Source organism: Aeromonas sobria, from assembly GCF_000820145.1.
GTDB lineage: Bacteria > Pseudomonadota > Gammaproteobacteria > Enterobacterales > Aeromonadaceae > Aeromonas > Aeromonas sobria.
The window spans coordinates 1-115,343 of sequence record NZ_CDBW01000044.1 but is presented as its reverse complement, the minus strand read 5'-3'; the positions used below and the strand labels follow the sequence as shown (position 1 = coordinate 115,343).

The window sequence follows — 115,343 nt, the reverse complement described above, 5'->3', positions numbered from 1 at the left end:
GGATAGGCTTGCAGCTGGATATCTTCCGGCAGCACATAGTCACGCCCGGCAAGCCAGGCACGGGCGCGGGCTGAGCGGGCCAGCCCCAGCGTTGCCCGGGGGCTGGCCCCCACGGCAATCAGCGGCTCAAGGGCAGGGCACAGACCACTGCCCGGGCGAGTGGCACAGACCAGCTCCACCAGATAGTGCTCCAGTCTGCTCTGCATGGTCACCGCCAGCACTTCGCTGCGGGCACCTTGCAAGGTGGCTTGGCTCAGGGTCACCGGCGCAGCGCCAAGCTGTTCACCGCTGGCGTTGAGCTGCAAGATGGCGAGCTCCATGGTGGGGCTGGGGTAATCCACCATCAGCTTGAGCAGAAAGCGGTCGAGCTGAGCTTCCGGCAGGGGATAGGTCCCCTCCTGCTCGATGGGGTTCTGGGTGGCGGCCACCATAAAGAGGGGCGGTAGCCGCCAGCTCTTTTTGCCTACGGTGATCTGGTGCTCGGCCATGGCTTCCAGCAGTGCTGATTGCACCTTGGCCGGTGCCCGGTTGATTTCGTCCGCCAGCACCAGATGGTTGAACAGGGGGCCGGGCTGGAATACAAAACTGGCATCTTGCGGGTGAAACACTTCGCTGCCGGTGAGATCGGCGGGGAGCAGGTCGGGGGTAAACTGGATACGGGCAAAGCGCCCCTCGACGGCGCCAGCGAGTGCCTTGACGGCGCGGGTTTTGGCAAGCCCGGGAGCCCCTTCGATTAACACATGTCCTTCACATAACAGGGCGATCAGGAGCCCTTCGATGAGCTCCTCCTGCCCCAGAATCTGACTGCCAAGATAGTCCCTAAGCGCGCTGAATTCTGCCGCTGCCATGCGATAAACCCGTTGTTTTTATGGAAGTTGATCTTTTTATACTCCAGATGTACCCCAAGGGCGAGCAAAGGGGCCTTGCCGCGCTTAATTTAGTTTCAATCAGCTGTATGAAACTTGTGAGTGGATTGTTAAGATGTGGCGCAATGAGGTCAGACCTCTGCCTTTTAATCTTTGCGTTTAACCAAGGAGCCAGGATGAAACAGCCATTGAAACTGACGACTCGCCAGGGCGAACGGATTGCCGTCGTGGCGGGGCTGCGCACCCCCTTTGCCAAGCAGGCCACCGCCTTTCATGGCGTGCCTGCAGTCGATCTCGGCAAACTGGTGGTGAGCGAGCTGCTCGCCCGTACCGATCTCGATCCCAAGCTTATCGACCAGCTGGTGTTTGGCCAAGTGGTGCAGATGCCGGAAGCCCCCAACATTGCCCGCGAGATCGTGCTCGGCACTGGCATGAGCATTGCCACTGATGCCTATAGCGTCTCCCGTGCCTGTGCCACCAGTTTTCAGGCGGTGGCTAATGTCACCGAATCCATCATGGCAGGCACTGTGGATATCGCCATCGCTGGCGGTGCCGACTCATCTTCTGTACTCCCGATTGGTGTGAGTAAAAAGCTGGCTCGCGCCCTGGTGGATCTTAACAAGGCGCGCAATCTGCAACAGCGCTTCAATATTCTGCGGACATTGAGGATCAAGGATCTGCTGCCGGTGCCGCCTGCGGTGGCGGAATACTCCACTGGCCTCTCCATGGGGCAGACGGCCGAGCAGATGGCCAAGAGCCACCATATCAGCCGTGAGGCGCAAGATGCGCTGGCTCATCGCTCCCACACCCTGGCTGCAGAAGCGTGGGCGCAAGGCAAACTCAGCGGCGAGGTGTTTACCGCCCATGTGCCCCCTTACAAGTCACCGCTGGAGCGGGACAACAATATCCGTGAAAGCTCCGATCTGGCGAGCTACGCCAAGCTCAAGCCGGTGTTTGACCGGGTCCATGGCACCGTCACTGCGGCCAACGCCACGCCGCTGACCGACGGCGCCGCCGCCGTGTTGCTGATGCGCGAAGGTCGGGCCAAAGAGCTGGGCCTCGAACCGCTTGGGTTTATCCGTAGTTTCGCTTTCTCGGCCATCGATGTGTGGCAAGACATGCTGATGGGGCCCTCCTATGCCACGCCGCTGGCGCTGGACAGAGCCGGTATCACCCTAGCCGATCTGACCCTGATCGACATGCATGAAGCCTTTGCCGCCCAGACCCTGGCTAACCTCAAGATGTTTGCCAGCCACGAGTTTGCCCGTGACAAGCTGGGCCGCGATCAGGCCATCGGTGAAGTGGATATGGACAAGTTCAACGTCCTCGGTGGCTCGCTGGCCTATGGCCACCCCTTTGCCGCGACCGGTGCGCGGATGATCACCCAGACCCTGCACGAGCTGCGTCGTCGCGGCGGAGGATTGGGGCTCAACACCGCCTGTGCGGCGGGTGGATTGGGCGTGGCTATGGTGTTGGAGGTTGAATGATGAGCGATAAGACTTTTTCCCTGGATGTTCGCAAAGATGGTATCGGCATCCTCACCATGGATGTGCCGGGCGAGAGCATGAATACCCTCAAGGCTGCCTTTGTGGAGGAGATCCGCACTGTGCTGGCCGAGGTGAAACGCAACAAGGATTTGATCGGTCTGGTGATCACCTCCGGCAAGAAGGACTCCTTCATCGCCGGTGCCGACATCACCATGCTGGCCGCTTGCACCAGTGCCAAGGATGCGGAAACCTTGTCGCGTGAAGGTCAGGAGATATTTGCCGAGATCGAGGGGCTGACCATTCCGGTGATCGCCGCCATCCACGGCCCCTGCCTCGGTGGTGGGCTGGAGCTGGCGCTGGCCTGTCATGGCCGGGTGGTGACCGATCACGGTAAAACCGTGTTGGGATTGCCGGAAGTACAGCTCGGTCTGCTGCCTGGCTCTGGCGGCACCCAGCGTCTGCCGCGCCTCATCGGGGTGGCCAAGGCGCTGGATCTGATGCTGACCGGCAAGCAGGTGCGGGCCAAACAAGCCAAAAAGCTGGGGCTGGTGGACGATGTGGTGCCATCCTCCATCCTGCTGGATGCTGCCATCAAACTGGCCAAAAAAGGTAAACCGCGTCATCAATTGAAGCGGGATCTGCAGGGCAAGGTGCTGGAGACCAACAAGCTGGGCCGCAAGGTGCTGTTCGATCAGGCCAGCAAAGGGGTGAAAGCCAAGACCCGTGGCAACTATCCGGCGCCGGAGCGGATCCTCGAGGTGGTGCGGATCGGGGTGGAAGAGGGGATGAAGGCAGGTCTGGCCGCCGAATCCCGTCACTTTGGCGAGTTGGTGATGACTGCTGAGTCCGCCGCCCTGCGCTCCATCTTCTTTGCCACGACCGAGATGAAGAAAGAGGTCACTTATCAGGGTGCCGAGCCGCGCAAGGTGGCCCATGCCGCCGTGTTGGGCGGTGGTCTGATGGGCGGCGGCATTGCGTTCGTCACCGCTACCAAGGCGGGCGTGCCGGTGCGGATCAAGGATGTGGCAAGCGCCGGTATCGGTAATGCCATGCGTTACAGCTACGACATTCTGGCCAAGAAGCTCAAGCGTCGCCAACTGCTGCGCAGTGAGCTGGAAAAACAGATGAGCCTGCTGACCGGTACCGTCGACTACTCCGGTTTCCATCGGATCGACATGGTGGTGGAAGCGGTATTTGAAGATCTCGCGCTTAAGCACCAAATGGTGAAAGATGTGGAGCGCGAGTGTGGTGAGCACACAGTCTTTGCCTCCAACACCTCTTCTCTGCCCATCAACCAGATTGCGGCAGAGGCGGCGCACCCGGAGCGGATCGTGGGGCTGCACTACTTCAGCCCGGTGGACAAGATGCCACTGGCGGAGATCATCCCTCACGCCGGCACCAGTGCCGAGACGGTCGCTACCACCCTGGCTTTTGCCCGTGCGCAGGGCAAGACGCCCATCGTGGTGAAAGACGAAGCCGGTTTCTACGTCAACCGCATCCTCGCTCCCTACATGAATGAAGCGGCGCGACTGGTGCTGGAAGGGGAGCCGGTGGAGGTGCTCGATAGCGCGCTGCTGGACTTTGGCTTCCCGGTTGGCCCCATCACATTGCTCGATGAGGTGGGGATCGATGTGGGTGCCAAGATCTCCCCGATTCTCGAGAAAGAGCTGGGCGGCGAGCAGTTCCAGGCGCCCAAGGCGTTCGACAAGCTGCTGCAAAACGATCGCAAGGGCCGTAAGAACGGCAAGGGCTTTTACCTCTACGGCAAGGCGGCCCCGCGTAATCGCCTGACCGGTAAAGAGGGCAAGAAGAAGGTGGACGAGAGCGTCTATGACGTGCTCGGGATTAAACCTTCCGCCAAGCTTGCCCGTCAAGAAATCGCCGAGCGCTGCGTGCTGCTGATGCTCAATGAAGCCGCCATGGCGCTGGACAGCGGTGTGGTAGCCTCGGCCCGTGATGGCGATATCGGTGCCATCTTCGGCATCGGTTTCCCACCGTTCCTCGGCGGCCCGTTCCGCTATATGGACAAGCTCGGGATCGATCATCTGGTCGGTCGTCTGGAGTATTACCAGAAGCGTCACGGCGACCGGTTCGCCCCCTGTGCCCGCCTCAAGGCGATGGCTGCAGAGCAGCAGACCTTCTACTGATAGCAGCTGTAGATTAACTGCAAGACAAAGAGGCCCGCATACAGTGCGGGCCTCTTTCTATTGCATGTGTGGTGTCGGCGGCCGTGATCTGAGCAGAGAAAACACGCAAGGTGGTTGAGAGCAGATAAAAAAACGGCCCACCGAAGTGAGCCGTTGAGAGATCAGATAACCGGTCAGATCCCCGGTTTTCGCTCCGGACAGCGGCCGATGATATCCGCCGGCAGATCGCCATTATCCTGCTCCAGCACCACATCGAATCCCCACAGCTGATGGAGGTGTTTGAGCACCTCATGGCGCGAGTCGCCAAGGGGGATGCGGTTGTGTGGCACATAGCGCAGGGTGAGGGAGCGATCTCCCTTCACTGCTACGTTGTAGACCTGAATATTGGGCTCCAAATTGCTGAGGTTGTACTGAGCCGACAGGGTATTGCGCACCTGACGGTACCCCTCGTCATTATGAATGGCAGAGACCTTCAGATAGTTCTTCAGGTCGTCGTCATCGATGGCGAACAGCTTCAGATCTCGCATCACCTTGGGGCTTAAGAACTGGCTGATAAAGCTCTCGTCCTTGAAGTTCTGCATGGCAAAATGGAGGGTTTCGACCCAGTTGCTGCCAGCATAATCGGGGAACCAGTATCTGTCCTCCTCGGTCGGGTTCTCGCAGATGCGGCGCAGGTCGGTAAACATGGCAAACCCCAGCGCATAGGGGTTGATCCCCGAGTAGTAGCGGCTGTTGTAGGCCGGTTGATAGACCACGTTGGTGTGGCTGTGCAGCACCTCCATCATGAAGCGATCGCTCAGCTTGCCCTCGTCATAGAGGTGGTTGAGAATGGTGTAGTGCCAGAAGGTGGCCCACCCCTCGTTCATTACCTGGGTCTGCTTTTGCGGATAAAAATACTGGCTGATCTTGCGCACGATGCGCACCACTTCTCGCTGCCAGGGCTCCAGCAAGGGGGCATTCTTCTCGATGAAGTAGAGAATGTTCTCCTGGGGTTCGGCGGGGTAGCGTCTGTCCTCGACCCCCGCCGCTTTATGCTGCTTGGGCAGGGTACGCCACAGCTCGTTGACCTGGGTTTGCAGGTAATCTTCCCGTGCTTTTTGGCGCCGTTTTTCCTCGGCCATCGAGATTTTCTGGGGCCGCTTGTAGCGATCCACCCCGTAGTTCATCAGGGCATGACAGGAGTCCAGCAACCGCTCTACTGCGTCAATCCCGTGTTTTTCTTCACACTCGGTAATGTATTTTTTGGCGAACAGCAGGTAGTCGATGATCGAGGAGGCATCAGTCCACGCCTTGAACAGATAATTGTTCTTGAAGAAGGAGTTGTGGCCGTAGCAAGCGTGGGCCATCACCAGCGCCTGCATTGGCATGGTGTTCTCCTCCATCAGATAGGCGATGCAGGGATCCGAGTTGATGACGATCTCGTAGGCCAGCCCCATCTGGCCACGCTTATAGTTGCGCTCGGTATGGATAAAGCGTTTGCCAAATGACCAGTGTTGGTAACCCAGCGGCATACCGACACTGGAGTAGGCATCCATCATCTGTTCGGCGGTGATCACCTCGATCTGATTAGGATAGGTGTCGAGCTTGTAAGATCGGGCGACCCGGGCAATTTCCTGGTGGTAGGTCTCCAGCAGTTCAAAGTTCCAGTCCGGTCCGTCATCCAGTGGCGCTACTCTTTTTTCGGTTTCGATCATAGGACCTCCTCACGCCGCTTGTTTCTTGAACAGTTCACGGAACACCGGATAGATATCCTCAACCTTGCGAATGTGTTCCATCGCAAAGTGGGGGAATTGGCTGGCCACCGACTCATACTCGTGCCACAGGGTCTGGTGGGCGCGGGTGGTGATCTCGATATAGGAGTAGTACCGCACTCGCGGCATGATGTCCCGTGCCAGGATCTCCTTGCATTGTGGTGAGTCATCGGCCCAGTTGTCCCCATCGGATGCTTGCGCCGCATAGATATTCCACTGATTGGCCGGATAACGCTCGTTGATGATGTCGTTCATCATCTTGAGCGCACTGGAGACGATGGTGCCGCCCGTCTCCTGGGAGTAGAAGAACTCGTGTTCGTCCACCTCCTTGGCCTGGGTGTGGTGGCGGATATAGACCACTTCGACGTTCTTGTAAGTCCGGCTCAGGAACAGATAGAGCAGGATATAGAAACGCTTGGCCATCTCCTTGGTGGCCTGATCCATGGAACCCGAGACGTCCATCAGGCAGAACATCACCGCCTGGCTGGAGGGAACCGGCCGCTTGACGAAGTTGTTGAACTTCAGATCGAAGGTGTCGATAAACGGCACCGCATTGATCCGCCGTTTCAGCTCTCTGATCTCCTTCTCAAGCTGGGCGATTTCGGCAAAGTGTTCGTTGGGATCGGTGGCCAGCAGGGCCAGCCGATCTTCCAGCTCATGGAGCTGACGTTTCTTGCCCGCTTGCAACGCCATGCGGCGTGCCAGCGAATTTTGCAGAGAACGCACCACGTTGATGTTGGCGGGTACGCCATTGGAGGTGTAGCCAGCCCGGTAGGTTTTCATCTCCATCAGCTGGTTGAGCTGGGTTTTCTGCAGTCGTGGCAGCTCCAGATCTTCAAACAGCAGGTCGAGATATTCATCCTTGGAGATCTGGAACACGAAGTCGTCAGCCCCTTCTCCCTGATTGGATGCTTGCCCCTCACCAGAGCCTTGACCACCGCCCCCTCCTTTGGGGCGGTCAATCTTGTCACCAGAGATGAACTGGTCATTGCCGGGATGCACCATCTCCCGTTTACCGCCTTGCCCCTGATGGAAATGGGGTTCACCGATATCCTTGGTCGGGATGCTGATGTTCTCGCCTTTGTCTACGTCCTGAATGCTGCGCTTGGAGACAGCATCCGAGACCGCTTGTTTTATCTGCTTCTTGTAGCGGCGAATGAAGCGCTGCCGATTGACAGCGCTTTTGTTTTTGCCGTTGAGCCTGCGGTCGATAAAATGCGCCATAACTCCCCCTTGAACCACGGCAGGGTCAGGATGACTTGCGTACCCTGAGATACCATTCGGAGAGCAGTCGCACCTGTTTGCGGGTGTAGCCTTTCTCCATCATCCGTTCGACAAAGTTATCGTGCTTCTTTTGCTCCTCGGCTGAGGTTTTGCTGTTGAAGGAGATAACCGGCAGCAGCTCTTCCGTGTTGGAGAACATCTTCTTCTCGATCACGGTGCGCAGCTTCTCGTAACTGGTCCAGTTGGGGTTACGGCCTGCATTGTTGGCCCGGGCACGCAGCACGAAGTTGACGATTTCGTTACGGAAATCTTTCGGGTTGCTGATCCCGGCCGGTTTTTCAATTTTTTCCAGCTCGCTGTTGAGCGACGAACGGTCAAACAGCTGGCCGGTTTCGGGGTCACGGTACTCCTGATCCTGGATCCAGAAATCGGCGTAGGTGACATAGCGATCGAAAATGTTCTGACCGTATTCTGAATACGACTCGAGATAGGCGGTCTGGATCTCTTTGCCGATAAATTCCACATAACGTGGGGTCAGATAGCCCTTGATGAACTCCAGATAGCGATCATGCAGCTCTTGCGGGAACTGCTCACGCTCAATCTGCTGCTCCAGTACATAGAAGAGATGCACCGGGTTGGCCGCTACCTCAGCGTGGTCAAAGTTGAAGACGCGAGAGAGGATCTTGAATGCAAAACGGGTCGACAGACCATGCATCCCTTCATCCACACCGGCGTAGTCACGGTACTCCTGATAGCTCTTGGCCTTGGGATCGGTGTCTTTGAGACTCTCACCATCATAGACCCGCATCTTGGAGTAGAGGCTGGAGTTTTCCGGCTCTTTCAGCCGTGACAGTACCGAGAACTGGCCCAATAGTTCGAGGGTGCCCGGCGCACATTTGGCCTCGGTCAGCTCGCTGTTGATCAGCAGTTTTTCGTAGATCTTCACCTCTTCCGACACGCGCAGGCAGTAAGGCACCTTGACGATGTAGACCCGGTCGAGGAAGGCTTCGTTGTTCTTGTTGTTGCGGAACTGCTGCCATTCGGACTCGTTGGAGTGGGCCAGCAGAATGCCGTCAAAGGGGAGGGCAGAGAGCCCTTCGGTGCCGTTGTAGTTTCCCTCCTGAGTCGCTGTCAGCAGCGGGTGCAGCACCTTGATGGGCGCCTTGAACATCTCGACAAACTCCATCACCCCCTGGTTCGCTTTGCACAGCGCACCGGAGTAAGAGTAAGCATCGGCATCATCCTGGGCGAAGTGCTCCAGCATGCGGATGTCGACCTTGCCGACCAGTGAGGAGATATCCTGGTTGTTGTCATCACCCGGTTCAGTTTTGGCGATGGCGATCTGATCGAGGATGGAAGGATTGACCTTCTCCACTTTGAATTGGGTAATGTCGCCACCAAACTCGTGCAGCCGTTTGGCTGCCCAGGGGGACATGATGGGGCGCAGGTAGCGGCGCGGGATGCCGTACTCTTTTTCGAGGATCTCGCCATCTTCTTCAATGTCGAACAGGCAGAAGGGGTGGTCATTAACCGGTGAGCCCTTGATGCGGTAGATAGGTACCTTTTGCATCAGTGATTTGAGCTTCTCTGCCAGCGAGGATTTACCGCCGCCAACGGGACCCAGCAGATAGAGGATCTGCTTCTTCTCTTCCAGCCCCTGAGCGGAGTGTTTGAGGTAGGAGACAATCTGTTCGATGGCCTCTTCCATCCCGTAAAAATCCTTGAATGCGGGATAGCGTGCCACGACACGGTTGGAGAACAGGCGGCTCAGTCGGTGGTTGGCAGAGGTATCTACCATCTCTGGTTCACCGATGGCGGTCAGCAGACGTTCTGCTGCGGAGGTATAGCAGGCTTTGTCCTGCTTGCACATATCCAGGAACTCCTGAATGGTGTACTCCTCTTCCCTTGCTTTCTCATATCGCTGTTGGTAATGCTCGAATATGCCCATAACTTTGCCCTCGTTATAGTCGCTTACCCTGAAAAAGTGGAACACTGTTGTTGTGTGGTACCTAGTTAAAGACTAGTCAACGGCACCCAGTAGTCCATCACGGTGGATTGGTTAAATTCTGAAGAAACCAGCTCGTTCCTTGTGCGGGCTGGGTCAGTCAACAACACCGCTATGTTACTGACTGTTAAATTATTTTTGCCACGATAGTGAGGTAAATGTCAAAGACATAAAAAATAAATGTTTATCAGGGAGTGGAAACTTGTTGCGCGAGTGAGACGGCGGGAAGGGAAAATCAGTGGGGACAATGGCTAACGCCATTATGAATAAAATCATCATTACGTGCACGTTAACGTAAGTTGATCTATTTGGTGTTAAAGCTCTATTTTTTACATTGACGCTACATTTCGAGTGTCCTAGATTGGCAACGTGTGATCAGCAAGACGCTTTAGCAAGAGAGTTGACTGTTGCCTCACCAAGCTCTGTTTAAGCACGTTTCCGTTGGCTTGACCCTCGCAACCGCGAGGGTCTTCTTTTTCCAGCGTCTGCAGAAGTGAATTTCTGCTGGTGGGTGTTGAGGCCGCCAGCGCTCACCGATCAAGGGTAGGCTTGTTGCACTGCCGCCAGGACGCGGGCAAACGGGTGTGCGGCCAACTGGCCAGATCCTGCCAGTGATTTGGCCTTGACCCGGCTGGTCAGCGGTGTGGCGATACCACACAGGAAACGGGCCAGTACCCTGGCATCCACCGAGCCGGTCTTGGCTATCAGCGGATCGCACCAGGCGCGGATCCCAGCTTCGTTTGGCATGGCCAGTTGGGGCAGGGGAGGCAGATGCGCCACCTCGCCGCGACAGACCGAGCAGTGGCCACAGTGAATCGGCGCTGCCTCATCGGCGAAATAGCGGGCGAGGCGGTGGCTCAGGCACTCTTGCGAGGTGAAAAAGTCGAGCATGGCTTGCAGTCTGGCCAGCTCGCTCTGCTCTTTTTGCAGGAACAGGGCGTGCAGGGCGGTTGCTTCCTGCTCGTTGTCCCACCCTTGACGGGTGATCCGGTAGACCTCGGTCATCTGCTTGCTTTCAAGCTCGATCCAGCCCTGCTGCTGCAGGTAGTCGAGCGCCGCAACGGCCCGCTGCCGCTCCCCCTGATAACCCTGCCAGAGCGCGTCAAAGTCCATGGTACACCAGCTGCGTGCTTGTGGGGCACAGGCGAACAGCTGCTCCAGAAACTGGCGTCGATCCGGATTGAAACGACTCAATATATCGCCTTTATCCAGCACAAACTTGAAGCGGTAGTCGGCGTAGTAGCTGTAGGCCGGGGTGATGATTCCCGCCATCTCCAGATAGACCAGCAGGGTCTTCAGTGGCAGTTGGCGAATATTGGTCTCATTGGCGAGGCGTAGCAGGGTGAACTCCCACTCGGCACCGCTTTGTCCGATGATGGCGAGCAGCTGGAGGATGGCACTCAAGTCCGGCGTATCGCCGTAGACGAAGTTCTCCAGCACCGGCAACTGGCTCTGGTTGGCCAGCACGATGCAGCGTGATGGCTGGCCATCCCGCCCGGCACGGCCAATCTCCTGGCTGTAGTTCTCGATGGATTTGGGCAGATCGTAGTGAATGACCCGCCGGATATCCGCTTTGTCGATCCCCATGCCAAAGGCGATGGTGGCGACGATGCAAGCCACCTTGCCTGCCATGAAATCGTGCTGGATCTGACTGCGCAGCGCCGAGTCGAGTCCGGCATGGTAGGCGCGGGCGTTGATCCCTTGTCGAATGAGTTGCTCGGCGCAGGCTTCGGCGGTGTGCTGCAAGGTGACATAGACGATGGTGGGGGCCGCCGGATCTTGAGTCAGCGTTTGCGTGAGCCAGCCATCCCGCGCGTCAGGCGCCAGTGGCATGACCGCCAGATCAAGGTTGGCGCGATAGAAACCGGTGACCACCACTCCCTCCGGCTCGATGCCGAATTTGGCCTGCATATCCTGAATAACCGCCGGGGTGGCGGTGGCGGTCAGCAGTAACACCTGCGGGATCTTCAGGTCATGGCGATAGCTTGGCAGCTTGAGGTAGTCGGGGCGAAAGTTGTGGCCCCACTCAGAGATACAGTGGGCCTCGTCGACGACCAGCAGTGACAGGGGAACTTGCTCGATAAAGCGGCGAAATCGCTCGTTTTTGAGTCGTTCCACCGAGATCATCAGGATCTTGAGCTGACCATCCAGCGCCTGTTGCATCACCCTGCGACTCTCTTCCGGGCTCTGGCTTGAGTCGAGGGTCGCGGCGCTGATCCCCTTGCCTTTAAGGAAGGTGAGCTGATCGTGCATCAGCGCAATCAGTGGCGAAATAACCAGGGTCAGGTGGGGCAGGGCAAGAGCAGGCAGCTGGTAACAGAGGGACTTGCCGGAGCCGGTGGGAAAGATGGCGGCGGCACTCTGGCCAGCCAGCACCCGGCTGATGACCTGTTCCTGACCTGGCCTGAGTTCGGAGAAACCAAAATATTGGTTGAGCAGGGATGGGATCATGGCAGAGCTCCGCAGCAAATGGGGGATGATAGCACAGCCGCTCCCATCCCGGATGAGACGGGGAATGGCTGCCGATGACGCAAGCAGAGAGTGCTGACAAAACGTACAAAAATAGGTAGTTGCGCCATGGTTGAGTTTTTGTTGCGGATTTTTGTGATGAAAGCGGGATATTTTTTGGTGCCTCTCTGGAAAAAAAAGATGGCGAATGGGATATTCCGTCATGCAATCCGGTGACTGGCGGATCGGCCCGACAGAAGGCTGGCCGCAGGCACCACACTCGGGCGACAGGGGTTTCTCGGGTGCAAGATTGCTGACAGGACTCATGATTCATGCACTACGGTGCTTAGGGACTTTTTTGATGACACAACAACACCCCCTCCTTCGGCTGGTCAATAGCACCAGTCTGGTCAGCCAGATCCTGGTTGGTCTGGTATTTGGTATCTTGCTGGCACTGTTTGCACCCGAGTGGGCGAAAACGGCAGGTCTGCTCGGCAGCCTGTTCGTTGGCGCACTGAAAGCGGTGGCGCCGCTGCTGGTATTCGTGCTGGTCATGGCGGCCATCATTGGTCACAAGCAGGGTCAGAAGACCAACATGCGACCGATCTTGCTGCTCTATCTGTTTGGTACCTTCTCTGCGGCCGTGGTCGCGGTGATCGCCAGCTTCCTGTTCCCCTCCAACCTGCATCTGGTGGCCAATACCGCCGAGATCACCCCGCCGGGCGGGATCACAGAGGTGCTGCAGACCCTGCTGTTCAACGTGGTGACCAACCCGGTCAAGGCGCTGATGGATGCCAACTATATCGGGATCCTGGCTTGGGCCATCGGTCTGGGGATCGCCATGCGCCATGCCAACGAGAGCACCAAGGCGCTGATCACCGATCTGTCTCACGGTGTCTCCACCATAGTGAAAGCGGTGATCCGCTGCGCCCCGCTCGGTATTCTGGGTTTGGTTGCCTCGACCCTGGCCGAGACCGGCTTCGGCGCCCTGTTTGGCTATGCCCAACTGTTGATGGTACTGATCGGCTGCATGCTGTTTATCGCCTTCGTGGTCAACCCGCTGATCGTGTTCTGGAAGATCAAGCGCAACCCCTATCCGCTGGTGCTGACCTGCCTCAAAGAGAGCGGTGTGACCGCCTTCTTTACCCGCAGCTCTGCCGCCAACATTCCGGTCAACATGACTCTGTGTGAAAAACTGCGTCTGCCAGAAGATACCTACGCGGTCTCCATCCCGCTGGGTGCCACCATCAATATGGCCGGTGCTGCCATCACCATTACCGTGCTCTCCATGGCTGCGGTACATACCCTGGGGATGGAAGTGGATCTGGCGACGGCCGTGCTGCTCTCCGTGGTTGCCACCATCAGTGCCTGTGGTGCGTCCGGCGTAGCTGGTGGCTCCTTGCTGCTGATCCCGCTGGCGTGCAGCCTGTTTGGTATCGGTAACGATATCGCCATGCAGGTGGTGGCTGTCGGTTTTATCATCGGCGTGCTGCAGGATTCTGCCGAGACAGCCCTTAACAGCTCCACCGACGTGCTGTTCACCGCTGCTGCCTGTATGGCCGAAGATGAAACCCTACTGGAGCCTTCCGCGCTGCCCAGCAGCGAAGGGTGATCAGGTAGCTTGCCTATTCGATTCAGCCCCTCTCTGTGAGGGGCTTTTTATATCAGCTGGCCGAGATTTGTTGAGGGGAGGTATGCGCAAGAGAACATCTATTTTGATGAAATGTTTGGTTACAAATGGCAGGCAGACGGGGGTGATCCTCCCCCGCTAAAATAGCCCCGGTAGTTATAAGATTCAGGCTAAAAAAGAGATTCAATAATGAAGAAAACAACACTTTGGTTGGCAATGGTAGGGGCATTGGGGTTGGCCGGTTGTGGCGGCGGTGGTGGGGATAGTGGCGGCGGCGGTACCACGCCACCGGAGCCACAACCAAGGGCGCTGCCGGAGGCCGGCGTCTATCTCCCCGTCCTGATGGACGCTCAGGGGCAGTTAATCAACCGTCCGGTCAACGACAGCTATCGTGCGGTCGGTTTTGTCTATCCAGCGTCCACAGAGGGCACGGGTTGGGCGATGAACATTGCTGAGAAAAGAAGTGCCACAGTCAGCACTTATACCTTCCCTCAAGGTTTTTCTTCTCTGAACAAAGGTGAGGGCTACCCCCTGACGTTGTCGTTGCTGGTGAACAAAAGCCAGCCCAGTACCTTCGACTCGGCGGAGCAAAAGTCCAATACCAATGTCGATGGATTGGTCAAGGTGGCGTCTGTGCCAGATGCGGCGGGAAGCAGCCAGTCACTCTGGGTGCTCGATTATCGACCCGTCAAAGCCAAAATCGATTCAGCGCTCACTATTCAGAATTGGGGCGGCCAAGTGGCATTGCAGCCGATGGTAACCGCGCCAATCAACGCTGACTCTTGGTACAACCTTGGGGAGAGCGCACTGTTTCAGGATTTCAAAACCGAGCGCAGCAACAATGGCTCGGGAGTCAAGCTGACCATCCAGTTTATAGAGGGGTGTACTGTCAGCGGTGAGACAGAGGCCAACACTCCAGGTCTGAACAAGCTGACGCTGACTGGCTGGAAGGAGTGCAGCTTCAATACTTTGACAGGGCCTGCTGATATCAAAGACGGAAAAATTTATGAGGGGCTTTGGGAAACAAAGATGCGCGATTTTGCCAATCGTAACGCCAGTGTCACCGCTTATCTGACCATGAAGCCGGGAAACAGCAATGGCCAGAAAGATACGCTGATGATCGGCATTCCTGAAATCACCGGCCTGACGCCGTTCGTGTTGGAAGTGCAGCCGCTCTAATCAGCCAGAGATAGTGCGTGCTTTTCAAGAGATGCCAGTCGCTTACCCGACTGGCATTTTTGTTGGCTGAGGTTCGCAGCAGCTTACTGACAACATCATGATGCTGTTGCCAGATAAGGACGTGTCCCAGGTTGCTGCGTGAGTTCGGATTACGTAACCGCAATAACCGCATGATGAGGTGTCAAACATATTCAGGGCAGGACAAACGCAATAAAAAAAGCCAGCCGGTTAACCGGCTGGCTTTTTGCTATCTGCGGCAGGTGGAGGGATTAACCAACCAGCTGGAACAGAATGGCGGAGATAGCGATCATCCCCATCACAGCGACAAATACGTTGCTGATATGGCCCTGATATTTCGCCATGGCCGGTACGCGTTTGATGGCGTACATCGGCATGATGAACAGGATAGTGGCGATGATCGGGCCGCCCAAGGATTCAATCATGCCCAGAATAGAGGGGTTGGCAATGGCGGTGCCCCACAGGGTCAGGATGAAGAAGGCGATGATGAACATCTCGACTTTCTTGGCATTCGGCTCTTTGCCGGATTTGCGCATGTTCTGCACGATCATCCCTTTCAGACCTTCACGGGCACCCAGATAGTGACCGAAGAAGGAGGAGACGATGGCCACAAACGCAACCAGCGGACCGAAGTAGGAGATGATAGGGCTCGCATGCTGGTTGGCAAGATAGGAGAGCACGGCGATGTTCTGGGACTTGGCTTCAGCCAGCTGGGCAGGCGTCAGGCTCATCACACAGGAGAACACGAAGAACATCACGAAGCAGAGCAGTACGCCAGCGGTGCGCTTGAGGATGGCATCAGATTTCTGGACCGCCTGATCACCGTAGTCGCGGCGCTGGGCCACTGCAAAGCTGGAAATAGCCGGGCTGTGGTTGAAAGAGAACACCAGTACCGGAATGGTCAGCCACAGGGTAGAGGCGAAATCCTTGGCAGAGGGCACTTGCGCCAGCGCGGCACCGGTCCAGTCCGGGATCAGGTACAAAGAGATACCGGCCAGAATGGCAATGAGCGGATAGACCAGCAGCTCGGTCACTTTCAGCATCAGCTTCTCACCGGCCAGCATCACCGACATCATGCCCAGGATCAGCACGATAGAGAGGATCCAGCGCGGTGGTGCACTCATCTGCAGCTGGTTGACCATAAAGCTTTCGACGGTGTTGGTAATACCAACGCCGTAGATCAGCACGATGGGATAGATAGCGAAGAAGTAGAGCAGGGTGATTAATTTACCGGCCCCCACGCCGAAGTGCTCTTCTACCACTTCAGTGATGTCAGCATTGGGCTTGTTGGAGGAGAGTACGAAGCGAGCCAGACCACGGTGGGCCAGATAGGTCATGGGGCCAACCAGCAGCGCCATCACTACCAGCGGCCAGAAACCGCCCATGCCCGCATTGATCGGCAGGAACAGGATACCCGCGCCGACCGCGGTGCCGAACAGGCTGATGACCCAGGTAGAGTCACGTTTTTGCCAACCAGTGGATTGAGTGAAGCCGGTTTGTGGCTTCGTTGCAGTCGCAGCATCTTGCGTGCCAGTGACAGTATTAGACATCTATCTCACCCCGAATGTGTGGTTCTTATTAAGTCGGCGCAAGGATACGGTTTTTTTAATCAAAAATGTTGATCAGATTCATTATTTAAAGGCTAAAAACCCTACTTTTTTATGGAAATGTGAGCGAAATACTAAAAATTCAATTTTTGTTTACCATCTAGCACGTTAGTTTAGTGTTAACGATTAAATTTCGCTCAGTCAAATGTGTTTGAATTGTTATTTTGCCAGGTGCTGGGCAAGTTGGCAGATCATGCTGGCGGTGGCCCCCCAGATAAAGTGCTGTTGCCAGGGGATCCAGTAGAGGGTGTGCTGTTTTCCCCCTCTGGCAATGGTCAGGGGAATGTGGTTGCGCCGAGCCAGCAGATGGGCCAGCGGCACTTCGAAGGCGTGATCCACCTCATCCGGACTCAGAGTGAGGGAGTAGTTGCCATCGAGCAGCCCCAGCACCGGCAGCACTTCGAATCGTGACACCGTGTTGAGCGGGTTAAGGGTGCCGATCACTTCAATCAACCGCGCCGGAATGCCGAGCTCCTCTTCGGTTTCCCGCAGCGCCGTGGCAATCAGGTTCTCATCGCCCGGATCCTGCCGCCCGCCGGGGAAGCTGATCTGCCCCCCATGATGACGCAGCTGGGGGCTGCGCCGGGTCAATAACACGCTGAGTCCCTCATCGCGCATCACCACCGGGATCAACACCGCCGCCGGACTGAGCCCGCCAATGGCGAGGCGATGGGCCGGCGCAGGTTGCTGCAACTGGAAGCGGGTCAACAGTTCGTGGCGATCCATGGCGGGTGCTCTCTCCTGTGCGGTGGCCTGACAGTGGGGACGGTTACAGCGCCGAGAGGGGCGGCAGGATGCGGGCGACCTTGTCATAGGTCTCCTGATATTCGCTGTCGGCATCGGAGTCGGCAATGATACCGCCACCGGCCCAGCAGTGCAGGCGACCCGCTTCGGCGATCAAAGTGCGAATGCAGATGCTGGTGTCTATCCGGCCGTGTTGGCTGAGATAGCCGATGCTGCCGCAATAGGCATTGCGCCGCTGGGGCTCCAGCTCCTCAATGATCGCCATGGCGCGGATCTTGGGGGCGCCGGTGATCGAGCCGCCCGGGAAACAGGCGCGCAGCAGATCGACCCCTTGCCAGCGCGCATCGAGCTCCCCATGGATGGTGGAGACCAGATGATGCACCGCTGGAAACGACTCCACCATAAAGAGATGAGGCACGCTGACCGAGCCCGGCCGGCTGACCCGACCGATGTCGTTGCGCAGCAGATCCACGATCATCAGATTCTCTGATCTGTCCTTGTCGGCTTGTGCCAGCTCCCGCGCTACTTGCTGATCGGTGGCCGGATCCGGGTGGCGAGGGCGAGTCCCCTTGATAGGCTTGGTTTCGATATGGCGACCATCGAGCAGCAGGAACCGCTCGGGGGAGAGGCTGAGCAGCGCGCTGTCCGGCAGACGGATAAAGGCAGAGAAAGGGGCCTTGTTGGCGGCCGCCAGCAGGCAATAGGCCTGCCACTCATCCCCCTGATAGGGAGCGCTGAAACGCTGGGTCAGGTTGATCTGGTAGCAATCCCCCGCGGCGAGGTATGCCTGAATGCGGGCAAATTTCTCGCCATACTCGGCGCGGCTCATATTGCTCTGCCACGCCCCCTGCAAGGCAAAAGCGGGGGCCGGTTTGGCCTGTTGCTGCTCAAGCCAAGCCAGCCGTTTGGCAAGGCCCGCTTCATCCCCCCAGTGCACCAGCTGCCAGTCACCAGTTGCCACATCGCGCAGCAGCGCCCAGTCGTAGATGCCCACCGCCATGTCCGGCACTGCGATATCGGCGGCGGCCTGCACCGGCAGCCGCTCGAAGCGGCGGCCCAGATCATAGCCAAACAGACCGAGAGCACCGCCAATAAAGGGGAGGCGAGTAGCGCACAGATCCAGCTCCCCCAGCAGCTGTTGCTGTGTATGGGCCAGCAGGGCGAGGGGATCCTCATGGTGTTCGCTGCTCTCGCCATGCCGGGTGATAGTGGTGATCTGGTCACGGGTCTCGAGGGTCGCCAGCGGATCGGCGCTGATGATATCAAAGCCGTTATCGGCGCCGAGTGGCCCCGCCGATTCCAGCAACATGGCCCACGGCTGATGTTGCAGGTGGGCAAAAAGCTGATGGAGTTCAGCGCTATGGTCTAGATGATGGATATGAAGTGTTGGCGTCATTTTATGTTACACAGGCAACAGTTTAGTTCCCGAACCCTAGTCGGTGCTGGTGGGCAAGCGTATCATAGGTGTCGGTGACTTAAGAAAAAACTGCCGTGTCGTTCGTTTTTTGCTGGTTGATAGTTTTTAGCCAGCACGTCAGCACGGCCCATCATATGGAAGCCCTTGCTCTGCCCTCTGGCAGGGAAAAGGACCAGTGAGGATGATATGAGCATTATAAAAAAACAGGATTTCATCGATTCTATCGCAGATGCCCTCCAGTACATCTCCTATTACCACCCGTTGGATTTTGTTCAGGCTGCCAAAGCGGCGTATGACCGTGAGGCCAACCCGGCCGCCAAAGATGCGCTGGCCCAGATCCTGATCAACTCCCGCATGTCCGCCGAAGGTCATCGTCCACTCTGCCAGGACACCGGCATCGTGACCTGTTTCGTCAAGATTGGCATGCAAGTCCAGTGGGACAGCGACATGACAGTGCAGGAGATGGTGGACGAAGGTACCCGCCGTGCCTACACCAATCCTGACAACCCGCTGCGCGCCTCCGTGCTGGCCGATCCGGCGGGCAGTCGCAAGAACACCAAAGACAATACCCCTGCCGTGGTGCATATCGACATGATCCCCGGCAACAAGGTAGAAGTGAGCATCGCGGCCAAAGGCGGCGGCTCCGAGAACAAATCCAAGATGGCGATGCTCAACCCCTCTGACGATATCGTCGAGTGGGTGCTGAAAACTGTGCCGACCATGGGGGCAGGCTGGTGTCCACCCGGCATGCTGGGCATCGGCATCGGCGGTACCGCCGAGAAAGCCGCGGTACTGGCCAAAGAGGCCCTGATGGAGCACATCGACATTCAGGAGCTGATTGTCCGTGGTCCCAAGACCACCGAAGAGAAGCTGCGGGTCGAGCTCTACGACAAGGTCAACAAGCTGGGGATCGGTGCCCAGGGTCTGGGCGGCCTCACCACAGTGCTGGATGTGAAGGTCAAATCCGCGCCAACTCACGCTGCCTCCAAGCCGGTAGTGATGATCCCCAACTGCGCCGCCACCCGTCACGTTCATTTCGAACTGGATGGGTCTGGCCCCGCCGAACTGACCCCGCCGAAGCTGAGCGACTGGCCGGAGATCACCCGTGAAGCGGGTGCTAACGTGCGCCGCGTTAACGTCGATGGCATCACCAAGGCAGAGCTGGCCAGCTGGAAGAGCGGTGATACCGTGCTGCTTTCCGGCAAGATCCTCACCGGTCGTGACGCAGCCCACAAGCGCATCGCCGACATGCTGAAAAATGGCGAAGGGCTGCCGGAAGGGGTCGATTTCACCAACCGCTTCATCTATTACGTTGGCCCGGTCGATGCGGTCCGTGACGAAGTAGTTGGCCCGGCTGGCCCCACCACCTCCACCCGGATGGACAAGTTCACTGACATGATGCTGGGTGACACCGGTCTTATCGGCATGATCGGCAAATCCGAGCGTGGCCCGAAAACCGTCGAGAGCATCAAGCAGCACAAAGCCGTCTATCTGATGGCGGTGGGCGGCGCAGCCTATCTGGTGGCCAAGGCCATCAAGAAGGCCCGTGTTGTCGCCTTTGCCGATCTCGGCATGGAAGCGATCTACGAGTTTGAAGTGGAAGATATGCCGGTGACCGTTGCGGTCGACTCCGAAGGCAACAATATCCACGAAACCGGCCCGGCCTACTGGTCTGCCAAAATTGCAGAGCTGGACGGCAAACTCTCCTCCTGAGTGACCGTCCCGGCTGCCGGTTAACGGCAGTGGCAATGTAAAAAAGGCGCATCCATCCGGATGCGCCTTTTTGCTGCTGGCGGCAAGCAGGCATAAAAAAGGATGACTCGACGCCATCCTTTCTCGTTGTGCTCATGCTGTTGCCAGCAGAGCGGTCGCGCCTGGCTTAGGCCTTTTTCAGGTAGGCAGCGACCAGTACGATCTGCACGCCGTTGACCTTGCCTTCGATATGGAGCGGGTTGTTGGTCAGACGGATGCCCTTGACCAGGGTGCCGCGCTTGGCGGTGAAACCGCCGCCTTTTACTTCCAGATCCTTGATCAGGGTGACGGAATCGCCCTCTTGCAGCACGGCGCCGTTGGAGTCAACGGTCGGTACGCTGTCGTCATCTTCGTCAGCCAGTCCAGCTTCGGCCCAGGCTTTGGCCTCGTCTTCCATGTACATCATGTCCAGCAGATCCTGAGCCCACACCTCACCCTTGCCGGAGAGTGCTTTCAGCTGGCGCCATGCCATCACCTGTACCGCAGGCACCTGGCTCCACATGCTGTCACTCAGGCCACGCCAGTGGTTGACCACCAGGGTATCCGGTTGTTCCAGCTGACCACGGCAGGTGTCGCAGATGGCAACGCTGTGATCATCGTCGCTGGCGGGAGAGTGAGGCACCACGAAGGCGGTCAGCGCCTGCTCGGCGCTGCACAGTTCACACTTGGCGCCCGCGCGCGCTTGCAGGATGGCGTTGATGGTCATGTTGTTAGTCCCATAGCTAGTGGTAAAGCGACCCGCGAGGAGCGGGGCGCGTGAAAGAGGGGGCGGAATATAGCATAAACCCCCCTACTTTGTCAGGTCACCCTGGTTGATGGCTGCGAGTGAAAGCCGCGCCGCTTGCTTTTAACGGTGGATTTACCGGGTATTGAGGGTGCATTTTGAAGCGGGATCGCTAGAATGAGCCTCTTTTTTGACTGCAAGGCAGGGGCGCGCGTGCTGGCTCAACGTTTTCAACAACTGGATCGACTGCTCACCCGCTACCGGCGCTGGTGGCAATATCAGCCATACCATCATTTGGCGATGGCCTTTGCTGATGAGGCCCCTGATCTGGCAGCCCTGCTCAATGGGTTGACCCTGGCCCAGCTGGCCGAGTTTGATGCGGATATGGACGCCCTCAGTTGCTTGCTGGCGCCCTGGATTACCGAAGGGGCCGAGCTGCAACAACTTAGCCAGCTTGCCCTGTTTCCCCCTGAACCCATCACCTGCAGCAAGGCAATGGCATTGAACATGCCGGGGCGCAAACAGGCCCAGATCGAGTCATTCACTGCCTGCTTGCCCGCCCATCAGGGCCCCTATCTTGAGTGGTGTGCTGGCAAGGGCCACCTTGGGCGGCTGGTGTCGCTCCACCGACAGGCTCCTATCCTGAGTCTGGAACTGCAACCGCAGCTCTGCGACGAAGGGCGGCTGCTGGCCGAGCGGGATGGCGCCAATATGGCCTTTACCTGCGCCGATGCCTTTGCTCCCGAGTCGGCGGCGCTGATTGCCCCCGAGCACCACGCCATGGCACTTCATGCCTGCGGCGAGCTACATACCCATCTGCTGGAGCGGGTAGCCGAGCGCAGTGCCAGCGGGGTGACTATTTCTCCCTGTTGTTACCACCTGATCCGCACCAGCCACTATCGCCCGCTGTCAGCGGCGGCAAAGGCCAGCGAGCTGATGTTGAGCAAGGCAGATCTCAAGCTGCCGCTGCAGGAGACGGTGACCGGCGGCGCGCGGATCGCCCGCTTGCGGGAGCTGGAAGTGATATGGCGGCTCGGATTTGACTGCTTGCAGCGGCAGGTGCGCGGGGTGGATGAGTATCTGCCGGTGCCCAATATGCAAAAGAGCCTGCTGACCGGCAGTTTCGAGGCATTTTGCGTGTGGGCGGCAGAGCGCAAGGGGATTGTGTTGCCTGCCGAGCTCGACTATCCCGCATTGCTGGCGCAAGGGGAGCGCCGCTTTGGTGATGTTGCCCGTATGGAGCTGGTGCGCCATCTGTTTCGCCGTCCCCTCGAGATCTGGCTGGCACTGGATCGCGCGCTCTTTTTGCAAGAGCAGGGCTATCGAGTCGAGGTGGGGGAGTTCTGTGCCAAACCCATGACCCCGCGCAATATTCTGATCCGTGCCGTGCGCGCCTGACGCCGGGCTCTCTTGAGCATTTTTCTTGAGCATTGATGATGGCTGACAGGCTGAGCGTGTCAGCCATTTTTTTGCCTCTCGAATAATGAGCCGGTAACCGTTCATCTGACCGTCTCACCCTTCCAAAAACTGGCGATAGATCACGTTTCTGTGTTTTCGTTTGAGTTCTCTTTCCTTGTTTTAGTTGCGCTAAATATCACAAGGTGAAATGGCTCACAAATTCCGCTTATTTCTTAATTATCATCGTGAATTTAGTTGTTGAAACACCTACTCTTGGAGCGCGTTATTCCCAAACAAGGACGGTACACATGTTCAAACCCAAGCGTTGCGCCTGGCTGATCGCTGCTGCCTGTGCATTGCCAAGCTATGCCGCAATGAGTGCAGCCATGAATATTCAACCCGATCCGCAAAATGCGGGAGGATATGTGATTGCGGCACCGGATCTGGCCGCCGTGGAAAAAGCCAAGACGGCCAATCCCATGTATGCAATATGGGCCAAGGCATTAGCTACCCGGTCAAATAAAATAGTCGATGCCATTGAACCAGGTCTGGCAAGCAATCCTGACAACGTAAAGCGGGTTGAACGGGTGTTTCCCCAATCTGAATGGGAATATTTAACCCAGATGGCGGCGCCTGAATATACCTATGTCCGCTTCTTGCGGGCCATCGGTAAATTTCCGGCGTTCTGCGGAGAATATACCGACGGGCGTGATGCCGATGCCATCTGTAAAAAATCCATTGTGACCGCATTTGCTCATTTTTCGCAGGAGACCGGCGGCCATATCGCCAAGGAGAACGTCTCTGATAACCCGCAGGGGTTGGAAGAGTGGCAGCAGGCGCTGGTGCATGTTCGGGAGATGGGCTGGTCAGAAGGACAGACCGGCTACACCACCGGCTGCGGCCAGAACGACTGGCAGAACAAGAAGTGGCCCTGCAGCACCGGCCAGGGGTACTTCGGCCGCGGCGCCAAGCAGCTCTCCTACCACTTTAACTACGGCGCCTTCTCCGAGGCGATGTTTGATGGCGATGCCTTGGTGCTGCTCAACAACCCGGGGTTGGTGGCAGACTCCTGGCTTAACCTCGCTTCGGCTATCTGGTTCTTCCTGACCCCGCAGGCTCCGAAACCGGCCATGCTGCACGTGATTGACCGCACCTGGGTACCCTCCACGCGGGAAACTGACGCTGGTATCGGTTATGGCTTTGGCACCACCATTAACGTCATCAACGGCGGCATAGAGTGTGGCGAGCAGAACAAGGACAAGGGGCAACCGGTCAATCGCATCCGCTACTGGGAAGGGCTGGCCAAGCACTACCAGATCCCGGTCAAGGGGGATGAGAAGAACACCTGCTGGCAGCAGACCCCTTATGGCAGCCTTAATCTCAACGGTGCCACCGATGTGCTCTACACCAACTGGGATGGTAACTGGAAATACTACCCGGATCGCCCGGGCGGTTACTCCTTTGAGTGCGAGCTGGTGGGCTTCCAGACCGCTTACTCCGCGCTGGTGCCGGGTGATTACGAGAAGTGCGTGACCAATTTTTATGGATCTCACGCCAGTTGGCCGAAAGTGCGGATCGTCGCCAAGCTTGATCCTGCACCGATAGATCCGGTCGATCCGCCCATTAATGGCAATGCGGCCTGGGATGCCAGCAAGGTTTATACCGCTGGCAGCAAGGTGAGCTACAAGGGCGCTGTTTATCAGGCCAAATGGTGGACGCAGGGGGATGATCCCGCCAAAGGTGGCCCATGGGCGTTGGTCACTGCCAAATAAAGAGATAGTTCATTCGTTGATGGGCTAAGGAGAGGGGGCTTGGCCCCCTTTTTTACATATTTGTTCTATGGGAGATAATATTCGGCAGTGTTGATGCAGGTATTCATCTATCAATGTGATGAGTCAGCCAAAGACGTAGCTGTATTTATAGAACATCTTTATTATTCGCATCGTAATTTTCGTTGGGCTACGAGTACAAATAAACCTGGATGGTTAAGAGCCGAGCTTTGTGTTAATACCTGCCATCCATGTAGCGTAGTTTGTTCGCAATCACATTTTAAAAATAGCTCCTCGAAATATTGGGTGTAAAGATTTCATGTATCCATGTATTAACAGGCGATGGGGTGTAGTTAAGCGTATTTTATTATGACTGCGAGCGGGGTAATCAATGTGATATGCAAAGAGGGTCAGCAGAGAAGGTGTGCGACATGGGACTTCCATCCAAAAAAAGCAGTGCCACCGAAGAGGTAACACTGCTGTTGGTTATTGCTGTTCGGACAATGGTGGCGGAGCCACCAAGGGGTAATAGTGTCGGAGCCACCAAAAGGCAGGGGAGTGTGCCATCAGGTCGGGTCCGGCTCCTCTTTGCGGCAGCAGTTACGTCCCTGTTTTTTGGCCAGATAGAGGGCGGTATCGGCCCGGGTGATCATCTGTTCGACGCTGTCGAGGGGACCCTTGCTGGTGCTGATCCCGATACTGATGGTGAGGGTTACCTCGAGGGAACCCGCCAGTGGATGAATCGTCGATTCGACCGCTAACCTGATCCGCTCGGCGCTGGCCCAGGCCAGTTCCAGTGAGGTTTCCGGCAATAATACGATAAATTCCTCACCGCCCCAGCGGCCCAGCATGTCCACCTCCCGCAGCTGTTTGCCGATCCTGTTAACCAGACTTAACAATGCTTGATCCCCCTGCTGGTGGCCATAGGTGTCGTTAATCTGTTTGAAGTGATCGATGTCGATCATCAGCAGACTCATCGGATGGTCAAAGCGTTGGCAGCGCTGCATTTCGGCATTGACCAGTTCACCGAAACGGCGCCGGTTGGCAATACCGGTAAGCGGATCCGTGGTGGCGGCTACTTTTAACTCTTCCACCAGCCGGGCTCGCTCGGAGATATCCCGCAAGATGGCGGTCATTTCGGTGGATTGCCCTAGGTGGATCTTTGCAATGGTCACTTCAAGCGGGAATTCGCTGCCATCGCGGCGTAGCCCCATAACCGAGGCGCGGGCATGCATGGGGCGAGAGGTGATAGGGGAGTTGCTGAAGGCTTTGAAATAGCCCTCATGGTTAGCCCGAAAACGTTGTGGCAACAGGGTTTCCAACCGTTTGCCAAGATAACTTTGATCGACGCCAAACATCTCGCAGGCGGCGGTATTAATCAGCTCGATGCGCGATTCGCTGCTGACGCTGATGATGCCGTCATAGGCGGAGTTGACCACCGCCTCGAAGCGACTGCGACTGGTTTTGAGCGCCTCTTCCAGCTGCTTTTTGGCGGTGATGTCGATGGCGGTGACGATTATGCGGGTGATCCTGGCTTGCTCGGGCATGATGGGAGAGAGCACAAAGCGCCACCAACTGGTGCGAGAGAGGGTATCGATGGGCAGCTCGCTCTCGATCCCCGTCTGTTGACTGACGCACTCGTGCATTGGCTGTTCGATGGTATTGGTGATGTAGCGGGGGAACAGCTCGCTTAGCCGTTTGCCAATGCAGCCAAGCACATCCAGATCGAAGGCATTGGCGAAGGTATCGTTGGCCGAGACCAGCACAAAGTGGTCATCTTTATCGAGACTGAACACTGCCACGGCGGCGCCAATGGCATCGAGGGATGCCTTGATGTCGGCATGGGAGCCTTGTGTAAACATGCGACCTCCACTGTCAATAACCTATTGATAGTCAGTATAGGGCGCATGGATGGCCAACTACTCTTCGATATCGAGTAATACCAGAATGGCGCTGTCGCCACCCCATTCACGGGGGGACTGATGGAAGGCGCGGACATTGGGGTGCTGGGCCAGCCAGCTGGGAATACGCTGTTTGAGAATATGCTTGCCGATGCCGTGCATCACAGATGCAACGTGAATGTTCTCTTTTTGGCAGAGGGTGAGCAGGGCGGCCAGCTCCTGTTTCGCTTGTTGCTGGTTCATGCCGTGCAGATCGAGATAGATCTCCGGCGGATAAATGCCCCGCTTGAGCTTTTTCAGCTCAAATTTTGACACATCCTCCCGCACGTAACGGGTCGGCCCATCCTCGTCAAGATGGGGCTGATACTCATCGCTGAAATAGTGGTCAACCCCAAGCTTTTCGCGGGTTTCACGCAATTCGCGTTTCTGCTTGACCGGGCGTAACTCGGCCCTTATGGTATCTTGCTTGATTTTCCGGGTACCTTTTATCGCATCGCGGAACAGCAGGGTTTCCTCTTCTGTCTGTGAGGGCGTTTTTTTCATCAGATGCTCAATTTTTTATTAGGTATGCGTCGTGCCCGCTATGCAGTGGGTGCTCGGGCCGGATATTACTCGACTTGGAGGTGGATTTGGACAAGATATTTATCGATGAGGTGGTTGCCGAGATGCACACCATCCAGGACATGTTGCGTTGGGCCATGAGTCGTTTCAACGACGCCGGGATTTTCTACGGACACGGAACCGACAACGCCTGGGATGAGGCTGTGCAATTGGTACTGCCCGCGTTACATCTGCCACCGGATGTAGACCCAGCCATGCGCCACTCCCGTTTGACCAGCAGCGAGCGCCATCGTTTGGCAGAGCTGATCATTCGTCGGGTACAGGAGCGGGTGCCTGCCGCTTACCTGACCAACAAGGCCTGGTACGCCGGCTGGGAGTTTTATGTCGATGAACGGGTGCTGATCCCGCGCTCGCCGATTTCCGAAATGGTGGCTAACCGTTTCGCACCGTTCCTCAAGCATGAGCCGACCCGCATCATGGACTTGTGCACCGGCTCCGGTTGCATTGCCATCATCATGGCCCACGAGTTCCCGGAAGCCGAGGTTGATGCCATCGACATCAGCATCGATGCGTTGAACGTGGCCGAGCGCAATATTGACGATCATGGGGTGGAGCAGCAGGTTATTCCTATCCGCTCCGATCTGTTCCGCGATCTGCCAGCCGGTGACAAGTACGATTTGATTGTCTCCAACCCGCCTTATGTGGACTCCGAAGATATGTCGGATCTGCCGGAGGAGTTCCGTCACGAGCCTGAATTGGCACTGGCGTCGGGCTCTGACGGCCTGAAACTGACCAAGCGCATGCTGGCCCATGCCGCCGACTTCCTCAAGGATAACGGCGTGTTGGTGGTCGAAGTGGGCAACAGCATGATCCATCTGGAAGCCCAGTTCCCCGAGATCCCCTTTACCTGGGTTGAATTCGAGAACGGCGGTCACGGGGTGTTCGTGATGACCCGTGAAGAGCTGGTGCAGTATCAGGATCATTTCGCCATCTACAAGAACTAAGCAGGAGCACGCATGGCAGGGAACAGTTTTGGTCTTCTCTTTCGGGTCACCACCTTTGGCGAGAGCCACGGTCTGGCGCTGGGCGCCGTGGTCGATGGCTGCCCACCGGGGCTGGAGATAAGCGAAGCGGATCTGCAGGGGGACTTGGATCGGCGCAAGCCGGGCACCTCCCGCTACACCACGCCGCGGCGCGAGCCGGACGAGGTGAAGATCCTCTCCGGGGTGTTCGAGGGCAAGACCACCGGCACCTCCATCGGGCTGCTTATCGAGAACACCGATCAGCGCTCCAAGGATTACTCCGATATCAAGGATCTGTTCCGGCCGGGCCATGCGGACTACACCTATCACCAGAAGTACGGTCAGCGCGACTATCGCGGCGGCGGTCGTTCTTCTGCCCGTGAGACCGCGATGCGGGTGGCGGCAGGGGCTATTGCCAAGAAGTACCTGAAACAGGTACATGGCATCGAGATCACTGGCTTCCTCTCCCAGCTTGGCCCCATCAAGGCCGAGGCGTTCGACGCGGCGCAGATCGAGCAAAATCCCTTCTTCTTCCCCGATGCGGGCAAGCTGGAGGAGCTCGATCAATACATGCGCGACCTGAAAAAAGAGGGCAACAGCATAGGTGCCAAGGTACAGGTCATTGCGCGCCATGTGCCGGTGGGCCTCGGTGAGCCGGTCTTCGATCGTCTCGACGCCGACATCGCCCACGCTATGATGGGCATCAATGCGGTGAAAGGGGTGGAGATCGGTGACGGCTTCGCGGTGGTGGAGCAAAAAGGCTCCGAGCATCGCGACGAGATGACCCCGGCAGGCTTTGCCAGCAACCATGCGGGCGGCATTCTGGGGGGGATCTCCTCTGGTCAGGATATCGTGGTAAGCATGGCGCTTAAGCCCACCTCCAGCATCACTGTGCCGGGCAAGACCATCAATACCGAGGGCGAGGCAATCGAGATGATCACCAAGGGTCGCCATGATCCTTGCGTCGGCATCCGTGCTGTCCCCATCGCCGAAGCCATGCTGGCGCTGGTGTTGATGGATCACCTGCTGCGCCATCGCGCCCAGAATCAGGGGGTGTTGACCCATACCCCGCAGCTGCGCTGATCGGTGCTGCTGCCTATCGGCTGATCACCCCATGCTCAGGGGTCAGGTTTGATAACTAACACAAAGGCGACCTTCGGGTCGCCTTTGCTATTTCCGGGGGATGGCTCAACCCGTCAATGTTTGCGGAGGGTGTGGGTCAGCAGATCCGCCGCCCCCGGATCGGCATTGAAGCGACAGGTGGGGGGCGAGAACTTGCTGTGGGGTTTGGGCAAGGCGTGAATGGCCTCGTTGATTTTGAGGATCTGCGCTTCGCTCACGCTGTTTTTGGCAAACATCAGGCTGACCGGCTGGTGGTGCAACAACAGCTGGCAGCTGATAAACCGCTCGGCCCCCAGTTGGGAGAGCCGGTAGTGGGCATATTGCCACTCCATGATGACGCCATCGAGACGACGGGCCAGCAGCAGATCGATCAGTCGGTCATCGGCATTGTATTCGGTTGCCATTTTAAGCGCCGGGCAGCTCTCCATCTGATGCATCGGGCGGGTACCCCGCAACTTGCCGATCTTGAGCCCTTTCTCGTTGCACAACGCGGCCAGATTATCGAGCTTGTCCCAGCGTTCCTGATGGCCGGGAATAGGGTCATTGCTCAGCAGCACATAGGCGCTCTGGCGGTAGGGTGCCGAGAAGCGGGCATAGCTCTGGCGCTCCGGCAGTGGCAGGGAGGCCATCGCCACATCCAGCTGGCTGTGCTCGACCATATGCAGGGCTCGCGCCCAGGGGAGCTCACGAAATTTGGGGGTAAAGCCCGCCCGTTGCAAAATCTGGCGGGTCAGGCTGACATCCAGGCCATCGAGCTGCCCTTTGTCATCTATCTGGCTGAAGGGGGGCCAGTGACTCCAGGCCACCGTCAGGGACGGATCGGCCTGCAGCGTCGGGGCCAGTAGTAGTAACAGGCTCATCAGGGTAAGCCTGCGACCATGGGGAAGACATCGCGTGGTCATCGCTAAACCTCGTTATTTTGTTTTGTTATCCCGAGCCTCTGCCTGCCGCTCACCATGCCAGCGGGGGCAGATATTAAGTTGTCAGTTAATAGTGTGGTGCTTGTGTCACCGGTTAACGGGATTATTCAGGGGGCAGGGGGAGGCTTTTCTGTTCGTGCTGGGAGGAATGTCACATTTTTCTCGTTTATCCCGGACAACTCCGTTAGACTGCGCCTCTATTCTTTCCCCTTTGCTCTGCTCCCCGGGGAAATCGTTGTTTTCTCAATAGGCCCAGACTTGTGAGATGGCATCGGCTCAGCAGAGGAGCCCCACCACAACGTTATCCGGCGCCACTATCCCTAGCAGGTATCTATGAGTTTTACTTCCCTCGGTCTGTCCGAACCCTTGTTGCGTGCTGTTGCCGAGCAAGGCTACGACACCCCGTCTCCCATTCAGTTGCAAGCGATCCCCGCCGTTCTGGCTGGTCGTGACCTGATGGCGGCGGCCCAAACCGGGACCGGCAAGACCGCAGGCTTTACCCTGCCGATGCTGCAACGTCTGATGGAGAGCAAGCGCCGGGTTTCGCCCAACCGCATTCGTGCGCTGGTGCTGACCCCGACTCGCGAGCTGGCTGCCCAGGTGGGCGAGAGCGTGCGTAACTACGGCAAACACTTGCCGATGCGCAGCCACGTTGTCTTTGGCGGCGTCAGCATCAACCCGCAGATGATGGCAACTCGCCGTGGTCTGGACGTGCTGGTGGCCTGCCCTGGCCGCCTGATGGACCTCTACAACCAGAACGCCGTCAAGTTCGACGAAGTCGAGATCCTGGTACTGGACGAAGCGGACCGCATGCTCGACATGGGCTTTATCCGCGACATCCGCAAGATCCTGGCACTGATGCCGAAACAGCGTCAGAACCTGCTGTTCTCCGCGACCTTTGCCGAAGAGATCCGCGAGCTGGCCACTGGCCTGCTCAACAACCCGGCGGTGATCGAAGTCGCCCCGCGTAACAGCACTGCCGAGCGTATCGAGCAGCTGGTACACCCGTGCGACAAGGCCAACAAGATCGGCCTGCTGAGCCATCTGGTCACCAGCAACGATTGGCAGCAGGTACTGGTGTTCACCCGTACCAAGCACATGGCCAACCGCGTTGCCGAGACCCTCGACAAGACCGGTGTCAGTGCTGCCGCCATCCACGGCAACAAGAGCCAGGGTGCCCGTACTCGCGCGCTGGCCGGTTTCAAAGATGGTAGCGTCAAGGTGCTGGTGGCGACTGACATCGCCGCCCGTGGTCTGGATATCGACAAGTTGCCGCAAGTGGTCAACTTCGAGCTGCCGAACGTGGCAGAAGACTACGTTCACCGTATCGGCCGTACTGGCCGTGCCGGTGCTGCCGGTCACGCCATCTCCCTGGTCGCTGCCGATGAAGGCAAGCTGATCAAGGCGATCGAGCGTCTGACCAAGCAGAACATCCCGTGTGAGCAGGTGGCTGGTTTTGAAGCCTCCCGCGAGACCCTGGACAACATCGCCCGTGGTATCGGCGCGCCGCTGCGCAAAGAGCCTCGTGATCCCAGTGAAGAGCGTCGTGCGCCCCGTCCGCAAGGTCAGCGTCAAGGTGCCGGTCGTACCTCTTCCGGTGCTAACGCCGGTGGCGCGCGTACCGGTAACGGTGGCAAGCCCAAGCCGCAAGGTGGCCAGCGTCCGGCTGATGGTGCTGGTAAACCGGCCCAAGCCCGTCGCCCTCGTCGCTCCACTCACAACCAGTAAGCGGCTCGGGAGCCTGGCTCCACCGCTGTTCGGTTGATGTAAAAAGCCCTGCCAATCTGGCAGGGCTTTTTGTTTTTGTCGCACATCAGCTGTTGGTCAGTGGTATCCGCCCTGCATATGGCAGCAGCCTTGCTACACCTGCGGTTCGGGCCCTGTTCTGCTCGCGGGAGCAGGGTTAGGGATGAGGGTAGGGGGAAGCATCCCCGTGCCTAACCGCAAAGAGAGAGGGAGGCCAAAGCCTCCCTCTCTCTTTTGCTGGCGTTCTTTAGGCCAGCAAAAATGCCATCAGATATCCACCTGCGAGCCCAGTTCGATCACTCGATTGGGCGGGATCTGAAACTGATCCGGCGCCCGCAGGGCGTTGCGTTGCAGCAGCATAAAGAGTTTGCCGCGCAGGTAGAGGTACCAGGGGCGCTCCTTCATGATCAGCGACTCGTGGGCCATAAAGAACGAGGTCTCCAGCATCCGGCAGCTGAGCCCCTCGGCGTTGCAGCGCAGGAAGATATCCTCCACGTTGGGGGTCTCGCGCCAGCCGTAGCTCGCCACCACTCGCCAGAAGGTGGGGGAGAGCTGCTCGATGCAGACCCGCCGCACATTGTGGACGTAAGGCACCTCTTCCACCCGCAGGGTGAGCAGGATGATCCGCTCGTGCAGCACCTTGTTGTGCTTGAGGTTGTGGAGCAGCGCATGGGGGATCACATTGACCACCCGCGACATATAGACCGCAGTGCCGGCCACCCGGGTCGGCGGGGATTTTTCCAGCGAGGCGATCATCGGCTCAAGGGAGTTGCCGTGCTCGTTCAGGCGGCGAATAAGCTGAAAACGCTCGCTCTTCCAGCTGGTCATCAGGGTGAACATCACCGCGCCCAGGGTGAGCGGCAGCCAGCCACCGGACCAGATCTTCGCCACGTTGGCGGCAAACAGCGGCACATCGATGGCCAGCAGCGCGGCGAGCAGGGCAGCGACCAGATAGCCGTTCCAGCCCCAGCTGTTTTTGGCCACCGAGCAGAACAGGATCGAGGTGAGCACCATGGTACCGGTCACCGCGATGCCATAAGCGGCCGCCAGATTGCTGGATTGCTCGAAGCTCATGATCACAATCACCACCGAGATATAGAGCAGCCAGTTGATCACCGGAATATAGATCTGGCCAGATTCCAGTTCGGAGGTGTGAACGATGCGAATGGGTGAGAGATAACCGAGCCGCACCGCCTGTCGGGTGAGGGAAAATACCCCGGAGATCACCGCCTGCGAAGCAATCACCGTCGCCATGGTCGCCAGCACCAGCAGCGGCAGCAGCGCCCATTTTGGCGCGAGCAGGAAGAAGGGGTTGGCAATGGCGGCGGGGTTATCCAGCAGCAGCGCCCCTTGCCCGAAGTAGTTGAGCACCAGTGAGGGCAACACCACCATAAACCAGGCGCGGCGGATCGGCTTTTTGCCAAAGTGACCCATATCGGCGTAGAGCGCCTCCACTCCGGTGATGGCCAGCACCACGGCGCCGAGGGCAAAGAAAGAGGCGCCCTGATAGGTCATAAAGAAGCGCACCGCCCAGACGGGGTTGAGCGCCGCCAGCACCTCGGGGTTGTGAAGGATGCTGCGCAGGCCCAGCAGCGCCAGGGTGGCAAACCAGATCAGCATGATGGGGGCAAACAGCTTGCCCACCATGGCGGTGCCATGTTTTTGAATGGCAAACAGCAGGGTCAGCACCAAGACCGAGAGCGGCACGATATAAGGGTCGAGGGAGGGGGCGACCAGCCGCAGCCCCTCGATGGCCGACATCACCGACATCGCCGGGGTGATCACCACCTCCCCATAGAAGAAGCTGCCGCCAATCAGCCCGAGGATGATCAGCAAGGGGACCAGCTTCTCTGGCGTATTGCGGGTGGCCAGCGACATCAGGGTGAGAATGCCCCCTTCACCGGCGTTGTCGGCTCGCATCACAAAAGAGAGGTACTTGACCGACACCACCAGGATCAGCAGCCAGAAGATCAGCGAAAGAAAACCGAGAATGGAGGCGGGTTCAACGCCAAACCCGAATTGCCCTGACAGGCACTCGCGCAAGGTATAAAGCGGGCTGGTGCCGATATCGCCATAGACCACGCCAATCGCCGCCAGCATCACGCCGGACATGGCTTGTTGTTTATCACAGTTCATGAGTTCATCTTGTCAGTTTGATGTTTACACGTTTGCCAACGCACAGGGGCCCGACATATCAGCAAAATAGTGATATTTAATCGGGATAGAATTAATGGCTTGCGATGGGAAAGGGGACTAACCGAATGGTGATCTGCTTGTCATGGAACACAGTCTGTTCATCTGTTGTTAAGCTTATAATGACACACACTCTGCGGGACTATGCTCAGTTATAAATAATCAAAAGTTCAGTTTGAGTAAGATTATTAATTATCCGGCGATTGAAATAGACCACGACAACGCGGATAACCGTTTGCTTTATCTGCGGATCTTTTTTGGCCGCTATTTTTTATCGAAGCGGCTGAAAAAGGGACGATAAAATGCTGACCAATAAATGGATGGTGCTGTGGATAAAGAGGCAGAAATGGGGTGGCAATAGAGTCTTTATTTGATGTGTGAGATGGAAGTGATGACGGAAACGTAACGTGGCCGTCACAACAGCAGCCACTATCAAGTAAAATGAGAGTGGATATATAGGTAGGGTGCAATGAACGAAGTGAATTGCACCACTCATTAAATGCGTAAGAGTAGAGGCGCAATGCGCTGCGCTTATTGCACCCTACGGCACTACACCATTAAACTTTCAGTGATGTGCATGCATGGATAAGCTCTTTTCCCATAATCGTTGGATTTATTTTTGTGAATATCTCACCTCCTCCCCAACTGAAAGCGAGTTTAACACACCCAAGACGAACTAGATTTGCCAGTGCCAACTTTACATCATGACTTGGCTCTTTAAGAAGGTCTACATCCTTTTCATTATTATCATAGACAATAACACTATTAGGTAAGTTTGCTGTTAATATTCCATTGTGTTGAGAATCTTCAAAAGGAATGGAATATATTTTTTGCAAAATGTTTGCCTCCAAAAAAGATATTTGAGCGAGTATCTCAATAAACGCGCGCTCGATTTTTATACCTGTCATCCTATTTGTTCCATTAACTAGAAGGCGAGCCCATAAATCTTGAAGTTCATTGTCTTCCTCCAGCGTCGCATATTCGAATAATGCAACAGCATTTTTTATTGGGATGGGATTGTCAGGTGCGGGGAGTCCACTATCATGTAGAAATTGCTGAGCACGCATCATTAGTCTGATTTGTCTTTCCCATCTAATATAACGTAATTTATCTTCAACAATGTCCTTACATTGTTCCAGAGGTCCAGAGATGAATTTTGATAAAAAACCACCTACTTCTTGACTAGCTGTAATAGCGTGGGATGTTGTTTTCGCTACTTCTTGTGTTGCTTTGGCAACTTCCGTTATAGACTCAATGTCGGAACACATCTAAAGACCTCGCAAATATAAAAGTAAAATCATTAGTTTTATGCGCCTAGCAATTTCTTAGCGACTTCAAACAACGCTTGCCTACCTTCTTGCGTTTTTAGAACTGCTTTAATTAAGCTGATTATTTTATTTCCTGCTGTTTTATACCATATCCCTTTGGGGAATATGTCCAAGTCTGATTTGGTTTTATTTATTGCGTTCTCGAATTGTTTTTTATCATTGCTTGAGATTTCATCTCGAGCCTCAAGCTCTTCGATTCTACGTTTTAGCTCATCCAGTTTTTCTTTAAGTACATTTGCTTCGGCTTCAGTAAAATAAGAGTCTGGTTCGTCTATTGTCTCGTCAACCTTTTTCTGAAAACTTTGAGTGAAATCATCGATTGTCGATGTGTCATTGAATCTTAGGTTGATAAGGTCTTCTGTTATATAACCTAGCCAGTGCGATATGGTTGCTATTGCAGAATCTAAGTCATCATGCGATTTTTGTTCAACGTTTTTATATTGTCCAGGAGACATCTGGCATATAGCTCTGGGTGTTACATCTGCATTTCTGCTTATGTTGGCAAAGTTTATAATCCCAGAGCTTTCATAAACTCTAAATGTATATTCAGGTTTTGCTGAAAATGTTACATTCACCAATGTATTACCATTGTCAGGAAATACGACGGTAAAGTCTTCACGACAAAATTTTTGAGCACCCAAAGAACTTATTATTCTTGATTTAACCGAGTTTTTTAAAAGTGTCATATGCTCACCAATTTAAAGCCAACATTTTCGATAATGAGTAATCAAGTTTTAATTTTTCCATATTAACCGGATAGTTGAAAAAATGAAGGGGCAGGGGCCTAAAACCGGCTCTGGCTCAACAAATCAGTCAATAAGAGACCTATTTTTGTTCGGCTTTGCTTGATGATGGTTTGCCTGCTCGATAGAAAAACCAAACAACTTGCCGCCGCCCTAAGCGGCTTTAACGTGCTGCACATTCCATTTTTGGCTCTTGGTATGGCTTTTCTCCCCGGATATTGTCCCTCCGCTTATCAGGTTTATGGTGCCCGATCCTGGCTGCGACCCCCTTCGAACGGCTCCGTTACACTGCTGGGGCAGAGGTTGGTCAGCCGGTGTCGAGCTCGTCACTTTTGTCGTGTCGATCACAGTTCTGCGAGGCGGTCGTCATCGTCACTGGCCCAAAAACCTCTGTTCTCCATCTTAATTACCCCTTTATTTTCAGTTGCTTGCGAATTTTATTTCGCTCATTCCCGTTTTTGGTCTGATAAATGCTTTGTGGGTGAGCCGGCTGTATCGTCGCTGTGCGAGTGTGAGCCTCTCGGGGTTGACGCTTGGCCACGTCGGGCGATGCCAGTGCGGCAGTAACGAAACATTTAGGATCCCTCTCTATGAACAGCTTCGTGATTGCAGATCCCAGTCTTTGTATTGGGTGTCGTACCTGTGAGGTGGCCTGCGCCGTTTCACACCAGTCAACGTCCTGCACGGGTACCGTTGAGCGGGAGGGCGGCCTGCGTCTTGCCATCGAGGATGGACATCTGGTCTCCAAGGACAGCTATTTCCAGCCGCGCCTGAAGGTGATCGTCGGCAGCAAGGTGACCACGCCGGTGCTCTGCCGCCAGTGTGAAGACAAGCCGTGCGCCGTGGCCTGCCCCAACAATGCCATCGTGACCGAAGATGGTTGCATCAAGGTGTTGCAGGAGCGCTGCATCGGCTGCAAATCCTGCGTGGTGGCCTGTCCTTACGGTGCCATGGCGGTGGTGGTGAAAGAGGTGGCGCCCGCTGCCGGTGCGCTGTTCAAGCGCCCGCAGACCAAGGCGCAAGCCTTGAAGTGCGATCTCTGCCGTCACCGTGAAGCGGGCCCGGCCTGTGTCGAGGTGTGCCCGACCCAGGCGCTGCGTCTGGTGACCCCGGAATCTCTCGGCGAGTTGAATCGCCAGAAGCAGCTGGCCAGTGCCGAGGCGATGGCGGTCTGCCAGCGCCAGCCGGTGTTGGCACAGGGTTGAGGCATCAGAGTGGCGTGCGCATTTGGCCTTTGCTGGCCAAGGGCGCCGTCTCTCGGCCGTTTTTTGTTAAAGGCCTTTTAGCGTTAACCGCCTTTTACCGTTAACAAACAAGAGTGTGAGTCATGAAAAAAGTCATTACCGTCTGCCCCTATTGCGGCACCGGTTGCAAGATCAACCTGCTGGTTGAAAACGACAAGGTGGTGGGGGCCGAAGGCGCCAACGGCCGGACCAACGAGGGGCAGCTCTGCCTCAAGGGCTATTACGGTTGGGATTTCCTCAACGACACCAACCTGCTGACCCCCCGTCTCAAGAGCCCGATGATCCGCCGCGAGCGTGGTGGCAAGCTCGAATCCGTCTCCTGGGATGAGGCGATCGGCTTTGCCAGCAGCCGTCTGGCGGCCATCAAGGCGACCTACGGTGCCGACGCTATCATGACCACCGGCTCGGCCCGTGGCCCGGGTAACGAAGCCAACTATGTGATGCAGAAATTTGCCCGCGCAGTGCTGGGGACGAACAACGTCGACCACTGCGCGAGGGTGTGACACGCACCCTCAGTCTCCGGTCTGGAGACAACTGTAGGCAACGGCGCCATGAGCAACGCCATTCCCGAAATTCAAGAGACCAAGTGCCTGCTGGTGTTTGGTTACAACGCTGCTGACTCTCACCCCATCGTTGCCCGCCATATCCTCAAGGCGAAGGCAAACGGGGCCAAGGTGATTGTGTGTGATCCCCGCATGGTGGAGACCGCCCGCATCGCCGATCAGTGGTTGCCGCTCAAAAACGGTTCCAATATGGCGCTGGTTAACGCTTTCGCCAACGTGTTGATCAGTGAAGGGCTCTACAACAAAGAGTTCGTCGCTAACTACACCGAAGGGTTCGACACCTTCAAGGCGACGGTCGCCAAGTACACCCCGGAATATGTCGAGGGGATCACTGGCCTCAAAGCCGCCGATATCCGCGCCGCCATTCGCACCTACGCCGCGTCGCCTGCTTCCATGATCCTGTGGGGCATGGGGGTGACCCAGTACGGTCAGGCGGTGGATGTGGTCAAGGGGCTGGCGGGTCTGGCGCTGCTGACCGGCAACTTCGGTCGCCGTGGCACCGGTTGCGGGCCGGTGCGTGGTCAGAACAACGTGCAGGGCACCTGCGACATGGGGATGCTGCCGCACCAGTTCCCGGGCTATCAGTCGGTGAGCGATCCCGCCATCAGCGCCAAGTTCGCCAAGGCGTGGGGCGTGCCAGCGCTTTCCCAGAAGCCCGGCTACCGTCTGACGGAGCTTGGCCACAAGGTCGAAGAGGGCAAGTGCAAGGCCTTCTACATCTTCGGTGAAGATCCGGCGCAAACCGAGGCCGATCTGGCCCAGTTCCGCCGCACCCTGAGCGGCATGGATCTGGTGATCGTGCAGGATATCTTCATGACCCAGACCGCCGAGATGGCGGATGTCATTCTGCCCGCCACCAGTTGGGGCGAGCACGAGGGGGTCTACAGCTCGGCGGATCGCGGCTTCCAGCGCTTCTACAAGGCGGTGACGCCCCCTGAGAACGTGAAACCGGACTGGGCGATCTTCTCGCTGATGGCGACCGCCATGGGGTATCCCATGGAGTATCGCGACACCCAACAGATCTGGGATGAGATGCGTGCCCTTTGCCCGCTCTATGCCGGGGTCAGCTATGACAAGATGGCCGATCTCAAGAGCGTGCAGTGGCCCTGTCCGACCGATGATCACCCGGGCACCAGCACCCTGTTTGAGGGGAATGTGTTCACCACCCCAAGTGGCAAGGGTCAGCTGATCGCCTCCGAGTGGCGGGCGCCGCTGGAGCAGCCTTGTGCTGAGTATCCGCTGGTGCTCTCCACCGTGCGCGAGGTAGGGCACTACTCCTGCCGCTCCATGACCGGCAACTGTTCGGCGCTGCAAACCCTGGCCGATGAGCCGGGCTATGTGCAGATCCACCCGAGCGATGCGCAAAAGCTCGGGGTGAAGGATCAGGCGCTGGTGTGGATCTCGTCGCGGCGCGGCAAGGTGATCACCCGGGCCAACTACAACGATCGGGTCAACGCCGGTGTGGTCTATATGACCTATCAGTGGTGGATCGGGGCCTGTAACGAGCTGACCATCGAGCACCTTGATCCGGTCTCCTACACCCCTGAGTACAAGTACTGTGCGGTGAAGATTGAGCGTATTGAAGGTCAGGCTGAGGCGGAAGTGTACGTCCAGACTGAATACAGTGCGCTCAAGGCGAAATTGCGCAGCGCCGCCAAAGGGTAATCATCGTTAAATAAAGTGGATCCAGGCTCTGTTTACAGGGCCGGGATCCCCTCATCCTTTTTTCAGCTGGCAGGTGTCCACCATGAGCCGTGAATTAACTATCTCGTTCGGGATTTTTTATGTTTCAGCCTATTTGCTGGCAATGTTATTAGGGATGGGGTGTTACTTCTGGTACGACGAATTGATATTTCTGCTGGGCTTTGGTTTCTTCGGCTGTTTTATCGCCGCACGCATCGCCATGGGCGCTGTGCTGGCGGCCCTGAGCGTGCAGTTGGCCTGGCTTGTCGCCTTCCTCTCCACCACGCTGGTGAATACCCTGCTGCTGGGCCTTTGTGCCCTGGTGGTCTATCTGACCAATCAGGCGGTGTCGGCAGATATATCACAACATATCAGTTGGTTATTGGTGGCGTTTCAGCTGCTATCCGCTGGCTTTATTTTCGGTGGACTCAAGTTCCATCCGGGCAATATTGGAAAATCAATTTTCGAACAAATCGGTAGTAAGGAGTCAAATATATGAAACGTATTGAAGAGCAAGCGCAGTTGCTGGATCTGGAGTATCAGGGCATCGCCCTGCTGTTTGACCAGTTTTGCCAGCGGGCGGGAACACTCGCCAAGCAATACAAGTTCTTTAACTGGCCCGATTATGAGGATTCCCCACCACTGTGTCGGGCTTTCACCCTGTTGGGGGAGATGCGCGAGCTCAGACTCTCTTGTCAGTCAGGCGAGCGGGGAGAACTCAACGGTATCATCCAGATTGTCGATGCAACCGGGCAGGTGCAGGCCAGCCAGGCTTATCGGGCCGATGGCCGTTTGCTGCAGGCAACGGGCCGATTTCTCGATAATCCGCCCGAGCTGCTACTCAAATTGATGCTTGACGCCGTCTGGCAGCACAGCCCTGTCGCAGGGCAACAACTCATCGCCAATGAGTGCCACTGACAACATCAACGCGATGATGCCGATATGCACTTTGTTGCAGGGATGACACGGGATCTCGTCAGCCAGAGGAACTGTCATCGGCTTCGGGAGACTCAAGACCCGCATTCGGACTAAGGATGGCGTATTCATGGCGGAATATCAGAGGGTTGGCTTGGTGCGGGCGCGCGACAACCCGTGACAAAAGGTGGCTGAAAAACGACAGCCCACTGGCGATAACGGTTCTGATCTGAGTGGATCGGCGAATAAGCGTGTGGAAGGAATCGACCCGCAGCCATAAGCCCACTTATTTGCCCCCATGGTTGTATTGAAAATAGGGCTACCTTATGATTCAACGCTCAATACAATGCTATTCCAATGAGTATTGATTTTTATGATTAAACGTTAATGGACTACGTGTTTTATTGTGACATCTGACGGAGCGCCCCGTCCTTGCTGATGTTTTTCCTGCCTAGCTGTAACGTGAGACCAGAATGCTAAATGTGAGTGCCATTCCTCTGGACGACATCTCTCCCATCTGGGATGACGGTTTCCTCCTGCTCTCCAAATCCCTCCTGTCGGCCGTGACGCTCGATGACTTTATCCACAAACTCAACAAGATAGATGCCAGCTTCGGCGGCGTGACCCGGGTCAATCTGATCCTCAATATGGGCACGAGCGAGGAGGCCACTTTCTGTTTTATGGGGGCGATCGGCCCAAAGCACCTGGTCTTCCCCAAAGCGGAGCTTCATGTTTTCCCTCGTCCTACCCGGGAAACCCAGGAGCAAGCCATCGTGCTTGCTGCCGCCCGCTTTGAGAATCGCTGCCCCGCCCTCGATGCAGAAGGGATTTATGCCGGGCTGCGCTCCTACTGCCAGCTCCCCATTACCACTGCCCGCAGCCATCTTGGTGGGGTCGAGTTCATCAACACCCGGCTCGACAACTTCACCATGGAGACGCTGGCAAAACTGACCCAGCTGGCGGCCATCGTGGCCATTGCGCTGGAAAACGTGCTCGACAAGGAGCGGACCCTGGAGCAGGCCAACTCCCTGCGCCTTGAACGGGACAGCTGCAAAATTTTGGTGGATGTCACCAATGCGGTGATCAAACTGGTGCGCATCGCCGAGCTGCCCAAGAGTCTCTTTACCATCCTGCAGCACCACTTCGCCATCAGCAGCTTGTGTCTGGCCGAGTACAACGCCACCTCCGACAGTTTCAAAAGCTATCTGGCTAACAGCGAGCACAGTGAGCAGCCGGGTATCATCGATCACTCCTGCTTCGAGCAGAAGTGCCTGCAAGGGGCGCTCGGCCACAGCGAGCCATTTTTTGTCTATCGCGATCACGGCCACGGCTGCAGCAATCGCTGCCGCTTTACCTCCCAGATCCTGCCGCCGGAAGCCGAGAGCTCCTGCATTCTGCCGCTGCGCTATCGGGGCAACCTGCTGGGGGTGTTGATCCTCTCCCACCCCAATGCCGATTTCTTTGCCGATATCGATATCTCTCTGCTGGAGCAGGTTGCGGCGCGCACGGCGATTGCCATGAACAACGTGCAGGCGCAGCAGGAGATCTCCAACACCAACGGTGCCAAAGAGAAGACCATTCGCATCAACGAGCCGCAGATGCAGGGGGAGTTCCCCCACATCATCTACCAGAGCGCGGTGATGGAGAGTGTGCTGGAGAAACTGCGGCTGGTGGCCGAGAGCGACAGTACCGTGTTGATCCTTGGCGAGACCGGCACCGGCAAGGAGCTGATCGCCCAGGCCATTCATCAACTGAGCGACCGCCGCGATCACGAGATGGTGAAGGTGAACTGCGCCGCCATTCCCACCGGTCTTATCGAGAGCGATCTGTTTGGCCACGAGAAGGGGGCCTTTACCGGCGCCCTGACCCAGCGCATCGGCCGCTTCGAGCGGGCCCACAAGGGCACCCTGTTCCTCGACGAAGTGGGGGATATGCCGCTGGATCTGCAGCCTAAACTGCTGCGGGTATTGCAGGAGCACGAGCTGGAACGGGTGGGCAACAGCAACCCCATAGCAGTGGATGTGCGGCTGGTGGCCGCCACCAACTGCGATCTGCTCTCCATGGTCAAGAACAAGCGCTTTCGAAGCGACCTCTACTACCGCCTCAACGTCTTTCCCATCGAGCTGCCGCCCCTGCGCGAGCGGCGCGAAGACATTCCGCTACTGGTCAATTTCTTTATCAAGAAGATTGCCAAGCGGATGCGCCGCACCATCACCTCGATCCCCGCCGATGCCATGAAGATGCTGGTGTCGCTGCCCTGGTACGGCAATATCCGCGAGCTGGAGAATGTCATCGAACGCGCCGTGGTGATGACCCGTGGCCATGTGCTCAACCTCTCGCCGGACGAGCTGATGCCCCTCAAGGGCTACCACAAGATTGAGACCCTGGTCTATGACGAGCCCGCCTCGTCGCTGTTTGCCAACGAGGCCCCTCAGGATGAGCGCGAGGCGATCATCGCCGCCCTGCGCGACTGCAACGGTATCGTGGCCGGTGAGCGGGGGGCCGCCGCACGCCTTGGTATGAAGCGCACCACGTTGCTCTCCAAGATGAAGCGGCTTGGCATCTCGGCCCGGGATCCCGAGATCATCGATGGGGTCACACCATGAGGGGAGCAGCAGATGCCGCCCTGCCGGAGTTGAAACCTGAGCAGAGCGAGCTGGCCCGCTGCGCCATCCATCGCGAGGTGGTGCACTACCGCGCCGATACGGTAACCAGCGACAGCGAGATGGAGCTGCCCTCCGAGACGCCGGTGGCGCTGGTCTATAACAGCATCGCCCACAGTGTGATGATGTGCTCGGCCTCCGATCTGGAGGATTTCGCCATCGGCTTCTCGCTTTCCGAGGGGATCATCGACAGCCTGCTCGATATTCACGACATCGAGCAGATTGACGGCTGTCAGGGGATTGAGCTGCACATCACTTTGGCCAATCGTTGCGTCCATCGCCTCAAAGAGAAGCGGCGCACCATGGCGGGCCGCACCGGCTGCGGCATCTGTGGCAGCGAGAGTCTGGAGCAGGTGATCCGCAGCCAGCCAAGATTGCCCGACAGCCAGCGTCTGGCGGTGGGCCATATCGACAAGGTGCTGACCGCGCTGCGCCCGCTTCAACTATTGGGGCAGCGCACCGGCGCCACCCATGCGGCGGTGCATCTGGACGGGGAGGGCAATATTCTCGCCATTCGCGAAGATGTAGGGCGCCATATTGCGCTGGACAAGCTGGTGGGGCATCTGTGCCGCACCGGCCGTCGTGACGGCGCCATTCTGGTGACCAGTCGCGCCAGCTTCGAGATGGTGCAAAAGTGCGCCAGCGCCGGGGTGGAGATCTTGCTCGCCATCTCCGCTGCCACCGAACTGGCGGTCGAGCGGGCCGAGCAGACCGGGTTGACGCTGGTGGGCTTTTGCCGCCCCGGGCGGGCCGAGATCTACAGCGGCTGCCAACGTATTGTGCTGGCGTGACTGTCGGGGGGGCATGGTAAGGGCGCAGCGGGCCCGATATGCCCGCCGCGCAGTGTGCGTCAGTTGGCCATCCGGTCATGACCACCCGGCGCGAGTCAGGAAAAGAGAATGCAAAAAGCCCGCTCAATTGAGCGGGCTTTTTAGAATTTGGTGCGTCCTAGTGGATTCGAACCACCGACCCCCACCATGTCAAGGTGATGCTCTAACCAACTGAGCTAAGGACGCAGGGTGCGCAATGCGACTTTTACCGCTTTGCTTTTTACTGCTTTGCAGGGGAGTGGTGGGTTTAATTGGATTCGAACCAACGACCCCTACCATGTCAAGGTAGTGCTCTAACCAACTGAGCTATAAACCCACATCTGGAATATCTGCAAAACGTTCAAACTGAATGGTGCGTCCTAGTGGATTCGAACCACCGACCCCCACCATGTCAAGGTGATGCTCTAACCAACTGAGCTAAGGACGCATAAACAGTGTTCTGTGATGGTGCGTCCTAGTGGATTCGAACCACCGACCCCCACCATGTCAAGGTGGTGCTCTAACCAACTGAGCTAAGGACGCATCACAGATAAAGTGGTGGGTTTAATTGGATTCGAACCAACGACCCCTACCATGTCAAGGTAGTGCTCTAACCAACTGAGCTATAAACCCACTCGATGAACAGAGCAGATGCCCGTTTCATATCACCAGCATTGCTGGTGTGGTCGGCATACTACCCATGCCCCCCAAGGCTGTCAACAAGCCATATGCACAAAGGAGACTGTTTGCCCAGTTCTTGCGCAGCCTGTTGATTTTGCAGGCGAGTTGTCGCTTACCAAGCCCTGTTACTGGGCCCGCGACAAGCTGGTGCAGGCTTCCGGAGTGGCGAAGCGGCCATAGATATGGCGCAATCTCGCCCCCAGCATCAGGGCGGCACTAGTGAGGCCGACGATAAAGCCGATCCAGAAACCTTGTGGTCCCATTCGTGGTACCAGCCAGTCGGTCAGTCCCAGGATCATGCCAGTGGGCAGCCCCAGACCCCAGTAGGCGACGATGGTGACGTAGAAGATCGCCTGGGTATCCTTGTAACCGCGCAGCGCGGCAGCCGCAACCACCTGCACCGAATCGGAGATCTGATAGATGGCGGCGAAGAACAGCAAGATGGCCGCCAGGACGATCACCTGCTGATCATCGGTATAGATGGAGGCGATCTGTTCGCGCAGCAGTATGGTCAGTGCCGCAGTTCCGGTAGCAACAGCTATGCCCAGCATCAGCCCGGTGCGGGCAGCCACTCTGGCGTGATGGGGTTGACCTTCACCTATGCTGTGACCGACCCGGATGGTGACACCCACCCCGATAGAGAGCGGCAGCATAAACACCAGACTGGAGAAGTTCAGGGCAATCTGGTGGCTGGCCACGATTTCAGCGCCGAACGGTGCCAGCATCAGCGCCACCACGGTAAACAGGGTCACTTCGCAGAAGATCGCCATGGCGATGGGAAACCCCAAGCGAAACAGCCGCCAGATCCGGCTGCCATTGGGACGTGCCAGCTGGGAGAACAGACGGATCTTGCTGAAGTGAGGGGAGAGTTTCACATAGAGGATCATCGCCAGCAGCATGGCCCAAAGCACGATGGCCGTCGCCACACCACAACCCACCCCGCCCAGTTTCGGCATGCCGAAGTGGCCGTGAATGAAGATGTAGTTGGCAGGAATATTGACCGCCAACCCGACAAAACCGATCACCATGGTGGGCATGGTGTGGGAGAGCCCCTCGCTAAAGTTGCGCAGCACCTGGAACAGCACAAAGGCAGGCAGACCCCACAAGATGGCGTGCAAGTAGCCGGTGGTCTTGGCGGCCATGACCGGCTCCACATTCATATATTGCAGTGTCATTGGGCTGAAATAGAGGGCGATCATCGCCAGCGGCGTCACCATTAAGGCGAGCCAAAAGCCCTGATGCACCGCCGGGCGGATCTCGTCTCGCTTACGGGCGCCATTGAGCTGGGAGACGATAGGGGTCAGCGCCATGATGATCCCCTGCACCAGCAAGATGATCGGTAACCAGAAGCTGGACGCCACGGAGACGGCTGCCAGATCCACTGCGCTGACCTGACCTGCCATCACGGTGTCGACGAAGTTCATGGCGACCTGAGCCACTTGAGCGACCAGAATGGGGCTGGCTAAACGGACGAGCTGCTTCGCCTCGGACCAATAACGTTGCACTGACACCTCCGAGTGGATCAGATAAGAGTAAAAAAGAGCGGAAATCGGGAAGATCCTTTGCACGTTCGGACGAAGGTGCAAAGGGGGGGATGCATTCTAGCCTGAAATTCATCCAGGACGAAATAGTTGCCGCCCCCGAGGGCAGGATCAGGCGTCTTCGTGATCGCTGATCAGCAGGTTGGCAGCGGCATAGGCGGCTTGTTCACGGAGATCTGCGGGCACCCGCTCGTCGGCGGCAACCGCATTGAGGGCGCGGATGGTGGCGGCAATGGCATTAGGAACATAGCCCTGCTCACCGGAGCCAATCTGGTTATAGGCGATGCGGATCGCTTCGCAACATTGATATACCTGCATTTCTTTTTCCTTGTTAACCCTGATTTGAACGGCGTCACTATAGCGATCGAGCGCAAGCTTGTCAGCCTGTACCCTTGTCTCACCCTCTGCCCGAGGTTAACCTGCCCTTTTTGCCGTAGCAGGAGACGAGAGATGTTCACTGGCATAGTGCAGGGGACCGCCGAACTGGTGGCCATCGAGGAGCAACCCAACTTCCGTACCCATGTGATCCGCATGCCAAGCCCGGCGTGGGGGGAAGGGTTGGCCCTCGGTGCCTCGGTTGCCCACAACGGCTGCTGCTTGACCGTCACCCGGGTCGAGGGGGATCTGGTCAGCTTCGATCTGATGCAGGAGACCCTGCGCCTCACCAACCTTGGCTTGTTGCAGGTAGGGGACAAGGTCAATGTGGAGCGGGCTGCCCGCTTTGGCGACGAGATCGGCGGGCACGCCATGTCCGGCCATATCATCGGCATGGCAGAGGTCACTTCGGTGATTGACACCCCCAACAACCGACAAGTGTGGTATCGCCTTGCCCCCGCGCTGATGAAATATGTGCTGACCAAGGGGTACATCGGTATTGACGGTATCAGTCTGACTATCGGCGAGGTGCGCGAGGGGGAGTTTTGCGTTCACCTGATCCCCGAGACCCTGGCCCGCACCAATCTCGGTTGGGTCAAGGCTGGCTGGCAGACCAATATCGAGATCGATCCCCAGACCCAGGCCATTGTCGATACGGTGGAGCGGGTGCTGGCGTCCCGTGCAGACGCGTAACGCTCACTGCCATTGCGGTTATCACGCAAACAACAAGGGCCTGCACCATGCAGGCCCTTGTTGATTTTTAGGCTTGTTCAATTGCCTCTAACAGCCGCTCGGCTGGTTATGCCCACAACTAAACAGTTGCTCGGCTGACTATGACTCGCAACTAAAACAGTTGCTCGGCTGGTTATGACTCGCAACTAAAACAGTTGCTCGTCGTCGGCATCCACAAACAGTTGCAGGCAGTCGCGGACTTCGTCGCGGTGAAGCCGCAGGTGGATCGGATTGCAACAGGCCATGCAATCCTCATAGAACTCTTGATCACCCTGGCTGGCATCCAGCTCGACCCGGGTATGGTGGCCGCAGTGGGGGCAGACGATGCGCTTGCTGGTGTACTCGATCATGATAACCTCCTCGGGCCTTGGGGCCGCTTATCTACCCTGATTCTAGTCGGGCTGAAGAGAGTTAACCGCGAGCAAACGCACGTTTATGACAGAGATCAAACCAGAGCGATGGCAAGGCCAAACCGGTTGGGCGGGTCGTTCGCGATAGGGGCCATCTGGTTGCGGAACTCGGGTGACAAGAGGGGGGCCAACGGTTGTTTGGCAATCACAGGGGGCTGGATGCCCCCCGCGAGTAGGAGAACTCGTGCGCAACGGGGCGCCGGGAGGCGTTACTTGACCCAGCTGGCCAGCATTTCAGCATTGAGCTCGGCCAGCGAGCTGAGCTGGTAGTTGGCGATGGCAAGGCGTGGGTCGCCGACTAAAGCAGGATCCGGCACGATCAGCGCTGTCATGGAGGCCGCCTTGGCCGCCAGCAGGCCGGTAAAGCTGTCTTCGATGGCCAGACAGTGCACCGGCTCAACCCCCAGCTTCTCGGCCGCATGGATATAGACATCCGGGTGCGGCTTGCCGAAACGCTCGATTTCAGCGGAGTGAACCGCCATAAAGCGATCGCGGATGCCGAGTTTGCCGAGCACCGCCTCTACCATGGCAAACGGGGAGGAGGTCGCCAGACCCACTTTCAGCCCGCGCGCCTCGATCAGGTCGAGTGCCTCCAACACGCCTGCTTTGGCTTGACCTTCGGAGAGGATCAGGGCGTTGACCCGATCCAGAATGCGCTGCACCACCTCTTCCTGGGTCGGGCCGCTCCACGGGCGCAGCCGATACCAGTGGGCGACCAGCTGATCGATGCGCACGCCTATGGTCGATTCACAGTCCTCGACCGTGTGGGGGTGACCCAGCTCTGAGAAGACGGCGATCTGGGCCTGTTGCCAAAAGGGTTCCGAGTCGATCAGAACACCATCCATATCGAAGATCACGGCAGCTAACATCTTGTACTCCTGACAAATTTGAAGAGGGGATTATAAGCCTGACGGGCAAATGCAAAAGGGGCATTGCCATGCCCCTTGCGCCCGATCACATCGGCAAACGTTTGTTTTGCTATGGCAAAAAAAGCCCTTAGAAAACAACCTCTACCTTGGCCGCGACCGCTTTGGCTTGTTCCACCGCATCCGGGCAATCCTGTGCGCGGGCCAGTGCCACGCCCAGACGACGGCGACCGGCGATCTCTGGTTTGCCAAACAGCCGCAGCTGGGCACCCGGCACCAGCGCCAATGCCTCGCCAATCCCCTGATAGCGGATATTCTGGCTGTGCCCTTCGCGCAGCACCACGGCAGAGGCGCTCGGCCCGTACTGGGTGATGGTGCCGACCGGCAGCCCCAGAATGGCGCGCACATGCAGGGCGAACTCGGAGAGATCTTGGGAAATCAGGGTCACCATGCCGGTGTCGTGGGGGCGGGGGGAGACTTCGCTGAACCACACCTCATCGCCTCTGATAAAGAGCTCGACCCCGAACAGACCGTAGCCGCCCAGCGCCTCGACCACCTTGGCGGCTACCTCTTTGGAGCGGGCCAGCGCCAGTTCGCTCATCGCCTGCGGTTGCCAGGATTCGCGATAGTCGCCATCTTCCTGACGGTGGCCGATCGGCTCGCAGAAGTGAATGCCATCGACGGCGCGTACCGTGAGCAGGGTGATTTCGTACTCGAAGGGAACGAACCCTTCGACAATTACCTTGCCACGACCGGCGCGGCCGCCCTCCTGGGCGTAGGTCCAGCTGTCGTCCAGCTTGGCGAGATCGCGCAACACACTCTGCCCCTTGCCGGATGAGCTCATCACAGGTTTCACCACGCAGGGCATACCGATGGCCTCGACCGCGGCGACAAACTCCTCTTTGCTCTGGGCAAAGCGGTAGGGGGAGGTGGGCAGCCCCAGGGTCTCGGCGGCGAGGCGGCGGATCCCTTCCCGGTTCATGGTGAGCTGGGTAGCGCGGGCGTTGGGCACTACCTTGACCCCTTCTCGCTCAAGGGCGGCCAGGGTATCGGTGGCGATCGCTTCAATCTCGGGGATGATAAGGTCGGGTTTGACCTCGGCAACCAGCTCGCGCAGGGCGTTGCCATCGAGCATGTCCAGCACGTGGGCTTTGTGCGCCACCTGCATGGCGGGGGCATTGGGGTAGCGGTCGGCGGCGATCACTTCGATCCCGAACCGTTGCAACTCGATGGCGACCTCCTTGCCAAGTTCGCCGGAGCCCAGCAGCAGGGCACGGGTGGCGCCGGGGCGGGTTGCGGTTCCAAACATACGATCTCTCCTGATGTCGATGGTCACTGTTGATGGCCGCTATTGCACACGTGATTGCGGGAATAGCGGACAAAAAAAGAGGCACGCATGGCGTACCTCAGGAAACCGGTTTGTGAGCGCGCTGCTCCAGATGGGTCAGCAAGGTAATGGCGCCAATGATGATGGCGGCGCCCAGCCACAGACGGCCGGGGGGCGCCCAGCCAAATACCAGCCAGCCCGCCAGCACGTTCATCGGCAGCTTGGCAAAATCGAAAGGCTGCACGAAGGAGGCCTCCGCCACGCTGTAAGCGCGCGCGATGGACATCTGGGCCAGCGCCGTCAGCACGCCGGAGGCTGCCACCAGCAGCCATTGGCTCTCGCTCGGCCACTGCCATTCCGGCAGGGCCAGCATGACGTTGAATGGGGTACTGAAGATCAGCAGGTAGACCACTATGGTGTGGGATGATTCATTGGCCGCCTGATAGCGCACCATCAGGGAGTAACCGGCCCAGAACAGCGCCGCCGCTACCGGCAACAGGGAGGCCCAGTTGAACTCGTCGGTCCAGGGGGCGAGGATCACCATGGCGCCGGCAAAGCCCGCCAGAGTGGCCAGAATGCGGGCGCGGCTCACCTGCTCCTTGAGCAGCAGGGCAGAGCCCAAGGTGGCAAACAGCGGTGAGGTCATCAGCAGGGCGATCCCCTGCCAGATGGGGACGGGGAACGCCAGTGCCCACAGCCAGAGCTGGATGCCGATCACCGCCAGCAGCACCCGCAACAGGTGCAACCGGAACTGATTGGTCATCAGGGATTGGCGCAAGCCATGACGAACCAGCCAGGGCAACAGGCAGATCAGGGCGATCAGGTATTGATGGAATGCGACCTGGGTAGAGGCAAGGCCGAGTTTGAAGCTGACATACTGGCTCAGGCTGTTGACGGCGGCGAAGCAGAGTCCTGCCACCATCATCCAGACTGCACCGGCCAGAGGAGAGTGCCTGCGCGAGGGTACCATGGGATCCGGATCGCTGGAAAAAGTGCGGCGGATCATAACGGCAATCGTTTGTTCTGCCAAGGGTTGAAGCGCGGTCGCGGGGCTGGCTGGCGAGGAAGTGGCCTTGCATCAAAAATTTTGAATAAGTTGAGCATCTATTTTCGCTATCAGCAAATAAGCACAATGTTTAGAGTGACCTCCATCGACAGCCAAGCTGTTCAACCGACAACCAAATGGAGTTTCACCATGGCCAATATCCTCGTACTCAAATCCAGCATCCTGGGTCAATATTCCCAATCCAACGCCCTGATCGACGGTTTCCTCACCCAGCATCAGAGCGATACCGTGACCGTGCGGGATCTGGCCGCCCTCAACCTGCCGGTGCTGGATGGCGAGCTGGCCTCCGGCCTGCGCGGTGGTGATAACCTCAATGAGCGTCAACTGGCGGTGATCGCCCAGTCCGACGAGCTGATCGCCGAACTGAAAGCGAGCGATCTGGTGGTGATTGCGGCCCCTATGTACAACTTCAACATCCCGACCCAGCTGAAAAACTGGATCGATCTGGTGGCTCGCGCCGGTGTTACCTTCCGTTATACCGAGACCGGTCCGGTCGGCATGGTTGAGCACACCCGCGCGCTGGTGATCAGCCCCCGCGGCGGCATGCACGTTGGCAGCGCCACCGATCTGGTGACTCCTTACATGCGTACCGTGTTGGGCTTTATTGGCATCAAGGAGGTGGATTTCATCTACGCCGAGGGGATGGGGATGGGCCCGGATGCCCAGAGCAAGGGGATGGAAGCGGCCAAGGCGCAGCTGGAAACCCTGGCTATCTAAGGGTTCTCTATCGAGCCAGGGGCTTTCTCTTCAGGGTTTGCCCCACCAGATACCACAACGCAGCCATCAGGCTGCGTTTGTTTTTTGGCTCGACGTTATTGCGATAGACGTTACTGCTATAGACGTTACTGCTATAGAGAGTATCGCGGCAAGCGGGCCATACAGCAGCATTGGCGAGTCACTACTCCATCATAAAGCGGCGACAACCGCGCACCAGCAACAGCGCCACCGCGACCAGCAGGCCAAGCAAGAGGGTGGTCAGCCACTGTTCGGTACTTTGCGGCAACTGGGGCGTGAAGAGACTGATCATCAACAGGGCGCAGAGCGTGATCAACAGGCTCTGGCGGGTCATCAATATCATGGGGTCATCCTTGCGTTGTTCACCTGAAATCAATCTAGCGCCCTCTTGTGACAGAGTGATGTATCCGTACATCACCTCTTGTTCGGGGCTTGTCAGACCATATCAGTTTTTTACCGCAGAGCCAGCGCCATGGTTGGCGCTGTGATCCCGATCCCGCAACCTGCCCTTATCTGAACTGTTTCTGCGTTGGCTGGTAGTGAAAATCGCCACTGGCGAGCCGTGCTTCCAGCGCAGCCTGATCGATCTCCTGCGCCTTGCAGAGATCATCCAGATCGTCATAGCGATCACGCAGCTGCATATTGACCAAGCTCAGCAGCATGTTGACGTCCATGGTGGCGAACTTTTTCAAATCCATGATTACTTCTCCCGATCCAGCGATTGCAGCTGCTCGATGGCGGCGCTGACGCTGTGCAGATGCTGGCGGATCGCCTCGCGGGATTCGCTCGGCAGATAGTCGGTCAGGGTATGTTGCCAGCTACCGGCTTCGCTCTTGAGCTGCAGGAAGAGGGCGAGACCGGCGTTGGTGAGGGAGACCAGACTGATCCGTTTATCCTGCGCGCTGCTCTCGGTGAAGATGATCCCTTTTTCGACCAGCCGGCGGATCTCGCGGGAGATCCGCACCTTGTCCATGCCGCTCGCCTCGACCAGCTCTTTCTGGCTGATGGGGTAGTTGGGGCCAAGCACCATCATCAGGCGCCACTGCGGTACGGTCAGCTGGTAACGCTGTTCATAAAACTGTTCGAAGGTATCCCGTAGCATCTCGGCGGCATGAACCAACTGATAGGGCGGGTAGTGAGCGAGTAACGCTATGATTTTTGACATATTACACCCTGCTGTGACGGCTGCATCAGATGCAGTTTCTTTTGATACTTTGACATTGATGATACGAAACTCAAGCTGATTTGTCTGACCCGGTTGCGATGAAATGTGCGGTGGCGCACGCCATCAAGGAAAAACCGGGTCTGACCGGCGGGTTTTTAAGCCATCACTGTTCAGCCTTTGCGCAACCAAATCAGGGCACTCTGGGTGAGCCAGGCCTCACGGGTGTGCAGGGTGTAGAGCGCGGCCTCGTCGCGGCTGCCCGCGTGCCAGCTTTCGGGATCCTGTTTGGGTAGCTTGCGTTGGCCCAGCAGGCAGGCAGGAATGTGTGGATTCGCCTCGATGGCCGCCAGCAGATGGGGCTTGGCCGCTTCGGCTCCTTCGGTGGCAAAGACCATCAGCGCCTTGTTGTAGAGCAGCCAGCTGGAGGCTTCATCGAAGCGTACCAGCAGGGCGGCCAGTGCCAGCCAATCCCCTTGCAATGCGTAAAGGGAGGATAGGTTGTAGCGACAGCCCAGCTCATCGGCCACACAAAGGGCCAGCAGATCCAGATACTCCGCTTTGGCTTCACCCAGTTTGCCAAGGCGCAGCAGGCAGTCGGCGCGTCCGGCGCGGGCCGCCAGCAGAGGGCGCAGCTCGGGGGCACTCCAGCCGTGGCCAGCATTCTGCTGCCAGAAGGCCTGGTCAAACAGCGGCGTAGCATCGGCGATGATCTTCTCGAACCAGCCAAGGCGGGTTTGATGGTCCCGGCAACGGTCGGCCAGTTCGAACCATTGCTGCCACTGCTGGGCCTGCTCGCTGCTCATCGCCACAGTAGTGCCGGGGGCTGGCTGATATTGGTCGATATTAAGTAATTGATTAAGCGTGTTTTTCATATTCTGACGCTGGCGTTTGCAAAACTCGACAAAGGGGAGCTCGCTGGCGGCAGCGCTATAGAGCATCTGGGCCATGGGTTTATCACGAAACAGACAGAGCTCGGCGGCCAGGCTGAATCGGTATTGGGTCGTCAGGTCGTTCAAATCCTTCGGCTTGGGCCAGGTGGCAAATCCCTGGCTGAAACCGTAGCACCACTGACCGAGGGGATGGCTCTGCTCAAACACCTGCTCCGGGTTGTCGCTGGGCAGGCGGCACTGGCTGGGCAGGGCCAGCTGGGCGTCATCAGCCTGGGCTTCCAGCTCGGCGATGAGGTGGCCGAGCGCCTCGGCACTTTTTTCATCCAGCTCGGCATCCTGTTCCAGCAAGCCAATCAGCGGATGTTGCCAGTCAGGGCTATGTGGCCCCACCAGACGGGCACAAAGAAAACCGTGCAGGGCCGGGTAGGTCATGTCCTGATCGCTATGGCTCTGGATCCATTGATTAAGCTGGCGGGTGCGAGTGGATGGGGTCATCGACAGTTCCTCTGAATTTGAACAGCCGCGAAGTCTACCTAAAAATGGGGTTATTTACAGTAAATGGGCACCTGGTTGGCGATTAAATCACCACAAATGGCTGGCGTCGCGACGAAAAGGAGTGGATGCAGTGGCTGGGGGACTAGGCCAGATCACCGCTCTTGAGGTAACATGCGCGCCCATAGGGGCCATGTTCAATTGGTCCATCCGGGTAATGAAAAAAGAGAGCTCCATGATGCAGATTGGCAAGATGAACACCCTCACCGTCGTTGAACTTGAAGACCGTGGTGCCTGGCTGGCAGCCGGTGAGTACGGTGAACTGCTGCTGCCTAAACGCCAATTGCCAGAAGGGATCAAAGCAGAGGATAGCGTACAGGTATTTCTCTATCTGGATGCCGATTGTGAACCTGTGATCACCACTGACAAGCCGTTTGCCATGGTGGACGAATTTGCTGGCCTGAAGGTGGTCAATGCCAACAAGATCGGCGCTTTCCTCGACTGGGGCATGAAAAAGGATCTGTTCGTGCCCAGCCGCGAGCAGAACAAACCGATGCAGGTGGGGCATGTCTATCTGGTGCGTCTGCAGCTTGATAACGAAGGGCGCATGGTGGGCACCAGCCGTATCGAGCGCTTTTTGACCCCTGCGGATCACGCGTTCAAGGTCGGTGACGAAGTGAGCGCACTGCCGGGCGAGCATTCGCCTCTGGGCATCAAGGTGATCGTCAACGGTCAATATCCCGGCATGCTGTTCAAGAATGAAGTGTTTGGCCGGGTGATGACCGGTCGCCCGCAAACCGCCTGGGTCAAGCAGGTGCGCGAAGATGGCAAGCTGGATCTGACCCTGCAAAAGCCGGGTCTGGCCCGGCTGGATGATGCTGGTGAGCGTATTCTGATCCGGATGAAAAAGCAGGGCGGCAGTCTGGCGGTGGGTGACAAGAGCGAGCCAGAACTCATCTACAAGCTGCTGGGCATCAGCAAGGGCACCTTCAAGAAGGCGATCGGCGGCCTCTACAAGCAGGGCAAGATTGTCATCGAAGATAACGCCATCACCCTCACCGACGCGGGTGCAGCGCAAGCAGGCGAACAGGCTCAGGACAGCGAATAAGATGCCAAGCCCCTGTGTCGGTCTGTGCAAAGCCAAAGATGGGCTCTGTCTGGGGTGCGGTCGGACCCTGACCGAGATCGGCCACTGGTCGGCAATGGATAGCAAGGCCCAGTTGGCAGTGATGGCCGAGCTGGATGGCTCGAAAAGCACCCACCGCTGCCCGGGTTGTGGCGAACCGGCCTATTGCGCCGTCTCTGCCGGTCAGACTATCGAGCAGTGCTGGTGTAGCCACTTGTCAGCCCTGCCGATCAACGAAGCCAGCACCTGCTGGTGCCGTCGCTGCCTGGCCAAGGCTATTGCCGCTCAGTCCTGAGCGGGATAGGGCAATCTGAAACGAGAAAGGCGCCCGGGGCGCCTTTCTTATGGTTGCTGCTGGCGATGCCAGCGCACATGCACCTCATCTTCGGTTTGCAGACGGGGCAGCAGGAAGGTGGCGAAGATCACCTCAAACTCATCCTGATGATCCAGCAAACCAACCCATACTTCGACCCAGCGCTCCATATCGACCGGCTCACCGAGATCTGCAGACCAGTCGGCATTGGGCAGGGTCGCTTCCACGGCGCCACGCTGCTCAAACTCCAGGGTGATATCGACTATTTGCTCAGGGGCCAGCATATCGGCGGCCTGCTCCAGAAACAGATCATAGGCCCATTCGACCAGCTGATCCGGGGTACGTTGTTCCATGAAATCACTCCAGATACATCGGGGTGCGCTACTGTAGCAATTATTGGCGATGGCAGCCAGACCAGTGCGTCAGCCTGTCAAAGTCGCTGTGGTCGGCGTATGGTTACTACTCGGTTCAGCGAAGGGGGCGAGGGGATGAAACAGCGGGTGCGGCGGCAGCAGATCAAACGGCGTAGGGAGACCTGGTGGTGGCACTATCTGCCCCTCCACAGAGGGATGGTGGGAGGGCATTTGGGCCCACCAGGACGATCCGATGAGTCTGACGATTAATCGGCCTGATGCACCCGATTGAGGGTGATCTGGCCCAGCTGCCCCATCTGGCGGCGGATCCAGACCGAGCGCTTCTGCACATAGGGTGAAGGGGGCTTGATCCGATAGCGCCACGGATTGGGCAGTACCGCCGCCAGCAGCGATGATTCGTAACGGGTCAAGCGGCTGGCCGGTTTGCCAAAATAGGTGCGGGCGGCGGCTTCGGCGCCATAGATGCCGGGGCCGAACTCGACGATATTGAGATAGACCTCCAGAATACGGGCCTTGTCCCAGCCCAGCTCCATCAACAGGGTAAACCAGGCCTCCAGCCCCTTGCGCAGGAAGCTGCGATCACTCCACATAAAGAGATTTTTTGCCGTTTGCTGGCTGAGGGTGCTGGCACCGCGTACCCGTTCGCTGCGCTGGTTATGTTTGAATGCGGCGCTGATGGCATTCATATCAAAGCCGTTATGGTCGGCAAAACGCTGATCTTCTGCGGCGATCACCGCCAGCTGCAGCTCTTTGGATATGGACGCCAGATCGACCCACTCATGGCGAACCTGGGTGATTTTGGCGGGCGGAAACATTGCCCGCTCGATACGCCAGCTCCACATCGGTGGATCGATAAAGCGCAGCAAGGCGACCGAACCAACCGAGCAGAGCAGCCCGGTCAGCGCGATTTTGCCTGCCCACCTCAGCACCCGACGACCAAGCGATGCAGATGAGCGCACGGGGGCCACGGCGTCAGGAGCTGACCCCCACTGATAGTGGCTGGGATCATCAGGATCCGGAATTATTGGGGCAGCCATTCGATGTGGCAGAACTTTTCATCAACACGGCGGGAGAGCAGCATGCGGGCAAACAGGTGCTCGTACTCTTGTTCTTCATTGCCAAGGCCGATCCAGATCTCGGCATAGTCGGTATCGCTCACCGCAAAACCCACATCTGCTTCCCAGTCATCTGCCGGGTCTGTTTCAGCCAGAAGGCCGCGGTCGTTGAACTCCTGATTAAAACGGGCGATCTCCTGCTCAGGCAGATTATCGGAGGCCAGCTCCATAAAAAGTTCGAGAGCGGTATCGAGCAGCTCTTCGACGCTGTGCATTTCGTCATTCAAAGACATAAGCGGTCGGTTCCAAAAAAGAGAAGAAGGTGCCTGCACTGACCCATGCCAGTGAGGGGCGGCGCTATTCTAGCGATCACTGGCCACCTTGGCGAGACGAGGTGAATCGCTGTGGCAGTTTGAGCAAATAAAAAACCGGATCCTGGTTAAGGATCCGGTCTTTATTGGGGAACTGGATTACGCATAGGGCGTCAGCTTATCCCTTTTTGTCATCAGCGAAGGTGATATTAAGCTCCAGCACTGACAGCTCATCACTCTTCTGATCCAGTTGGACGGTGATCTTCTCCGGATCAATGTTGACGTATTTACGAATGACATCAAGAATGTCCTGCTTGAGCTGGGGCAGGTAATCCGGCCCCCCTCTGGATGAACGCTCGTGAGCAACAATGATCTGCAACCGCTCTTTGGCCATCTGTGCGGTATTCGGTTTCTTGCTGGAACGAAAATAATCCAATAATGACATGATTAACTCCCGAACAGTCGGCTAAAGAAGCCCTTCTTTTCTTCTTCCAGAAAACGAAATTCTTTGGCATCACCCAGCAAACGGGAAACCGCATCTTCGTATGCCTTGCCTGCGTCAGATTCCTTGTCCAGGATGACAGGCTCGCCAGAGTTGGAGGCACGCAGTACCGCCTGGGACTCGGGGATCACCCCAAGTAACGGGATCGCCAGGATCTCCTGCACATCCTGCACGCTCAGCATATCACCACGGTTAACGCGGGTCGGGCAGTAACGGGTCAGCAGCAGGTGCTCCTTGATGGGATCCTCGCCACGTTCGGCGCGACGGGACTTGGAGGCCAGGATGCCAAGGATGCGGTCCGAGTCACGCACGGAAGAGACTTCCGGGTTGGTGGTAACGATCGCTTCGTCGGCAAAATAGAGCGCCATCAGCGCACCTGCCTCGATCCCTGCCGGGGAGTCACAGACGATGTAATCGAACTTCATCTCGGCCAGTTGATCCAGGATCTTTTCAACCCCCTCACGGGTGAGGGCATCTTTATCACGGGTCTGGGAGGCGGGCAGGATAAACAGATTTTCTGAGCGTTTATCCTTGATCAATGCCTGATTGAGGTTTGCTTCCCCATTGATGACATTGACAAAGTCATACACCACGCGCCGTTCGCAGCCCATGATGAGATCCAGATTTCTCAGACCGATGTCAAAATCAATGACCACAGTCTTGTGACCGCGCTGTGCTAAACCGGTGCTCAGGGCCGCACTGGTTGTGGTCTTGCCAACGCCACCTTTACCCGATGTAACGACTATGATTCGCGCCATTCTCGCTTCCTTGTAACTCTATTTGATACGGTCTATTCGGAGTTGTTCGTTGTCCAGCCGGACGTGTACCGGTTGCTGGATCAGGCCTGCTGGCAGTGCATCGCTCAACTGGAACGTGCCTGCGATGGAAAGCAGCTCGGCCTGTAATTGCTGGCAATAGATCCGGGCCTGGGCGTTGCCCCGGGCACCGGCAATGGCTCTGCCACGCAGGGTGCCATAAATATGAATGCTGTCATCGGCGAGCACTTCCGCGCCCGGACTGACGGAGCCGAGCACTACCAGCGAGCTGCCAGCTGCATAAATCTGCTGGCCGGAACGCACCGGCCCCACATGTACCTTGGTCGGGATCACGGGGGTAGGCTCTGGCTCGGGTATTACCACGGGTGCAGCCGGTGCCAGTGTCGGTTCGGATTCGCTGCTGCGACTTTTTCCCGAGGCCATGACTGCCAGCCCAACCGCCTTGGCGGCGGTCTTCATCTCTTCTGTGCGCGCCCCTGTGATACCGACCAGCACAAACTCCTCAGACTCCACCAGCTCCTTGAGCTGTTCGAAATCGGGGATCTGTTCCAGCCGGGAAACATTGACCACCAGTGGCGCACAATTAAAAAAGTAGGGTGCCTGAGCCACTTTTTCGGCCAACAACTGACGGATCCGCTCAGGCTCGCCATCGCTGATATGCAACACAGAAATAGTGAAGGTGGTCCCTTTCAATTCGTTATCGCGATCAACCATGAATCTTCCCCGAGGCAGAGATGCTAATCCGTTATTGTTATTCAATTCCTGATGTTATAGTTTGCCCCCATCAGAGGCAATAAACTCGTCGGATTATATCAACTTCCATGTTATGTGCAGTCTATAAAAGTCGCAAAAAAGCCGAGACCTACCTTTTTGTTGAAAGAAGAGAGGATTTCTCCCGCGTTCCAGAACCATTATTGACCGCATTCGGGCGTCCCGAGCTGGTCTTGATGAGCAAGTTGGACCCGAGCAAGCCCTTGGGTATGGCCGATGTCAGCAAGGTGATGACCGCACTGACCACTCAGGGGTTCTACCTGCAGGTGCCACCTCCTCCCGAGAATTTGCTGGAACAGCATAAATCCCATTTGAAAAAGTCATTCTGATAAATTATCTCCGCTGCGCTGAGAACAGTGCCGTGGGTTTAATTTTTTAAGGTGTGCCAGGCGCTCTTTCAGCAATATTGGGGGGCCTGATAATCAATGTCTGCCAGCCCAGATGAACAATTTTTCCCACTTTGCCGATGCTGTGGCTGTTTTTTAAAACCAGCCTCAATTTATCCTGCACCAATAATCGCCTTAGCCATCCTCTCATATGAGCGAGGCGTCTGAGGTATGAACTGCGTTCTTGACCCGCTAATACCGAGCTGACTAGCCGAAAGCGTAATCACGAAAGCATTCTCAACCACATTGATGACATATTCGGGCAGGACATGCATGCCAAATGTGTATTGTCGCTCGCCAACGCCACCCTCGGGGTTATCGAGCCCGCGTTTTTGACCGCAAGTCGTGCGCGGCCGAGCAGGTGGCGTGCTGCCAGCCCCATCACTGGATGGCGGTTTGGAAGCGTTATCAGTGTGTTGGTTGAGGCGGTTCGCCAATTCGGTAATTGTTTTTTGGTCATGCCAACGAGCATGCAACACGGGCGGGATCATGCAACAGGTAAGCGGGGATCAAGAGATGCCCGTCTCTTTTTTCCTGTCAATTCACACTCGGTGAGAGGTCACTGCGGATCTTGCCTCGCGATAAGATCGGCCAGTCACGCCGCGCCATAAAAATGCCGACCCAGGGGTCGGCAGTTTCAATCAATGTGGTCTGGGGCGAACAGTATGGGCAATGCTTGCCCGGTATCGCCGGGCTATTTATCCGCCTTGCCCGCTGCATCCGCCAGCCGGGCCAGCTGTTTGTCATACCAGGCCACCGGGCGGTTTTCATCTTCCGCCCGCTCCTTGCGGCGGATGGCGTTGCGCACTGCCATTGCCCCCAGCCAGCGAAACGGCTCGGGCGGAAAATAGCCGCGCGGGCCGCTGACCAGCGCGCAGTTACGCCACGGTTTGTCCTCCTCCCGCACTTCATCTCTCACCAAGGCCGCCAGGATTTGACCACCCATCCAGCTCTGCGCCACGCCGTTGCCGGAATAGCCGAGGCCATAGACGATATTGGGCTGCCCTCGCCAGTGGCCGAAGAAGGGGAGGCCGTCCACCGAGCGATCGGAGGCGCCGCACCAGCTGGCGGCGATGGGCACATCGGCAAGGGCCGGAAAGAAGCGGCGCAGGGTGCGGGTGAGGGGGGCAAGATAGCGGCTAGGGGCATCGAACTCGGCTAGATAGCGGTTGGCAAAGGCGAAGGTGTTGCCCCCCTTGCCCAGCATCAGCCGCCCTTGCGGGGTGGAGCGGTAGTAATGCACAAAGGTGCGGCCATCCACCACGGAGCGGCCGTGCGCAAGCTGCTGGGCGGCCAGTGCCTGTGGCGCGGGGTCGGTTATCACCATATCGGAGGAGACCAGCACTATGCTGCGGCGAAACTCGCGAAAGTGCTGCACCATGGCGCTGTTGAGGGCCAGCACCACCTTGCGGGCACGCACCTCACCTTGCGGCGTTTGCACCCGCGCAGGCTGGCCCGCCTCAAGGCGCTGCATGGGGGAGTGTTCATAAACCTCGACCCCCAGTTCCCGCGCTACCCGTAGCAGGCCGCGCACCAGCAGTGCCGGTTGCACCGAACCGGCGTGGGGGCTGTAGAGCCCCTCCAGATGAACGTGGGAGCCGCTCTGGCTCGCCAGTTCACCCTCCACAATCGCCTGCCACTGGTTAAGGTCAGCGAGTTTCAGCTCACGCAATACCGGCTCCATCAGGCCGCGCTGGGCCTCGCTGGTGGCGGTGTAGCAGGTGCCCTCGACCCTCAGCTCCGCCTCTATGTTGTGAGCTGCGCAGAAGCGGGCGATCTCGTGTACCGCCTGTTCGGATCTTTGCACCAGCCAGGCGGCCTGCTCTTCGCCAAAGAGGCGCTTTAAGGTCAGGTATTTGGCCGACCAGGTGAGCAAACAGCCGCCGTTGCGCCCGGAGGCGCCGCTGCCGCAGCGATCTTTCTCCAGTACCATGATGCGTAATGCAGGTTCGGCCTGTTTAAGGGCGATGGCGCTCCACAGCCCGGTAAAGCCGCCACCGACGATGCAGATATCGGCCTCGTGGTGGCCGTGAAGGGGCGTGGGCGGCACGGGCTGTTCGGCGGCGAGCGCTTCGGCCAGCCAGAAGGGGAGAGTGGACATGATGACTCCTCGATAAGGTTATTGGTGGCGCCAGCGCTGGGTGCGATCCAGCAGGGCGCGGCTCAAAAAGAGCTGGAGCAGCTTGACGGTGGCGGCGGCCAGCAGGATCAGGGTGGCCATGGCGGCGGCCGCGGCGGTATCGCCGGAATCCTCCATGTTCAGCACGGCGATGGAGGCGAGCACGCTGTCGCTCGAATAGAGGAAGATCACCGCCGAAGTGGTGGTCATGGCGTTGACGAACAGATAGATAAAGATCTCCAAGAGCGCTGGCAGGGAGGCGGGCAGGGTGACCCGCCAGAACGCCTTCCAGAGCGGAATGCGCAATGAGATGGCCACCAGCTCCAGCTCCTTGGGCAACTGCTTGAGGCTGGTCAGCGCCGTCATATGGCCCACCGTGTAGTAGTGGATGACGCAAGAGAGCACCATTAGTGGCAGGGTGCCGTAGAGGCCGCCAAACAGCGGATTGCCGTTGAAAAAGAAGATGTAACCCAGCCCCAACACCATACCGGGCACCGCCAGCGACAGCATGGCAAGCAGATGCAGCAACTGGCGCAGTGGCGCGAAGTGGCGCCCCTTCTCCTGTGCCCAGGCGAGCACCATCACCAACACTGTGCCGATAAGCGCGGTATAGAGGCCCAACTGCAAGGTGTTGGTAAAGGGCTGCCAGCCGTAGACGCTGTTGCTGTCGAAGGCGTAGTGATCCAGCGTCAGCCCAAGGTTGTAGGGCCAGAACTGCACCAGCGAGCCGTAAACTGCCATGCCGACCAGCGCCAGAAACAGCAGGGCCCAGAGAGTGCACCAGCCGAGCGCCAGCAGATCCCGCCGCCGATGGGGCGTGGGGCTATAGGGCACCGCCTTGGTGCTGCTCTGCTCCTGCATCTTGCTGCGTACCCTGTGCTCCAGGGCAAAGCTCAGTAGCGCCGGCAGAAGCAGGGTGACGCTGGCAACGGCGCCGAGGGAGAAGTTCTGCATCCCGATCACCTGCCGGTAGATGTCGGTGGCCAGCACGCTGTATTGGCCGCCAATCACCTTGGCCACCCCGAAGTCGCAGATGGTGAGAGTGAAGACGGCGATGGCGGCGCTGAGCAGGCCATAACGGGCGGTGGGCAGGGTGACGGTGATAAAGGTGCGCCAGCCGCTGCTGCCGAGCACCCGGGAGGCTTCATAGAGGCGGGCATCGCTTTGGCCGAGCGCCGTGATGAGGATCATCAGGGCGTGGGGAAAGCACCAGAAGCCCAGACCAATGACGATGCCGATGGGGCCGTAGATGCTCTCGCCGCCGAGCAGCCCCTTGGCGATCCCCTGATTGCCGAACCAGTAGACCAGACTGATGGCGGGCAGCAGGGAGGGCATCAACAGCGGAATAAGGCCAACGAGGCGAAACAGGCTCTTGCCCGGCATACAGGTGCGGGTGAGGGCATAGGCGTAGCCAAAGGCGATGGTCACTACCAGGGTGGTGATCAGCACCCCGAGCCAGAGGGTGTTGCCGATGGTGCGCCCCAGATGAGGGGAGTCGAAGTAGGTTTTGATGTTGGCAAGGCCAACCCAGAGGCCATTTTCATCCTGCAGGCTCTTTTGCAGCATGGTGAGCAGCGGCAGCAGCAGGCCGCCAGTGAGCAGGGCAATACCTAGCAGAAGCAGCAGGAGTTGCAGCAGCTGATCCCGGCTCCAGCCGCGATAGAGCCGCTGCCAGCGGGAGGTGCGCTGCGCCACGGTTGGCGGCAACCGGGGGGAGGTCGCAAAGGGAGCGTTCATGGGCGCTCTCCTTCAAACAGCTGCATCGCGCCAGCGGGCCAGTGCAGCGAGCAGCGCATGCCGCTGCGCCAGCCCCCCTGATCGTGGCGGGGCAGCTCGTGGGTCGGGCACTCCACCAGCATTTGCTGCGGGCCCAGATAGGTGTCGGCGGTGCAGATCAGGCGCTGGGCGGCGCCGAGAAACTCCACCTGATCGATCTGCGCGTCGATGCCGTGCTGACCAAGATAAGGCTCACTCGGTGCACTTAGCGTGATCGCCTCGGGGCGGATCGCCACCTGCAATTTGCTGCCGGCGGCGGCTCGGTTGGCGAGTGTCAGCGGTTGTTCATTGAGGCGTACCTGAGTGGCGCTCAGCACCAGGGTCTCGAGGAAGTTCATGGTGCCGACGAAGCTCGCCACGAAGCGGCTGGCAGGCTGGTGGTAGATCTCTTGCGGGGTGCCCACCTGCACGATGCGACCGCCCTCCATCACCACGATGCGATCGGCCATGGTCAGCGCCTCCTCCTGATCGTGGGTCACCATGATGGTGGTGATGCCAAGGCGCTGCTGCAGGGCGCGGATCTCGCTGCGAAGGTGGGTGCGCACCAGCGCATCCAGCGCACTGAGCGGTTCGTCCAGCAGTAGCAGACCGGGTGAGAGGGCGAGCGCCCGGGCCAGCGCCACCCGCTGTTGCTGGCCGCCGGAGATCTGGCTCGGGTATTTGTGGGACTGTGCATGGAGATCCACCAGCCCCAGCCAGTGATCGACCCGCTCCTTGATGGCATCCCGTGCCAATCCCTGATTTTCAAGGCCGAAGGCGATGTTCTGGGCCACCGTCAGGTTGGGAAAAAGGGCGTAAGACTGAAACACGATGCCAAAGTCGCGATCCTGGGGCGGCAAGCGGGAGATATTGCGCCCCCCTTGCCAGATCTCGCCGCTGTCCGGCAGATCCAGACCGGCGATGGCTCTGAGCAGTGTGGTCTTGCCGCAGCCGGAGGGGCCGAGAAAGCAGATAAACTCCCCCGGCGCGATAGTCAGAGAGATCCCCTTGAGGGCCTGAAAAGCACCGAACTGCTTGTTGAGATGTTGAATGTCCAGATAGGGCTGGGTCATGGTTCGACTCGCTACTGATTTGGTATATACCAGTTTGCCGGTGAAATGTGACGGTCAGGTGATCGGGGGATGACAGCTTGATGACAGTCAGATGACAACGGATAGCCAGCAGCTAGCTTGGCCGCGTGCGGATGGGCGGGGCGCCGCCAATTTGAGAGTGAAACAAGAAGTGAAACAAAACAGGGAGCGCAACCCAAAAAGCGAAGGCCAACACCTGTTGGCCTTCGACAAGCAGTTTATTGGCAGCAGAGAGTCTGGCGTGAACAAACCGCTACCGTTCACGATTACTGCTTGGCTTCCGATTTGCCGTCGAAGCTGGCGCTCCACTGGGCCAGGATGGTGTTGCGCTCGCGGGCAGCCCAACCAAAGTCGTTGTCGATCATCTGGCCCTTGATATCCGCCGGATAGCCCGCTCTCGGTTGGGCAACCCCGGGGATGGCGACTACCGCAAAGGATTTGTTGTAGAGGGCGTTGGCCTGTTCGGTGGCGGCAAAGTCGAGCAGCTGTTTGGCCGCATCGAGTTTGGTTGTGCCCTTGATGATGGCAGCGGCCTCCATGTCCCAGCCCGAACCTTCGCTCGGGAACACCACCTCGATGGGGGCGCCCTTGGCCTTGAGGCTGGTGGCCGGGAAGTCGAAGGAGATACCGATCACCGTCTCGCCGCTGGCGGCCAGCTTGCAGGGGGCCGAGCCCGAGTGAGTGTAGCGGTCGATGTTTTGGTGCAGGCCGTTCATAAATTGCCAGCCCTGCTGCTCGCCCATGGTCTGCAGCCAGCCTGCGACGCTCAGGTAGCCGGTGCCGGAGGAGCTGGGGTTGGGCATGATCACCTTGCCCTTGTATATGGGCTTGGTGAGATCGGCCCAGCTGGTCGGCGCCGGTATTCCTTGCTTCTCTGCCTCTACCTTGTTGAAGCAGATGGCGCTGAAGAAGGCGTCCAGACCAATCCAGTGGGGCTCGGCCTTGCCGTCACGAAAACGGATGTCGAGCTTATCGAGCCCCTTGGGGGCGTAACCGGTCAGCATCTGCTGCTGATCGAGCTGCATCAGGCTGGTGGCGGCCAGTCCCCACACCACATCGGCCTTGGGCTGGGCCTTCTCCGCCAGCAACCGGGCTGTGACCACCCCGGTGGAGTCACGCACCCACTTGATGTTGATATCCGGGTGCTGGCGCTCAAACGCGGTCTTCAGCTCGCCGAGCTGCTCCGGCTCGAAGGCGGTGTAGACGGTGAGATCGGTCGCGGCCAGTGCCGGGGCTGTCATGGCGGCCAGCACGGCGGCGGCCAGCAAATGGGTTCCCTGTTTCATCCTCTTCTCCATTTTAGTTGGCTTGGTATAAACCAGATTGGTCGAAGCAGAGGCTAGGGGAACTTTATGACGGTACGGTGACGGCCCCGTGACGTTTTGCCGCACTCGATTGGCCGTACTTAACTTGTCTGTTCCTAATTCTGGGTATCCACCTCTATCTCCAGGCTGTCGTGGCGCCAGTACTCCAGATCGAAGTCGAGCACCCGGCCGTGCTGATCGAAGTTGAGTCGCTCCAGGCGCAGGGCGGGTAGCCCGGCGGTGGCCCCCAGCGCCTTGGCCACCTCGTCCGGCAGGGCGGTGGGGAAGAAGCGCACCTGCATGCGGGCATAGTGAAGATCGTAATGGGCCTGGTAGATCTCGGTCAGGCTGCCGACAAGATCCAGCTCCAGCAGACCGGGAACCCGCTCGGGCAGGCAGTGGTTCTCGCAATAGCAGATGGCGCGCCCGTTGGCATAGCGCAGCCGCTTGAGCAGAAACAGGCTGTCGAACGGCTTGAGCTGCAACTGCGCCATCAACGCGGGCGGCACCGCCTGGCGGCTTTTCTCCAGCAACTCGGTGCGCGGCTCCCCCCCTTGCTCCCGCACTATCTGGTGAAAGTTGGAGGTGCGTCTGGGGTTCAAGCGAAAGCGCGGCGGGGTGACGAACCAGCCGCGGCGATCCTCCCGATAGATAAGGCCGTTCGCCTCCAGCTGCACCAGCGCCTCGCGGATGGTGACCCGGGTGGTGCCGTAGAGTTCCCCCAGCAGTCGCTCGGAGGGGAGCTTGTCGTTGGGGGCCAGACCCCCCGCCAGGATCTGGTTGGCGAGGGCATCCTTGATCTGCAGATATTGCGGTTTGCTCATGAAAATCCCTGGTTTTGCAATAAGTTGTGCAATGAGTTGGGCAATGGGCTGGGCGCAGGGCTGGTCATCAGCCCGACCGTTAAACGACGAAATAAAAACAAGTTGGTAGATACCAGCATCGCCCCTGCTGTTCAGGCTTCCTAGATTATCGCGATCCCGGCGCTGAAAATGAATTTTTTGTTGCACGTAGCGCCACCCCTTTGACCTTGGCGGGGCAGTTACCCACAATGCGCTCATTCTGGTATATACCAAAAGGAGCGAAGTCATGACCCATATTCCTGCGGCCCCCGCCGCCGTCGATTACCTGCTGCTGACCCCGGGCCCCCTCTCGACCACCGCGACGGTGCGCGCCGCCATGCTGCAAGACAGCTGTACTTGGGATGCGGACTACAACCAGGGCGTGGTGGAGCCCATCCGCCGCGAGCTGGTGCGGCTGGCCACTGGCCCGGAATCTGAAAGCGACTACAGCGCCGTGCTGCTGCAGGGGAGCGGCAGCTATGTGGTGGAGAGTGTGCTGGGCTCGGCGATCGGCGTCGATGAGTGTCTGCTGATCATCAACAACGGTGCCTACGGTGCCCGCATGGGGGAGATGGCCCGCTGCCTTGGCCTGCGCCACCACGAGCTGGATTGCGGCGAGACAACCCGTCCCGAACTCGCCGCCATCGAGGCGATGCTGGCGCGCCACCCCGAGATCACCCATTTGGCCATGGTGCACTGCGAGACCACCACCGGCATGCTCAACCCCCTTGAGGAGGTGGCTGAGCTCTGCCAGCGCTGCGGCATTCGCCTGATCGTCGATGCCATGAGCAGCTTTGGCGGCATCCCCATCGATATGGGGCGCCTTGGCATCGAGTTTCTCATCAGCTCCGCCAACAAGTGCATTCAGGGGGTGCCGGGCTTTGGCTTCGTTATCGCCCGCCGCGCCGCGCTGGCGGCCTGTGCCGGTCGCGCCCGCTCGGTCTCCCTCGATCTGCATGCCCAGTGGCAGACCATGGAGCAGCAGGGGGGAAAGTGGCGCTTTACCTCGCCTACCCACACAGTGCTCGCCTTTGCCCAGGCGCTGCGCGGGCTGGATGAAGAGGGGGGTATTGCTGCCCGCCATCGGCGCTACAGCGAAAATCAGCGCACCCTGGTGGCGGGGATGGCTGAGCTCGGCTTTGCGCCGCTGCTGCCAGAACAATGGCAATCTCCCATCATCACCGCCTTCTACTCTCCGGCCCACCCTGATTACCGCTTCGCCGACTTCTACCAGCAGCTCAAGGCGCAGGGCTTTGTTATCTATCCGGGCAAGGTCTCCCAGGCCGATTGCTTCCGTATCGGCAATATCGGTGATGTGACCCCAGAGCGGGTGCGCGATCTGCTCGCCGCCATGGCCAGCGCCTGTTACTGGCAAGGGGACGCGCGATGACCAGCATGGCGCCTCACGGTTGCGATCAGCACGACCATAAGCTGCACGGCAGTGGCCGCGCCGACAGCGAAGGGGATATCAACCTCGGCGAGGGGCGGGCGCGCTGGTGGGCGGGTCAGAGCGAAGAGGTACAGGCCGGATTGGCGGAGGATAGCCGCTACTTCCTCCATCAGGCGCTCTCCACCCCCTGTCTCGATCTGCTTGAGGGCGCGCAGGGGAGCTGGTTGACCAGCGTATCGGGCAAGCGTTACCTCGATTTTCACGGCAACAGCGTCCATCAGCTGGGCCACGGTCACCCCAGGGTGGTGGCCGCGGTGCAGCAGCAACTTGCCGATCTGCCGTTCGCACCCCGCCGCTACACCCATCAGGTCGCCATCGACTGCGCCCGCACTCTGGCCGAGCTGGCCCCCGGCGATCTCAATCGGGTGCTGTTCGCCCCCGGCGGCAGCGAGGTGGTGGGGATTGCCCTGAAGCTCGCCCGCTTCATCACCGGCAGCAGCAAGGTGGTGTCCCTGTGGGATGCCTTTCACGGCGCCTCCCTCGATGCCATCTCGGTCGGCGGCGAGGCCTGTTTTCGCGCCAGCATGGGCCCGCTGATGGCCGGGGTGGAGCGCATTCCGCCGCCCACCCGTTATCGCGGCGTCTGGTATCGAGGCGAGGGGGATGACCTGCATTACGCCGATTATCTGGAGTACGTCATCGAGAAGGAGGGGGGGGTTGGGGCCTTTATCGCCGAGCCCATCCGCAACACCGATGTGCAGGTGCCCTCGAAGGCCTACTGGCAGCGGGTGCGGGAGATTTGTGATCGCCACAAGGTGCTGCTGATCGTCGATGAGATCCCCAACGCCTTGGGTCGCTCCGGCCACTGGTTCAGCTTCGAGGAGTTCGGCATCGAGCCCGACATCATCTGTCTGGGCAAGGGGTTGGGGGGCGGGGTAGTGCCGTTTGCGGCGCTCATCACCCGCGACCGTTTCAATCAGGCGGCGGCTATTTCGCTCGGTCACTACACCCACGAGAAGAGCCCCATCGGCTGCGCGGCAGCTCTCGCCACTATAGAGACAATCCGCGAAGCGGGATTGCTGGCAAAAGCGCAGGAGGATGGCCGCTTTATGGCGCGCGAGCTCGCGGCGCTTGCCGAGCGTCACCCGCTGATCGGGCAGGTGCGCGGCATCGGTCTCTTGTGGGCGCTCGATCTGGTGGTCGATCACCAGAGTCGAAAACGAGATAGCCAAGCCGCCGAGCGGCTGCTCTACCGCTGTCTGGAGCTGGGGCTCAGCTTCAAGGTCTCCCAGGGCAACGTCATCCAGCTCTCGCCGCCGCTCAATATCGCTCGCGCCGATCTGGTGCATGCCATCACCATCCTCGATCGCGCCCTCGGCGAGATCGCACTTTCACCGAAACAGGAACACCACCATGACTGACTTGCAGACTGCCATCCACCCGACCACCGACGTGGAGGCGCTGATCCTCGACTGGGCTGGTACGGTCGTCGATTTCGGCTCCTTCGCCCCCACCTCCATCTTCGTAGAGGCCTTCGCGCGCGCCTATGACTTCCCGGTGACCCTGGACGAAGCACGCCAGCCCATGGGCCTTGGCAAGTGGGATCATATCGCCGCGCTGGGCCGTCTGCCCTCGGTGGATGCGCGCTGGCAGGCTCGCTTCGGCCATCCTATGAGCCACGCCGAGGTGGACCACATTTATCACACCTTTATGCCGCTGCAGATTGCCGCTGTGACCCGCTTTGCCACCCCCATCCCAGGTGTGCTGCCGGTACTGGACGCTCTGCGGGGTCAGGGGATGAAAATCGGCTCCTGCTCCGGTTATCCCCGTCCGGTGATGGAGGCGCTGGTGCCAGCGGCGGCCGATCACGGCTACCGCCCGGATCACTGGGTCGCCACCGACGATCTCAAGGCAGGTGGTCGCCCCGGCCCCTGGATGGCGCTGGCCAACGTAATTGAGCTCGGAGTGAGCGCGGTGCATCGCTGCATCAAGGTGGATGACGCCGTACCCGGCATCAGCGAAGGGCTTAACGCTGGCATGTGGATGGTGGGATTGTCGGTTTCCGGCAACGAATTTGGCGCCACCTGGGACGAGTTTGCCGCCATGAGCGAGGCGGAGATCGCCGCCCGGCGCGCACCGGCCGAGGCCAAACTGCGGGCGGCGGGGGCGCACTACGTGATTGATACCCTTGCCGACATCGCCCTGGTTATCGCCGATATCAACCGCCGTCTGGCCGCTGGCGAGCGGCCGTAGGCCATCTGCTTGGGCTAACAAAAGCGCTTGGCTGGCTTTAGATACAACACGCCCCCATCCGGGGGCGTGTTGCATTTACAGGGGGAAGCCGTGCGCGGTCAGCGGATATCGACCCGCATCAGGGGAGAGGGGGCGTTGTCGACAAAGTGGTGCCAGATATGGTCGTAGAGCGCCTTCTGGCCGGGGAAACTCACCAGCGCTTTGGCCTCGGCGAGGGTGCACCAGCGATAGTCGGTGTGCTCATTGTTGAGGGTAATCGCCTGATTGGGCGGGCAATAGACCACAAAGACCGGCACCACCTCAATGGTATTCAGGCTCGCCTCGTAGAACTGCTCCAGATACTGGCCGTTGTAGAGCTCGGTGACCCTGATCCCCGTCTCCTCGCCAAACTCCCGAATAATGGTCTGCCAGCCGGTTTCACCCGCCTCCACCGTGCCCGCCACATGGCACCAGAAGCCCCCTTTGACCCGTTTCATCACCAGCAATTTTGTTTCGCCATCGACAGTGGTAAGGGCAACGCCAGAGACGGCTTTGCAGCGAATGGGGATCATGATCTTCTCTCCGGGTTTGGGCTCTGTAATCGCCACGAACAGTGTGAAGGTGTGTTAATTGAAATATGCCTCGGCGGGTAGGCCCATGACCTCTATTTCATTCAGTCCGCTTTTGGCCAGATAGTTGGCCACCAGATTGAACCCCACCCAGTAACCGGCATATTTGGGAAATGGCCGGTTATCACGGCAGTAGAAAAAGTCTAAAAAGTTGAACTGCTTGCTGGATAGATGGGGCGTCATCTCTGCCAGGATCGATTGCCAGTCATGGTGATGAGACTCCTTGAACAGCGAGGGGAGTGTGCCACCATTGAACCTTTGCTCAAAGTAGCAGGCCAGCCCTTCAAAAATCAGGTTTTCGGCCAGTGTCTCTGCGGTCACCTTGTTCTTCTTTTGCACGATATGGTGGACTTCGTGGGCCAGCACGGCAGGTAATTCGGTGATGATCACCTCTTTGATGTCGGGCCGTTCCAGATCAAGCTGGAGCTCTATTCGATACATGTTGATGGCCCAGCCACCGATACCCGAGTCGGGAGCATCCCCCTCGGCAAAAGGGCTGAAGGTGACATCCAGTTGGGAGAGATCGAACAAGGCATTCAATTTGTTCGCCGTCTCGGCAAAGACATGCGTAATGGTGTCATCGAGCCCATCGAATTTGCCCGAGTCGTTTAACAGGGTGAGTTGCATCCAGACATCCTTGTCTATTGAAAGAGGGGGCTGAGCCACTTGCGTGGTCGCGGCGCCATATCACCACGATTACCCTCCTTCAATCAAGGGGTTACCCGCCCATTATGCTTGCCGTCTGAATCGCCTCAATCAGCGCAGCCCGATTGATGCGAGGGCGCTCGCTATCGAGCAGTTGCTGCCAAAGGGCGATGGCCTTGCTGTAGCGGCCATGCAGAAAGTGATCGGAGGCGAGCAGCATCAGGGCGCTCACTTCCCCCGCGTCCTGCTTGAGGGCGCTCTCCAGCAGGCGGGTTGCCTCGGGAGTCAGCTGCTGGCCCGCCTGATAGTAGAGCACGGTGGCTTGCGCGGCCTGGGTCGCCGCGCTGGCGCTACCCTCCAGCAGAGCGAGACGTTGGTAGGCGAGCAGGGCGTTGTCGTACTCGCCCCGATAGAGATAGAGCTGGCCGAGCGCCGCCCAGCTGTCGAGATCGGCAGGGTTGCGCTGAAGCTTCTGATGCAGACTCCCCAGCTCCTTGTCTTGCAGATCCCGCGGGCTCAACCTGGCCAGCGGGTCGGGACGGGATGCATAATCCTGCCACGCCTGATAACGGCCGCTGCTCAGATACACAGCGGCAACGGCCGCGAATGCCATGATGCCAAGCAGCAACAAGGCCCGCCCGTGCCGGTTATTGCGACCGCGATTGTCATGCTGGTTAGCCAGTTGCGCGCGCAGGGCCAGCTCAGCTGCCGGGATGGCATTGGCCAGGCGGGCGGCGCTCAGCTCCCTGTAGAGTGGCTGGTCGGGGGAGAGGCCTGCCTGCTCCCCGTGCATGATCAGCCAATTCAATTCGCTGCGCGGATCGGCGGCGGGTTGATGGGTGGCCTCAACGATTGCCTTAACGACAGGGATGGTCTGCGCTTTCGTACGTGTCAGGCGGCGAAACAGGGTCAACAGCGCCAGCCCCAACAGCAGCAGGGGACCGCCCCACAGCAGCGCCGTGCTGGCCTTGAAGGGGGGATCGTAGCGGACGAAATCGCCGAAGCGCTCCGTCATGCGGGCGATCACCTGCTCATCAGACTGTCCCTCGTCCACCCAGCGGTAGACTTCGAGTCGCAGATCCCGGGCGATGGGGGAGTTGGACTCCACCAGGTTCTGGTTCTGGCACTGGGGGCAGCGTAGAGCGCGGGCCAGCTCTTGCGCCCGATTTTGCAGCTCGGGGTGGCGAAACTGATAGGTATCGACCCCGCTGGCCGTGGCTGCTGGCGTGAAAGAGATAATCAGGCTGAGCAGCAGGAGATGCGGCAAGAAACGCAGCAAGGTCATGCCCTTCATGGTCTCGCCTCCCTTGCTAAAACGTCACCCCGCGCCTGCGCCAGCAGGGGGGCAAACTGGCGTAGCCAGATCTCGTTGGTGAGCGCGCCGGTATGGCGGGCAAGCAGGGCGCCATCGGCGTCAAACAGATAGGTCTCCGGCGTGCCGTAGACACCGAGCTCCAGCGCAAGTTTGCCGTCGGGGTCGGCCAGCACGGCGCGATAGGGGTTGCCCGCCTGGATAAGCCAGGCGCGGGCCGCATCCCCCTTGTCCCGATAGTTGAGACCGTAGAGGGGTACGGTGCCCGCCAGCTCGGTGAGCAGCGGATGCTCGGCGTGGCAGTTGACGCACCAGCTGGCCCAGACGTTAAGCACAAAGGGCTCACCCTTGAGGCTGGCGGTCTGGATCTGACTCCCGCCCAGCAGATTGTCGCTTTGCCACGCAGGCAGGGTGCGTCCCAGGGTAGCCTCATCCTGGCTGTAGGGATTGTTGCCAAGGCCCAGCCAGAGCAGAGCGCCGAGGCCCAGGGTCACGAGCAGGGGAACAAAGAGGCGCAGGCGGGATCTCATAACGCCTCCTGTTCGAGCCGGTGATGGGAGGTGCTAACCGCAACGGAACGGGAGGCAAGCAAGGGGCGACGGGCGAACAGGCGCAGGGTGCCGCCCGCCATCATCAACAGGCCGCCGAGCCAGATCCAGCGCACCAGCGGCTTGTAGTGCAGCCGCATGGTATAGGCATCTGGCCCCATCTTCTCACCCAGCACCACGTAGAGATCGCCGAACAGTCCCCACGCAATGCCCGGTTCGTTCATGTTCATGGTGCGAACGCTGTAATGGCGCCGCTCCGGCGTCAGCCGAGCTACCTCTTTACCGTTCTTGTGCACGCTAAGCGTGATCCGCTCGGCGGTATAGTTGGGGCCGATCACCGGCTCGCTCCCCTCATAGCGAAATTCATGGGCGCCGAGGCGATATGGGCGCTCTGCAGAGAGCACTGTGCCCCCCTCCTGGCTATGGTGGCTCACCTGAGCGATGCCGAGGGCGCAGACCGCCACCCCGAGGTGGGCCAGCAGACTGCCGAGTCGATTTAGGGTCAGCTCGCGCCATGGGGTGTTGAGTAGCAGGCTGGTCACCAGCCAGAGGCTCACCATATTGGCGAGGATGCCGCTCCAGCTACCGGAAAACGTTCCCTGTTCCAGATAGGCAAGACTAATGAGTCCGCCGCCAAGCAGGCCAAACAGCGGCGGCAACAGCGAGTTGAGTCGGGAATGTGCCGCAAGCTGCTGCCAGCGCAGGCGCGGCAGCTGGGTCATCAGCCCCATCAGGCAGAGGGCCAGCGGCACGAAGATGGTATTGAAATAGGGGGCGCCCACCGAGAGGGAGCCCAGATGAAGCGACTGGAACACCATGGGGTAGAAGGTGCCGAGCAGCACGCTGGCGCAGGCCACACAGAGCAGCAGGATGGCGGCGCCGAGCAGCCCCTCTTCTGACAGCAAGCCAAAGCGGGCGTAGGGGGCGCGAATGTCGGCCCGCAGGGCAAACAGGGTGAGGGCGCAGGTCAATAGCAAGCCGAGTAGCAGCAACAGGGTGAGGCCGCGGCTGGGGTCCACCGCAAAGGCGTGTACCGAGGTGAGCACCCCGGAGCGCACCACGAAGGTGCCGAGCAGGCTCAAGGCGAAGGTGAAGATGGAAAGCAACAACACGGCGTGGCCGTAAGCGCCGCGCTTCTCGCAGACTACAAGTGCGTGCAGCAGGGCTGTGCCCAACAGCCAGGGCAGCAGGGAGGCGTTTTCTACCGGATCCCAGAACCACCAGCCGCCCCAGCCCAGCTCGTAATAGGCCCACCAGGAGCCCAGCACGATACCGGCAGTGAGAAACACCCAGGAGCCGAGCGCCCAGGGGCGACTCCAGTGGGCCACGGCGCCATCGAGCCGGCCTGAGTGCAGCGCTGCCATGGCGAAGGCGAAGTTGACCGCAAAGCCGACGTAGCCGAGATAGAGCAGGGGCGGATGAATGATAAGACCGATATCCTGCAACATGGGGTTGAGATCGCGCCCCTCCAGCGGCCCCGGAAACTGGCGGTCAAACGGGCTGGAGAAGATCAGGGTATAGAGGGCAAAGAGCCCGACGATCAATCCCATGATAGCTAGTACCCGGGCGGTGATCAGCGGATCGACCCGCTTGGAGCAAAGGGCCACCAGAGCGCCCCACAGCCCCAACGCAAAGACGAAAAAGAGCATGGATCCTTCATGGCCGCCCCAGACCGCAGCCAGCTTGAAGCCCAGCGGCAGGGCGCTGTTGGCGTGTTGGGCCACATAGCTGACGGTAAAATCATCCCGGGCAAAACAACTGGCGAGCAGCAGCAGGGCAGCGCCCAGCAGGATGGCATTGCTTAGCGCCAGCGGCTTGGCGCAGCGCAGCAGGAGCGGGGAGGCGAGGCGCAATCCCAGCCAGGGCAAGGAGCCCTGCAGCAGCGAGAGTACCGCTGCCAGTAGCAGTGAGAGATAGCCAAGCTCTGCCAGCACAAAACCTCCAGGTTCAATCTTTGATCTCATTCATGTCATGGCACATACGCCGCGTTGTCTCCCTTTGGCGGAGAACATTGCCAAGCAGCGTGTGTGGCATCACCAGAAATTTATCGGGCCAGCAACAAACCGGCGCCAGTCGCCCCTAGGCGGCTGGCGCTGGTGATCATACCTTTAAACTACAGTCATCTGGCCGGCATAAAGCACGAAGTAGCGCAGCAGCAGGATCCCCACCAGGGTCAGGCTGCAGACCAGCACCAGATGGCCGTTTCGCTCCCGCAGGGGCGTGGGGGTCAGCAGAGCCAGCAGCTGGGGCAGCAGCATGCCGATGCCCACCACCCCGACCCAGAACACCTGAGCCCAGAAGCCGCTGCCGATGGCGGCCCACATCGCCACCTCTTTCTGGCCGCCACCGAAGTAGAGGCCGGTAAAGAAGCAGACCAGCAGCAACACCTCCACCGCCAGCACGGGTCGCTCGAAGCGATGCACGAAGCTCACCCCCTGGCTGTGGTGGTTCTCCTTGAAGAGCGTCACCGCCAGCAAGATGGTGGAGGCGATACCTGAGCTGATGCCCGAGACCAGAAACAGCACCGGCAGCACCGGGTTGTTCAAGAGCGGATAGGTCTTGAGCGCCGAGAGCAGAAAGCCGGTATAGGCACCCAGCAGCACGGCGAGCAGCAACAAGAGCGGCGCCAGTAGCTGCTCGATGCGGGCGAGCCAGCCAATCAGCCCATCCACAAAAGCGAACTTCTCTTTCAGCAACCGGCAGCGCATTGTCTCGATCTCGGTGCGAAACACCACCGCCAGCCAGGCGAACAGCACCACCATATAGAGTTGGAACAGCATGACCCCCATCGACATCACGGAGTCGAACTGGTAGTGGAACATCAGCTTCCAGAAGGTCCAGGGGCGGGCCAGATGGAAGATGAGGATCAGCAGCCCCAATATCACGCTCGCCGGCGCCAGAATGGCGGTCGCCTTGATGATGCCGCTCTCGCTGCCGGCCCCCTTGCGGCGCAGCAGAACCGAGAGGGTGGTGGCTCCGGCGGAGATGCCGAGCAGGAACAGATAGATGGCGATGGGCCAGTCCCACACCAGCGAGGAGAAGTGAAATGCGTCATGCAACATGATCCATTCCTCCTTCTGTTACTGCGGTAGATGGCGATCGGACAAATCCCCAGACAAGGGAGGGGAAGTGAAATGCCGCTTGCATCGTCATGACTTTATCTCCCCTTTGGGCACGCGGTACATCTTGGGCGAGGTGCCGAGCGCCTGCTTGTAGCGATAGGTGGTCTCCTTCACCAGCCGTTTGGCGATGGGGCTGCCCGGATCATCCAGATTGCCGAACACCAGCGCCTTGGTGGGGCAGGATTCCACGCACGCCGGCTCCTTGCCCGCCGCCAGATTGGTCTTGCGGCAAAAATCGCACTTGTCCGCCACCCGGGTGACCGGGTTGATAAAGCGCACCTGATAGGGGCAGGCGGCGAGGCAATACATGCAGCCGACGCAGAGATCCGCGTCGACATCGACGATGCCATCCTCCTTGCGGATATGGGAGGCGCCGGTGGGGCAGACATGCACGCAGGGGGCGTTGTCGCAGTGCTGGCAGGACTTGCGAAAGAAGCGGTACTCGGCGTCGGGAAATTCACCGATGGGGCCTGAACGGATGATCTCGAGGCGCGAGACCCCTTCCGGCACCTGGTTCACCTCCCGGCAGGCATCCATGCAGGCGGTACAGCCGATGCAGGCCGTCTCATCGTGGAGCATGCCGTAGCGCACTCCGTCGATGGTCTGGCTGTGGGCGAGGGTGGCCGCCCCGGCGCGGGTGTTGGCACGAACAGGCCCCGTCATCATGATGAGGGCCCCTGCGCCCATGCCCGCCATAAAGTCACGGCGAGAGCAGCTCATGATGCCTCCTTGCCGGTAGCCGGTTTGGACTGCTCCTGCCGGGCCTTGCTGGCCTCATGTTGCTTGCTGTGGCAGTCGACGCAGAGCTTGATGCGGGATTTTTCCGGGATCCCCACCATGGGCTCCTTGGCCGGATGCAACTGGTGGCAGCTGGTGCAGGTGAGCTTGGTGGCGTGCACGTCGTGGGCCCAGAGCGCCTCGCGCAGTGGTTTGGGCTCGTGGCAGCTCATGCAGACCCCGTTCTGCTCGGCGATGGGGTAAAGTTTGATGCTCTCTTTATCCTTCAGGCTGTGACTGAAGCGCATCACATCCTTGACCCCTTCCCTGTGCTGGGGGGAGAGCTGGCCGTGGCAGTTGGTGCAGGTGACCGGTTTAAGGTTGTTGGGATTGGTCGCCTGACCATGCTTGCCGTGCATCCCCTCGCTCTGCTCCTTGTGACAGTCGGTGCAGGCCTTGTCGGGATTGCGTAAAAATTCCACCTCATGTGTAGCTGGAACAGGGGCGGCAGCCGTCTCGGCCGCCTGACCCTGCAGGCTGGTGAGCAGCATGGCTGCCATCAGCATCAGTCGTAAAAAATCCATCGTTAAATCACCCATAGGAAGCCTCCATCCGCTGTGGGCCCGACTTGGGGGCCGGGCCCGCAGGCGCCGTTACTGTGCCAGCCGTCCGGCCGCTTTGGCCTCGGCATCCCAGGCGGGGACCGTGGTCTTGAGGAACTGGGCCTTGTCGCTGTTCATCTGTTTCATGTCCATACCAAGGGCGGCTTGCGCTTTCTCCTTGGTGGAGATGTCGGGGATGGCGATCTCGTGGCTGATCCCCTTAGTGGCCAACAGGCGCGCCAGCTTGGTACGGGCGTCAGCGGCCTTGTCCAGCGCGCTGCCAAGTACCTTGAGGGCGACTTCGGGGGCGTGCATCTGCACCCCGTGGGAGGCGATGGCGTAGTCCCAGCGCCACTGGGCGTGACGAATGTCCTGCAGAATATCCTTCATCTCGGCGTCGGTGGCACCGGCATCCCAGGCCGCCTTGGCTTCAAAGTGGGCGTGTACCAGCTGCTTCTCGACCTTCAGCTTGATCTCGATCACCGCCTCTTTGCGCTGCTTGACGATCCCTTGCAGCATCTCCTTGCTCTGGGTGTGGCAGTTGCGGCAGGTCTGCTCGAAGCGATCAAAGGGGTTGCCCACCTTGTGATCGGTGTAGACCTTGCCCTGCTCGTTTTGCACCTTGGGCATGTGGCAGTCGACACAGGCGACGTTGTTCTGGCCGTGAATGCCGGCGCGCCAGGTTTCGTACTCGGGGTGCTGGGCTTTGAGCATGGGGGTCCTGGAGAGGGCATGGGTCCAGTCGGCGAAGCCAATTTCGTCATAGTAGGCCTCCATCTGCTCAACCGTGGTGCCCTTGTCCCAGGGGAATTTCACCGCCTTGGTGGGGCCGCTGAAGTAGTACTCCACGTGGCACTGACCGCACACCTGGGACTGCTGATCAAAGCGCCCCTGATCCTTGAACGGCTTGCCGATGGCGGTCATGGCCCGATCGGCATAGGGGCGGGAGAGGTGCAGGGCCGGTTTGCCCTCCTTGAACTCCTTCGAGGCGGTGTCGTGGCAGTCGGCGCAGCCGATGGTGTTGACTACTTCCGGCCCACCTTTTGCCCACATCCCCTTGAAGTAGCCATCCTCGCCTTTTTCGTCGATAACGCGGGCCACATCCGGGCCTTTGCAGCTCCAGCAGGCCATGGGCAGCGGGCCATCTTCGGCAGTCTTGGGGGCGCCGGTGCGCAGGGTCTCGCGCACGTCGGTCAGCGCATAGAAGTGACCGCGCGGCTTGTTGTAATCCTTGGAGAAGGGGTAACCGCCCCACAGCACCACCATGTTGGGATCTTCCGCCAGCGCATCGGTGCGCTCCCGGCTCTCGCTGGTGGTTTGCCAGCTGGTGAACTGATCGGCGTGCTCCTTGGCGAACAGCTCGCTGCGCGCCTCTATCTTGCCCTGGGTGGTTGCTTCATCAGCCTGTGCCCAGCCGCTGGCGCCAAGCCAGCTGGTCAGCAGCAGGGCGGCGAGCCCCAGTTTGGTATGCCTGTGTTGTGAACCCACGTGTATCACTCCCAGATAAATGTCTTGAGCTGGCCTGATCCGTGCCATCTCGTTGTGCGGGCTGGGCCTGCGCTGGATGGTTGTCAGGTCGATTAATTGTTATGTGTGCATAAATTTGGTGTTCTATGCGATATACCAGCCAGATGCTAACAAATTGGTAAAGTAAATAATGATTTATCGTGGTGGTTTTTGCGGCAGATCAATTGACCAGAGCAGCAAAGTGTAGAAATGAGATCCTGGTTAACGTTTCTGATATCTCAGCCTGTTGTCATGCTATGCAGCCGTTATTGCGTCAATTTGGCCGGTTCACATCGAGAGATAGGGGGCAGGGTCTCGAACGGGATAAATAGCATCAAAATAAATGCGTATTTTGTGTTGCTCGATCTCCGGTTTGCATGGTTATGCGTATTTTGTTTGGTGGTGGCAGGCAAGCCTGGTAATGATGGCTGTTCGTTTAAATAGGTAGGCTAACAGCTCCCACTCTCATGTATGCGTCAATACTTGTCATATAAATTCTGGTTTTTCGGCCATTTCAGGCCATCGATTGGTCTCCTGTGAGGCGCTTTCTGCCTGAAAAAGAGGTTTCTGCCGATAGGCCGCAAGGTTCGGGTTGTTTATTGCTGCTTTTGTCGAAAATATCGAACAGACCCGTCCTGACATGTGATTGTAAGATGAACCATTAGATGTGCCTCTATCGTGCAGTGGCAGAGGCTGGTTAAGGTTTTGCTGGAGGTTGTATGGCTGAGTTGCAAATTGAAAAGTCCACACTGATCACCCAACTCGAGGGCTCCGTGTTTGTCATCAGTGCAGATGGATCTGTCATACGAGCAACGGTGGGGATGGCGCTGCAGCCGGGGGACCGTCTGCAAACCGCTCAAGGGGGGCAGTTTCAACTAGCCGAGCCGGGCAGTGATCCTGCAGGCGAGCAAGAGGTTGCCGCCAAACCTGAGCCCGCCACACCTGCAGTTGATGGACAACCGGCCGATCCGGAACTGGCCTCGTTGCAAGAGGCGATCCGTCAGGGTATCGACCCGACCGAGCTGTTCAAGGAGACCGCCGCTGGCAACGCAGCCGCAGCAGCGGGCAATATCGGTGGTGTTGCCGGTTCCAGCTCGGGTGGTTTTGTGGTGGTCGATCGTACCAACGATGCCACCCTGGCCGAGGCCGGGTTTGATACTGATCACGCCGTTCAGCCTGCAGGTGACGAGCAGCTGTTTGCTGAAGAGCGCGATTTCTTTGCCGCCATCACCATCACCGAGCCCCAAACCAGCGACAACATCATCAACGCCGATGAAGCGGCGGGTGTCATTATTCGTGGTGTGGTGGAGGACGTGGAGGTGGGCCAGCCGGTCACCGTCACCCTTATCGATCAGGCGGGCAATTCACTGACGGTGACGACAGTGGTGCTGCCCGGCCTGGTGTGGGAAGCCAATTTTGGCGATGTGACCGGCAAACTGGTGGATGGCCCGTTGCAGATTGTGGCCAATACCCAGGATCAGGCGGGCAATAATGCCAGCGACACCGGCCAGACTCTGCTCGATACCATTACCACCATTACCCTCGATCTCGCTGATGAGAGCGACAGCGGCGCCAGTCAGACCGATGATCTGACCCGCGACAATACCCCGCTGCTGCAAGGGAAGGGGGAGCCCGGTGCCACCGTGACCCTGAGCCTTGGCGGCAGCGTGCTCACCGTCCTGACGGTGGATGCCGCCGGTAACTGGCAATATCAGCTGCCGCAGACCCTGGCCGATGGCCAGTACCAGTTTCAGGTCAATTCCGTGGATATTGCCGGCAACCGTGCCAGCGATACCCTCGTTATCAATGTCGATACCCAGGCCTTCATCGATATCGATGATCTCGATACCGCTGTCCTGTTTGGCAACAGCAGTGCCACCTTGAGCGGCACCACCAGCAATGTGGAAGCGGGTCAGAGCGTCACCATCACCCTGGTCGACAGTAATGGCCAGCCGCTGCTGACCACCTCGGCACTGGTGGGGGCGGATGGCCGCTGGCAGGTGAGCGACCTTGATCTTTCCGGTATTAATCAATCCTTTGAAGTGCGTGCCAGCGTCACCGATCTGGCGGGCAACAGTGCCAGCGATGGCGCGCCGCTGATCGGTCAGAGCGAGACTCTGACGCTCTCCGAAGCGGGATTGGCCGATGGCCCGCTCACCGCGACCGGCAGCCTCAATACCGGTGCCGGTCAGGATGGCAATCTGCAAGTCCAGTTCGCCGCTGATCAGAGTGCGCTGGAAGGGCTGGGGCTCGTCAGCCACGGCGCGCCCCTTGGCTACACCATCAACGGCCAGACCCTGACCGCCACCGCCGGTGGGGCGACTGTCTTCACTCTGACCCTCAACAATGACGGCAGCTATCGCATCGTCTGGAGTCAGAGTCTGGATCACGGTCAGGACGGGTTGCGCCTGCCGTTCAACCTCGAATATCGCGATAGCGACGGCGATCTGGTGAAGGCGCCGCTGGTGATCAATCTGGTGGACAGCAATCCGCCCAGCTTCGAGATCCCGGCCATTCCCCTGACTGAAGATGCCTTTACCAACGGCGCCGCCGTGGTGGGCGAGAGCCGCTTTGTGGTCAAACATACCGCCGATCCCCTGCTGATGGATTCGCTGGTGTTCAGCAATCAGAGCCAGACCCTAGCCACCCTCAACGGTGCCGGGCTGGGCAGTGATGGCCATCCGCTGACGTTCGAATTTGCCGGTGATCGCACCCTGTTGGGTTACTACCTGGATGGCAGTGGCAAACGGGTAGAGGTGCTGCGCGCCGAGCTGACGGCGGAGCAGCAGGGCAGCGATCTGGCTGGTCGGGTGGTGGTCACCCTCACTGGCCCGCTCGATCATCAGGGTAGCGCCCCGCTTTCCCTCGGTTTGCAGGTGAGCACCAACGAGATCGATGGCGACAGCACCAGCGCCAACCTGACGCTGACCGTCAATGACGGCAGTGATCCCGCATTGGGCATCGACAAGGGGGTCGCACTGCAAGAAGGTGGCAACCAGAGCATCGATGGCCAGTTGCCGGTGACGGTGGGCAGCGATCGTCTGGTCTCCCTCAACTTTGAAAGCAACCAACCGGCGTTGGCGGGGCTGACCAGCCAGGGCAAGGCGACGACCTATGAGGTTAAAGACAATCAGCTGATCGTCAAGGATTGGCAGGGCAATGCGATCCTCACCGTCACCATCGGGCTGGATGGCAAATACAGCGTCTCCCTGACAGGGGTGTTTGACGAGCCGGAGGCGACCAACAGCCTCAACCTTGGCCTGAAGGTACAAGGCAGCGATTTTGACGGCGACAAGAGCAACCTCGGCACCCTCAATATCACCATTACTGATGGTGCCTTGCCGCAGGTTAATCCTGTCTCGGTCACCTTGACCGAAGATAGCAACTGGCAGCAGGGCCAGATTCTTAACGGCGATCTCGCCATCACCGCGGGCAGCGATCCGCTGGCCAGCATCACCTTCGATGCCAACCAGCCTGGGCTGCAAGGATTCACCTCGGGCAAGCAGGCCGTGACCATCACGGTGGCCGATCACCTGATCGAGGGGCTCACCCCAGATGGCAAGCTGGTGTTTGAGCTGACCCTCGGCAACGATGGCAAATACAGCTTCACCCTCCATCAGCCGCTGGATCAGGGCAGTGCCGACAGCCTGCTCAAGGCGGACTTCACCCTGCTCGACAGCGATGGCGACAAGGTCTCTTCCAGCATTACCGTAGCGGTGGGTGATGGCGCCAATCCGACCATCTCCGCCGTGACTGGCTCCACCATCACCGAGATGGCGCAAGGGGAGACGGCTGCGGTCAGCACCATGAGTTTCTCGGTGGCTCACGGCAGCGATGCCCTCGACCCCAACTCCCTTGGCTTTGATATCGCCTCCATTCAGGGCACCCTGACCGGCTTGACCAGTCATGGCAATCCGGTCACCTTCTCCCTCGATGCCAACGGCCAGTTGGTCGGGACCGCGGGTGGGCAGGTGGTGCTGCGTGCCGAGTTGAGTCTGGTCGACAACAACGGCAACTGGAGCGTCACCGCCAAGGTCACCCTGAGCGGCGAGCTGGATCACAAAGGGAATGAATCCGTCAACCTGCCGCTTGCCGTCACCCTGGCCGATAAAGATGGCGACCGCGTGAGCACCACGCTGCCGCTCACCATTGCGGATGGCAAGGCGCCGAGCTTTATCCCGGGCGCTGGCGTGACCCTGGATGAGGGGAACCTCACTGGCAGCAACAGCTTGAGCCAAACCGGTCACTTCGATGTGCAAGCCGGGTCGGATCGGGTGGTTGAAGTAGCCTTTGCCGATGCTAACCAGCAACCGGTCCTCACTGCCCTCGGCCAGAGCGTCAAATACGAGCTGGTTGACGGCAATAGCGCCATCCCTGGTAGCCAGCTGATCAAGGGCTATGTGATGGTGGATGGCCAGCGGGTCGAGGTGTTCGAGGTCAAGCTGATCGGTAGCCTCGATCAGGCGGGCAAGAACGGGTTTGACTATCAGGTCACCCTTTATCAAGGGCTTCATCAGGGCGGCAACGCCGTGACCGAGCTGCCCATCAAGGTGATCGTCAACGACTACGACAAGGCGGGTGGTAACAACGACAGCACCAGCGGCACCCTCAATATCCAGATTGGGGAAGGGGAGAAACCGACACTCACCCTGACCGATGTAACCCTCAATGAAGGGCGCTTCGATGGCGCCAACTCGGCCGTGGATGACCAGTAGGCGAGCGGCAAGATCACCATCAAGGCTGACTCGGATCCGGTGACCGATGTACGACTGACCCTCTCCGGTCAGGTCATGGATGCCAGCGGCAAGGCAATTACCCATAACGGCGAAACCCTGACCTGGAAAGCGGTTGGCATCGATGGTCACACCTTCCAGGCGGTGACCAGCGGTGGTCTGGTAGTGATGACGGTCTCCATCCCCACTGTGCCCGCCAGCATCGCCGCTCATACCAGCGCAGAGATCGGTTATCAGGTGACTGTGCATACCAACCTGGATCACGGTGCCGACAACAAGCTGGAGTTGACTTTGCCAGTCAAGGTCACTGATAGCGATGGCAGTGTGACCACCGGCAGTACCACTGCAGTGATCACCGATGCCGCCGACCCCGTGATCACCAACATCGAGGGGGTGACCGTCAAGGAGTCGGATCTCAATGGTGGCAGTGGCCAGCATGGTGGCTCCAGCCCTTCAGGCACGGGCGAGGTTGCCGTAGGCCAGGTGACGATCGCCGCTGGGAGCGACCGAGTGGCTTCTCTGCAACTGGATGTGGCCCGCTTCAACGCCCTCAACGCGCTCACCTCGGGGGGGAAGGCTGTCAGCATCGGCGCAGACAGCCTGCCGGGTGTGTATCTTGGCAAAGACAGCGCAGGCAAGGTTATCTTCAAGCTGACTTTGGATGTCTCCGGTCGTTATACCTTCAAGTTGATCGGCAATCTGGATCACAGCGCCCAAGGCAAGGATCTGCTGGACATTAAGTTGCCGCTACAGGCATTGGACCGTGACGGAGACCTCAGTGCCGAAGTGATTGGCCATGTGAGCGTGCAGGATGATGTGCCCCTTGCGGTTGATGCGAGCCAGGCCCTTGATGAAGGTGCGAAAGTGACCGGCGATCTGCTGGCCACCGCTAACGAAGGGGCGGACGATGCGGTGGTGAAATCGGTGACCATCAATGGTATCGAACACCCCATCGCGGCTACTGGCAACACCACCATCGCGGTGGCAGACAGCACAGGGCAGGTCATCGGCACTCTGGTGATCAATGCCGAGGGTACCTACAGCTTTACCTCCAAATCGGGCATCGATCACAGCAACACCACGCTGATGCAGCAGATTGAATTTCATCTGGTGGACGGGGACCGAGATACTGATGATGGGGTCCTGACCCTGACCATCCGGGACGAGGCTGGCACGCTCACCGTGAGCGCTGTCACCGGTCAGGAAGATGCGGGGGCGACCAATTCCGGCCAGGGGATCCCCATCACCATGAACCTGGATATAGGCGACTTCGATCGGGGCGAGCATGTGGAGCAGTTGCTTATCCAGGCACCGGCCAATGCCCAAGGCATCTTCTATTTCAACGGTGTCGCACTGACCACCATCTCCCAGGGTGGCAAGACCTGGTATCAGGTGCCGCCAGAGGCCATGGTGGCGGTGGCCAATACCAACGACAAGTTCCAGCTGACCGGCGTCACCTTCGTACCAAATCACGACTACTCGAGCTACAACAACGGGGGCAGCGCGCTGCGCTTCCCGGTGCAATTACAGGTGGGCGTCACCGAGGGGAACAAGCCCCCGGTGTTGACCGGCAATCTGGACATTACGGTAGAGGGCATTGCCGACAAGCCGCTCTGGGATGGGGCGAGCACGAATCAGCACTACAGCATTAATGAGGACTGCACGGGTATAGCGCTCAATGTGAAGGCTGCGCTCACCGACACTGATGGATCAGAAACCCTGAGCTACCAGATCAAGTGGGAGTCGGGCAAGGGCACGCTCATGCTCAACGGGGTTGAACTCAAGCCAAACGCCAGCGGACTCTACACCGTCTCTGCCAGTGACATTAACAAGGTGACCGTGGTTCCGGGCAAGGATTTCAGTGGTGACATCAAGCTGTCGGTGACCCCGATCAGCACGGAGCAGAACCCGATCGCTCCGGGTCAGGGTACGGCGCAGGGAGACAAGATTGAGCTGGTGATCAACGTCAATCCTGTGGCGGATGACGCCAAGCTGACCATTCGTGACATTCAGGGCAAGGAAGACACCCTGCTCGATCTGGGCAGCAAGATCGCCCTTGCTCATCTGGGTGACAAACTCGATGGCTCCGAGCAGATGTTTGTCCGCATCAGTGGCCTGCCTGACGGTGCAACCTTGTTGCTGGGTGGTTCCGCCGTTGCACAGAACATAGCTGGTTACTATGAGGTTCCTTTTGATCGCATTGGCGAACTCAAGCTGCAACCACCTAAAAACAGCAACGTCGATTTCGATCTGACCATCAAGGGGGTGGTGAAAGACACGGCGACATTGACCGATGCCAACGGCCAGACCCATACCGTGGTGAACGAAAAGGAGACGGGCTCCCAGACCATTCATGTGGATCTGGTGGGGGTGGTCGATAGACCGGACTTTATCCTCAATGGTACCGACTGGACCCATGAAGGTATTGGCAAAGGCTACAGCATCACGGTGGCAGAAGATGGTCAGGCGCCGCTCAACTTCAAGCTGGTTTCCGGTGAACTGGCCGATACCCCATTAGACACCTCGGAAAGCCTTAACCTGGTGCTGAGTGGTCTGCCGGAAGGGGCCAAGGTGTTTGATGGTAAAGGGAATGAGTTGATGCCCACCTTTGCCGGACTCGACGCCCATGGCAAGCCCACCTATCAGGTCGATATTAAAGAGCTAGGCAATCTGGTGATCCAGCCTCCCCATAACAGCACGGCGGATTTGAACCTGATCGCCAAGGTGGTGGTGACCGAGAACGATGGTGATCACAAGAGCTTTGAGGTGCCCCTGCATATCAAGGTTGAGCCGGAGATCGATGCGACCAACTACAGCAATACCAGCCATGGCCTTGAAGATCAGTTTGTGGTGCTGGACTGGCATCCGGTGCTGAGCGATGGCGCCGAGAAGGTGACACACCTCACTCTCTCAGGCATCGAATCCGGTTACGAGATCTGGATCCGGGTGGGTGGGGTCGAGACCCCGCTCACTGTGAACAGCGGTACGGTGGACTTGAGTGACACAGATCTGCAGCGCTTGTTAAACGGCGGCCAGCTGCTGGTGAAAGCGCCAGAAGATAGCGACCGGGATACTACCATCAAGAGTCATGTCACCGTGACCCAGCAGGACGTGGATTCCACTGTGGTGGTTAACAAGGTGATTGATGGTCAGCTGCAGGTGGATATCCAGGCTGTGGTAGAGCCCGATGGCAATCTGATGCAAGTTGGGAAGCCTCTGGTCAGTACAGATGGAGATGACATTCCGCTGAACGGTGTCTTTGTGTTTGACGATCGTGATCCCAGTAGCGTCGAGACCATCGATTATCTGGTAATAAGCGATCTGCCACCCGGCTTCGTGGTGGTGGGGGGGATCAACGATGGTAATGGCAACTGGACTGTACCGAGTAGCTCGCTAGGCAATTATTCTTTACACGCTCCCGATGGTTATCCTGGTGGTACCGTTACATTCAAGGTCAGCGCCAAAGTGATTGATCTGGGTGACAACAACGAGGGGGATGTCAGCGCGCCAGTGTATCGGGAGCTGACCGTCCACGCCGAGTTTAATGGCTCGACCAACTCCGGGCAAATTGCGGCCGACGTCGATTTCGACAACACCAGCCCCATCACCGGGGTGGAAGATCATAGCGTCAACTTTGGCACCCAGCTCAAGAGCATGGTGACCTTGGGGACTGCAGACATTGCTGACGACGAGCTCAGCATCGTGATTACCGGCCTGCCAGCCGGGGTGAATGTACAGGGGCTGACCTATGACTTCGTCAATGGCGAGTATCTGATCAAGCTGCCGGGGGGCCTCAGTGATCTCGACAAGCTGACCCTGACTCTGCCGACGGATTATGCCGGTGACAGCCTGCATTTCAATGTGCGGTTGGTCAACACCGATACGGTGAGCGGTGATACCAAGACAGTCGAGAAGCAAGTCACTCTCTCCATCACCCCCGAAGTGGATATCAACGGTGGTCAGGATGGTCAGCCCGAGCTGACGCTGCAGGTCAAGGATCTGAATGGGGATGGTCAGCCGGACAATCTGGAAGATAGCGAGATCCACCTCGATCTCTCGGTGAAACTGGCCGACATCAGCACCTCCATCGCCAATGGTGGTCTTGAAACCGTGGATCGGGTCATCATCACGGTGGATGCAAAATATGGTTACTTCCTTGATGGCAGCGGCCAGCCGGTCAACACCCTGATAGTGACTGACATGGTGGCGCTTAAAGATCTGGTGTTTGTGCCCAAAGAGCACTTTAGCGGCAAGGTGCCGCTCGATATCCAGGTCGATATTCTGGATACCGCCACCACCGGCACGGCGCAAGCTAGCTGGAACGGGCATGCAGAATTTGAGATTAAACCGGTCAACGATCCGGCCCAGCTCACGGTGCACAGTGTCACGGGGAGTGAGGATGGCACGGTCAACCTTGCCGGATTTGGCGCAACCCTTATCGACAACGATGGCTCCGAGCAGATCGTCGCGCTGCAGATCAAGGGGGTCCCGGATGGCTTCACCCTGTCGGCTCCGGCGGTCAACAATGGCGGCGGCGTCTGGCAGATCCCGGTGGGGACCGATTTCTCCAAGCTGACCCTGATCCCGCCAGCGGACTTCAGCGGCAGCGTGGAGCTGTCGTTGAGTGCCTTTACCCTGGACAAGGGGCTCACCATTCCGCTCGAAACCAGTGGCAGCTTTACCGTCACAGTGACGCCGGTGGGGGATACCATCATCGCCGATATTCAGGATCAGGCGAGCGGCACTGAGGGGGATGTGATCACCCTGGATCTGGGGCTCGAGACCCGGGATACCCAACCAACCGGCGGCAATGCGGGTAATGTGCATGAGAACAAGCCCGAGCAGGTGCGGGTCACCATCGAAGGGGTGCATGATGGCGCCCATATCCGCTTGCCAAACGGCGTAGTGGGGACGGTTGTTGATCTGGGTGGCGGTCGCTGGCAGGTCACCACCGAGGGTGGCAAGCTTGGCGCTGTCGAGCTGGTGACCAATGATGCCAACGGTGCTCTGGATCTCAAGATCACCGCTCAGAGCCTCGACAACGGCGCCCTTGGCCCTGTGGTCAATGGCACCATCCATGTGGATGTGAGCCCGGTCAACGATGCGCCCATTAACGTATTGCCAACGACCCCTCAGGTCGCGCAGGAAGATCAGCCTTTCGTCATCCAGGGTTTGCAGGTGAAAGATGTGGATGCGGGCAGCAGCCCCATCAAGATCACCCTGTCGGTGGAGCATGGCACCCTGACGCTGCCGGCTGGCAGCGGCGTGACTGTGGTCGGCAACGGTACCGGTTCTCTGGTGCTGACCGGCACGCTGGCCGCTCTCAATGTCTTGCTCTCTGGTGGGGTGACCTATCAGGGCAACAGTGATTTCCACGGCAGTGACGCCCTGACCATGGTCACCAACGATCAGGGGAATACCGGTAGTGGCGGGGCGCTCAGCGATACCGATGTGCTGCCCATCGAGGTGCAGCCGGTCAACGATGCGCCGATCAATCAGCTGCCAACTGCGCCGCTGGTGGCGCAGGAAGATCAGCCGTATACCATTCACGGCCTACAGGTGAAGGATGTGGATGCGGGCAGCAGCCCCATCGAGGTACGCCTCTCGGTGGCGCACGGCACCCTCAATCTGGTGGCGGGCAGCGGGGTGACGGTGACCGGCAACGGTAGCGGGATGCTGGTGCTCAGCGGGTCGCTGGATGCCATCAATGCGCTGCTGTCCGGTGGGGTGACCTATCAGGGTGAGCAGGACTTCAATGGTCAGGATCAGCTCACTATGGTGACCAATGATCTTGGCAATAGTGGTAGCGGCGGCGCGCTGAGCGATACCGACGTGGTAGCCATCGAAGTACAGCCGGTCAACGATGCCCCGGTCAATCAGCTGCCTGGCAGCATGACGGTGAAGGAGGATGGCTCCCTGTCGCTCTCCGGCGTCAGTGTGAAGGATGTGGATGCAGGCAGTGCGCCAGTCTCCATGGTGCTGCGGGTCGAGCATGGTGCCCTGACCCTGCTGGGCACTGTCGCGAGCGGTATTTCGGTCAGCTATGCGGGTAACAGCGAGATCTCCCTGGTGGGGTCGCTGGCTGATCTCAACCAGTTGCTGGCAAGTAACCTGCACTATGAACCGGCCAAAGATTTCTGGGGGCAGGACATGCTCACCGTCACCACCTCTGATCAAGGCAACAGCGGCGCAGGCGGGGCGAAGAGTGATACCGATCAGGTGGCCATCACGGTCACGGCCGAGCCAGATATGCCGAGTCTGACGGTGGATCAGCAGGCGTTCCATACCTTGCAGGGGGCCGTTATCCCCCTTGGCATCAACGCCAGCGTGGTCAATCCGGCAACCGGCGAGCTCTCCATCCGCATCAGTGGTCTGGATGGGGCGCAGGTGCAGGACGAGCATGGCCAGAGCGTCGGTCATGCCGATGGCAATGGCGAGTGGCTGATCCCGGCCGATCACTCGGCTCCGCTCTTCTTCAGCGGTTTTGGCGCGGGTGACCATGTGCTGGGGATCAGTGCCGAGTCGAGTGTTGGCGGTTCAACCGTTAGCACGCCCCTTGATACCATCACGGTGCACGGCCAGAGTGGTCATGAGCTGGTCGGTTCCGATCAGGGGGATTGGCTGTTTGGCTCCGCCGGTGATGACCGTCTGCTGGGGGGCCATGGCAATGACATCCTCACCGGCGGGGCTGGCAGCGATCTCTTCGTTTGGCAGCACGGGGATGAGGGGAGTCAGGGGCAGCCCGCGATCGATACCATCACCGACTTCCACCCGGAGCAGGGGGACAAGATCGATCTGGCCGACATGCTGCAGGGTGGCCCGGGAGCCAGCGTCGAAAGTCTGCTGAATAACCTCTCGGCGTCAGTGACGACCGGCAATCATGGTCTCAGTGATGTGAGTCTCTCGGTGGCACCGGCAGGGGATGGGCAGGTAACCCAGCAGATCACCCTGAAGGATGTGGACTTGAGCAGCTGGCATCTGGCCAGTAACTCGTCCCACGATGTGCTGCAGAGCATGCTGGATAACCACAGTCTGATCATTCAGCACCCCTGATAGGGTGGTGGCCTTTTTGAGGCCGACTTTATGTGGTGTGTTCCATGGGGCGCTTCGGTGCCCCATGCACATACTGTCTGATCGCAATTCCCTTCCGTGAGTTGATGGCTGATTGCCACAGCACTGCAAACAGGTCGTCGCTGTGTTATCCATAGCGTCAATGAGGGGGATATGAATGCGCCTAAAGCTGCTCAAGGTGGATCAAATGGTATTCTGCGCTGGCCAATATGGCTTGTTGTTGTGGCTCGGGTTGCCCATCCCAATTGGCATAGGGCAGGGCAAGGCGGGGATTGCTGCCAAGTTTATCCCGATTACGCCATAAAAAGTGCCAGTAGAGGCTGTTGAACGGGCAACTCCCCTTACCGCTGCGGGCCTTGACCTGATAGTGACACCCTTTGCAGTAGTGGCCCATCCGCTCAAGATAAGCGCCGCTGCTGACGTAGGGTTTGCTGCCCATCAGGCCGCCATCGGCAAACTGACTCATGCCGCGGGTATTGGGTAGCTCCACCCACTCGATGGCATCGACATAGATCCCCAGATACCACTCATCGACCTGGTCAGGATGTATCCCAGCCAGCACGGCAAAGTTGCCAGTCACCATCAGCCGCTGGATATGGTGGGCGTAACCGTGCTCCAAAGACTGGTGAATGGCGTGGCGCACACAGGCCATCTTGGTCTCCCCGCTCCAGAAAAAGCCCGGCAGCGGGCGATCTGCGCCCAGAAAATTGCTGCTGCCATAGGAGGGCATTTTTTCCCAATAGAGGGCGCGGACAAACTCGCGCCAGCCGAGGATCTGGCGGATAAAGCCCTCCACCTGCGCCAGGGTGATGGTGTCCTGATTGGCCTGCCAGTGGGATTGCGCGGCGCGGATCACCTCGAGGGAGTGGAGCATCTTACTGTTGAGGGAAAACGACAAGCGACTGTGAAACAGGCTCCAGCCTCGCTCGCTAAGAGCATCCTGATAGCGGCCAAAGTGGGGCAGGCAGTGCGTCAGAAAGTGCTCCAGCAATTCGCGGCTCTGGCGCCGGGTGATGGGCCACTGCAGTTTGCTGGCATCGGCGCTCCCCAGCGTCTTGACCCCGTGACGGGTCAGCATGGCGTCAATGTCTTGTACCTCGTTGGCAAAAAGCAGGGGGGCGGGAATGGGCTGACGTTCCGGCAGTTTGGCACGATTCTCGTCATCAAAATTCCAGCGCCCGCCAAGGGGGTTGCCGCCCTCATCCAGCAACACCTTGTATTGCTTGCGCAGGGCGCGGTAGAAGAACTCCATCCGGCTGTGGGGATAGCGCTGCCAACCATCGCGGGGAGTGAGAAAATGTTCGCTCTCCACCTCAGTGGTTGGCATGGCCAGGCCCGCTGCCCAGCTTTTCAACTGGCTGGCAAGACGCCACTCATCCGGGCTCTGCCAGGCAAAGCTGCTGGCGTGATGGGCGATGAGCTGGGCCTCCAACAAAGTGGGCAAGTCGGGCCAGCGGGCGCTCTCATCAAGGGTCAAGTAACAGACGTTATGGCCTGCCTTGGTGAGGGCGGCGGCGAAGGCGCGCATGGCGGCAAAGAAGGCCAGCACCTTCTGACGATGGTGACGGCAGTAGTCGGTCTCCTGACGCAGCTCCGCCATCACATAGCAGACTGCCGGATCCGGGGTGCTAAACCAGCTGTGACCGGCGTTCAGCTGATCGCCGAGCACAAGGCGCAGCTCCATCAGGCTTGCTCCCCATTATGTTGATGGCTGCGGTGACGAGCGTGGCGACAACGCTCGCTGCAGTAGCGAACCTCCTCCCAGCAGTGTGCCCATTTACTCCGCCAGCTGAAGGGGCGCTGGCAGACGGGGCAGGTCTTCTCGGGCAGATGAGGTTTGCGATGCATGATGGCTTCCGACCTTGGCTGATAAGTGAGGTGGCGTGGGCTTGGGTAAGATAACGAACAGGAGTCGCGGGCGGATCAACATCACTGCCGGTTTGCCGCTCAGATGTGTACTTTGTGAGCAGGCGCACAGCTAGCCGGTATGCCCCTTGTGTCGCCTAACCACCCCCGATAACGTGGCGAAGCTGCCAGTTGGCAGCGCAATCATTTTTTTGGTAACCAACTTCTTTTTACAACCGACATGGAGGGGAGTGATGCCAATTATGACAGCTACGCCCCGGGCAGCTTGCCTGCTCGCCCGCTGGTATACCCGAGATCCCATTCTCACCTTCGACTTTCCTCACCGCTGAAAGGCGGCACCCGCCATTCGAGAAAACCAGCCGGACGACCCTGATCGCCCGGCCCCGTTGCCTATCCGTTTTTCACGAGCACTGGCCCCACGCCGGTGAGGAGTCCTATATGCGTCGTATACCCGAACCGTTTCGTATCAAGATGGTTGAACCCATCAAACAGACCACTGGTGCCGAGCGCCGCGTCGCCCTCGAGGCCGCGGGCTGGAACCCCTTCCTGCTGCTGGCCGAAGATGTCTATATCGATCTGCTGACCGACAGCGGCACCGGTGCCATGTCAGACCGCCAGTGGGCAGGCATCATGATGGGAGATGAGGCCTATGCGGGCAGCCGCAACTTCGTCGAGCTGGAGCGCGCGGTGCGCGAAATCTTTGGCTATCAGCATGTGATGCCCACCCACCAGGGGCGCGGGGCGGAGCAGATCCTCTTCCCCGAGCTGGTCAAGCGCTGCAAGGGTAAGGCGCCGGTCTTTATCTCCAACTATCACTTCGATACCACCAAGGCCCATGTGGAGTTGGCTGGCGCGCGGGCCATCAACCTGCTCACCCCGAAAGCCCTCGACACCACCGCCCCTTACGCCTGGAAGGGGGATTTCGATCTCGGTCGTCTGACCGACACCATCGACACCCTGGGGGCCGACAACGTGGCCGGTGTCATCATCACGGTCACTTGCAACAGCGCCGGTGGCCAGCCGGTCTCCATGACCAATATGCAGGCGGTATCTGAGCTGGCCCGTCGCCACCATATTCCGGTGGTGATCGATGCCGCCCGTTTCGCCGAAAACGCCTGGTTTATGAAGGCGCGCGACCCGGCTTATGCCAAGACAGGCATCGGGGAGATAGTGCGCCAAATGTTTGCGCTGGGGGACATCTTCACCATGTCGGCCAAAAAGGACGGGCTGGTCAATATCGGCGGTCTTTGCTGTTTCAAGGAAGATCTCGACCTGTTCCGCGCGGTGCAGGTGCGCTGCGTGGCGATGGAGGGGTTTGTCACCTATGGCGGCCTAGCCGGGCGGGACATGGCGGCGCTCGCCATCGGCCTGCGGGAGGGGATGGATGAGGAGTATCTGACCTATCGCATCAGTCAGGTAGCTTATCTCGGTGAGCGGCTGGCCGAGGCGGGGATCCCCATCCAGACCCCCACTGGCGGCCATGCAGTCTTTGTCGATGCCAAAAAGCTGTTGCCCCATATTTCTGCCGAGCAGTTCCCGGCCCATGCACTCGCCTGCGAGCTCTATCTGGAAGGGGGCGTGCGCGGGGTGGAGATCGGTTCCCTGCTGCTGGGGCGCGATCCCGCCACCGGCAAGCAAGAGGCGGCGGACTTTGAGCTGCTGCGCCTCACCATTCCGCGCCGGGTCTACACCCGGGATCACATGGACTACGTGGCCGACTGCCTGATCGCGGTGAAAGCGCGGGCCAGCGACATTCGCGGGCTTACCTTTGACTACGAGCCGCCGCTACTGCGCCACTTCACCGCACGGCTCAAGCCGGTTTGATCAGCAACTGGTTTGAAGGGGTGATCAACCGCGCCAAGCCGTGAAGATCAAGGGCCGCTCCCGGTTAAACCGCCCAGTAAAAAAGCCCCCGCACCAAGGTGCGGGGGCTTTTTGTTTATCGAGGCGGAACAGGGGTTAGACCGCCTGATACTCCAGCTCGACGGAGCCCAGCGCCTTGAGGGTGGACTGGGCGGAGTCACGCTGGCTGATCTGGCCGTTTTTGCTCTCCAGCAGCACGGCGCGGTTGATGGTGGCGAGATCTTCACTGCCCAATACCGCGTGGGCACAGGCCATCTGCATTGGCGGCAGGCTGGGGTTGAAGGCGGCGTTCTCGGCGTAGCGACCCGAGAAGATACGGCCATCGGCAAACTGCAGCGCCACAGCGGCATAGCCCTGGCTGTAAGGGGCATAGCTTTGACGGGCGGCAGTCAGCGCTGCTTGCCACAGCGGGTCTTCGCTTTCAAGCGTTAGCTCGGCGTGATCCTGCGGGCTCATCAGCGCATCTGTGATGTCGAGATCCGCCGGGCCGAACGAGTGGGGCAGGAAGGATTGCAGGGTGCTCAAGTCATCGGGCAGAGAAACTTTGAGGATCTTGGCGGTGCTCAGCTCATTCATAAACTGGCGGCAGTGGCCACAGGGGGTGTAGTTGACGGTGATCTCGCTGATCCCGGTCTCGCCGCCCAGCCAAGCGTTGGAGATGGCAGACTGCTCGGCATGGACCGAGTGGAACAGCCCTTGCCCCGCAAACTCCATGTTGGCGCCGAAGTACCAGCTGCCGCTCAGGCCGCAGGCGATGGCACCGACATAAAATTTGGAGATGGGCGCCACCGAGCAGGCGGCAGCCAGCGGCAACAGGGCGAGGCGCAGAGCGCGCTCATTCAGCCCGGTGGCGGCTTTCAGGGTGGCGACTTGCTCCGGCGTGAAGCGGGCGTTGAAGTCGGCACTATCCAGCATGGGCTGCACGGCTGCTTTGAGCGGAGCAGAGAGGGTATCGAATGGCTTGGCAAAACGGGGATGCATAGTGTGTCCTCAAAGGCCAATTGGGCGGCCATTGTAGGGAGCAAGCTCGGGTAAATGTGTGAGCAGGCTCACGCCCTGACGGGCGAACGGAGAGGGATGGTAATGGAAACGTTTGTCTTGTGCAAATTGTGCGGCAGGTCGCACCCCGAGAGGCCTGCAGGCCCCTCGGGGTGGTCAATAGGTGGTCAATGGGTAGTCAGATCAGCCAGTGATAGATGGCAAACAGCAGGGGGGCGACGGCAGCGGTGAGGATCCCGCACACCACCATGGCCAGCGACGCAAAGGCTCCCTGGGTGATCCCCTTCTCGGCGGAGGTGGCGGTGCCGATGGCGTGGGCACACGCTCCCATGGCAAGGCCTTGCGCTTCCGGGTCGGTTACTTTCAGCAGTTTGAGCAGCGGGTAGCCGATCAGCGCGCCGACAATCCCCACCACTACCACCACGGCCGCCGCGATAGCGGGAATGCCGCCGATGGACTGGCTGACGCTCATGGCGAGCGGGGTAGTAATGGATTTGGTGGCGAGTGATGCCAGCAGTGCCGGATCTGCGCCCATAAAATGACCAATCAGCAGGGTTGTGCACACCGAGATCAAGACGGAGGCGAGGGTACAGATTAGGATGGGCTTGAGCTTGGCCTGAATTTGACGTGCCTGCTGATAGAGCGGCAGCGCCAGCGCCACCACGGCGGGCTCCAGCAGCATGGTAATGGGGCTGCTGCCGCGCTCGTACTGTTCAAGAGGCAGATCGAACCAGAGCAGCAGGCCGATGATCACCGCGGTCGGCACCAGCACCGGATTGATGATGGGCCAGGGCAGGCGGCGATAGAGGGCGCGGGTGGTGAAATAGAGCGCGAGCGTCAGGGGGATAGCGCACCAGAAGATCATTTGTTCATCCTCTGGTAGAGCCGACCGACGGTAGCGAGGATCAGCACGATCCCGAGCACGATGCAGAGCATGATCAGGCCGAAAGATTGGCGCAGGGGCTCAAGCCAGGCCACCAGCCCGACCGCTACCGGCACGAACAGCACGCCCATGTGGCGCAGCAGCAAGCCTGCTCCCTGCTCGACCCAGTGCAGCTTTATCAGTTGCAGGGAGAGCAGCACAAACAGCAGCAGCATGCCGATGATGCTGCCGGGGAAGGCAAACGGCAGGATGGCTGCCACGGTTTTACCTGCCAGCAGGCAGGCGACGATGACCATAAAGTCACGAAGGAACAGCAAGGCACGTTGCGCGATCACGTGAGCCCCATCGACTGTGAAGAAAAATGCAGTTTACCAGAGAGGCCGGGTCGCGGCATTAAAACAATAACAACTGAAATCAGTTCGTTTGAAGCTGATTTGTATGACGATGATCTGTTGAACAATCTTTTGAACATCGTCTGATAGCACCCTTTTCGAACTACAAGGAGTAGTGATGACATCCCTCTTGTCCCGAGTTCGCCAGCTGGCGAACGATAATGCGTTGCCATCCCATCTGCTGCAAACCCGTCAGTGGGAAGGGCCTCTGTGCCGGGTGCGGCTCGATAACACCAGCGCTGATGCCACCTCGGTTGATCGCTGGGTACTGTTTGACGGCAAGCTTGGCCTGCCGGTCGAGAGTGCAATATATGGCGAAGGCTTCCAGATGCTGGCCCAGACCATGGGGAGCTGGCAATCACCGCAGCCGGTCGGCCGTTGTCCCGATGCCAGCGTTTATCGCATTACTGATGACAACGGTTACCACACGGTTCACAACCTGCTGCTGGTGGAGCATGGCAAGGGGTGGCTGCTGCTCGCCTTTGCCAGCTGCCACCGTTTTGGCGGGGAGTTTCGCCTCTACCCCGATGGACGGCTGCAGATCCTGATGAACTGCGAAGGGCGGGCACTCGCGGCCGGTGAGCACTGGCAGAGCGAGGCGCTGATCTGTCTCGAGGGGGCGGAGCGCGAGGATCTGCTGGCCGAGCTGGCACAGCTGATCGAGGCTGAGCACGGCTCGCTGATCGGCCAGGTGAGTGATCGCCCGAGCGGTTGGTGCTCCTGGTATCACTACTACGCCGAGGTGAGCGCTGCCGATATTCGCGAAAATCTGCAGGTGCGTGCCGAGCGTTTCCCTGCGTTGCGCTATGTGCAGATCGACGACGGCTATCAGGCCAAAATGGGTGACTGGCTCACTCCATCGGCCAAGTTCGAGCAAGGCGTGGCGTCACTGGCTGCCGAGATCAAGGGCGCTGGCTGCGAGCCAGCCCTCTGGGTCGCCCCCTTTATCGCCGAGCCCGGCTCGCAGGTGTTTCAGGATCACCCCGACTGGTTCGTGAAGGGGGATGATGGCCTGCCGCTTCCCTCCGAGCGGGTTACTTACGGTGGCTGGCGCTGCACCCCCTGGTATGTGCTGGACGGTACCCACCCCGAAGTGCAGGCACACCTCGAGCAGGTGTTCCATACCCTGCGCGAGCAGTGGGGCATCCATTACTTCAAGCTCGATGCCAACTTCTGGGGCGCCATCCACGGTGGCCGTTTCCACGATCCGGCAGCCACCCGGGTTGAGGCCTATCGGCGCGGCATGGCTGCCATCTTGCGCGGCGCAGGAGAGGGCGGTTTTCTGCTCGGTTGCAACGCCCCCATCTGGCCAAGCCTCGGGCTGGTGCACGGGATGCGGGTGAGTGACGATGTGGAGCGCAATGGCCACCGCTATCGCCAGATCGCCCGTGAGGCCTTCTGCCGCGCCTGGCAAAACGACAAGCTCTGGGCCCTCGATCCCGACTGCATCTGTCTGCAAGATCTGCCGACCCAGCAGGCCAGCAAAGCGGATTACCGCTTCCATCTGGCCACGCTGGTGGCGAGCGGCGGCATGATGCTGGCGGGTGATCGACTGCAAGATCTCGACGAGGAGCAGGCGGCGCAACTGCGCAAGCTGCTGGCGCTTTGTGCGGCCCGGACACCCTCTGCCCGTTTCGAGTCGATGGACTTTGCCTGTGGCGAAGTGAACCTGCCGCAAGGGGGATCCTTGCTCTGCCTGTTCAACTGGGAGGGACAACCACAAGAGTTTCTGCTGCCGGAAGGGGGAACCGATTTTTGGCAAGGGCATGCAGTCGGTACAGCCGTGACCCTGCAAGGAGGCGATGGGCGGGTGATCCACTACACCTGATCACTGCGTCACCACAAACAATTCAGGCTCCATCACGGAGCCTGAATTGTTTCAATCAGCGGTTATCAGCCACGGTTGTCAGTAACGCCACTCAAAGCCGACGGCGTATTTGGCGGAGCCATAGCCTGGGATGTCACTGCCGGAGGCGATCGCCTTGAGGGTCAGCAACGGGGTGATGGGCACGCCGAGACCAAAACCGATGGCCAGCTGATCGTTGGGGTTCCCCATCAGATCGACCCGCATCACCCGATAGAGCGACATATCCTGGCTCAAGTGGGTATAAGCCTGAGAGGCGCGGTTATAGACCTGGCCAAATACCTCCAGTTGAAAACCCGCTTGAGCAGTGATCACTAATGGCACCCCGACAAACTTGTAGAGGTTGGAGTCGTTAAAGTAGCTGTTGGTGATCTGGGGGGTGAAGTCAGTTTGCTGGTAAAGGGTGCTGAAGTTGTGTTCGACGATCTGGTAGGTCTGCTCTGGCAGACGGGCAAGATAATCCGGCACATCGAACCGGTATGCGGCGTTGGCTGCCAGTGGCAGCAGGGCCAGTAATCCGAGCAGTGCGTGGTGACGAGGCATCAGCAAATGGCTTCCGTTCGGCCAAAGATGTCTCTTGCTTGGGAGACATCGTTCAGGATGTTGCAAGATATTGGTTTTTGAGGAAATCCCCTTCGTCATTATGACCTGAAGAAGGGGATGGGCGGGAAGGATTTATTGTGAAACTACTCACAACTCATAAATCTTCCAGATAGCGATAGAGACTCTTGAGAATGGCAAAGTTCCGTTCGTTACTCTGGTTCTGCTCGGCCAGCGCCTCGAGACGGGGCACATAGTCCGGCAGACGGCGGCTGAAATAGTCGCTGCAGTGCAGGCGCCAGCGTTTCTGCTCCGCCTCGCTCAGGGTGTGCGGCCAGTTGCGGGCGCGGTAGCGGAACAGCATCTCGGGCAGGCGTGAGTCGGTGAAGGCAAACTCCCGCTCCCCCAGCTGATCTGCGGGGGTGGCACGCACCAGATCCATGGTGGACTTGTCACCGTGGCCAAAGAATCCGGCGTAGAGCTGGGTATCGGGGTCGCTGTCATTGCTGCCAGCAAACTCCTGATTGAACACCTCCACCAGTTTTTCCCGCACCTCGGGATGGGCGCGTAGCAGATCCAGGCTCTTGCGGCACTGCTCCCTCTCGATGCCAAGCTGGTCGGCCCGCTCCGGGGTCAGGGTAGCGGCCGGCGCCAGCACCGGGCACTTATTGATGTGTACCAGCTTGACCGGAATAGCCGCCAGATCCCCCAGCTCCTCTTTCTTGGTATAGAGGCGCTCGCGGATCTCCTCACTCGACAACTCGATAAGCGGGGTGGGGTCACGGGTCAGATCCACCATGATCACCGCATTCTGGTTGGTCGGGTGCCAAGCAAGCGGCGACACCCAGCTCACGCACCCCTGCCACGGGGAGAACATGCCGGAAACGTGCACCAGCGGCTTCATGGTCACCACATCAATCAGCGCCTTCACCTTGTTCTTGTTACGCAGATCAAAGAGATAGCCAAACAGCTTGGGCTGAGCCTTTTTCACCAGTTTGGCCATCTCGATGGTAGCCAGCACGTCGGAGAGCGCATCGTGGGCATTGGCGTGCGACACGCCGTTGGCGACCGTCAGCTTCTCCAGCCGGAAACTCGGCTTGCCCTCATCATCAAACGCCCACTCGATCCCCTCTGGCCGCAGGGCATAGCAGGCCCGCAGCATGTCGAGGATATCCCAGCGGGAGTTGTCGTTTTGCCAAGCGTAGGCGTAGGGGTCATAGAAGTTGCGATAGAGGGTGTAGCGGGTCACTTCGTCATCGAAGCGGATGCTGTTGTAGCCCAGTACGCAGGTATTCGGAGTGGCGAACTGCTCGTGGATCTGGCGAATGAAATCCGCCTCGCACAGCCCGTCCTTCATCGCCTTTTGTGGCGTGATGCCGGTAATGAGGCACGCCTCCGGATCCGGCAGATAGTCCGCTGGCGGCTTGCAATAGACAACTAACGGCTCGCCAATGATGTTGAAATCCGCATCGGTACGAATACCGGCAAACTGCGACGGCCTGTCCTTGGCGGGGCTGATGCCGAAGGTTTCGTAGTCGTGGAAGAAGAAGGTTGGCTGTGCTGCTTGGTTTTTTGATGTGCTCATTTGTTCTTTAATTATCGCTTAGGCTTTTGATTTTATGGTTCTTTGTGGTGTGTTCAGTCATATCTGAGCACTCAGCAATTTTTTCATCGTTCGCCTCTGTCTGGCTATGTTCACGAGTCAATTAGTACAACTAAAAGTACAAAATTTTATTGGGTGAGCCATGGCAGTTACAGACAGCTGGCTACGAAGTATCAATGGTAAACCATACTCGGGTCAGAGCGAAGTCACTGACGGTGATGGGCTTGGCATAAGGGTGCCACCTAAAGGGCAGATCACTTTCCAAGTGTGTCATATGCGTGATGGGAAACAACTCAGAACGACAATTGGCCGTTACCCTGCGATGACACTTCGGGATGCTAGGATCAAGGCTGCGGAAATCGGTGATGCTTCCAATTAGTTGAAGTGGTGCTTTTCGATGAAGGCGCTGATGACTTTCTCGTGGAGCTCAACAGAGTGAGAAAAACAGATGGCTTTACGGGCCAGTCGCTTGAGCTGCGTGCTGAGTGTCAGGTTGTTGCGTTTGATACGCTGCGTGAAGAGTTTCCCGGTCAGATGTATCTCGCGTGGGACTTCCCTGGCAAAGCTGCTTCGGTCATCACTGGTGATAAAATCACGCTGCTAAGGGGCAAGCAGGCTCAGCAATTTACGGCATGTCTCATCGTTGCGCGGACAGAAGGTGTAGGCAACCACTCGTTTTTTTTGGTATCAAAGGCATACCACAAAGCCAATGACGATTAGATGGTTTGGGATTTTTCCTACAAATTGATGGCTTTGGTCTTATACTTTTCTTCGTATTGAGTGTAGTACTATTCTGGCATGCAAGTTTCTCTGGTGAAGCATATGAAAAATAATTTTAATATACTGATAGTAGATGATCATCCAGCTGTCAGGTTGGCAGTTAAATATGTTTTGAATGCAGCTGGATATAGTAGTGTGCAGCAAGCAGCAAGCAGCAAGCGGCATAGAGGCAATTAATGAAAGTGGAAAAATAAACTTTGATGTAATCATTTTAGATTTAGACTTACCACACATTGATGGATTAGAGGTAGTTAAACGGATTAAAAGAACAAATCCTACAGTACGAATCCTAATATTGTCTGCGATGGTAACTGATGTATATGTTATGCGTTGTCATGCGGCTGGTGTTAATGGATTTATGGAGAAAAATGAAGACATTGAAAATCTCCCATCAGTAGTGACAAATATTATGAAAGGATTTACTTATTTTCCTACCGTGTTCGGTGATGAGGCATTAAAGCGTCGAGCAAATATGGGGACTGGTTTGATATCTTGCCTGAGCGACCGTGAATTGACGGTTTTTAATAGCTTGGCGATAGGAAAAACAAACTTGGAAATAGCTAAAGAACTGTTTTTGAGTAATAAAACGGTGAGTACTTACAAAACCAGGATATTTCAAAAGTTGGGTGTTTCCAATATAGCTGAGCTTATTGACATATCTAAGCAAGTTGAAGGGTAAATAGTAATGAAATGGTTCAGCATGTTATTTTCTTTATGTGTCTCGATGCCTGGAGTTGCTGTAGAACAACTGGAGTTGGTTGGTCGTACACTGACGGTAAAAGATCCTGTATTTATTTCTCCATCCGAAGATGAGTGGCTATCAAGGAATAGAGTATTGAATGTAGGTGTCATCTTACCTTCATATGAACCATTTGAAGTGGTATCAGCAACGGGTGATTTTGAGGGGATCTCTGCTGATATATTAAATTTTATTGGCGTTGAGCTGAAAACAAAAATAGTTATTAAGGCATACAACGACAATATCAGTGCGAAAAATGCCATGCAAGCTGGTGATATTGACATGTTAAGTGTCGGTAGTTGGTTTTCAATTGAAGATAGCAACTTGATTGGTTCTTTCAGTGAACCTTTTTTAAAGAGCAAGCTGGTTTTTTCTACACTGAAAGGACGAGTGGATAAATATAAACTAATCCCAGATGGCACAAGAATTGCTGCTCCAAAAGGAATTGTTGATGATGAAATTTTCAACCTTATATATCCGAATGCTGCTCTTATCGAATACTCATCACCACTAGCTGCTATGGATGCAGTTTATTTTGGCCATGCAGATATACTGCTGAGTGATATATATTCCACACATTATCTGAGTGGAGAACGTTTTGGTGACCTTGTTTTTATTGGTCATGCCAGACATGAGTCAAGGGACTTTGGTTTTTTTATCTCAGAACGAGCACCTCAGCTACTGTCACTAGTCAATAAAAGTATTTTAAATCTGCAGGACTATGGCCGTGGTCCAATAGTATCTAGATGGCGAGGTGCAATTACAGAGGTCTTGTCAGCCAATGATATATTGTCACAATCAGATCTAAACTGGATCAGTGAGAAAAAATCGGTAATTGTCGGCATAAATAAAAATAATGTACCTTACACATTTATTGGGCATGAAGGAAAGCCAGTTGGCATAGCCAGTGATGTACTTGATATTATTTCTGGTTTGAGTGGCCTTGATTTTGAGATAAAAGCTTATGACTCAGATGATGAAGTAAAAAATGCGGTGATGTCCGGAGATGCTGATTTAATGGCGGCGTATCAAAATAAAGTGATGGAGGCATCCCTAACTTCTACTATAAATTATAATCGCGATGACATTATTGCTCTTACATCGGATCGGATGTCCATAGATAATGGTGGACGATTTATTGGCAAGAAAATTGCTGTTTCTGAGGGGATTTCCAACTACAGTACCTTCAAGCTGCGCTATCCAAATACAGAAATAATATTTGTATCTAATGGTGTGGATACGCTTAAATTATTATCTGAAGGTAAGGTCAATGGTGCGGTGACCTCGTTATATCAAGCAAAATATTTTCTATCATCAAATAGCATTGTTGATCAATATCTATTTTTGGAGCGAGTCAGTGAAAACCCGTTAGAGTTTTCTTTTGCACTGCGTTCATCAGATGTGCAGTTATTGAAAGTCATAAACAAGGTAATTAAAGCAATACCGCCAAGTGATTTATCTCGGATATCTTATAATTGGCGAAATAATCCATTGCCCCATCTCACTCTGTGGGAGAAGTATTCATCTGAACTAACAGGTATATTTTTTTTGTTGGTCTCTGCATTGATCGTTTACTTTATGCGAAGTTATTACTTGCATAAAGAGCTACAACATACAAAAAAACTGGAAGGGAAGTTACTCGATGAGTTGTATTTTAATAAAGCTCTGTTAGATGGACTTCCTATGCCAATCTCTGTGCGAGACGAACACGGTAAGCTTATTTTTTGTAATAAATTTTATCTTTCAGCTTTGAGTGTTAAACAAGAGGATGTACTCGGTAAAAGTATATCTGAATCATTCTCTAGCAGAATAGATGATACCGACCGTATTGATGAAATATATAATGATGTGCTTTCATCCGGAATTCAGTCCGTCAGAGATTTATCTATAAAATTGGATGGTGGGGCTATTGAAATATATCAATGGGTAATTCCATTCAAGGATGTCAATAACAATATCAAAGGCATTGTTTGTGGTTCGATTGATGTGACAGAAAGAAAAATGCTACAAGTTCAATTGGAAGTAGAGAAAGAAAAAGCCGAACAAGCAAATTTAGCCAAGAGTAACTTTTTAGCTGTGATGAGCCATGAGCTCAGAACTCCAATGAATGCCATTATTGGATTTATTGAGTTATCATTACAAAAAGCAAAGAATGGTGAGACTGATGCCGATTCATTGCACCGCGCATCAGAAGCTGCAGATGCTTTGTTGGATCTTATTGGTGGAATTCTTGATATATCGAGTATTGAGGCAATGAAGTTCACCATAAATAGCAAAAGCACTTGCTTGAATAAGCTAGTGAGCTCTACGGTTGGATTACTACAGGCAGTTGCTTCAACTCAAAATAATAAGCTGCTATATTCTTCAGGGGTGAGTGATGTTAGGTTTATTCTTACTGATCCCGTCAGGCTCAGGCAAGTGATATATAATGTTGTTGGTAATGCTTTAAAATTTACTAAAAATGGGGTGATCGACGTTAATCTCGATCAAATAGATAAAGAATTTATCATAACTATAACTGATAATGGTATTGGAATTCCGAAGGAAAAGCTGGGGGATGTATTTCAGCCATTTAGTCAGGCACACAATAACTATCACTCAGGGTATAGTGGTAGTGGATTGGGTTTGAGTATTGTTAGACAAATATGTCAAATAATGGGAGGGCGAGTTGAACTGAATAGTAAAGAAGGAGTGGGTACATGTGTTGTCATCACACTTCCCTTCATTTTGTGCCAAGATGAGTTACCTCATGTTGCAATCTCTCATGTTTCCCCTGAGATTAATGACGAGATAAATGCAGAACGATATATATTAGTCGTTGATGATCATGTTGCAAATCGTATCTTGATGAAAAAACAACTGGAGTATATAGGGTACCACGTAGTGACCGCGTGTGATGGTGTCGAAGCATTAGCCATTTACAATAATGAGAAAGTAGATCTGATCATCACAGATTGCCAAATGCCAAATATGGACGGATATGCCCTGGCACGTGCAATCAGACAGCAGGAAATGATATTAAATAATAAATCAATTGGAATATATGGTTTGACAGCAAGTGCCATGCAGGAGGACTTTGACAGGTGTATTGAAGCTGGCATGGATGATTGCTTATTTAAGCCATTCAAGTTAACTGTGATGGCAGCACAAATAAATAAATATTTTGATTCAATTTCTTTGAAAAACGTTAACAATGTCGGAGAAAATCCATCAGATTGGAAAGTGGCATTATATGATCAATTTATGGAGTGTAATACAAAGGATCTGGAGGCTATAACTAGTTGTATCAATAATGGTGATTATGATGGTGTGCTGCACTATATTCACCGATTGAAAGGATCATGCCAACTGATTGGTGGGGATAATATTGTGAAAATATGCAAAATGATAGAGGATGAATATAGGAATAGTGGTGTATTTAGATTTGACTTGATGAAGGAAATAGAAATAGAAATAAATGCTATGCCGACTGGCATCAGTTAATTAGGTTGATTACTATTTTTTGTAAAAACTAGCGTATATTTTATCTCATTATATATTTTCAGATGGTGTGCCACTACAGGTATGTATTTAAATAGGTTGATCTGTAGTGTGTTGAGATTGTTGTATCATAGCTGTGCCAAAACTTATTATTATCATAGCTAATTTATTTGTTGTGTTAGTTGGCGTATGGCCACTATTAGAGTCTGTAAATGAAAAATTAGACGTATATGTGGGAAACCCATTCCTAATGAGATCGTCAGGTCCATGCAATAGGCGATTCAATAAGGTTTGGCCTACGCACTTATAGTCCTGTTCCTACATACCTAAAGTGGGTGCGCTTGGTATCTTATCGGTCAAGAAATCACCGCTGCGTACATATATCAGCATTTTGATGGATTTCTTATAAAGCCGATGTCAAAACAATTTACAACACAGGAAGTATCTAAATGAAAAAATCTATGCTGGTTCTGGCCCTTGCCTTCTCCGCTTCTGCCATGGCTGCCAACCCGTCAGCGAACATCGTATGGTCTGGTTTTGTACCGGGCTCTGTAGCTGGTGACGACCTGATCATCACCGGTCTGGCTGGTCAGGCCATTGAGAATGGTCAGCTGATCGTGGCTACCGATGGCTCCTTCACCTCTACTGCCGTGGTTGTTGAAGCACGTGATTACACCCCTATTGGCACCGTAGTTGGTGATCTGGCTCCTGCCAACTGGACCCTGAGCAACGCCCAGGTGAGCTACTCAGGTACCTCTGAAGTTGGTCAATTTGTTGTTAACGCTAATGCTGCCCCTTGGGCTGTTGGTGATTCAGTAGCTAACGAATCTACACTGAACCTGACTGTTGCCCAGACTGAAGCTGTTGATGTCGGTGCAGGTGGTTCCGTGCAAGCGCAAATCACCATTGTTGCCGAAAAAGTCTAAGTTTCTATACTTAGCGACAGAACTGAAATATTTAAGCGCCTATTTATTTCTAGGCGCTCTTTTTATATAGAAAAGCTAGGAGGTGTTGTGCGCATAGTAATCATTACGCTGGGTATTTTGTTGTTACCATCAATGCCCATTGCGGCGCCAATCTCCAGACAAATCGACATCTCTACCGAGATAGATAAAAATAAGTTCTCGGTAGGGGAGTTTATGGACGTTAGATTCGTCCCTGATTCATTAGTTGCTGTTTTTGATCGTGATGCCGGATCCTTTATGGATCTGACCACGAATATGTCGGTTATCACGAGCCTGCCGACATCTGAAGCCAACAGCGGTTTCTCGGTATTTCTCAATGAAAATAACATCACCTGTTTTGATGGAAATAACACTGCAGTCACATTAACCCCTGTCCCTGATACGGATGTCTACGGCTTTGCAAAGTTGCGTATAAATGGTATCAGTCTTCCCATCGGAAGTAGTGTGTCTATTCCAGAGTTCAATATCATCAATGATGGTTTTTTTGAAGGGTATTACCCCGTCAATATTAATTTTTCGGCATTGTCGGCATCCCATCTTGACGCAGGAAAGTGCTCAGGAAATATTTCTGTTCGGGTTGAGTTTAATATATGAAAAATATTAACAATGTAGCGTTCATGATCCTCATGGCATTGTCATGTCCCATCATGGCTGAAACAGACATGCCAGAAGAATTTTCTGAGCTTTTTGAGTTTAAAGAGCGTTCGGTCTCTATTAAAGATATTAATGGTACTGGAAAAACCAGCCTTATTTTAAGTGTCAATTACGATACCATCCGGCTACCAAAAGATCAGGGCATGGCTGTTGCGCAGTTACAAGGTTATTTCAAGCGAAATAACGTTCCACAGGTCATGTCTGAGCGGATTCTACTATCGCTGCAAAAGGGTGTCAAAAACACTGAGAGCTGCCACGGCTATATCAGTCAATGTGTGGTGACGCCGGTTGACTATGAGTTTTACTATGATTATGACAATGCGCTGTTAGCCTTGTTTGTAAATGGTGCTGAGCTGGATAAGCCAACCGCCGATGTTGAATATGCAAACGCCCTAAACGAACATAGTGCCTTGGTGAATCATGTCGATATATATTCTAGCGCATACCATGATTCGTCATCATCTTATGCGATTAATAACAAGTCGATACAAGGCTTACCATACGGTCATCTGACATCAGACTTTACTGTCAGTAATTCACTCAATAAATTTTATGAGCTCTCGTATGATTTCTCTTTTGCCGGTGATAAGCGTATTTATCTCGGCCAGTTTGATAATGGCGTCTCATTTAACTCAACCAACATCATCAGCCCTACCCGATTCATCAAGCAGACATCGTTCAATTTTGGTTCGACGAGTAACCTTGTTGTAAATAATGAACAAAGTTATGAGCAGTTATTCTTTTTCTCGCCAGCACCAGGTGAATTGAGGGTGCTGCGCGATGGGCGAATTATAAAGCTGCTGCCGATTTCTGAAGGGCAAGGTACGCTGTCATATAGCGCTCTACCACCTGGACGTTATGACATCGAGCTCGAAGTATTGGTAGCTGGTAATGTTGTCTCATCTGAAAAAAAGACAATCTATAATGATGTTACTAATATGCCAAGAGTCGGTTATGGCGATTATATGCTTGCGGCTGGACAGTTGAATGAATCTCGCGAGTTATTTTCAGCGCAGTTCGACGAGTTAGAGGGAGTGACACAGCAGTTGCAGAGTCAGGCATCTCGTTTCGATGATGTTGCTTTTGCCAGTGCCTTATATTCTAGGCGGGTCACTGATTCATGGTTTGTTGCTGCAGGGGGACTCGGCGCTGACAGTGATGGCATGGCTGTGCTGGGTTCACAATGGTACCTCCCCTTCAAAGGCACTCTGAATAGCAGCGTGTCAATGTATCAGCCCGGTTCACTGGCATTTGATGCACAGCTCGCCGTAAATTATTTTTCGATCCAGTATGAAAAACTGCAGCATAAAAAAAGTGGTGATACGCTGGCTGCCTATCTCATGGGGGAGTTTGACTATCAAAAAATATCTGGGAATATATTTTACAGCTTTGATAATGGCTTGAATAGTTATTATACCTACACTAAGGGCGATTATTATATTCCGGAAGGTGGCAAATTATACACCGAATATAATGTATCCACCATTGGTCTTGGCTATACCTTGCCATTGAATGCGAGGGTGGATCTCACCCTGGATTATGATCATGTCGGCAAGAGCCACGCTACATTTATCACGGTCCAGATTCCAATCAGTAGCAGTTGGGAAGCAAAATTCAGTACCAATGATAGCTCTATCGGTGGCAGGGAATATCGTGCCAGCGTGCTAAAAAATGATCTCATTGATAGGGCTAATACGAGTAGTTCGCTTGAGCTGTCTTCGGCATATTCAGACTCCAGTCGGGACATCATCAATGAGATGTATGGCACTGCGTCAACCAATGAGACTGCATTTCGCGGCAGTGCCAACGTGTATGCAAACAATGATGGTAATCATGGCATATCGGGAAGCTTGTCAAGCAGCCAAATTGTCTCAAGTAATGGCGTTGCGTTCACCAGCCAGCGTGCAGATGCTTACACCATCATTGATGCTGATATACAAGAGATGATAGTTTCTGACAGTGAGCCTTATGGTTTTGTCACGCTACGCAAGAATGAGATATTGGAAAACAAGACATTCATCTATGAAAACAATCAGAGTATGCCCATCAGTACGTATGATAGCTACAATATAAATATTGATACCGAGAGTGTCTCTCTTTATAACAGCGGTGATCAAGGATTTGATGGTTTCACTTATCCAGGCAGTGTGGTAGTGATTAAACCCAGGTTGAAACCGGTCGTCACCTTTGTCAGCTCGTTTTCTGATGTCTTTGATGACCCTATCGATGAGGTATTATGCAAGGGGTTTGGTTGTATTGATGTGACCAAGGTAATGGATGGCGTGTTTCGTGTAACGCTAGTTGAAGGAAGCGACTTTGCATTGTATGCAGGGGGAGCTCGCTGCTTGGTACCCAGCGATTATGAAGATGCCCAGTTGATGAATTTTGGTAATAATTATTGTTTGCCGGAGGCAAAGCCTCGTTCAATCGTCACTGTCACCAAGCAGGATGCCTTGGCACAATCAGAGCTTTATTATGTTGGCACCTTTGATGACACCAATCTGGTTAACGACTATATCAAGCGACTAGTCTCACTTGATGGCGCTATCTATCAACGAAAAGTGGGCTCCGATATCGCACTTTATCTGCTAATGGACAATGAAAAATCATTGACCTTGTCCAAGGCACAACAATTGGTGATTGATAGTATGCAGCTGTATGCCCGTGAGAATCACAGTCTGGATACGATTAATCAACCTGTGGCAATGCGTGAACATAGTAAGGAATTACAGCATGATTAAGAAAATTTATTTTGTCGTTGGTCTGATGGGCAGCTGTGCTGCCCATGCATTGACTGTTGATACCATGTTTCTTGTGTCTGATGCGAGTGGTAATGGTGTCGTTACCTTGACCAACGATTTTGACAAGACAAGTTTTATCAAGACATCTATCAGTGAAATTAACACGGATAGCCGGGGTGAGATCACACGAAATAAATATACAAAAGAGAACATCCAGCAATGGCGTGTGATGACAACCAATCCAAAACTTATCCTGGAACCCGGCCGAGCAAAAGATGTTGGCATTCGATCACTCTGCTACAAGGTGAAGTGTGAAAGTGACAAGGATATGACCTTTAGTGTGGTATTTGAGCCTGCCCCCTATCTGAAAAAGGGCGAGGAACAAGATAACGCGGTGCAAGTGAACTATGGCTACTCGGTTATTTATGTTGTTCCTGCCAAAGCCAGTGAAATGAAATACAGTATTACCCGCAAGGGCCGGTCACTCGAGATCCTGAATCAGGGTAATACCATGCTCACTTTTGTGATAGATCGCTGCAAGTCAGATAATGTGGCTAATTGTCGAACTCAGGAGCGTGTTATCTCTGGACGATTTAAAAAGTTTGAATTACCAGAGTATATGAAATCGTTGACGCTGGAAGCATCGATTTACAATCATGATGAAAGCTACAAGCGTCAGATTGTCTTGACACCGGAAGCCAAGATATGATTTGGAAATGTATTATTACAGCCTTGCTATGCCTACCAATGTCATTGGCCTACGCCTTTAGCTTAAATGGGAAAATTGCTAACGGCAGACTGACTTGGGATAATCTTGTGTTATCTCATGGACAAAATACCCTGAGTACCTGGTCTCCCATTAATGGATTGACGCCGACAGAAAAATGGCGTCCAGGGTTTATGGCCTCACCTCAGTCAAGTCCAGATATTACCATTACTAATGGCGGCAACAGTGTGACGTTTGCATTGTCACTCACTGGCATCGAGTATAATACCGGCAGCAACTCTATTGTAGGTACACTCAGCCCACCTGCGACACAGTGTGCTGGTCAAGGGGCAACTGGCAATGTTATCTATTTGATTGGGCAATTCAATTGTAGCTATGATCAGTTGATAAATAATGGCGCCTCAAAAACACCATTCTTTTTTTTACGACCACTGTTTAAGGTTGATAGTAGTGCTGTTCTCGCCGGTTTTGCGGGTAAACCAGAGGGGTTATACACCGGCGTAATACCCATGTCCACACGCTATTTTTATTACACTGCGAGTGGCGCTCTGACATATCGAGATATCCGTCAATCGTTTTCTGTGCAGATTCACTTCAAGCCAGCCTATATCAGCTCGGTTAGTTTGTTTGGCAGCGGGATTCTGCTGCCAACGTACGATAAGGTGGCTAAAACGGTGTCGGCAACAACGACGTTTGACGTCAACGCGACAGGGTACTTCGATAAAGGGATAAAGATGATGTTGCAGCCTAGGAGTTATCGTCTTACTCATCCGACATCGAGTAAAAATATCCCTTACAGTATCAAGTGTACAGGTGTTGCATGCTCATCCTCCTCATTAGTGGCTGCGGGGACACTCAACACGGCAAATTCCATATTAAGTGCCGGTACAGATAAATCCAGAGTGGATTTTAAGCTGGAAATATCATACGACAATATCGCTGCCGCTAATATTGAAAGTGGCCGTTATACAGATAGTTTTTTGGTTTTATTCGAAACTGATTTTTAATGTATTACTTTTGTATTAGAGGTTGAAATGAATAGGTATCGAATTTACTCAACGTTGATATGTGCGTTATTGAGTGGTTGCGGCGGCGGTGGTGGTGGTGATGGCGAGAGTGACAATGCTGCTCAGCCGACACCGCCAGCGACGACATATGCAGTATCTGCCAATGATACAATTCATGCGTTTAAGGTTAATGATATAGCTTCTGTGGATTTGAAACCCTTTACGGCGTCTGCAGATGGTGGCGCTGTACACCTTAAATCCCTTGAAGTATTAGGTGGGGATAGTGTTTGCCACGACGCGGTGAAAGATAAAAATGGTTTCTCATTAAAATCTGATAATGCTGGATCTTGTGTGTTCAAGTATACCGTTTCGAATGAGCAGGGTGGTACCAACAGTGCCATCAGCCGTACTGTAGTTCGCGCCGAGTCAGCAGAGCCAATGGCCTACAGTGTGCAGTTGACACCACTGAGTCTCACGCTGACAGAAAATAGCACGGGTTCAGTGGATGTTTCTAATGGTGGATTGACGTTAACGGATAATATTATTGTGTTGGGCTCAGGTACTGCGGTCGCTGACGTATTAAACAATACGATTTCGTACGACGCTCAAGAGTCTGGTATTAGTCGTATTTTATATGAGATGGAAGATAGTGCTGGGGCGGTCTCTCTTGGTAGTGTCGATGTTGCTGTTTCACAGGATAGCAATACTGCACCGGTAGCCAATAGCTTTCTTTTCCCGGTATCACCACAAGTCCTGAAACCGGGTCAGGAGGCGTTGATTGATGTAGCAAGCCACATATCTGATCCAGATGTTGGTGATACTGTTCAGTTATATGATGTGCACTCTTTTAATGGTGTCGCACAAATTGCTTTCCCTGCGGATGTGACTAATACCAAAATAAGATTCAAGTCATACGTGCCTGCTGATTATTATATTAGTTACACTGTCACTGACCATAATGGTGGTTTTGCAACTAATATTATAAAAGTATCGGTCGAGGGCTTTTTCACCAGCATTCATTTAGTGCCGGATGAGCTGTATTTCAATGCACCACTCAGTGCCGAGCAGGCGACTCAGCTTGGCCTCAAGGTCACCAGCTCCCCAGAGACCAATATTCCTGGCAGCAACGGTGTGTATAATGCGGCAGCCTTCAATAATCTGGCGGCAAAAGGATTCTGTGCGGCTCAGGGTGCTCGGTTACCCACAGCTGCAGAGTTAACAAAAATTCAGATATCTGGCAAGGCAATTAACTACTGGCCGACCCATAAGTATTATTGGAGTTCTAGCCAGGGCACTGCCAGTGGTACCTCTCAAGTTGTCAATATCGAGAGTGGTGATATTGATGGTGCCTTTAGTAGCTCGGATAGTGCTTATGTAACCTGTATCAATCAGCAAGATGCCGTCCTGCCGGGTGGTGTGACTTATGATATGGTACTGCCAGCCACTATGCAGACAAATACTGCCTACACCTTTAGCGTGACATATAAAGAGGCAGACAACATTCTCAAAACCTTCACGGGTGATGTGACATTGACGGGTGTGACGCCTGCCAATGCCAATATTTCGCTCATCTTGCAATCTGCCGGTAAATATAAGCTGTATTCAGGTCCTACCAAGGGTAGCTTTAAACTGAATTTTCTATTCTCACTGTCAGGGCATCCGTTGGATGGGGTTGTGGTGAATCGAGATTTGAGCATAGAAGCGACCACGACCTCCATCGTCACGCCGCCGCCCCCGATACTTACCGGTGAGGTATGGTATCAGCGAGATTTTGATTTGTCAGCGAAGACCAATTTCTTTTGTGGCTATAGATTTAACACAAACGTGGATACACCATTTGGTCTGTATGGCTTGGGTTATACTAGCACTGACTATGCTGGCGCGCCTCCCAAAGGCTCCTATAACCCGAGGACGACCATTTTCCAGCTCGATAATATTACTAGTATACGGCTAACGACAGCCAACTCTAACTCGACTTCTCAAAAGCGCATCTATGCATTTAATGTGACCCGCACTGTTGGTGGAGTAGCGACAACAACGTATTGTGGCGAACAGGGTAATAGTGCGTCTGTAGAGAATCGTGTTTATACTACGTATAACTTTCCCCCTGGGAAACGGCTAACAGGCATGACCGTGCATTATACAACGGCACTTGGTAACAGTGAGATAGGTGGCGGCACTATTGGTGCACTTGGCTTTGAAATGACAGATGTTAGTCCGTAACTAACCGCTGTGAAGTTTAAAGGGATGACAATGTGTCATCCCTTTTTTATTGTAATTTTATTAAATGCACATTGCAGTCTTCGACTCGGTCACTCATCGTACTCTAATTCTTGTTAGTCTGGGTGTTGTAGTGCCACCATTTTCTTCCACTATGTTCAACCATGCTTCCTGGTTGCTTTTCAATGTATTAGTGTTGACGGTTACCATCGTGCGTTCAGTGTTATTTAATGTGGTTTTATTAAGTAAGACATCACCCTTGGAGAGTTTTTCTTGGTGGTTTTTTAAAGACAGCCACGCTGTCAACTTGATCTGATTACGGGTGTCGTTCTCTATCCACCAATAATAGTTGTCACGATTCTTTATCGGTTCTGAACCACTGATAAAAGTAATGCCGTAGGATGGCGTTAGATACGTCAGTGAGATAACCATATAGATGAGTTGCCTAGTCATTTTTATCATAACCGATCACCCATACTTCTATTTTTTTGTTGTCAAAGATGATGTGATCTTTTTTAACTGTCACGTATTTATTGTCGGGGCAGATGATCCGCTGGTTTATCTGAACCAACTTGCTATCTGAATAACTATCCATTTGACATGTAGATACGGGGACTGTGCCAGCAAAAGTGATGGTTTGACTTACTGGGTGAATGGTGGCGTTTTCATTTGCCATCAAGGCCGTGGTAAGAAGCAGTGCGAGCATGGTGTCTTCCTTATTGTTTGGGATTCACCTATAGCATCGGCTTCATCTGGCTAATGTTGAGCGTGGGGGGATTGCTATGCTGCCAGTTTCAAGGGTTTTGAGGGGCTGCTGTCAGTTGTGGCCTACAAACATTTTGCTAAGCGTTTCTTATGGCTGGGGATAAATTTTGTTTGTAAGAAAGTTCTTTTTTATTAGGGGTAAGGGGCGTTGTTGCCCAAATCAG

Annotated in this window: 90 protein-coding genes, 5 tRNA genes and 1 pseudogene (1 of these 96 running past the window's edge); 37 read left to right on the top strand and 59 right to left on the bottom strand. The window is 56.7% G+C overall.

The genetic code is table 11. From position 1 onward, the window contains the following. On the bottom strand, positions 1-848 hold the 5' portion of the coding sequence (locus tag BN1135_RS18985; protein ID WP_042023837.1) for an AAA family ATPase. The gene continues 103 nt to the left of window position 1, outside the view; 848 of the gene's 951 nt are visible here — the first part of the coding sequence; the start codon lies at positions 846-848; its stop codon lies beyond the left edge, outside the window. A gap of 194 nt (positions 849-1,042) precedes the next feature. Here BN1135_RS18985 and fadI point away from each other — a divergent pair, with 194 nt between their 5' ends. Further along, positions 1,043-2,353 (top strand): acetyl-CoA C-acyltransferase FadI, encoded by a 1,311-nt coding sequence (gene fadI / locus BN1135_RS18980; protein ID WP_042023836.1) that lies wholly within the window; start codon positions 1,043-1,045, stop codon positions 2,351-2,353. Further along, a complete protein-coding gene (gene fadJ, locus BN1135_RS18975; RefSeq protein ID WP_042024074.1) occupies positions 2,353-4,500 on the top strand; it encodes a fatty acid oxidation complex subunit alpha FadJ in 2,148 nt (715 codons plus the stop codon). Before fadI ends, fadJ begins: the two co-directional genes overlap by 1 nt. Positions 4,501-4,673: 173 nt before the next feature. Here the strand turns inward: fadJ and BN1135_RS18970 are convergent, their stop codons facing one another. From BN1135_RS18970 to BN1135_RS18955, 4 genes are all read right to left on the bottom strand, one after another. Next, positions 4,674-6,194 carry a SpoVR family protein gene (locus BN1135_RS18970; protein WP_042023834.1) on the bottom strand — a complete coding sequence of 507 codons (1,521 nt, stop codon included), beginning with the start codon at positions 6,192-6,194 and terminating at the stop codon, positions 4,674-4,676. Between the two features lie 9 nt (positions 6,195-6,203). Then, positions 6,204-7,475 carry a YeaH/YhbH family protein gene (locus BN1135_RS18965; RefSeq protein ID WP_042023833.1) on the bottom strand — a complete coding sequence of 424 codons (1,272 nt, stop codon included), beginning with the start codon at positions 7,473-7,475 and terminating at the stop codon, positions 6,204-6,206. 25 nt (positions 7,476-7,500) lie between these two features. Continuing rightward, positions 7,501-9,423 carry a PrkA family serine protein kinase gene (locus BN1135_RS18960; RefSeq protein WP_042023831.1) on the bottom strand — a complete coding sequence of 641 codons (1,923 nt, stop codon included), beginning with the start codon at positions 9,421-9,423 and terminating at the stop codon, positions 7,501-7,503. 594 nt (positions 9,424-10,017) lie between these two features. Continuing rightward, positions 10,018-11,931 (bottom strand): RecQ family ATP-dependent DNA helicase, encoded by a 1,914-nt coding sequence (locus BN1135_RS18955; protein WP_042023830.1) that lies wholly within the window; start codon positions 11,929-11,931, stop codon positions 10,018-10,020. 358 nt (positions 11,932-12,289) lie between these two features. Here BN1135_RS18955 and sstT point away from each other — a divergent pair, with 358 nt between their 5' ends. Together sstT and BN1135_RS18945 are read left to right on the top strand one after the other, a co-directional pair. After that, on the top strand, positions 12,290-13,540 hold the full coding sequence (sstT, locus tag BN1135_RS18950; RefSeq protein ID WP_042023829.1) for a serine/threonine transporter SstT: 1,251 nt from the start codon (positions 12,290-12,292) through the stop codon (positions 13,538-13,540). Positions 13,541-13,747: 207 nt separating this feature from the next. Further along, a complete protein-coding gene (locus tag BN1135_RS18945; RefSeq protein ID WP_042023826.1) occupies positions 13,748-14,737 on the top strand; it encodes a hypothetical protein in 990 nt (329 codons plus the stop codon). A 269-nt stretch (positions 14,738-15,006) separates the two neighbouring features. Here the strand turns inward: BN1135_RS18945 and BN1135_RS18940 are convergent, their stop codons facing one another. From BN1135_RS18940 to pabB, 3 genes are all read right to left on the bottom strand, one after another. Further along, positions 15,007-16,305, bottom strand: coding sequence for a serine/threonine transporter (locus BN1135_RS18940; protein ID WP_042023823.1), 1,299 nt, complete (start codon positions 16,303-16,305; stop codon positions 15,007-15,009). A 216-nt stretch (positions 16,306-16,521) separates the two neighbouring features. Then, on the bottom strand, positions 16,522-17,088 hold the full coding sequence (locus BN1135_RS18935) for a CoA pyrophosphatase (protein ID WP_042023820.1): 567 nt from the start codon (positions 17,086-17,088) through the stop codon (positions 16,522-16,524). Between the two features lie 43 nt (positions 17,089-17,131). Beyond that, positions 17,132-18,415 (bottom strand): aminodeoxychorismate synthase component I, encoded by a 1,284-nt coding sequence (pabB, locus tag BN1135_RS18930; protein ID WP_042023819.1) that lies wholly within the window; start codon positions 18,413-18,415, stop codon positions 17,132-17,134. Between the two features lie 294 nt (positions 18,416-18,709). On the opposite strand from pabB, the gene BN1135_RS18925 reads away from it, so the two are divergent. Then, a complete protein-coding gene (locus tag BN1135_RS18925; protein ID WP_042023816.1) occupies positions 18,710-20,236 on the top strand; it encodes a fumarate hydratase in 1,527 nt (508 codons plus the stop codon). 166 nt (positions 20,237-20,402) lie between these two features. Here the strand turns inward: BN1135_RS18925 and BN1135_RS18920 are convergent, their stop codons facing one another. Further along, the gene (locus BN1135_RS18920; protein WP_042023815.1) at positions 20,403-20,981 is read right to left on the bottom strand and encodes a PhnA domain-containing protein; all 579 of its coding nucleotides are present in this window, start codon (positions 20,979-20,981) and stop codon (positions 20,403-20,405) included. 195 nt (positions 20,982-21,176) lie between these two features. Here BN1135_RS18920 and BN1135_RS18915 point away from each other — a divergent pair, with 195 nt between their 5' ends. Both BN1135_RS18915 and BN1135_RS18910 read left to right on the top strand, forming a co-directional pair. After that, positions 21,177-22,397 carry a methyltransferase gene (locus tag BN1135_RS18915; protein WP_042023813.1) on the top strand — a complete coding sequence of 407 codons (1,221 nt, stop codon included), beginning with the start codon at positions 21,177-21,179 and terminating at the stop codon, positions 22,395-22,397. Between the two features lie 308 nt (positions 22,398-22,705). Then, the gene (locus BN1135_RS18910; RefSeq protein ID WP_042024071.1) at positions 22,706-24,169 is read left to right on the top strand and encodes a chitinase; all 1,464 of its coding nucleotides are present in this window, start codon (positions 22,706-22,708) and stop codon (positions 24,167-24,169) included. 563 nt (positions 24,170-24,732) lie between these two features. On the opposite strand, the gene BN1135_RS18905 is transcribed toward BN1135_RS18910, so the two are convergent. Then, positions 24,733-26,028, bottom strand: coding sequence for a sensor domain-containing diguanylate cyclase (locus BN1135_RS18905; RefSeq protein ID WP_042023812.1), 1,296 nt, complete (start codon positions 26,026-26,028; stop codon positions 24,733-24,735). A gap of 57 nt (positions 26,029-26,085) precedes the next feature. Continuing rightward, a complete protein-coding gene (gene smrB / locus BN1135_RS18900) occupies positions 26,086-26,610 on the bottom strand; it encodes an endonuclease SmrB (RefSeq protein WP_042023811.1) in 525 nt (174 codons plus the stop codon). 86 nt (positions 26,611-26,696) lie between these two features. Here smrB and prmB point away from each other — a divergent pair, with 86 nt between their 5' ends. Next, positions 26,697-27,632 carry a 50S ribosomal protein L3 N(5)-glutamine methyltransferase gene (gene prmB / locus BN1135_RS18895; RefSeq protein WP_042024068.1) on the top strand — a complete coding sequence of 312 codons (936 nt, stop codon included), beginning with the start codon at positions 26,697-26,699 and terminating at the stop codon, positions 27,630-27,632. Between the two features lie 12 nt (positions 27,633-27,644). Next, positions 27,645-28,733 (top strand): chorismate synthase, encoded by a 1,089-nt coding sequence (gene aroC / locus BN1135_RS18890; RefSeq protein WP_042023810.1) that lies wholly within the window; start codon positions 27,645-27,647, stop codon positions 28,731-28,733. 113 nt (positions 28,734-28,846) lie between these two features. On the opposite strand, the gene BN1135_RS18885 is transcribed toward aroC, so the two are convergent. Next, complete coding sequence (locus BN1135_RS18885; protein WP_042023808.1) at positions 28,847-29,674, bottom strand: substrate-binding periplasmic protein; 828 nt, start codon at positions 29,672-29,674, stop codon at positions 28,847-28,849. A 351-nt stretch (positions 29,675-30,025) separates the two neighbouring features. On the opposite strand from BN1135_RS18885, the gene BN1135_RS18880 reads away from it, so the two are divergent. After that, positions 30,026-31,420: a DEAD/DEAH box helicase gene (locus BN1135_RS18880; RefSeq protein WP_042023806.1), complete on the top strand. Its 1,395-nt coding sequence runs from the start codon at positions 30,026-30,028 to the stop codon at positions 31,418-31,420. 285 nt (positions 31,421-31,705) lie between these two features. On the opposite strand, the gene kup is transcribed toward BN1135_RS18880, so the two are convergent. The 3 genes from kup to BN1135_RS18865 form a co-directional block, all read right to left on the bottom strand. Next, positions 31,706-33,574 carry a low affinity potassium transporter Kup gene (gene kup, locus BN1135_RS18875; protein ID WP_042023805.1) on the bottom strand — a complete coding sequence of 623 codons (1,869 nt, stop codon included), beginning with the start codon at positions 33,572-33,574 and terminating at the stop codon, positions 31,706-31,708. A gap of 614 nt (positions 33,575-34,188) precedes the next feature. Next, the gene (locus BN1135_RS18870) at positions 34,189-34,899 is read right to left on the bottom strand and encodes an Abi-alpha family protein (protein ID WP_042023804.1); all 711 of its coding nucleotides are present in this window, start codon (positions 34,897-34,899) and stop codon (positions 34,189-34,191) included. A 38-nt stretch (positions 34,900-34,937) separates the two neighbouring features. Continuing rightward, entirely contained in the window at positions 34,938-35,645 is a 708-nt protein-coding gene (locus BN1135_RS18865; RefSeq protein WP_139244986.1) for a hypothetical protein, read from the bottom strand. 647 nt (positions 35,646-36,292) lie between these two features. On the opposite strand from BN1135_RS18865, the gene BN1135_RS18855 reads away from it, so the two are divergent. From BN1135_RS18855 to fdhD, 6 genes are all read left to right on the top strand, one after another. Continuing rightward, entirely contained in the window at positions 36,293-36,907 is a 615-nt protein-coding gene (locus tag BN1135_RS18855) for a 4Fe-4S dicluster domain-containing protein (protein WP_042023801.1), read from the top strand. Between the two features lie 122 nt (positions 36,908-37,029). Continuing rightward, on the top strand, positions 37,030-39,174 hold the full coding sequence (fdhF, locus tag BN1135_RS18845) for a formate dehydrogenase subunit alpha (protein ID WP_082186847.1): 2,145 nt from the start codon (positions 37,030-37,032) through the stop codon (positions 39,172-39,174). 82 nt (positions 39,175-39,256) lie between these two features. Further along, complete coding sequence (locus BN1135_RS18840; RefSeq protein WP_042023792.1) at positions 39,257-39,691, top strand: hypothetical protein; 435 nt, start codon at positions 39,257-39,259, stop codon at positions 39,689-39,691. Further along, complete coding sequence (locus tag BN1135_RS18835) at positions 39,688-40,110, top strand: protein-tyrosine phosphatase family protein (protein ID WP_042023790.1); 423 nt, start codon at positions 39,688-39,690, stop codon at positions 40,108-40,110. The genes BN1135_RS18840 and BN1135_RS18835 overlap by 4 nt, the downstream gene beginning before the upstream one ends. 470 nt (positions 40,111-40,580) lie before the next feature. Then, a complete protein-coding gene (locus BN1135_RS18830; RefSeq protein ID WP_042023788.1) occupies positions 40,581-42,713 on the top strand; it encodes a sigma 54-interacting transcriptional regulator in 2,133 nt (710 codons plus the stop codon). Beyond that, positions 42,710-43,561: a formate dehydrogenase accessory sulfurtransferase FdhD gene (gene fdhD, locus BN1135_RS18825; RefSeq protein ID WP_042023787.1), complete on the top strand. Its 852-nt coding sequence runs from the start codon at positions 42,710-42,712 to the stop codon at positions 43,559-43,561. Before BN1135_RS18830 ends, fdhD begins: the two co-directional genes overlap by 4 nt. Before the next feature lie 148 nt (positions 43,562-43,709). On the opposite strand, the gene BN1135_RS18820 is transcribed toward fdhD, so the two are convergent. From BN1135_RS18820 to BN1135_RS18790, 7 genes are all read right to left on the bottom strand, one after another. Further along, positions 43,710-43,786, bottom strand: a tRNA-Val gene (locus BN1135_RS18820). Between the two features lie 53 nt (positions 43,787-43,839). Then, positions 43,840-43,916 (bottom strand) — tRNA-Val (locus BN1135_RS18815). Positions 43,917-43,950: 34 nt separating this feature from the next. Continuing rightward, positions 43,951-44,027, bottom strand: a tRNA-Val gene (locus tag BN1135_RS18810). An 18-nt stretch (positions 44,028-44,045) separates the two neighbouring features. Next, positions 44,046-44,122 (bottom strand) — tRNA-Val (locus tag BN1135_RS18805). A 13-nt stretch (positions 44,123-44,135) separates the two neighbouring features. Continuing rightward, positions 44,136-44,212 (bottom strand) — tRNA-Val (locus tag BN1135_RS18800). Positions 44,213-44,385: 173 nt separating this feature from the next. Continuing rightward, a complete protein-coding gene (locus tag BN1135_RS18795; RefSeq protein WP_042023785.1) occupies positions 44,386-45,765 on the bottom strand; it encodes an MATE family efflux transporter in 1,380 nt (459 codons plus the stop codon). A gap of 147 nt (positions 45,766-45,912) precedes the next feature. Then, a complete protein-coding gene (locus tag BN1135_RS18790) occupies positions 45,913-46,119 on the bottom strand; it encodes a YaeP family protein (RefSeq protein WP_042023783.1) in 207 nt (68 codons plus the stop codon). A 132-nt stretch (positions 46,120-46,251) separates the two neighbouring features. Between BN1135_RS18790 and BN1135_RS18785 the strand changes: the two genes are divergently transcribed. Next, the gene (locus BN1135_RS18785; protein WP_042023781.1) at positions 46,252-46,869 is read left to right on the top strand and encodes a riboflavin synthase; all 618 of its coding nucleotides are present in this window, start codon (positions 46,252-46,254) and stop codon (positions 46,867-46,869) included. Between the two features lie 185 nt (positions 46,870-47,054). Here the strand turns inward: BN1135_RS18785 and BN1135_RS18780 are convergent, their stop codons facing one another. From BN1135_RS18780 to BN1135_RS18765, 4 genes are all read right to left on the bottom strand, one after another. Further along, on the bottom strand, positions 47,055-47,258 hold the full coding sequence (locus BN1135_RS18780; RefSeq protein WP_042023780.1) for a CPXCG motif-containing cysteine-rich protein: 204 nt from the start codon (positions 47,256-47,258) through the stop codon (positions 47,055-47,057). A gap of 269 nt (positions 47,259-47,527) precedes the next feature. After that, positions 47,528-48,187: a hexitol phosphatase HxpB gene (gene hxpB, locus BN1135_RS18775; protein ID WP_042023778.1), complete on the bottom strand. Its 660-nt coding sequence runs from the start codon at positions 48,185-48,187 to the stop codon at positions 47,528-47,530. 127 nt (positions 48,188-48,314) lie between these two features. Continuing rightward, positions 48,315-49,493, bottom strand: a complete 1,179-nt coding sequence (gene purT / locus BN1135_RS18770; protein WP_042023775.1) for a formate-dependent phosphoribosylglycinamide formyltransferase — start codon at positions 49,491-49,493, stop codon at positions 48,315-48,317. 97 nt (positions 49,494-49,590) lie between these two features. After that, positions 49,591-50,481 carry a DMT family transporter gene (locus BN1135_RS18765; RefSeq protein ID WP_042024066.1) on the bottom strand — a complete coding sequence of 297 codons (891 nt, stop codon included), beginning with the start codon at positions 50,479-50,481 and terminating at the stop codon, positions 49,591-49,593. A 225-nt stretch (positions 50,482-50,706) separates the two neighbouring features. Between BN1135_RS18765 and BN1135_RS18760 the strand changes: the two genes are divergently transcribed. Further along, positions 50,707-51,294, top strand: a complete 588-nt coding sequence (locus tag BN1135_RS18760) for an FMN-dependent NADH-azoreductase (RefSeq protein WP_042023770.1) — start codon at positions 50,707-50,709, stop codon at positions 51,292-51,294. Positions 51,295-51,475: 181 nt separating this feature from the next. Here the strand turns inward: BN1135_RS18760 and BN1135_RS18755 are convergent, their stop codons facing one another. The 4 genes from BN1135_RS18755 to BN1135_RS18740 form a co-directional block, all read right to left on the bottom strand. After that, positions 51,476-51,655, bottom strand: coding sequence for a hypothetical protein (locus tag BN1135_RS18755; RefSeq protein WP_042023767.1), 180 nt, complete (start codon positions 51,653-51,655; stop codon positions 51,476-51,478). Positions 51,656-51,821: 166 nt separating this feature from the next. Beyond that, positions 51,822-52,010, bottom strand: coding sequence for a DUF4250 domain-containing protein (locus BN1135_RS18750; RefSeq protein WP_042023764.1), 189 nt, complete (start codon positions 52,008-52,010; stop codon positions 51,822-51,824). Between the two features lie 2 nt (positions 52,011-52,012). Continuing rightward, positions 52,013-52,477 carry a MarR family winged helix-turn-helix transcriptional regulator gene (locus tag BN1135_RS18745; RefSeq protein WP_042023762.1) on the bottom strand — a complete coding sequence of 155 codons (465 nt, stop codon included), beginning with the start codon at positions 52,475-52,477 and terminating at the stop codon, positions 52,013-52,015. Positions 52,478-52,647: 170 nt separating this feature from the next. Then, positions 52,648-53,862: a UPF0149 family protein gene (locus BN1135_RS18740; RefSeq protein WP_042023758.1), complete on the bottom strand. Its 1,215-nt coding sequence runs from the start codon at positions 53,860-53,862 to the stop codon at positions 52,648-52,650. 214 nt (positions 53,863-54,076) lie between these two features. Here BN1135_RS18740 and BN1135_RS18735 point away from each other — a divergent pair, with 214 nt between their 5' ends. Then, positions 54,077-54,967: a CvfB family protein gene (locus BN1135_RS18735; protein WP_042024064.1), complete on the top strand. Its 891-nt coding sequence runs from the start codon at positions 54,077-54,079 to the stop codon at positions 54,965-54,967. A gap of 1 nt (position 54,968) precedes the next feature. Further along, a complete protein-coding gene (locus BN1135_RS18730; RefSeq protein ID WP_042023754.1) occupies positions 54,969-55,280 on the top strand; it encodes a DUF1289 domain-containing protein in 312 nt (103 codons plus the stop codon). 47 nt (positions 55,281-55,327) lie between these two features. Here the strand turns inward: BN1135_RS18730 and BN1135_RS18725 are convergent, their stop codons facing one another. From BN1135_RS18725 to minC, 6 genes are all read right to left on the bottom strand, one after another. Continuing rightward, the gene (locus BN1135_RS18725) at positions 55,328-55,651 is read right to left on the bottom strand and encodes an HI1450 family dsDNA-mimic protein (RefSeq protein WP_042023751.1); all 324 of its coding nucleotides are present in this window, start codon (positions 55,649-55,651) and stop codon (positions 55,328-55,330) included. Positions 55,652-55,917: 266 nt separating this feature from the next. Next, positions 55,918-56,709 carry a monofunctional biosynthetic peptidoglycan transglycosylase gene (mtgA, locus tag BN1135_RS18720; protein ID WP_042023749.1) on the bottom strand — a complete coding sequence of 264 codons (792 nt, stop codon included), beginning with the start codon at positions 56,707-56,709 and terminating at the stop codon, positions 55,918-55,920. Further along, on the bottom strand, positions 56,694-57,020 hold the full coding sequence (locus BN1135_RS18715; RefSeq protein WP_042023748.1) for an HI1450 family dsDNA-mimic protein: 327 nt from the start codon (positions 57,018-57,020) through the stop codon (positions 56,694-56,696). Before BN1135_RS18715 ends, mtgA begins: the two co-directional genes overlap by 16 nt. 196 nt (positions 57,021-57,216) lie before the next feature. Next, complete coding sequence (minE, locus tag BN1135_RS18710) at positions 57,217-57,483, bottom strand: cell division topological specificity factor MinE (RefSeq protein WP_042023747.1); 267 nt, start codon at positions 57,481-57,483, stop codon at positions 57,217-57,219. A 2-nt stretch (positions 57,484-57,485) separates the two neighbouring features. Next, positions 57,486-58,298: a septum site-determining protein MinD gene (gene minD, locus BN1135_RS18705; protein WP_042023745.1), complete on the bottom strand. Its 813-nt coding sequence runs from the start codon at positions 58,296-58,298 to the stop codon at positions 57,486-57,488. Positions 58,299-58,316: 18 nt separating this feature from the next. Next, entirely contained in the window at positions 58,317-59,030 is a 714-nt protein-coding gene (minC, locus tag BN1135_RS18700) for a septum site-determining protein MinC (protein ID WP_042023743.1), read from the bottom strand. Positions 59,031-59,137: 107 nt separating this feature from the next. Between minC and BN1135_RS18695 the strand changes: the two genes are divergently transcribed. Continuing rightward, positions 59,138-59,416 carry a YcgL domain-containing protein gene (locus tag BN1135_RS18695; RefSeq protein WP_042023742.1) on the top strand — a complete coding sequence of 93 codons (279 nt, stop codon included), beginning with the start codon at positions 59,138-59,140 and terminating at the stop codon, positions 59,414-59,416. Positions 59,417-60,167: 751 nt separating this feature from the next. Here BN1135_RS18695 and BN1135_RS18685 read toward each other — a convergent pair. The 5 genes from BN1135_RS18685 to phnR all read right to left on the bottom strand — a co-directional run bounded on the left by BN1135_RS18685 (position 60,168) and on the right by phnR (position 66,566). After that, positions 60,168-61,574, bottom strand: a complete 1,407-nt coding sequence (locus tag BN1135_RS18685) for an FAD-dependent oxidoreductase (RefSeq protein ID WP_042023740.1) — start codon at positions 61,572-61,574, stop codon at positions 60,168-60,170. 18 nt (positions 61,575-61,592) lie between these two features. Further along, positions 61,593-63,329 carry a putative 2-aminoethylphosphonate ABC transporter permease subunit gene (locus BN1135_RS18680; protein WP_042023738.1) on the bottom strand — a complete coding sequence of 579 codons (1,737 nt, stop codon included), beginning with the start codon at positions 63,327-63,329 and terminating at the stop codon, positions 61,593-61,595. Further along, complete coding sequence (locus tag BN1135_RS18675) at positions 63,326-64,420, bottom strand: putative 2-aminoethylphosphonate ABC transporter ATP-binding protein (protein ID WP_042023736.1); 1,095 nt, start codon at positions 64,418-64,420, stop codon at positions 63,326-63,328. Before BN1135_RS18675 ends, BN1135_RS18680 begins: the two co-directional genes overlap by 4 nt. A 284-nt stretch (positions 64,421-64,704) precedes the next feature. Beyond that, positions 64,705-65,724 (bottom strand): putative 2-aminoethylphosphonate ABC transporter substrate-binding protein, encoded by a 1,020-nt coding sequence (locus BN1135_RS18670; protein WP_042023735.1) that lies wholly within the window; start codon positions 65,722-65,724, stop codon positions 64,705-64,707. 134 nt (positions 65,725-65,858) lie between these two features. After that, entirely contained in the window at positions 65,859-66,566 is a 708-nt protein-coding gene (gene phnR, locus BN1135_RS18665; RefSeq protein ID WP_042023732.1) for a phosphonate utilization transcriptional regulator PhnR, read from the bottom strand. Between the two features lie 265 nt (positions 66,567-66,831). Here phnR and phnW point away from each other — a divergent pair, with 265 nt between their 5' ends. The 3 genes from phnW to phnX are packed head-to-tail and all read left to right on the top strand — an operon-like array spanning position 66,832 to position 70,227. Further along, positions 66,832-67,974, top strand: coding sequence for a 2-aminoethylphosphonate--pyruvate transaminase (phnW, locus tag BN1135_RS18660; RefSeq protein ID WP_042023730.1), 1,143 nt, complete (start codon positions 66,832-66,834; stop codon positions 67,972-67,974). Then, positions 67,971-69,395, top strand: coding sequence for an aspartate aminotransferase family protein (locus tag BN1135_RS18655; RefSeq protein WP_042023728.1), 1,425 nt, complete (start codon positions 67,971-67,973; stop codon positions 69,393-69,395). Before phnW ends, BN1135_RS18655 begins: the two co-directional genes overlap by 4 nt. Continuing rightward, positions 69,388-70,227 carry a phosphonoacetaldehyde hydrolase gene (phnX, locus tag BN1135_RS18650; RefSeq protein ID WP_042023726.1) on the top strand — a complete coding sequence of 280 codons (840 nt, stop codon included), beginning with the start codon at positions 69,388-69,390 and terminating at the stop codon, positions 70,225-70,227. Before BN1135_RS18655 ends, phnX begins: the two co-directional genes overlap by 8 nt. Positions 70,228-70,325: 98 nt before the next feature. Here phnX and BN1135_RS18645 read toward each other — a convergent pair whose 3' ends face one another. The 9 genes from BN1135_RS18645 to nrfA form a co-directional block, all read right to left on the bottom strand. Then, a complete protein-coding gene (locus BN1135_RS18645) occupies positions 70,326-70,778 on the bottom strand; it encodes an NUDIX hydrolase (RefSeq protein WP_042023725.1) in 453 nt (150 codons plus the stop codon). Positions 70,779-70,832: 54 nt separating this feature from the next. After that, positions 70,833-71,462 (bottom strand): DUF2268 domain-containing putative Zn-dependent protease, encoded by a 630-nt coding sequence (locus BN1135_RS18640; protein ID WP_042023724.1) that lies wholly within the window; start codon positions 71,460-71,462, stop codon positions 70,833-70,835. 91 nt (positions 71,463-71,553) lie between these two features. Then, entirely contained in the window at positions 71,554-72,774 is a 1,221-nt protein-coding gene (gene nrfF, locus BN1135_RS18635; protein WP_042023722.1) for a heme lyase NrfEFG subunit NrfF, read from the bottom strand. Next, positions 72,771-73,322, bottom strand: a complete 552-nt coding sequence (locus BN1135_RS18630; RefSeq protein ID WP_042023719.1) for a DsbE family thiol:disulfide interchange protein — start codon at positions 73,320-73,322, stop codon at positions 72,771-72,773. Before BN1135_RS18630 ends, nrfF begins: the two co-directional genes overlap by 4 nt. Next, positions 73,319-75,274, bottom strand: coding sequence for a heme lyase NrfEFG subunit NrfE (gene nrfE, locus BN1135_RS18625; protein ID WP_042023717.1), 1,956 nt, complete (start codon positions 75,272-75,274; stop codon positions 73,319-73,321). Before nrfE ends, BN1135_RS18630 begins: the two co-directional genes overlap by 4 nt. Positions 75,275-75,448: 174 nt before the next feature. Beyond that, entirely contained in the window at positions 75,449-76,402 is a 954-nt protein-coding gene (gene nrfD, locus BN1135_RS18620; RefSeq protein WP_042023715.1) for a cytochrome c nitrite reductase subunit NrfD, read from the bottom strand. An 87-nt stretch (positions 76,403-76,489) separates the two neighbouring features. Further along, on the bottom strand, positions 76,490-77,182 hold the full coding sequence (gene nrfC / locus BN1135_RS18615) for a cytochrome c nitrite reductase Fe-S protein (protein WP_042023712.1): 693 nt from the start codon (positions 77,180-77,182) through the stop codon (positions 76,490-76,492). Then, positions 77,179-77,778: a cytochrome c nitrite reductase pentaheme subunit gene (nrfB, locus tag BN1135_RS18610; protein WP_042023710.1), complete on the bottom strand. Its 600-nt coding sequence runs from the start codon at positions 77,776-77,778 to the stop codon at positions 77,179-77,181. The genes nrfC and nrfB overlap by 4 nt, the downstream gene beginning before the upstream one ends. Before the next feature lie 54 nt (positions 77,779-77,832). Beyond that, the gene (gene nrfA, locus BN1135_RS18605; RefSeq protein WP_244830275.1) at positions 77,833-79,317 is read right to left on the bottom strand and encodes an ammonia-forming nitrite reductase cytochrome c552 subunit; all 1,485 of its coding nucleotides are present in this window, start codon (positions 79,315-79,317) and stop codon (positions 77,833-77,835) included. A 689-nt stretch (positions 79,318-80,006) separates the two neighbouring features. Between nrfA and BN1135_RS22710 the strand changes: the two genes are divergently transcribed. Together BN1135_RS22710 and BN1135_RS22705 are read left to right on the top strand one after the other, a co-directional pair. Beyond that, positions 80,007-84,002, top strand: a complete 3,996-nt coding sequence (locus BN1135_RS22710) for a retention module-containing protein (RefSeq protein ID WP_223290165.1) — start codon at positions 80,007-80,009, stop codon at positions 84,000-84,002. A 39-nt stretch (positions 84,003-84,041) separates the two neighbouring features. Beyond that, positions 84,042-91,073 carry a T1SS-143 repeat domain-containing protein gene (locus BN1135_RS22705; RefSeq protein ID WP_223290164.1) on the top strand — a complete coding sequence of 2,344 codons (7,032 nt, stop codon included), beginning with the start codon at positions 84,042-84,044 and terminating at the stop codon, positions 91,071-91,073. A 181-nt stretch (positions 91,074-91,254) separates the two neighbouring features. Here the strand turns inward: BN1135_RS22705 and BN1135_RS18595 are convergent, their stop codons facing one another. Continuing rightward, positions 91,255-92,775: a cryptochrome/photolyase family protein gene (locus BN1135_RS18595; RefSeq protein ID WP_042023709.1), complete on the bottom strand. Its 1,521-nt coding sequence runs from the start codon at positions 92,773-92,775 to the stop codon at positions 91,255-91,257. Beyond that, the gene (locus BN1135_RS21850; RefSeq protein ID WP_082186846.1) at positions 92,775-92,939 is read right to left on the bottom strand and encodes a DUF2256 domain-containing protein; all 165 of its coding nucleotides are present in this window, start codon (positions 92,937-92,939) and stop codon (positions 92,775-92,777) included. The genes BN1135_RS18595 and BN1135_RS21850 overlap by 1 nt, the downstream gene beginning before the upstream one ends. Before the next feature lie 456 nt (positions 92,940-93,395). On the opposite strand from BN1135_RS21850, the gene BN1135_RS18590 reads away from it, so the two are divergent. Beyond that, entirely contained in the window at positions 93,396-94,781 is a 1,386-nt protein-coding gene (locus tag BN1135_RS18590) for a tryptophanase (RefSeq protein ID WP_042023707.1), read from the top strand. Between the two features lie 135 nt (positions 94,782-94,916). Here BN1135_RS18590 and cdd read toward each other — a convergent pair whose 3' ends face one another. From cdd to BN1135_RS18575, 3 genes are all read right to left on the bottom strand, one after another. Then, complete coding sequence (gene cdd / locus BN1135_RS18585) at positions 94,917-95,801, bottom strand: cytidine deaminase (RefSeq protein WP_042023705.1); 885 nt, start codon at positions 95,799-95,801, stop codon at positions 94,917-94,919. Positions 95,802-95,997: 196 nt separating this feature from the next. Further along, positions 95,998-96,684 carry an LrgB family protein gene (locus BN1135_RS18580; RefSeq protein ID WP_042023703.1) on the bottom strand — a complete coding sequence of 229 codons (687 nt, stop codon included), beginning with the start codon at positions 96,682-96,684 and terminating at the stop codon, positions 95,998-96,000. Next, positions 96,681-97,037 carry a CidA/LrgA family protein gene (locus tag BN1135_RS18575; RefSeq protein WP_042023702.1) on the bottom strand — a complete coding sequence of 119 codons (357 nt, stop codon included), beginning with the start codon at positions 97,035-97,037 and terminating at the stop codon, positions 96,681-96,683. Before BN1135_RS18575 ends, BN1135_RS18580 begins: the two co-directional genes overlap by 4 nt. A gap of 175 nt (positions 97,038-97,212) precedes the next feature. Between BN1135_RS18575 and BN1135_RS18570 the strand changes: the two genes are divergently transcribed. Beyond that, on the top strand, positions 97,213-98,922 hold the full coding sequence (locus BN1135_RS18570; RefSeq protein WP_042023700.1) for a glycoside hydrolase family 36 protein: 1,710 nt from the start codon (positions 97,213-97,215) through the stop codon (positions 98,920-98,922). A gap of 78 nt (positions 98,923-99,000) precedes the next feature. Here BN1135_RS18570 and BN1135_RS18565 read toward each other — a convergent pair whose 3' ends face one another. Then, positions 99,001-99,501: a hypothetical protein gene (locus BN1135_RS18565; RefSeq protein ID WP_042024061.1), complete on the bottom strand. Its 501-nt coding sequence runs from the start codon at positions 99,499-99,501 to the stop codon at positions 99,001-99,003. Between the two features lie 154 nt (positions 99,502-99,655). Next, positions 99,656-101,083: an exodeoxyribonuclease I gene (gene sbcB / locus BN1135_RS18560; RefSeq protein WP_042023699.1), complete on the bottom strand. Its 1,428-nt coding sequence runs from the start codon at positions 101,081-101,083 to the stop codon at positions 99,656-99,658. 160 nt (positions 101,084-101,243) lie between these two features. Here sbcB and BN1135_RS22680 point away from each other — a divergent pair, with 160 nt between their 5' ends. Beyond that, positions 101,244-101,480, top strand: a complete 237-nt coding sequence (locus tag BN1135_RS22680) for an Arm DNA-binding domain-containing protein (protein ID WP_082186845.1) — start codon at positions 101,244-101,246, stop codon at positions 101,478-101,480. Here the strand turns inward: BN1135_RS22680 and BN1135_RS21840 are convergent. Further along, positions 101,477-101,785, bottom strand: a pseudogene (locus BN1135_RS21840) (IS1 family transposase); the annotation flags it as partial. The gene BN1135_RS22680 and the pseudogene BN1135_RS21840 sit on opposite strands and share 4 nt — an antisense overlap. A gap of 211 nt (positions 101,786-101,996) precedes the next feature. Here BN1135_RS21840 and BN1135_RS21835 point away from each other — a divergent pair. The 8 genes from BN1135_RS21835 to BN1135_RS18520 all read left to right on the top strand — a co-directional run bounded on the left by BN1135_RS21835 (position 101,997) and on the right by BN1135_RS18520 (position 114,417). After that, the gene (locus tag BN1135_RS21835) at positions 101,997-102,560 is read left to right on the top strand and encodes a response regulator transcription factor (protein WP_082186844.1); all 564 of its coding nucleotides are present in this window, start codon (positions 101,997-101,999) and stop codon (positions 102,558-102,560) included. Between the two features lie 6 nt (positions 102,561-102,566). Next, complete coding sequence (locus tag BN1135_RS18545; protein ID WP_082186843.1) at positions 102,567-106,103, top strand: ATP-binding protein; 3,537 nt, start codon at positions 102,567-102,569, stop codon at positions 106,101-106,103. A 446-nt stretch (positions 106,104-106,549) separates the two neighbouring features. Further along, entirely contained in the window at positions 106,550-107,026 is a 477-nt protein-coding gene (locus BN1135_RS21240; protein ID WP_052443862.1) for a hypothetical protein, read from the top strand. A gap of 87 nt (positions 107,027-107,113) precedes the next feature. After that, on the top strand, positions 107,114-107,659 hold the full coding sequence (locus tag BN1135_RS18535) for a hypothetical protein (protein ID WP_042023694.1): 546 nt from the start codon (positions 107,114-107,116) through the stop codon (positions 107,657-107,659). Then, positions 107,656-110,460, top strand: a complete 2,805-nt coding sequence (locus BN1135_RS18530) for a TcfC E-set like domain-containing protein (protein WP_042023692.1) — start codon at positions 107,656-107,658, stop codon at positions 110,458-110,460. Before BN1135_RS18535 ends, BN1135_RS18530 begins: the two co-directional genes overlap by 4 nt. Further along, a complete protein-coding gene (locus BN1135_RS18525; protein ID WP_052443861.1) occupies positions 110,453-111,169 on the top strand; it encodes a fimbrial biogenesis chaperone in 717 nt (238 codons plus the stop codon). The genes BN1135_RS18530 and BN1135_RS18525 overlap by 8 nt, the downstream gene beginning before the upstream one ends. Further along, complete coding sequence (locus tag BN1135_RS22265) at positions 111,166-112,194, top strand: hypothetical protein (protein ID WP_139245273.1); 1,029 nt, start codon at positions 111,166-111,168, stop codon at positions 112,192-112,194. Before BN1135_RS18525 ends, BN1135_RS22265 begins: the two co-directional genes overlap by 4 nt. Before the next feature lie 27 nt (positions 112,195-112,221). Next, a complete protein-coding gene (locus tag BN1135_RS18520) occupies positions 112,222-114,417 on the top strand; it encodes a hypothetical protein (RefSeq protein ID WP_139245272.1) in 2,196 nt (731 codons plus the stop codon). A gap of 442 nt (positions 114,418-114,859) precedes the next feature. On the opposite strand, the gene BN1135_RS18515 is transcribed toward BN1135_RS18520, so the two are convergent. Beyond that, positions 114,860-115,120, bottom strand: coding sequence for a hypothetical protein (locus BN1135_RS18515; protein WP_042023689.1), 261 nt, complete (start codon positions 115,118-115,120; stop codon positions 114,860-114,862). Between the last annotated feature and the right edge of the window lie 223 nt (positions 115,121-115,343).

Excerpts from the sequence above, each read along its gene's own strand:
- fadI (WP_042023836.1), top strand. The coding sequence starts at position 1,043 with ATGAAACAGCCATTGAAACTGACGACTCGCCAGGGCGAACGGATTGCC.
- fadJ (WP_042024074.1), top strand. The coding sequence starts at position 2,353 with ATGAGCGATAAGACTTTTTCCCTGGATGTTCGCAAAGATGGTATCGGC.
- BN1135_RS18970 (WP_042023834.1), bottom strand. The coding sequence starts at position 6,194 with ATGATCGAAACCGAAAAAAGAGTAGCGCCACTGGATGACGGACCGGAC.
- BN1135_RS18965 (WP_042023833.1), bottom strand. The coding sequence starts at position 7,475 with ATGGCGCATTTTATCGACCGCAGGCTCAACGGCAAAAACAAAAGCGCT.
- BN1135_RS18960 (WP_042023831.1), bottom strand. The coding sequence starts at position 9,423 with ATGGGCATATTCGAGCATTACCAACAGCGATATGAGAAAGCAAGGGAA.
- BN1135_RS18955 (WP_042023830.1), bottom strand. The coding sequence starts at position 11,931 with ATGATCCCATCCCTGCTCAACCAATATTTTGGTTTCTCCGAACTCAGG.
- sstT (WP_042023829.1), top strand. The coding sequence starts at position 12,290 with ATGACACAACAACACCCCCTCCTTCGGCTGGTCAATAGCACCAGTCTG.
- BN1135_RS18945 (WP_042023826.1), top strand. The coding sequence starts at position 13,748 with ATGAAGAAAACAACACTTTGGTTGGCAATGGTAGGGGCATTGGGGTTG.
- BN1135_RS18940 (WP_042023823.1), bottom strand. The coding sequence starts at position 16,305 with ATGTCTAATACTGTCACTGGCACGCAAGATGCTGCGACTGCAACGAAG.
- BN1135_RS18935 (WP_042023820.1), bottom strand. The coding sequence starts at position 17,088 with ATGGATCGCCACGAACTGTTGACCCGCTTCCAGTTGCAGCAACCTGCG.
- pabB (WP_042023819.1), bottom strand. The coding sequence starts at position 18,415 with ATGTTGCTGGAATCGGCGGGGCCACTCGGCGCCGATAACGGCTTTGAT.
- BN1135_RS18925 (WP_042023816.1), top strand. The coding sequence starts at position 18,710 with ATGAGCATTATAAAAAAACAGGATTTCATCGATTCTATCGCAGATGCC.
- BN1135_RS18920 (WP_042023815.1), bottom strand. The coding sequence starts at position 20,981 with ATGACCATCAACGCCATCCTGCAAGCGCGCGCGGGCGCCAAGTGTGAA.
- BN1135_RS18915 (WP_042023813.1), top strand. The coding sequence starts at position 21,177 with ATGAGCCTCTTTTTTGACTGCAAGGCAGGGGCGCGCGTGCTGGCTCAA.
- BN1135_RS18910 (WP_042024071.1), top strand. The coding sequence starts at position 22,706 with ATGTTCAAACCCAAGCGTTGCGCCTGGCTGATCGCTGCTGCCTGTGCA.
- BN1135_RS18905 (WP_042023812.1), bottom strand. The coding sequence starts at position 26,028 with ATGTTTACACAAGGCTCCCATGCCGACATCAAGGCATCCCTCGATGCC.
- smrB (WP_042023811.1), bottom strand. The coding sequence starts at position 26,610 with ATGAAAAAAACGCCCTCACAGACAGAAGAGGAAACCCTGCTGTTCCGC.
- aroC (WP_042023810.1), top strand. The coding sequence starts at position 27,645 with ATGGCAGGGAACAGTTTTGGTCTTCTCTTTCGGGTCACCACCTTTGGC.
- BN1135_RS18885 (WP_042023808.1), bottom strand. The coding sequence starts at position 29,674 with ATGACCACGCGATGTCTTCCCCATGGTCGCAGGCTTACCCTGATGAGC.
- BN1135_RS18880 (WP_042023806.1), top strand. The coding sequence starts at position 30,026 with ATGAGTTTTACTTCCCTCGGTCTGTCCGAACCCTTGTTGCGTGCTGTT.
- kup (WP_042023805.1), bottom strand. The coding sequence starts at position 33,574 with ATGAACTGTGATAAACAACAAGCCATGTCCGGCGTGATGCTGGCGGCG.
- BN1135_RS18870 (WP_042023804.1), bottom strand. The coding sequence starts at position 34,899 with ATGTGTTCCGACATTGAGTCTATAACGGAAGTTGCCAAAGCAACACAA.
- BN1135_RS18865 (WP_139244986.1), bottom strand. The coding sequence starts at position 35,645 with ATGACACTTTTAAAAAACTCGGTTAAATCAAGAATAATAAGTTCTTTG.
- BN1135_RS18855 (WP_042023801.1), top strand. The coding sequence starts at position 36,293 with ATGAACAGCTTCGTGATTGCAGATCCCAGTCTTTGTATTGGGTGTCGT.
- BN1135_RS18840 (WP_042023792.1), top strand. The coding sequence starts at position 39,257 with ATGAGCCGTGAATTAACTATCTCGTTCGGGATTTTTTATGTTTCAGCC.
- BN1135_RS18835 (WP_042023790.1), top strand. The coding sequence starts at position 39,688 with ATGAAACGTATTGAAGAGCAAGCGCAGTTGCTGGATCTGGAGTATCAG.
- BN1135_RS18830 (WP_042023788.1), top strand. The coding sequence starts at position 40,581 with ATGCTAAATGTGAGTGCCATTCCTCTGGACGACATCTCTCCCATCTGG.
- fdhD (WP_042023787.1), top strand. The coding sequence starts at position 42,710 with ATGAGGGGAGCAGCAGATGCCGCCCTGCCGGAGTTGAAACCTGAGCAG.
- BN1135_RS18790 (WP_042023783.1), bottom strand. The coding sequence starts at position 46,119 with ATGCAGGTATATCAATGTTGCGAAGCGATCCGCATCGCCTATAACCAG.
- BN1135_RS18785 (WP_042023781.1), top strand. The coding sequence starts at position 46,252 with ATGTTCACTGGCATAGTGCAGGGGACCGCCGAACTGGTGGCCATCGAG.
- BN1135_RS18780 (WP_042023780.1), bottom strand. The coding sequence starts at position 47,258 with ATGATCGAGTACACCAGCAAGCGCATCGTCTGCCCCCACTGCGGCCAC.
- hxpB (WP_042023778.1), bottom strand. The coding sequence starts at position 48,187 with ATGTTAGCTGCCGTGATCTTCGATATGGATGGTGTTCTGATCGACTCG.
- purT (WP_042023775.1), bottom strand. The coding sequence starts at position 49,493 with ATGTTTGGAACCGCAACCCGCCCCGGCGCCACCCGTGCCCTGCTGCTG.
- BN1135_RS18765 (WP_042024066.1), bottom strand. The coding sequence starts at position 50,481 with ATGGTACCCTCGCGCAGGCACTCTCCTCTGGCCGGTGCAGTCTGGATG.
- BN1135_RS18760 (WP_042023770.1), top strand. The coding sequence starts at position 50,707 with ATGGCCAATATCCTCGTACTCAAATCCAGCATCCTGGGTCAATATTCC.
- BN1135_RS18755 (WP_042023767.1), bottom strand. The coding sequence starts at position 51,655 with ATGATATTGATGACCCGCCAGAGCCTGTTGATCACGCTCTGCGCCCTG.
- BN1135_RS18750 (WP_042023764.1), bottom strand. The coding sequence starts at position 52,010 with ATGGATTTGAAAAAGTTCGCCACCATGGACGTCAACATGCTGCTGAGC.
- BN1135_RS18745 (WP_042023762.1), bottom strand. The coding sequence starts at position 52,477 with ATGTCAAAAATCATAGCGTTACTCGCTCACTACCCGCCCTATCAGTTG.
- BN1135_RS18740 (WP_042023758.1), bottom strand. The coding sequence starts at position 53,862 with ATGACCCCATCCACTCGCACCCGCCAGCTTAATCAATGGATCCAGAGC.
- BN1135_RS18735 (WP_042024064.1), top strand. The coding sequence starts at position 54,077 with ATGAAAAAAGAGAGCTCCATGATGCAGATTGGCAAGATGAACACCCTC.
- BN1135_RS18730 (WP_042023754.1), top strand. The coding sequence starts at position 54,969 with ATGCCAAGCCCCTGTGTCGGTCTGTGCAAAGCCAAAGATGGGCTCTGT.
- BN1135_RS18725 (WP_042023751.1), bottom strand. The coding sequence starts at position 55,651 with ATGGAACAACGTACCCCGGATCAGCTGGTCGAATGGGCCTATGATCTG.
- mtgA (WP_042023749.1), bottom strand. The coding sequence starts at position 56,709 with ATGGCTGCCCCAATAATTCCGGATCCTGATGATCCCAGCCACTATCAG.
- BN1135_RS18715 (WP_042023748.1), bottom strand. The coding sequence starts at position 57,020 with ATGTCTTTGAATGACGAAATGCACAGCGTCGAAGAGCTGCTCGATACC.
- minE (WP_042023747.1), bottom strand. The coding sequence starts at position 57,483 with ATGTCATTATTGGATTATTTTCGTTCCAGCAAGAAACCGAATACCGCA.
- minD (WP_042023745.1), bottom strand. The coding sequence starts at position 58,298 with ATGGCGCGAATCATAGTCGTTACATCGGGTAAAGGTGGCGTTGGCAAG.
- minC (WP_042023743.1), bottom strand. The coding sequence starts at position 59,030 with ATGGTTGATCGCGATAACGAATTGAAAGGGACCACCTTCACTATTTCT.
- BN1135_RS18695 (WP_042023742.1), top strand. The coding sequence starts at position 59,138 with ATGTTATGTGCAGTCTATAAAAGTCGCAAAAAAGCCGAGACCTACCTT.
- BN1135_RS18685 (WP_042023740.1), bottom strand. The coding sequence starts at position 61,574 with ATGTCCACTCTCCCCTTCTGGCTGGCCGAAGCGCTCGCCGCCGAACAG.
- BN1135_RS18680 (WP_042023738.1), bottom strand. The coding sequence starts at position 63,329 with ATGAACGCTCCCTTTGCGACCTCCCCCCGGTTGCCGCCAACCGTGGCG.
- BN1135_RS18675 (WP_042023736.1), bottom strand. The coding sequence starts at position 64,420 with ATGACCCAGCCCTATCTGGACATTCAACATCTCAACAAGCAGTTCGGT.
- BN1135_RS18670 (WP_042023735.1), bottom strand. The coding sequence starts at position 65,724 with ATGAAACAGGGAACCCATTTGCTGGCCGCCGCCGTGCTGGCCGCCATG.
- phnR (WP_042023732.1), bottom strand. The coding sequence starts at position 66,566 with ATGAGCAAACCGCAATATCTGCAGATCAAGGATGCCCTCGCCAACCAG.
- phnW (WP_042023730.1), top strand. The coding sequence starts at position 66,832 with ATGACCCATATTCCTGCGGCCCCCGCCGCCGTCGATTACCTGCTGCTG.
- BN1135_RS18655 (WP_042023728.1), top strand. The coding sequence starts at position 67,971 with ATGACCAGCATGGCGCCTCACGGTTGCGATCAGCACGACCATAAGCTG.
- phnX (WP_042023726.1), top strand. The coding sequence starts at position 69,388 with ATGACTGACTTGCAGACTGCCATCCACCCGACCACCGACGTGGAGGCG.
- BN1135_RS18645 (WP_042023725.1), bottom strand. The coding sequence starts at position 70,778 with ATGATCCCCATTCGCTGCAAAGCCGTCTCTGGCGTTGCCCTTACCACT.
- BN1135_RS18640 (WP_042023724.1), bottom strand. The coding sequence starts at position 71,462 with ATGCAACTCACCCTGTTAAACGACTCGGGCAAATTCGATGGGCTCGAT.
- nrfF (WP_042023722.1), bottom strand. The coding sequence starts at position 72,774 with ATGAAGGGCATGACCTTGCTGCGTTTCTTGCCGCATCTCCTGCTGCTC.
- BN1135_RS18630 (WP_042023719.1), bottom strand. The coding sequence starts at position 73,322 with ATGAGATCCCGCCTGCGCCTCTTTGTTCCCCTGCTCGTGACCCTGGGC.
- nrfD (WP_042023715.1), bottom strand. The coding sequence starts at position 76,402 with ATGTTGCATGACGCATTTCACTTCTCCTCGCTGGTGTGGGACTGGCCC.
- nrfC (WP_042023712.1), bottom strand. The coding sequence starts at position 77,182 with ATGAGCTGCTCTCGCCGTGACTTTATGGCGGGCATGGGCGCAGGGGCC.
- nrfB (WP_042023710.1), bottom strand. The coding sequence starts at position 77,778 with ATGGGTGATTTAACGATGGATTTTTTACGACTGATGCTGATGGCAGCC.
- nrfA (WP_244830275.1), bottom strand. The coding sequence starts at position 79,317 with ATGGCACGGATCAGGCCAGCTCAAGACATTTATCTGGGAGTGATACAC.
- BN1135_RS22710 (WP_223290165.1), top strand. The coding sequence starts at position 80,007 with ATGGCTGAGTTGCAAATTGAAAAGTCCACACTGATCACCCAACTCGAG.
- BN1135_RS18595 (WP_042023709.1), bottom strand. The coding sequence starts at position 92,775 with ATGGAGCTGCGCCTTGTGCTCGGCGATCAGCTGAACGCCGGTCACAGC.
- BN1135_RS21850 (WP_082186846.1), bottom strand. The coding sequence starts at position 92,939 with ATGCATCGCAAACCTCATCTGCCCGAGAAGACCTGCCCCGTCTGCCAG.
- BN1135_RS18590 (WP_042023707.1), top strand. The coding sequence starts at position 93,396 with ATGCGTCGTATACCCGAACCGTTTCGTATCAAGATGGTTGAACCCATC.
- cdd (WP_042023705.1), bottom strand. The coding sequence starts at position 95,801 with ATGCATCCCCGTTTTGCCAAGCCATTCGATACCCTCTCTGCTCCGCTC.
- BN1135_RS18580 (WP_042023703.1), bottom strand. The coding sequence starts at position 96,684 with ATGATCTTCTGGTGCGCTATCCCCCTGACGCTCGCGCTCTATTTCACC.
- BN1135_RS18570 (WP_042023700.1), top strand. The coding sequence starts at position 97,213 with ATGACATCCCTCTTGTCCCGAGTTCGCCAGCTGGCGAACGATAATGCG.
- BN1135_RS18565 (WP_042024061.1), bottom strand. The coding sequence starts at position 99,501 with ATGCCTCGTCACCACGCACTGCTCGGATTACTGGCCCTGCTGCCACTG.
- sbcB (WP_042023699.1), bottom strand. The coding sequence starts at position 101,083 with ATGAGCACATCAAAAAACCAAGCAGCACAGCCAACCTTCTTCTTCCAC.
- BN1135_RS22680 (WP_082186845.1), top strand. The coding sequence starts at position 101,244 with ATGGCAGTTACAGACAGCTGGCTACGAAGTATCAATGGTAAACCATAC.
- BN1135_RS21835 (WP_082186844.1), top strand. The coding sequence starts at position 101,997 with ATGCAGCTGGATATAGTAGTGTGCAGCAAGCAGCAAGCAGCAAGCGGC.
- BN1135_RS18545 (WP_082186843.1), top strand. The coding sequence starts at position 102,567 with ATGAAATGGTTCAGCATGTTATTTTCTTTATGTGTCTCGATGCCTGGA.
- BN1135_RS21240 (WP_052443862.1), top strand. The coding sequence starts at position 106,550 with ATGAAAAAATCTATGCTGGTTCTGGCCCTTGCCTTCTCCGCTTCTGCC.
- BN1135_RS18530 (WP_042023692.1), top strand. The coding sequence starts at position 107,656 with ATGAAAAATATTAACAATGTAGCGTTCATGATCCTCATGGCATTGTCA.
- BN1135_RS18525 (WP_052443861.1), top strand. The coding sequence starts at position 110,453 with ATGATTAAGAAAATTTATTTTGTCGTTGGTCTGATGGGCAGCTGTGCT.
- BN1135_RS22265 (WP_139245273.1), top strand. The coding sequence starts at position 111,166 with ATGATTTGGAAATGTATTATTACAGCCTTGCTATGCCTACCAATGTCA.
- BN1135_RS18520 (WP_139245272.1), top strand. The coding sequence starts at position 112,222 with ATGAATAGGTATCGAATTTACTCAACGTTGATATGTGCGTTATTGAGT.
- BN1135_RS18515 (WP_042023689.1), bottom strand. The coding sequence starts at position 115,120 with ATGCTCGCACTGCTTCTTACCACGGCCTTGATGGCAAATGAAAACGCC.